The following is a 115343-nucleotide window of genomic DNA, read 5'->3' as shown; positions in this document are numbered from 1 at the left end:
ACCTCGAACTATCGGGTAAAACCAATATATCCATGATTGTAGGAGCCGTTACCCTTGTTATTGGTGCTACAACAGTTTTCAATGAAATACAGGATTCCATTAATATGATATGGAAACTAAAAGCCAAGCCTAAAAAAGGATGGTTAAAACTTATTAAAAACCGATTGCTTTCGGGCTCAGTAATTATTGGGCTTGGCTTTCTTCTAATAGTATCATTACTGGTAAATGGTGTATTGCTCGCTTTAAGTGATACCATGAGATCTTACTTCCCGCAAATAGCCATTATATTAGTTAACATTGCCGATATACTCATTAACTTCGGGGTAATAACCGTATTATTCGGGGTCATTTTCAAAGTACTGCCCGATGCTCAAATTTCATGGAAAGATGTAAGGGTTGGAGCCTTTTTTACCGCCTGCCTTTTTATGCTGGGGCGTTACCTAATAGGTTTGTATATTGAAACCACAGCAGCCGGATCGCCTTATGGGGCAGCAGGGTCAATTATAGTAATATTATTATGGGTATATTTCTCGGCAGCTATACTATACATTGGTGCCGAATTTACAAAGGCATATTCAGAGCATATTGGTTCTGCCATTAAGCCAGCCGATTATGCAGTATATATAGAAGAAAAAGAAACCGAAAAAAAAGTAAAAGTGCTCCCCATAACAGCTCTCCGTAGCAGGGAGAGCAAATCCAGATAAAAAACAAAAAGCAGTGTAATTACACTGCTTTTTGCATTATATAGTCTTCCATTAGGTAGCCATTACCAATATCAATATCTTCCTGCCCTGCTTTAACAAAGCCTATTTTTTCATAGAACCTAATAGCAGTATTATATCTGTTTACGTTTAATGATACAACAGTATTATTATTATCTGCAGCAATTTGTGATATCTTATCAATAAGGGCACGTCCGGCACCTTTACCCTGTGTTTGCGGCAGTACATATATTTTATGCGCTTTGGTTATAGGCTTATTATCATAGTTAAGCTCATAAGAGGCAAAGCCCAAATAACCGCTCTCATCTCTTATAAGTAAAAACTCATGACCTTTTTTCTCAATCTGTTCATTATAAGACTTTTGACTATACATCATTTCAAACATATAGGTTATTTGATCCTGAGTAAGAATATTTTTATATGTTTGTGGCCAAACTTTTTCGGCTAGGGTGTGAACCAGATTATAGTCCCCAAAGCCGGCTTTTATAATTTCCATATTAAGTGCAATTTATTTAAAACCCCTATAAATAAAGGGTTTAACACGATAGCATAAAGGTATAAAAAATTATTGGCACAGTAATTGGTTATTTATAATCAAACAACAAAAAATTAATTTTTTGGGCAAATAAATACTTTGAGACTATGAAAACGAGAATATTACATATAGCCCTTTTTGTTTTACTTTCTGTAAATCAAATTTTCGCTCAGGACGTTACCACCGTCAGGGCTAACAGTACCGATATAAGCGATAACTTAGACCTTAGGGCAGTTGCCTCTATTTTTGGAGAATCGGCCGATCTTGAAGACTTTGAAAGAAGAATTAACGATCCTGATGCCAGAATATCGAACCTTGACCTTAATGGTGATAACTATGTAGACTACCTTAGAGTCGTAGAAGCAACACAAAGCAATACACATTTAATTATACTACAGGCTGTACTGGGTATAGATACTTATCAGGATATTGCCACTATTGAAGTGGAAAGGAGCGGTAATAATGTACAGGTACAGGTAGTAGGCGACGTTTACATGTATGGTGCTAACTATATATACGAACCCGTATATGTTTCAAGACCGGTAATATTTGATGTATTTTGGGCTGTGTCATACCGTCCGTACTATTCACCTTGGTATTGGGGGTACTACCCTACTTACTATAGCTACTGGGCTCCGTGTCCTGTGTACAGATACAGAAATAATATCCACGTACACATTAACGTAAACAATACTTACAACTATGTAAGTACAAGAAGAAGCTCACGAGCAGTAGCTATGCATAACACCAGGAGGAGTAACGCTTATGAAAGGCAGCATCCTAACCGTTCATTTACAAGCAGAACAAACTCTACTAACAGATATGCACTTGAACAAACAAGGGAAAGCTCACGAGTTCAACGTTCAGCTTCAACATCAGCAAGAACATCATACTCTACTCCATCCCGTGTATCTCAGGACAGTAACTATAACAGAGGCAGAAGCTTAAACTCTGCAAGAACAGATAATAACGGAAATGTAAGGGTAACAACACCTTCAAGAGGTAACTCAATTACCACTCCTTCTACAAGAGGTAATGGTAACAGCCAGAGTACAAGAACTAGTACTGTACCGTCAAGAACAAACGGTAACAGTAATACTGTAAGGTCTACTCCATCATCATCTTCAACCAGAAGTTATGATGCTACACCATCGAGAAGTAGTTCTCCAACAATAAGGAATAATCCTTCAGGCAATAACAGATCTTCTACAATCAGAAGTTCATCGCCTTCAAGAAGTAGTTCTCCGGCTGTAAGATCGAGCTCTCCGTCAAGGTCAAGTAGCCCGTCAATAAGAAGCTCTTCGCCTTCAAGAAGCAGTAGTCCTGCAGTAAGGTCGAGCTCACCTTCAAGGAGCAGTTCTCCGGCGAGAACATCATCTCCTTCCAGGTCATCAAGCAACTCAAGAAATTCAAGAGGTTAATTATTTACTATAATTATATCATGTAAAACACTGTTGTATCCATCACAACAGTGTTTTTTTATTGTACACGTTTGGTTCGTATTGCCTCTACCCATTCATTTTTCCCGCAAACCGAACAAACGGCACTTGTAGGTTGTAACTCTTGTGTATTAGCACAAAACGTACAGGCATATATCCCAGATTTTGGTACAACTGTACTTTTTAAATCAAATAGCTGAGGGCGTATAGGCAACCCGTACTTAATATCATTCTCTTCATAAAAGTATACACTAATAGCACCGTTTGTTTCTATATAAGCGTTTTTAACCTGCCCAAGGTGTTCTATTGATTTCAACCTGAGTTCAGCAAAAAACTCATCTTTAGCAAGATCTTCCCTTTCAAAGTTATTGATGGAAAACTGTCCGTCTTCTACAAAACATTGTACCTTACCTTCCATAAAAATTTCAAACTTTTTACTCTTACCCAGTAATACAGTTATAACTCTATACATAATAAGTATACATACAAAAACGGTTATAGCAGGTATAATGCCTACGTCTTTATAAAACATAGGGTCTCCGGCTGCACTACCAAGCGAAATAATTATTACTACCTCAAAGACCGAAAGTTGCTTTACTCCTCTCTTTCCGGTAAGCTTAAGGGTTAGTAAAACCATAATAAACATTACCACCGTTCTAAACACAACTTCAAGTAAAAAAGAGACAGGAAGGTCATTAAAAAACATCCTGTCCCATTCAAAAAAAGTATTCATTTTCAGTATTTTAAATTGAATCATCCTAAAATTACTACTAATATTTTCTTACTTAACAAACATTAGCACAACTTTAGTACAGCCTTAAAACATGAGCCGTTTTTGATGCCGTAATTTTATAGTACTAAAATATTTTACTAACCATCAAAAAAATAAAAATCATGGAAAAGAGAGTAGCCATACTGGCAACTAATGGATTTGAAGAAAGCGAATTACAATCACCAAAAGAACATCTTGAACAACAGGGATGGACAGCTGAGATTGTTAGCCCTGAGAGTGGCACCATTAAATCTTGGACAAACGGTAATTGGGGGAAAGACTTCAAGGTAGACCGCACTGTAAGCGAAGCTTCGGCGTCAGATTATCATGCACTGGTATTACCGGGAGGTGTTATTAATCCTGATTTACTAAGAAGAGATAAAAAAGCGGTGCAGCTTATAAAAGATTTCTTTGAGCAGAAAAAACCTGTAGCTGCAATTTGCCACGGTCCGCAAATGCTTATCGAAGCCGATGTAGTAGACGGAAGGAAAATAACATCATTCTCATCGGTAAAAACCGACCTTATTAATGCAGGAGCAGAATGGGTGGATGAAGAAGTGGTTGTGGATAACGGACTGGTAACAAGCCGTACTCCTAACGACCTGCCTGCTTTTAATAAAAAAATGATAGAGGAAATTAAAGAAGGTAAGCACGAGCTGCAAAGAGTATAAATTAGGGTTAATACTTTAATTCACCGAAAGCTTTTAGAGATTGTTTCTAAAAGCTTTCTTTTTTTATATTTACCTATAAACTAATTATACCATGAAAATCATTTATCTTTTTATAGCACTTTGTATGACAACCTTTTCACAAGCACAGCTTAAACCTGTATCGTATAACGACGGAAAACAAAAACTTAACGGCTTTGCTGCTGTACCTACTACCCCAAACAAAAGCAATCCCGGCATACTAATATTACCAGCCTGGAAAGGCATAAGCAACCACTCTAAAGAAGTAGCCCAAAAACTATCGGGCATGGGGTATCACGCTTTTATTGCCGATATTTATGGTGAAGGCCACTACCCTACCAATACTAAAGAAGCCGCACAACAGTCGGGACACTATAAAACCAATTATAAAGAATACCTAAAAAGAATAACACTGGCACTGGAGCAGCTTATTAAATCAGGTGCTGATGCTAATAATATTGTTGTTATAGGCTATTGTTTTGGAGGGACAGGTGCACTTGAGGCTGCCAGAGGAAATCTTAATGTAAGAGGTGTTGTTTCCTTCCACGGTGGGCTTGGTAAAGATGCTTCGAGAGAAAACAGCAACATCACAGCAAAAGTACTGGTATTACATGGGGCAGATGATCCATACGTTTCTCAAAGCGACATACAGTCATTCCAACAGGAAATGAACAGTAGTAATGCCGACTGGCAAATGGTTTACTATAGTGGTGCCGTCCATGCTTTTACCGAAAAAGAAGCCGGTAACGACAACTCAAAGGGTGCTGCCTATAATGAAAACGCCGATAAAAGAAGTTGGGAACATTTTTTATTATTCTTAAAAGAAGTACTTAAGTAATTTTTTAATTTTGTGAAAATTATAAACCTTACCTTATGATAAAATTATTATACATCTTTTCATTTTTAATCTTCTCTCTTAATTCAACTGCCCAAACAAAAGAGGACAATTCTTCTAAGGAAGCCGTTGAAGAAAGTACGTATCAAAAAGACTATGAAAAACTAAAGGAACTCCATATTGCTTATGAAAATTCTGAAGATAAAGCAAAGCAGGTCAAACTCATGGATGATTTTTATGATAAAATCAAAGATCGTAGAAAAATGAGAGATGCTATAGGTAATGATATAGGAGCAACACTTGAATGGATAAAAAATAACCTTGATAAAACCAAATTCACCAGCTATGAAGAGGCTAAAAAAGAATGGGATAATATACAGGCTGCAGGGATGAGTTCTGTTATGAAAAATCAGGAATATTTTAATTTCATGCAAAAATGCTTACGAAAACATGGCTCTGACATATTAATAAAAGTTATGGAAGAAGCTACACCAAACCCTTATACTGATTTTTAAAACCATAAAAATATTTTACAAAAAAGCCAAACTTAAAGTTTGGCTTTTTTGTTTTTTATTATCTTTTTTTCATAGTTTTAACACTAGAACAAACAATTAACAAACCGCTTCTAATTATTAAAACTATGTCTGGTGATTTACGTACCGAAAAAGAATGCGAAAACTGCGGCTATACCGTAGATGTAGCCTACTGTTCAAAATGCGGACAAAAAAATGTGGAAACACGTCAGAGTTTTTGGCATTTAATAACCCATTTTGCTGAAGATTTCACCCATTATGACAGTGCCTTTTGGAAAACCATTAAATATTTACTGTTAAAACCCGCAAAACTAACCAAAGAATACCTTGAAGGTTACAGGCAACGCTATGTAGCACCTGTTAAACTTTATATTTTTATAAGTTTTATTACATTTTTTATTCCAAGCCTTTATCCTGAATTTGAGATTCATCCTAATGAGTTTCAAAACAGTGAACATCATACTGAAGAAGTAGTGATACATAAAAAAGTAACCCTAGAGGAGAAAATCAACACTAAACAAAATGTAGGTTTTGAAACGGCTACAATTAACAGTACTGAATTTATTGTAGAAACACCTATGACATACAGTTCTATTAAAGAAATGGACTCCATTGAAAAAATCAAACCAGACCATTTAAGACTTAGTAAATCTGACTATATATTAGGTAAAAAAATACTAAAACTATATGAGCATAATACTCCCGAACAAGTAGGGGAAAAGCTTAAAGAGTCTATTAAACATAATTTTCCTAAAGCTCTTTTTATATATATGCCGTTTTTTGCTTTTATATTATGGCTTTTCCATGGCAAAAAAAGATGGTACTTTTTTGACCACGGTATTTTCACATTACATTATTTTTCCTTTCTGTTGTTAACATCATTTATAATGATAACCCTATCTAGATTCATAAGTCCGTTAGGAGCAGTGTTTGAAGAAATAGTAGTTCCTATTATAATTGGACTAGTAACCCTATGGACTGTATATTACTTTTTTAGATCACATAGAAAAATGTATCATGAAAAATGGATAATTAATTTTACAAAATGTTTAATTATGCTAATCATAAACTTTATTTCAGTACTGTACTTAACTTTAATTTTTATAAAAATTGCATTTTACAGCCTGCATTAAATTCCTATCTTTAAGCTCTTAATAAACAAAATATATTTATGAATAAGTTATTGCTGCTTTCGTTGTCCTGCCTTGCAATATCGTGTGGGTCGACAAACACAAAAAATAAAGATTATGTATCCAAGTACATGAATACCATTACGGCAGATGATTTAAAAACACATCTTTACATTGTAGCATCAGATGAGATGCAGGGTCGTAATACTGGAGAGGAAGGACAAAAAAAAGCAGGTAAGTACCTTATTAGTCAGTACAAGGCTAATGATATATCGTACCCTAAAGCAGCAGAAGGCTGGTACCAAACTGTACCGTCTGAGTTTATGAGAAGACCGTTTAGTCCTAAACTTAACGATTCTGAAAACATTTGGGCGTTTATTGAAGGAACCGAAAAGCCGGAAGAAATACTTATCATCTCTGCTCACTATGACCACGTAGGTATGAAAAACGGTGAGATTTATAATGGTGCCGATGATGACGGATCGGGCACTGTGGCGCTTCTTGAAATAGCTCAGGCATTTATGAAGGCTAAAAAAGACGGTCACGGACCAAAACGTTCTATCCTATTCCTTCACGTTACCGGTGAAGAGCACGGGCTTCACGGTTCACGTTACTATTCTGAACATCCGTTATTCCCTGTCGCTAATACTATAACCGATCTTAATATTGATATGATAGGACGCAGGGATGACGACCACAAAGATGATGGTAACTATGTATATGTTATCGGGTCAGATAGGTTAAGCACCGATTTGCATAACATAAACGAAGAGGCAAATAAAAAATACGTTAACCTACAACTGGATTACAGATACAATGAGCGTAACGACCCTAACCAGTTTTACTACAGGTCAGATCACTATAACTTCGCTAAAAAAGGAATTCCTATTATATTTTACTTTAACGGTGTACATGCTGATTACCATCAGCCAACTGATACGCCCGATAAAATTGAATACGACCTGTTAGCAAAAAGAGCCCAACTTGCTTTTGTTACTGCCTGGGAGCTTGCAAACAGAGACGAAAGACCTGTTGTAGATAAAGACGGGAAATAAACCCTATAGATATAAATAAAAAACTCCGGTACAATACCGGAGTTTTTTATTTTTTGTTCTTCTTTTGTTTTCTTGAAAAACTGTTACTCACAAAGAGTATAACATTCTCTTTGTTCTTTTTCTTCTTCTTTAAAATATCCCAGTTAATAATTACCCCCACTACACAAATAGCCATAAGGGTAACTAAAAGAGAGATATAAATTACATCGTTTAAACTATCTATACTACCTAATTGTATACTAAAAAAGTATAGTGATACAAAAAACATAATAACAGACAGCAGCAGTGAAAACAGCTTCATTTTCTTTTTCTTTTTTTGCCAGCAATAAAATGTAAGGAATAACCAGTACGGTTTTGAGGGGAAAAGTATATTATCATTTTCATTCCCTCATAATACCTGAGTTTACCCGCCTACATGTTAACATACTTATATCGGGCAAAATTAGAAATTATTATGTGTTATTAACTTTTTTTTAGGTTAATTTTCTCACTTTAACAGTTATTAAAACTTTTAAAGCTCGGTAACCTTTGTCTTATAAAAGTTAACGTAAAAAAAGTTTTCGGGGTTAATCCCCTCTTCGATTAGTATATTTTTGATGTGATCTGATTTTTCATCGTTATGAGATGCTCCTAACTGTAAAAAATCTAAAAACTCATTTATATGTTCAAATTTAAAACTAAGTCGGGTTTTAAGCGAATACTCCGTAATGCTAAACTGAGCCTGTCCCATTTCCATTCCTGCTTCCTGTAAAGCAGCTAATATTATTTTAAAATTCTCTTTCATAACACAGCAATTTATCGTTTAAGCAAAGTATCAATAGTTACACGCATAGCCTCAATAGTATCTCTTTGAGCTTCTATGGTTTTAAGTAGTGCAGCATTTTCTGCCTTGTATACAGCAGCCTCTTCCATAACCTTTTGCATTCCTGATGCCGGAGTATGTCCCGTGTATTTCTCACTAAGATTATGATTTACAAAATCGTCCATGGAAAACTGGTATTCACCGCAAATTTTCTGGATAGTATCAATTTTAGGGTAAGAAATACCCCTCACATATGTACCTACAACACTCTTTTTGAGACCAAATTGAGCCCCAAATTCATCTTGTGACAACGAGTACCTGTCACATAAAAACTTTATGTTCCGCCCAATGTAATCGTTCATAATTAAAATAACATTATAATTTAAGCTTATTGAGGGACAGCTTTAACTATGAGATACTATCATAAAGGTACACAAAATAAAAAAAGCTTCGGGCACTACTACGAAGCTTTTTTCTGTTTAAATGGAGATTGTTAGCCTCACTACATTTTGTCATCTTCAACAATCTGTACTTTTCCTGTGGGCACTCTCCCACTTTTATCTTTAACAATAAGCACGCCAAAAATGTTTAAAGGTATTTCTATTGGCTCACTTTTCTTTTTAATTTCTTCAACAAGGTGTTCATAATCGGCACTGTTAAGTACTAACGAATCACCTTTTTCAATCTTTTTTGCAAACAGGTAATCCCTTATTGCAGAAACGCTTATGCGACTCCCTATACTAGTATACTCAGACATGACATTTTCTCTTTCCTCATCATGTCACAAAAATACATACACTAATTCAAAAAAGTACTAAAATTTTACTAATTATTTAAAATTTTAAGAAACTTCAATTTTTTTTTAGCAAAAAACAATAAAACTTAGTTAAATATAGATTACATTTTTATTAAAACAAAGATTTTAATGGCTTTTTTATTTAATTTTAGAAAAAAAGTTTAATGACTATGAAAAGACCCCTTTTATTAACCCTATTTACCGTAATTGCCTTACTTGCAGTATTTTCCTGCAAAAAGAAAACTGAAGAAGAAAAAGAAATTGAGGAAATTGCCCGTGCTGATGTACACGAACATAATAATATTATACCTATAGATACCACAAAATTTGATGCTTTTTTTCAAAAATATCCAGATTTTAAAAAGTTTGAAGGCGAGATAAAAAAACTATACCGCAAGCACAATCATTATATATGGCATGATGATAAGGGACTAATTGAATTTGCCGATGTACTGCATCATTTATCCTCCAATCTTGAAGAGGAAGGCGTTAAAAAAAATATGCCTTATAAGGATAGTTTAGATCAGTTATTTTATGCCGGAAACAGTGAACCTGATACCGAGTCTGAACTACTGGTAAGCTCAATGTATTTCTATTATGCTAAAAACGTATTACAGGGGCTTGATCCTTCAGAAAGTGAAGCTACAGGGTGGTACCTTCCACGTGACAGAGTAGACTATGTAAGTTACCTTGACACATTAATGAGAAAGCCGGAACTGATTAAAAAAGACAAAGACGAAGTTTTTACCGGATATTACAATCTTAGAAAAGGGCTTGAAAAATACCGTACCATTGAAAAGAATGGTGGGTGGAATACCAAAATCGCTTTTGAGAATGGTGTAAAATCACTTAAACCAGGTGATTCGTCGGTTACTGTAGCCGAGGTTAGAAAAAGGCTTTTTACAGAAGGTTACCTAAAAAATGATTCGGGCAAAAAAGTATTTGATAACGAATTACTTACTGCTATTAACAGCTACGAAAAAGTACATTACAGGAACCAGAGTAAAGCCATCACTAAAGATATTCTTGCAGAACTTAATGTTTCGGTAGAAGAGCGTATAAAAACCATTACCGTTAACATGGAACGTTGCCGTTGGGTACCATCATCCATAAACAGCAAGAAAGAATACATAGCTGTAAACATTCCTTCATACAGGTTATATTATTTTAGAGATAAAGATACCGTATTGATATCTAACGTAGTTGTTGGTAAGGCTCTGCATAAAACCGTAATTTTTAGCGGTGAAATGAGCTACCTGGCATTTAGTCCTTACTGGAATGTCCCTACAAGTATTCTTAGAAACGAAATAGAGCCCGCTATTGCTAAAAACCCTGATTATCTTGCCCAGCACAATATGGAATGGAACGGCAAAAGCGTAAGGCAAAAACCGGGTAAAAATAACTCGTTGGGGTTGGTTAAGTTTATGTTCCCAAATTCAAATAATATTTACCTGCACGATACTCCGGCAAAAAGCCTGTTTAATAGAGAAGACAGAGCCTTTAGCCACGGATGTGTAAGAGTACAGAAAGCACGTGAACTTGCTATAGCCATTACCTCTAAAGACGGAGGTTGGACTGAAAAACAGGTAGATGCCGCCATGCATAAAAGCAGTGAAAATATATACAGGCTCAAGGAAAAAATTCCTGTATTCCTTACCTATTTTACGGCTTGGGCCGATAAGAACGGTAACGTAGTGTTTTTTGATGATGTTTATAAACGTGATGACCGACTAGCAGATATGCTTTATATGTAACAAAATCCCCTCACTTGAGGGGATTTTTTATATAATATCGGTAATGTAAACCGAAACAGGCTCCTGTAGAAATTCAGATGACTTTTCAATAAACCCTGTTATATAGGGTTGTTTATTGTGTAAGTCAATGCCTTCCCTATTCTTTCAAATTTCATGGAAAATAAAAAGATGCGGTTCGGTTTGTGACTGGTGTAGTTCATACTTAAGGCAGGCTTTTCCTTAATGGAATAAAATACCATTTCCTGCAATATAGCCTTTGTTTCCTGAATCTTTTCAGGTAGACTCTTTATACTATGGCGGTTAAATTAATTTACGACATGCGTAAAAATTTCGGTACGAGAAAGAAGACAATATATGCCGATGAGATAGAAAGCATCAAAAAAATATTCAGGAAAGAAATGGAGAGGCCATTACCATAATATTTTAACATTTTGCAATTACCTATATTATAGCTATATGCGCGCTATTGCCCGATATAGTTGCAAAATTGGAAAATTTTTCGTAATTTAACAGAGTAAATTTTTGTTAAAAACACCTTATATAATCACTTCAATGAAAACACAAAAAATCGTTATCCTTTCGGTCATACCGCTCTTAATTCTGGCTGTATTATGGATAACCACACAGGCATTCCATATGCTTAGTGCAAAATCAGACACTCAGGTGCTTGGTGGTGTAGTTTTGCTGTGTGTTACTTTTTTCTTCCTTCTTAAATCAATATTATACATACGCAAAAAACTATTTTAAAAACAATGAAAAAGAGAATTACTTTTATTTTTACCGCCTTAATTTTAGGCGTATTCATGCTTATTGCATTTATTTCATGTAACGAACGTATAGACGCAGGTTACGAAGGTATATTGGTTAAACTATACGGTAGTGACAAAGGGGTTCAGGATGTGAGCCTTGTTACCGGTAGGGTTTGGTACAATCCGCTTACAGAGGATGTATACGAATTCCCTACCTATGTACAAACCATAAACTATGAATCGTTTACGGTTAATGCTAAAGACGGTTCCGTTTTCTCGGTAGATCCTACCCTATCTTTTAAAGTAAAAGACGGGCACAGTCCGGTAATATTTAAAAAGTACCGTAAAGACATCAAGGAAATTACCGAAACAACACTGTTTAACTACATTAAAGATGCTTTCCGTATTGAGTTCAACAAGTATACTACCGACAGTATTATAAGTAACCGTGAAAGGTTTGAGCATTCTATTCAAACCAATATGGGCGACTTACTAAACAGAGAGGGGTTTTCACTGGAACAAATGACAAGCGGTATAGAGTACCCTGAATCAATCACTCAGGCCATTAATGCCAAAAATGCTGCTGTACAACAGGCTATGAAAGTTGAAAACGAGCTTAAAATTGCTCAGGCTGAAGCCAAAAAACTAATTGTACAGGCCGAAGCCGAAGCACGTGCTAACGAGCTACGTAAACAGTCGTTAAACAGCTTGCTTATACAACAGCAGTTTATAGAGAAATGGGATGGTAAAACCGCCATATACGGCAACTCCCCTGCTTTCTTTAAGAGTGTAAACTAAAGTATTAAAAATAAAACGGTTACCACATAATCCCGAAGCCTGTGCTTCGGGATTTTTTGTTTCTTAAAATTAGCTTAAGAAACACCTATGCATACACTTACAGCAGCAAAATCAGCGTTAATTTGTATAAATTTATAATCATGAAAAAAATAATAATCTTACTATTGCTAATAACTGCTCCTGCTTTTGCCCAAAGCTGGAATTATAATATAGATGATGCAAAGGCACTTGCAGCTAAAGAAAATAAAAATATCATTCTTGTTTTTTCGGGGTCAGACTGGTGTGCTCCCTGCATAAAACTGGACAGGAACATATGGCAATCGGAGGAATTTAAAAAAGAGTCTGGTCAAAAATGGGTACTGCTTAAAGCTGACTTCCCTAAAAAGAAACAAAATGCCCTACCGGAAGCACAACAAAAGCATAACGACCAACTGGCAGAAAAATACAACCGTGAAGGTTATTTCCCGCTGGTGGTAGTAATAGATAAAACAGGAAAAGTACTGGGTAAAACCGGTTTTAAAAATATATCCCCTAAAGAATACATCGAACTGTTGCATTCAATGGAAAAATAGGCCATGAAAAAAATAATGTTCTTTTTGCTGCTGCTATGCTTTACAGGCAGCTACGGGCAAATAGCCCACAAAAGGAAACTTTCCATGCTGGGAAGCCCTTTTGAGATTACGGTAATAGCAAAAGATACGGTACAGGCAAACAAATACATAGACCTTGCCGTTGCAGAAGTAAAACGTATAGAAAATATTATATCCGACTGGATCCCCACTACGCAGGTTTCGGCAATTAATGATAACGCCGGAATAAAGCCCGTAAAGGTTAGTGAAGAACTGATGGCGCTTATTGAAAGGGCAATCAGTATATCCAAGCTAACCGATGGGGCTTTTGATATTTCGTATGCCTCAATGGACAGGATTTGGAAATTTGACGGCAGTATGAAAGAAATGCCATCGGAAGAAGCTATTAAAAAATCAGTTGAGAAAATAGGATATGAAAAAATAATCCTTGATAAAAAAAACAGTACTGTATTCCTTAGAGACAAAGGAATGAAGCTTGGAATGGGCGGTATTGGTCAGGGTTATATAGCCGATAAGATAAAAGAACTGCTTTATACCAACGGATGTACATCGGGACTTGTAAACGTATCGGGCGATATTAATGCCTGGGGCAAACAGCCGGACGGAAGCCAATGGACAGTAGGTATTGTAAACCCTATGAACAAAAGCAAGGTGTTTGCCATGTTCCCGCTGGAAGACAGTGCTATTGAAACATCGGGCAGTTACGAAAAATATGTGGTGTTTAACGGTAAGCGTTACTCCCACATTATTGACCCGAGAACGGGATATCCGGCAACGGGAATTGTAAGTGTTTCGGTATTTGCTAAGACCACTGAGATTTCAGATGCCCTTGCCACTTCGGTTTTTGTAATGGGCATAGAGGTTGGCCTCAACCTTATAAACCAGCTTAAAGGCATAGAATGTATAATAGTAGACGATAAAGGAAACATTCACGTTTCACAGAATATAGATATAGAGAAATACAAACCATGAAAAAGATACTAATACTGGGCGTAGTGCTAATGGCATTACAGTCGTGCAACTCGGTTAAAGAATACGAAAAACAGTATATAAACGATCCCGATATGAAACTATCGGCACGCCCCACCGAACGTTTTGAAACCAATTTTCAGGTATACAGGGAAGCCGCAGCAGGTGCTAACGGAGGAAAAACAGGAGGAGGCTGTGGCTGTAATTAAGCATGAAACGATTTACATTATTTAGCATATTATTATTAACCTCAGTTGCCGCAATGGCACAACAGGAACAGGATAGCACTCAAGTAGCCTATAAAAAGAGAGTACTGGAAAGTACCGAAGTCGACTTTTTAATGAGTTATTACCAGCAGGATGGTGTACACTCTGCTGTTGCAGGAGGTAAAGGTATGGAGAAACTGTCTGACGTTACTCCTACTATAGTGGTAGCAATGCCATTGAATGATGACGATGTTCTGACCGTAGATGCCGGATTGTCGGCCTATTCATCCGCATCTTCGGGGAACATCAATCCGTTTGACAGCAGTACGCCAAGTCCGTGGCAGGCAAGTTCGGGAGCATCCGCTTCAGATATGCTTACTTCACTTGTGGTAAATTACAGCCATAGTTCAGACGACAGAAACGATATTTGGAATGCCCATCTTTCGGGATCTACCGAATATGATTATTCATCATTAGGCTTTGGCGGTGGTTATACCAAACTGTTTAACGATAAGAATAGTGAAGTTAACGTTTCGGGTAATGTATACCTGGACAGCTGGAGACCTATTTACCCTAAAGAGTTACAGGATTTTTACAATAACGGTTACGACCTTAACGGAGGGATATTCAATTACTTTACCATTACCGGTAATACTGACTATAACCCAAGTAGGTTTTCGCCACATCCTAAAAAGAACAGAAACTCCTACTCTATATCATTCAGCTTCTCGCAGGTAGCTACAGATAAGATGCAGTTCTCCCTATTTGCCGATTTACTATATCAGCAGGGATTACTCTCTACCCCTTACCAAAGGGTATATTTTGCCGATGTGGCCGATTCTTTCATCAACGAGTTCCATCTTGCCGATGATATAGAACGCCTGCCGGATAACCGCTTTAAACTCCCTGTAGGGGCACGATTAAACTATTATGTTAACCAATGGCTTGTGGTACGCACCTACTACCGTTTTTATACTGACGACTGGGGGTTAAGCTCACACACTGCCAATATAGAATTACCAATAAAACTGAACGACAGGTTCACGGTGTTCCCTATGTACAGGTATTACACACAACAAGGGTCCAAATACTTTGCTCCATATAACATGCATTTGTCTACAGAGCAGTATTACACCAGTGATTATGACCTTTCTACTTTCGATGCCCATCAGTATGGTTTCGGTATAAACTATACCGATATTTTTGCCGCAGCAAGAGTTTGGGGCTACGGAATAAAAAACATTGACCTGCGTTTTAACCACTACTCCCGCAGTGACGGATTGGACGCAAATATTGTATCTTTCGGTATCAAATTTGTACAACAGTAAATTATGAGAATCCTTATAGCAGAAGATGAAAAAGGCATTACCAACTTCCTTAAGCAGGGGCTTGAGGAAGAAGGTTTTGAGGTATTCATTTCTGAAAACGGAAAAGATGCTTATAACGATATAATAGATAAAAACCCCGACCTAATACTGCTGGACTGGATGATGCCCGGCTTTACGGGTATAGAAGTATGCCGTGCCGTAAGGGCAACCGACACCAAAACCCCTATTATTTTCCTTACGGCAAAAGATACCGTGCAGGAAACCATTGAAGGACTTAAAGCGGGAGCTAACGATTATATCAAGAAACCGTTTAGTTTTCAGGAACTGGTAGAGCGCATTAACATTCACTTCCGTTATATGCAGGATAGCAACGAACTTACCATAGGTAATACCCGTATTATACAAAACAAGCATCAGGTGTGGCATAACGGTAAAGAGGTTGCCCTTACCCAAAGGGAATACGACCTGTTAGTTTACCTTATTCAAAACAAGGGTAACGTTTGTACGCGCCAGCAAATAATAGAGGACGTATGGGATATTCATTTTGAATATGATACCGGGGTTATTGATGTTTTTATAAATGCCCTCCGCAAAAAACTCAACCTTAAAAAAGAGGACGACTTTATTAAAACAGTGCGCGGAATAGGCTATATTGCAGAAGAATAACCCATAAAGACTCCCCCAGTGAAAGCCATATCGTTTTCTTTTCGCAACCGTATTGCATTTTACTATATTGTGAGCACTGCCCTGCTTGTGTTTGCTGTGTTTGTGGTTATTTATTTTACCGTACGCCAAAGCGTATACAGCGATGTGGAACGCGACCTGAGTATTGAGGTAGCCGATTTGATGACCGAAATCAGTATAAACGATACAGGCTTTGCCATACAGGACTCACTGGAATGGCAGGAAAAAGAACATAACACGCTGGACATAAACCCTATTTTTATTGAGTTTGTAGATGCCGACGGTAATTATACTGATAAGTCGCCCAACCTTAAGGAGTCGTTCCTGCACATAAAACACAAAAAGAAGAAAACCCTCTCTTACGATACCTGGCTGCAAAACAAGTCGATTAGGCAGATAGAAGTACCCGTAACCAGTAACGATAATGTGGTAGGTTATATATTGGTTGCCGCCCCGCTTGAAGATGCTGCAATGGTGATTGACAACCTGAGCAAAATACTTTGGATAGCCTATCCCCTTGTTTTGGTAGTACTGTTTATTATTGCCCGTATTATTGCGGGGCGTAGTATTAAGCCTGTAGCATCTATAATGAGTACGTCAAACGATATTACACGTGATAACCTTACCTCACGTATTCCGTTACCGCCCAATAAAGACGAACTATACACACTATCGCAAACCATAAACAACCTGTTGGACCGTATACAAAATGCCATTGAGCGCGAAAAGCAGTTTACAAGCGATGCCTCACATGAACTACGCACTCCCCTTGCCGTAATAAAGGGAACTCTGGAAGTATTGATACGCAAGCCCCGTGACCGTGAGGAATATGAAGAGAAAATAAACTTTTGCATCAGCGAAGTTAACCGCCTTAACCACATGGTAGATCAGCTATTGCTATTGGCGCGTTTTGAAAACCAAAAACAGTCCATTAAGCCCGAAAGCGTTTACCTTAATTCAGTATTACTGGATACCCTTACCCGCTATTCACAAACGGTAAAGGATAAAAATATACAACTGGTAACCGAAATTGATAAGGACTACTATCATGAAACCGACGAATACCTGTTTTCCATTATTGTAAACAACCTTATCTCGAATGCCATTAAGTATTCGCCCGATAATGGTAAAATAACCGTATCCATAAACCGGAACGACGGTACCTGTATTACCATAACCGATAACGGTATGGGTATACCGGCGCACGACCTGCAAAAAATATTCAATCAGTTTTACCGCTCCAAAGCAACCGAACACAGCAACATTAAAGGTACGGGGCTTGGGCTTTCTATCGTAAAACGCCTATGCTCTCTACTGGGTATCGCTATTGATATTTACAGTAAAGAGGAAAAGGGTACTACGGTTAGGTTGTTTTTAAAATAAGAACTTCTACTCTATTATACAAAAAATCCCAAAGTGTATGCTTTGGGATTTTTTGTTACGTGTTTATACGTAATAAGCTATGTGTAAAATACTGCATTTTAACCTGTTGAATATTTAACACTTAAATTTTTACTAAATTGTGTTAATAACCAGTAAATGAATATATTATGTCTATTCCTAAATTAAGTGACAAAGATTTAAAAAATCTGATTTTAAATGAGAATGCATATTTCTATAAAAAATCAAAAAAATTAACAAAGACTGCTATAGAAACAGCTTTTAGAAGTTCAAAAGATGATAAAGGTGCTAAAAAAAAATATGTTCCAATCATTAAAAAACCTTTTAATAATAGTGAAGGAGTTGAAATTGCAACATATTCGTTAGATATTTTTGAATTCGAATCAAAACCAACTTTTCTCAAAAATTCTAACTCATATTTAATTGAGAAAAAATTTGGGCTATTTCTTATAATTGAAATTGAAAATTATATAGGTATCATTCGCCGAAATGTATCTGGAATCAAAAAACTTATAAATGAATATACTGAAGGAATTGACTATGATGTTATATCAAGATTCTTAGTTACCGAAAACAGTAAATTTGAAAAAATAGAAGCCAGTAATATGAATACTTCAGAAATAGCAACTCATAGAAAGATTTCTGAAGGAAAAGATTTAAAAGCTTTTTATTCTAGGTTTGGAGCTAGTAAAGAAATATTAAATAGTATTAGAATAGAAGAATCTGATCATAAACATACGATATCAATAAAAACATCAAGAGTCAATTCCTTTAATCTTAAAACTGAGTTCAATGAAATCATATATTGGATCGTAGATACTCTAAAATTAATTGATAAAGCCTACATTACTCTTCCAAAAAGTAGTTTTCTTGATGGGTTTGCTAAACGTATTGATTTTAAAAGTATAATTAATAGTATTGAGCCAAACTATCTTTTTATAAAATTCTATGATTTATTAGATGAAGTCGAAAGAGGAAATTTATCTGATTGTTACATGTTCGAAGATGGAGAAAAAATAGATTTATCTTTAGAAATGGTAATTAATGAGTACCAAGGCTTAATCCCTCTAACAAAAATTGAAGAAAAGAAATATACTGCAGATGAAACAATATTAAATATTAGAGAAAACGGCTTTTCTCTATATAATAAGTTTTTCAAAAAAATTAAGCTAGAGTTTGATAATGGTTATAAAACATCACTAAATACGTATATCAATAGTAATAATAACTTTATAGTAAATTTTAAGGAGTTTGAATACATTTATACACAGAAAAAAATTTTTAAGGATAGTAAACTTTTAGAAAATCTAGATTTCTTTTTTGAAACATTTATAGCAAGAGAAGAATTAGAAAATATTACATCAGAAAAAGGGGCAGAAAGTGATTTCACCGTAGATACTATAAAATTTAATCAGCACTCCTTATTTGGACATATAGAAAATTATGAAGCTAAAAATTCAAAAGTATTAATTTGTGAAGATAAAGGTACTGAATGGGGAGATTTTATCTCTGCTGATGACACTAATATTAGTTTTTATCATGCAAAGTATTCTAGTAAAGGCTTATCTGCTACACGCTTGGGAGAAGTTTTTGATCAAGCACAAAAAAACTTAGGTTTTTTAGATTTAAATAATGAGTTAATTGAACGTAGAAAACAAAAATGGAATGAATATTTTAAACATTCAAATACTATAACTAAAATAAGTAGAATAAGAAAATGCCCTAAAGGAGAAAATAAAATAGAAATTATAAAGAATTTAATTTCACATACTTCATCAAGCCCTTATGTAAAAAGAAGAATATTTATTGTTGTAAACTTCATTAGTAAAAGTAAGTTGGAAGAAAAGATAATAAGATTAAAGAAAAATGAAAACTTTAAAAATAAAGAAGTTATTATTCAAATTCTATGGAATATAAATTCTATTCTCTCTATTGCACAAGAAAGAAATGTAGATTTTAGAATTATATGTAAACCTTAATAATTGAAATGATTAAACATCTTCACTCATAATCAAAACATTCTTTATATTTACGCCAAACCACGCTATATATAAATGAAATTTGAAATACCCTTTAATCCTGCCCTTTACAGGGAAAAAACTATTGATGCCCTTAACCACCTTTGGTACACCAGGGTAAGAAACACCCATTTGTTACTGGCACAGGCCATATTAATTACCGGTATTGGCGGTTGGTTTTTAGTTTCGGGGCTTGGCGTGGCAAATGCAGGGTATGTGTTTATAGCTGTAGGGTTGCATTTGGCTATCAACTGTATTAACCACTACATAAACATCAGTAAGAACAGGAGAAAACAACACCGCCTTATTGAAGCTGCAATCCAAAAATGGAAAAACACAACCGGAGTACTGGAGTTCACTAAAGAGGCTTTACATTATACGACAAACGGAGTGGCAATAACCCTAAGTTGGGATAACTGCACCAGTTTTAAGGTAATTAATAAAAACAGCGTACTGTTGTATTTTGATACATCGGCTACACCGGCTTTCATCATCTCTAAAAAAGAAGTAACCCAAGAGGGCTTTAACGATATCATTTCCTTCCTTGAAGACAAAAACTGGTACCCTACTGCCATGCCTTCGGTTTAAACACCTGTTTCCCATAAGGGTAACAAAAAGGGCTTCTTTATAAAAATTCGCTATTTTTACAGCACAAAACTGCTTTGTAAAAGCTGTACTTAGTAACCATGAGCAAAACACCACAATTACGTACCGTAAACGTAACGCGTTATGTTACCCCGCTGCGCGAGGGCGGTTCGCTGCCTGCTATTGCCGAGGCTGACGACGACTTTAAATACGTACTTAAATTTCGCGGTGCCGGACACGGAACCAAAGCCCTTATCGCCGAACTTATAGGTGGTGAAATGGCACGATTACTGGGTTTACCCGTACCCGAACTGGTGTTTGCCAATCTTGATGAAGCTTTCGGACGTACCGAAGCCGACGAGGAAATTCAGGATTTACTACAGTTTAGCCAGGGGCTTAACCTTGCCCTGCACTACCTTTCGGGGGCTATAAACTTCGATCCAGTTGTTACAACTGTCGATGCTAAAATGGCGTCACAAATTGTATGGCTAGACGCTTTTATTACCAATGTAGACCGTACCTTCCGTAATACCAATATGCTTATATGGCACAAGGAACTGTGGCTTATAGACCACGGTGCTTCGCTGTATTTCCACCATTCGTTTAACGATCCTCAGGCTGCTGCGGTAACTCCGTTTGCTTTGATTAAAGATCATGTACTGCTGCCACAGGCAACCCTGCTGAACGAGGTGAATACCGAGTATAAAGCATTGCTTAACGAAGAGAAAATACGCTCCATTACAGCACTTATCCCTGCCGAATGGATGGACTGGCAGGATAACGACCTTGAGCCGGAACAGGTGCGCGAAGTGTACACTCAGTTCCTGCTAACGAGATTAGAAAACAGTGATATTTTTGTAAATCAGGCTAAAAATGCAAGATAAACACCTATATGAATATGCCGTGATTCGCGTTGTTCCCCGTGTGGAGCGCGAAGAATTCCTAAATGTAGGGGTTATAGTGTTTTGCAAAAGGCAAAAGTTCGTTAAGGCGCTTTATACTATCAACGAACCTAAAATACTGCTGTTCTCTCCGGAAACCGATATCGACCAGATAAAACAAAACCTGGAATCGTTTGAAAAAATAGCACGGGGCGCCAAAGACGGCGGACCAATCGCGCAAATGGAAGCCCCCGAACGTTTCAGGTGGCTAACGGCTGTGCGTAGTTCGGTTATACAAACCTCAAGGCCGCACCCCGGATTTTGTAGTGATATGGAAAAACTGACACAACGTCTGTTTGAAGATTTGGTGTTATAGATAGGAGATATTAGTAGTGAGATTATTAGATGAAAAGATATTTATGAGATTTCTCAATTCTCAATTCTAATTACTAAAATCGTCCTGATTTCCCCCTCTGCGTGTCAAATATACACACCCTTGTATGAGGGTTTCGTTTATAACTTTGTAGTATACAAATCAACAAACGAACAGTTATGACAAAAATCAATCAAATTTTTATTAACCTTCCGGTAAAAGACCTTAACAGGTCTATCGAATTTTTCACTAAAGTAGGCTTTACTTTTAACCCTCAGTTTACAGATGAAAATGCAACGTGCATGATTATAGGAGAAAACATGTTTGCAATGCTGCTTACCGAAAAGTATTTTAGTACCTTTATTACCAAACCGATAGCAGATGCTAAAAAAGCAACAGAGGTAATCACGGCACTATCTGTAAGCAGTCATGAAGAAGTGGAAAGCATAATAGAAAAAGCTTTTGCTGCCGGAGGTAAACAATACAAAGACCCTATAGATTACGGATGGATGTACAACCGCAATTTTGAAGATTTAGACGGACATCAATGGGAAATATTCTATATGGATATGAGCGCCATGCCAACCGAATAGCACATCTTATCTTTTATCCATTCCCGCTTTGCATTCAAAGCGGGTTTTGTGTTTTTAGGCGGTAACTAAATCACTTTTATTTATAAGGTATATGTATTGAAACATACAGTGAGCTGCTACTGCTCCAAACAAATGCCATAAAAAATGTGTCCCGAAACTCACCCAGCCCCAACCATCGCCAACACGGAAAGCAAGTGCAAAAATAAAGGCGATTAATGCCATCCCTACCCATAACCCATTTTCAAACTTCGTTTTTACTAAATAAGCCAGTACGGGGAATAGTACCATAGCAGCCATAGCCGCATAGTTAATGTTTATAAGTAAATGCCTGTCTCCCGTAATTACATTTTGCAACAAAAACTGAAAACCTATATACAACAGTATTAACCCTAAGGCATAATACCATTTTGTAAGTCGGGTTAAAAAGTAAATACCCGCAGCTATACACAACAGCATTATAGGCAGCCAGTCCATTATAATAAAAATACTCCACTGTCGAAGTCCGTGGTATACCGTTCCCCCTATCCCACCAATATACAGCAGTATAACAGCGCTAAACAAAAAGGTATGCTGCCTTGCTTTTCCCCACAATTTAAAGGTCCAGTAAAATGCCAAAAACAAAAACAGTATAGAGGTAATGGCGTTTAACGGTTCGGGAAACAAATTTTCCATGTTGGTTTCGGTATAAATTATTCCGCCATCGGGAGGAGGTATTTGAAAAAACAGCATAATTTATTATATTGCATTTAGGGTTATTTAACCTGTTAGAGCCTGCATAGTGCAGTATGTTAAGTTTTAAAGGTTTTCTAAATTTATAAAAAAGACCTAAAATACTGAAACTAAATTTTTTAAAAAAACACACCTTCAAATATTACTCTATAGGACAGCTATGAAAAGTAGCGTGCTTAAACACATGTTAATAAAAATTACTAATTTTACCCGCTAATTAAAGGACAACTAATGGAGCTTTACATAAAATATAACATAGACCAGATGTGTAAAGTTCTGCTACAGCAGCAATTAGACAAATTTGAGATTGACTGCAAAGTAACCGAACCCGGATATGTCAAATTCAGGGAAAACATCCCGATGGAAAAATATAATCAGCTGATTGACTCCCTAAAGGAATATGGCATTGAGATCGTTGACAATCAAAAAAGTATATTGGTACAAAAAATCAAGAATGCCATTATAGAAATGCTTTATGCAGATAAGGGCGTACAGTCGTTAAAAATATCGTCATACCTTTCTGAAAGGCTTAATGAAAGTTACCGCACCCTCTCACAGGTGTTCTCGGAAGTTACCTTTATATCCATAGAAAATTTTATAATCCTACATAAAATTGAAAGAGTAAAACAGCTGTTAATGACAGAAAGTCTTTCCCTTACCGAAATTTCATTCATGATGAACTACAGCAGCGTCGCCTATCTGTCGCAGCAGTTCAAAAACATAACCGGGGTTACTCCTACCACCTTTCAAAAAATAATGAGGCAAAAAAGAATAGCTGAAAATAATATATAAGCCTGTATATGCTGCATACTCACTTACACATTATGCTTGCAGACGACGATGAAGACGATCGCCTGTTTTTTACCGAAGCCTTTGAAGAGGTTAAAATTAAGTATACCCTTACCACATTTAACGACGGGGTATCACTTATGAAACATCTTGTGGTTAAAGAGAATCCTCTCCCGGACATTATTTTTCTTGACCTTAACATGCCCCGAAAATCAGGTATGGAATGCTTAAGGGAAATCAGAAACAGTGAACGACTTAAAAACATTTCGGTAGCTATATATTCCACCTCTTCTTCAGATCATGATGTGGAACAGACATTTATATCAGGAGCCAATGTATACATCAAAAAACCTTCGGATTTTACCGAACTCAAAAAAATACTTTCAGATGTAATTCACATCAACTGGCAGTATATTACAGACGGACTTAATAAAGATAGTTTTATACTTAATTTTTAGTAAGTAAAGTATTTATAATTTAAAGCAGGGATGTTATAATATTCTGCATAACTCACTGCAACTCTAATATTAACAGCTTGTAAACAGATATTCGGTATTAATTAAACTATATTTGTTTCAAACCCGCTTAAAATTAATAGGCCATGAATAATGAATTAACAATATTTTATACCGATGACGACCAGGAAGATATTGATTTCTTCAGGGAAATTATCGACATTATAGATACTAATGTAAAAGTGGTTACGCAACGCAACGGTGAAGAGTTACTGCACGCGTTAGATAACCCGCCTCCCACTCCGTACCTTGTATTCCTTGATATTAATATGCCGGGAATGAACGGACTTGAAACATTGAGACGTATGCGCGAGTCTGAGAAGCATAAAGATTTACCTGTAGTAATGTTCTCTACTTCAAGCGATGATATTACCATACAGCAAAGTAAAGACCTTGGAGCATCTTTTTATGTACCTAAATCGGGGGCTTTCGATAAGCTTAAAAAATCTATCGAACATACCCTTAAAATCAACTGGGATAAGTTTAGTGTAGAGGCTAATAACTTCGTGTATTTCAGCTAAGAAGATTTTTTTATTATGAATAACGATATTACGACTGCCGAAACGTTTTTGGAAAGATTACGTACCAAAACATCGGTAGCCCATACAAATCTGGAAAAGCTTCCTGTTTCAGAATCAATAACAGATCCTGAAGTAACAGCTTCCCAGTACTTATATTACCTAAACCTTATGCATGATGTGGTTAAGCAGGCAGAAGAAGAGATTTTTCCAGCCCTTACCCCTATTATGCCTGATATAGCCGAGCGCAAAAAGGCATCACTTATAGAAAGTGATTTTAGTGCGCTGGGCTATGCCAAAATGCAAAACCAAAAACCTTTTAAAAACATAGAAGCCATGTCACCCGCCTTCAGGATGGGTATACTATATGTTATTGAAGGTTCTTCGCTTGGCGGAAGGGTTATATTAAAAAATATCAACACTGCTTTAGGCCTTACCGAAGATAATGGAACTGCTTACTTTGCCGGTTACGGTAATAAAACAGGTAGCAGGTGGAAATCTTTCCTTAATGCATTAACAGCTTATGAGAAAAAGCACAACAATGAAGACGAAATAATTGCCGGGGCAGAATATGCCTTTAATACCATTAGCAGGCATTTTACCCAAAACTAACCCTCATTAGTTTATGAATATAAAGGATATCGTAAATCGTGATATTGTAAACCTTACCAATTGTGAACAGGAACCCATACATATTCCGGGAAGCATTCAGCCACACGGATTTCTAATTGCCGTTCACTCCAACACTTACAAAATAGAATTTTGCAGCGGTAACAGTAAAAACTTTATCGATATTAGTCATGAACAGGTTTTAGGCAAAACCTTTAATGCCGTTTTTGGTGAACAGGCACTTACCCAACTGAAAGACTATATTGAAAAAAAGCTTATGCTTTCATCAAGTCTGCTTAAAATAAGTCTGTTTGACAAGCATTTTGTATGTACGGTTCACAAAAGCAATTCCCTTTATATTATTGAGGCCGAACCGGCAAGCGTAAACGAGATAGACGCTTCCCGCGAATACAACAATACATCACAGTTCCTGTCTTACATGCACGATACCAATACGTTTAAGGAATTGTGCCAGCTTGTAGCCAAAGGAACACGCGATATTACAGGCTATGACCGTGTAATGATTTATCGTTTTGATAAAGATTATAACGGAGAGGTTTTTGCCGAAAGTGTACGGGAAGACCTTGAGCCGTTTTTAGGCTTACATTACCCGCATACCGACATACCTAAGCAGGCACGTGAACTCTATATGCAAAACCTGCTGCGTATTATTACCGATATTGATTATACTCCGGTTCCTATATATACCATAGACAACAGCGAGAATAAAAATCTGGACCTAAGCCTTTCTGTTTTAAGAAGTACCTCTCCTATACACGTGCAATATTTGCATAACATGGGAGTTGGCGCCACACTTACCATATCGCTTATTTACCAGAAAAAATTGTGGGGGCTAATCGCCTGCCACCATTACTCTCCTAAAAACCTGTCGCCCGAACTAAGACTGGCAGCTAAGTTACAGGGACATTTTATTACCTCACAAATTGATCTTAGGCAAAAGAATGAGGAATACGAACTGTCACAAAAAACAAATGCAGCACTGGAGAAAGTTAATGCTATTGCTTTAACAGAGAATCATACTTTTGATGAGCTTATAGCTTCGCCTCATTTACTGGAGCTATGTAACGCATCGGGAGTTTCCATACTAATAAACAATACGGTATACAAAAACGGACTTACCCCTCCTGATGAGGAAATACAAAAACTATCCAGCTGGCTGGCTACATATACACAAAACGGACATACACATACCGACAAGCTTATCAGCTTATTACCGGAATATAAAGATATGTGCGAAGATACTTCTGGGCTCATATACCATTCACTTGATATAGAAAGTAACAACTGTATTATATGGTACAGACCCGAAACGAAGAAGGAAGTAAATTGGGCTGGCGACCCAAATAAATCAATCATTAAGGATAAAAAAGGGCTTTCGCCGAGAAACTCTTTTAAACTTTGGAAAGAAATAGTAGACTGCCAAAGCAAGCCTTGGGAAAAACCCGAACTGGACACGGCAGCAACTTATGCTTATAGCCTGCAAAGACAAATAAACCTGTTAATCATTACGCAGGAGGAGGAAAAATACCGTAAACTGAGCGAGTTATTAAAAGAAACCAATTCTGAGCTTGAAAATATCAACTGGATAAGCACACACGACCTGCAGGAGCCGTTACGCAAAATACAGCTTATCTCATCAAGAATATTAAGTACAGAACAGGATATCCCTGAAAAAGTTGAAGATTCTATAAGACGAATGAACAGTTCGGCAAATAGGATGCAAACCCTACTTATTGATATACTTAAATACACGCGCCTAAAACATGAGGACAGTAATTTTGAACCGGTTAACCTTACCGATATTGTTAACGATGTTATTATCGAATTACATGAAACTATCGAGGAAAAACAGGCCGAGGTACAGGTGGATCAGCTTCCTGTAATACAGGGAATACCATTCCTTTTAAAACAACTGTTCTCTAACCTGATAAGCAACTCCATCAAATATTCAGCTCACGACAGAAAGCCTGTAGTAAAAATATCTGCAGAAGCAGTACCTGTAATACATAATGATGCTGATAAAATGCTATACCGACTGGTTTATGTAGCCGATAACGGTATAGGTTTCGAACAGGAATATGCCGAATCTATATTCAATATATTTACAAGGCTGAATTCCTCTTCCGAATATAAAGGATCGGGGGTTGGGCTGGCGCTTTGTAAAAAGATAGTACAAAACCACAACGGGTACATTTCGGCAACAGGAAATTTAGACGAAGGAGCGGTAATCAGTATTTATTTCCCGGCAAAAAGGGTAGTCAGGTAATTGGCTCTCCTTTCCTTACGCGAACTGCCTACAGTAGCCAGTGTTTTATCCTGCTCCCTGCCAAACAGCAAGTGCTTGGAACTGCCCACTATCTGCGCCGAATAAATTCCTGTATGCCCTGAAAAAAGGTAAGCAACTACACAGGCAATCGCTATAAACACGGCACTATCGGCTCCAAAAAGCTCTATACCCATAAGCGTACAGGCAATTGGTGTATTAGTAGCCCCCGAGAAAACAGCCACAAAACCCATTCCTGCGAGTAATGCCAAAGGTAACGGCACAAAAAATGCCAGTGCATTACCCAGTGTAGCCCCTATAAAGAACAAAGGTGTTACCTCTCCCCCTTTAAAACCTGCACCAAGAGTAAAGGAAGTAAACAGTATTTTAAGTAGAAAATCGTATGAAGTAAGATCCTGACTAAAGGCATCTACAATTACCGGAACACCTAAACCTATGTATTTTGTAGTACCAATTGCAAATACAGCAACAGCGATTACTATACCACCCACAAAAGGTCGTAACGGAGAATAACTGATTTTAGATTTGAAAAGTTCGCCCCAAAAGTGTGTCATTCGGGAAAAAAGCATAGCTGTGAGCCCAAATCCAATACCTACTCCTGCTGCTAACAGCAGGTTAAGCGGTGTCATTTCGGGAACAAAAGGAATATGGTAATGCGTGTGCCCCACTCCCCATAAATGGCAGCTATAATTAGCTACTACAGCAGTAAGGAAACTAGGTAGTATCGCCTCATAACGCATCATTCCCAAAACCAAAACCTCTAACGCGAAAACAGCTCCCGCCAACGGTGTACCGAATACAGAGGCAAAACCTCCACTAATACCTATAATAATAAGTATTTTACGGTCACGCGGACGCATTTTAAAAATCTTGGTGAGCTGATCGGCAATGGCGCCACCCATTTGCACGGCTGTACCCTCACGCCCCGCAGAACCACCAAAAAAATGTGTGGCAATAGTACCAAACAATACCAGTGGCGCCATACGGAAAGGAATAACCTGTTTAGGGGTATGGAGTTCTTCCAGCAGCATATTGTTGCCTTTAACAACACTACTGCCAAAATAATGATATAGGAGTCCGATTATGAGTCCGCCCAAAGGTAATAAGGCAATAATCCAAATATGGTTTTCACGCCAATTTGTAGCCCATTCAAGCGAAACTAAAAAGAATGCCGAAGCAGAACCGCACAGTATCCCGACAATTGCCGAAATAAGCAGCCACTTTAAAAGATAAAAAAATTGTGGAATCTGTTCGACAGATGCAATGAGTCCTCTTAATGATTGTTTATTCATGTTACCTTGTTTATATAATAGATCTACACGGCAATTGCCGTAACTGTAGACGCCATCAGCCCTTTGAAGGGCAGTTCAAGGCAGACATCATTGCCTGTATTAAAAAAGCTACCTGTGGCAGCTTTTATTAGTTTTCGCTATTTCTGTTAGCTCTTCTCTCTTTGATTAACTCAACGGTTGCACCGCCTAACCAGTAAAACACGAAGCTTACAAGGAACATCATTAACCAAAATCCTATTGTTAAAATAGTTAGAAAGCCTAAGAAACCTAAGTATTGATGAAATTCGAACATGATCGTATATATGTTTATTCTAAATTCACGCCAAAGATAATCCTAAAATTTATTTTTACCAACACAAAAAACCAAAAAACCCACAAAATAATTTTATGAAATCGTTTTCAATACCTGGCTATATTGCTTATTTTTGGCTGAGTTTTTAAAACGCGTTCACAACATCAGTCAGTTACGTTTTAAAAAACCAAATCAAACTGAATTACAATAAATACACAAAAAATGGAATACAGAATAGAAAAAGACACCATGGGTGAAGTGAAAGTCCCTGCAGACAATTATTGGGGCGCACAAACCGAACGTTCAAGAAACAACTTTAAGATAGGTAATGCCGCTTCTATGCCAAAAGAAATCGTAGAAGGTTTTGCTTACCTTAAAAAAGCTGCTGCCTATGCTAACCACGATTTAGGCGTACTATCTGTAGAGAAGCGTGATGCTATCGCTCAGGTTTGCGACGAAATCCTTGCCGGTAAACTGGAAGATCAGTTTCCGCTTGTAATATGGCAAACTGGTTCGGGTACGCAAAGTAATATGAACGTAAACGAGGTTGTTGCAAACAGAGCTCAGGTTATTGCCGGAGGTAAAATTGGCGAAGGTGAGCCGGTACTTAAAGCTAACGATGACGTAAACAAATCCCAGTCTTCTAACGATACTTTCCCAACAGGTATGCACATTGCTGCTTACAAAGCTGTTGTGGAAATCACTATTCCGGGTGTAGAACAACTTCGTGATACTTTACACAAAAAGTCTCAGGAGTTTATGAACGTAGTAAAAATAGGCCGTACTCACCTTATGGATGCTACTCCCCTAACTTTAGGTCAGGAGCTTTCAGGTTATGTGGCACAGCTTAACTACGGTTTAAAAGCACTTAAAAATACTTTAGCTCACCTATCTGAAGTGGCCCTTGGTGGTACTGCTGTAGGTACAGGACTTAACACTCCTGAAGGATATGATGTAAAAGTAGCCGAGTACATCGCTAAATTTACAGGACATCCTTTTGTAACTGCAGAGAACAAATTTGAGGCTCTTGCTGCACACGATGCTATTGTGGAAACTCACGGTGCATTAAAACAGCTTGCTGTATCATTAAACAAAATAGCAAACGATATCCGTATGCTTGCATCTGGTCCGCGTTCGGGAATTGGTGAAATCCTTATCCCTGAAAACGAACCGGGATCATCTATCATGCCGGGTAAAGTTAACCCTACCCAATGTGAGGCTCTAACTATGGTTTGTGCTCAGGTAATGGGTAACGATGTGGCTATCACTGTAGGTGGCACTCAGGGTCACTACGAACTTAACGTATTCAAACCGGTTATGGCTGCTAACTTCCTACAGTCGGCCAGACTTATAGGTGATGCATGTGTATCTTTTGATGAGCACTGTGCGCAGGGAATTGAACCAAACCACACCCGTATCAACGAACTTGTAAGCAACTCATTAATGCTTGTAACTGCGCTTAATACCAAAATCGGTTACTACAAAGCTGCCGAAATCGCTCAAACAGCACACAAAAACGGTACTACTCTTAAAGAAGAGGCTGTACGTTTAGGTTATGTGTCTCCTGAAGATTTTGACGCTTGGGTTAAACCTGAAGATATGGTAGGTTCTTTAAAATAAGACATACTTAACTTTTATAAAAGACCCCGCAATAGCGGGGCTTTTATTTTACCCGAAAGTTCTACCGGGATTAAACTCTGTGATGTAAGAAAATTATAAATGAAGCGTTAATAAGCATCCGCTGTTTGAGGCAAAGCCGAGTTCGGATGGTTTAGCTGAATGAAATAATTTATAGTCTAAAGAGTTCAAGCCTTGAATTTTTGGTTCTTTTGTTTCAAGACAAAACAATCCTTATAAAACAAAAGCAGGAATAAATTATATTTGTTATATGGAAACAACCCTTCGTCCTGCCACTATAAACGACCTTGAAGGTATACTGGCTATAGTAAATCACAACATACTATACTCTACCGCTTTGTATGACTATAATGTGAAATCAATGGAGTATATACAACAGTGGTTTAAAGAAAAGCAGGAAGCAGAATGGCCCGTTATTGTTGCTGATATTAAAGGTAAGGTGGCAGGTTATGGTACTTATGGAACCTTCCGTACTAAAGACGGTTACAAATACACTGTAGAACATTCAGTTTATGTAAATGAGGAATATCATGGTAAAGGCATAGGGAAAATGCTCTTAGCCGACCTTATTGTACTTGCCAAAAAACAGGGTATGCACAGCATGATAGCTGGTATAGATGCCGAAAACAAAAGCAGTATAGAGTTCCATAAAAAATTCGGTTTCAGGGAAGCGGGATTATTAAAGGAAGTAGGCTTTAAGTTTAACCACTGGCTGGATGTAGTGTTTATGGAACTCCATTTATAGCTCTAATGCCTTTTCTCCATACGTTTTAAAATATCATTCATCATATCAATCTGCACCCTTTGTATCTCAATAAGCGATTGCTCCTGGTGTAGTATAAGGTGATCCAGCTTTTCATGAAGTAGCCTTATTTCAAGTTCACTTTTCAGGTTAATGAGATAATCGTTTTTAGCCCTCTCCCTATCTTTCTCCTCCTGCCTGTTTTGGCTCATCATAATTACCGGAGCCTGTAACGCTGCAAGGCAGGACAAAATCAGGTTAAGCAGGATAAACGGATAAGGATCAAAGGCCTTATTGGTAAGCCAAAAAACATTTAGCGCTATCCATGCTAACAGGAAAACCATAAACGATATAATAAATGTCCAGCTACCACCAAAAGTTGCTACCTTATCGGCTACGCGCTGCCCTACCGTATAAGTGGTAGTTTCTTCCTCATCGGCAAGGGTATTGCTAATAAGTGTCTTTTCGTTAAGCGATTCCACCACCTTTTGCTCCATATCGGTAAGCTCACCCATTTGGGTATTCATAAAGTCGGATATGTACTTTTTCCTGTAATGAGCTAATTCAGAAAGCGAGAGGTTACAACTCACATCAAAATCAGGGTGATCTTTTTTGATGATGTCCAGTATAGGCTCACGTACTAATTTAGCCGATACTTTTTCAGAATCAGGAAACTGTTTTTTGGAAATGTCACTGGTAAACTTCTGCATATTAAAACCATTTTTTACGTTTAAAATAAATTATCATAATGAGGGCAAGCATTACCATAAGCCCAAGAGCATAAAAATATCCGTTCTTAAAATGCAGTTCGGGGATATGGTCAAAATTCATCCCGTAAACCCCCACCACAAAAGTCATTGGCATAAATACTACCGAGAAAATGGTTAGGGTTTTCATAATCTCATTCATACGCTGCCCTTGTGCCGAATAATAAAAGTTAGAGGCACTGTCCAGTGAGTTCATGTCATACTCAATCTGATCTAATAGTTCTAGGCTCTTTTGGTGCAGGCGTGTAAAAAAGGTATAACTGGTACTTTCTATAACCTCATAATCCTGCTCATCCTCATCATTTTTAATATTGAATAAGGCCTCACGTATTGGTGTTATAGAACGTTTCAGAAAGTTCAGGTTTTCTTTTGCTTTTTCAACATCGGCTATAAAATCGGCTCTCTGGTCGGTTTTCGCCTGCATATTCAGCGCCTCAATACGGTCTTCATACTTTTCAATGGTAACAAAAAAGTTTTCCATTATAGCGTCAAGCATCAAATAAAGCAGGTAGTCGTTTTTCTTTTTACGAATCACCCCAACACCCGTCCTTATTCGTTCACGAATGTGTGAAAAATAGTCACTCTTTTTCTCCTGAAACGAAATTATCATATTATCCTTCAGTAAAAAACTTATCTGTTCGGTAGCCATGCTTCCCTCCTCTTCTTCCGGCAGTACTGATTTTACACTAAAAAACAGTATATCATTACCCAGCTCCTCAATACGGGTACGGCGGGATGTATTTAGTATATCACCAATTATAAAACTTTCCACATGCAACAGTTCGCCTATCTGCTTTATAAGCTCCACATCATGCAATCCGTGTATATTAAGCCATATAATTGAATTTTGATTTTGAGAAGATGTACATTCTTTTTGTATAACATCAAGGTGTACTTTTTGGTATTCCTTACAGCCCTGCTCATTATAAGTAAAAAGCTGCATTTCAACAGGATCATTTTTATAGGCGCCTGTATACTCATAATAATTAGGCTGAACTTTACGTACTTTTCGGTATTTAATCCTCTTCATGTCGATTTGTTTCCATAAATATAGGAGTTTTTTAAAATCCATTCTATTTTTACAAAAAGTTTAATTCATGAAGATACTTATTACGAATATTAAAGAATTGCTGCAGGTAAGGGAAAACGGAATTGAGAAAGTCTCAGGAAAAGACATGGCCGTGCTGCCTTCTTTACAAAACGCATACTTACTGATTGAAAACAACATTATTGCCGATTATGGTACTATTGAAAACTGCCCTGATGTTGCAGGTGTACAAACTATAGATGCAACCGGAAAAACCGTACTGCCATCATGGTGTGACAGCCATACCCATATTGTTTATGCAGGCAACCGCGAACAGGAGTTTGTAGACCGTATAAACGGACTTAGTTATGAGGAAATTGCATCCCGAGGTGGTGGTATACTTAACTCAGCTAAAAAGCTTAACGAAACATCTGAAGAGGATTTATACCTGCAATCGCGCAGCCGCCTTGAAGAGGTTATGCAACAGGGAACCGGAGCTGTAGAGATTAAATCGGGTTACGGACTAACCGTTGAAGGCGAACTTAAAATGTTAAGGGTAATTAAGCGTTTAAGGGAAGAATACCCAGTAGCCATCAAAGCTACTTTTTTAGGAGCACACGCTTTCCCTGCTGAATATAAAGAAAATCACAGCGCCTATATTGACCTTATTATTAATGAAATGCTTCCTAAAATAGCCGAGGAAAAACTGGCAGACTATATTGATGCCTTCCTTGAAACGGGATACTTCTCTGTTGAGGAAACCGAACGTATTATGGAAGCCGGTAAAAAATACGAACTACAGGCTAAAATTCACGTAAACCAGTTTACCGCTATTAAAGGTATTGAAGCCTGTGTGAAGTATGATGCCCTTAGTGTAGACCATCTTGAAATTGTAACAGATGAGGATATAGAAGTATTAAAAGGTACTAAAACAATGCCTGTGGCACTGCCTACCTGTTCTTTCTTTATCAGTATACCATATACTCCGGCACGTAAAATGATGGAAGCAGGACTACCACTGGCACTTGCTACCGATTTTAACCCCGGTACTACTCCGTCAGGAAACATGAACCTTGTAGTGGCTACTGCCTGTATCAAAATGAAAATGACACCGGAAGAGGCCATAAATGCAGCAACCATAAATGGTGCTTATGCCATGGATTTATCAAAAACACATGGTAGCATCACTAAGGGTAAAAGAGCTAATCTTATCATAACCCAACCGCTTACCTCCTATTATCAGTTACCTTATGCTTTTGGCAGTAACCTTATAGACACAGTAATCGTTGAAGGAAAAGTTATAAGCTAAACCAAAATAAAAAAGGAGCCTATATAGGCTCCTTTTTTATTTTATAACTGTTACTACTTATTACCTTAAAGTAAAAGTATCGTTTGCAACAAGTTTATCTTTATCAAAAAGATTTACGTGGTAAAGACCTTTTTCAAAGTCAGACCCTGAAAGGATTTCTGTTACTGTAACAGTCTTGTTCTCATAAATAGCGTTGGTAACGAAGCTGTAAGTTAAAGTATAGTCACCAAAAGTTTCGGTTTGTTTCTCACCAAGAACATTGTTTTTGCTGTCTATAACCTGTACATAAAACATTCTGTTACCGGTTTGAGCCACTTCGTTAGCTGCAATAGTGAATGATATTTTAAGTTTGTCTACACGTCTTGCTTTATCTGTAGCAACAAGTTTACCTGAACTTTTTTCTTTAAACGCTTCAGCAGTTAAATTAACAATTGAAAGTTTAGAAGCTTTCTCAGTAATTTTCATGTTTTGTGCAACAAGTGTATCATTGTACTGTCTTGTTTCGTTAAGTGCTACAGCAGTACTGTCACGCTCTACAGTAAGCATTTCATTTTGCTCTTTAAGTGCTTTGTTTTCAGCAAGCAGGTTATCCATCTCGCTTTTTAGCTTAAAGTAGCTGTTTTTGTATTTTTGTAAAGAAGCAACATCACCTTCAGCCTTTTTAACCTGCGCAATAAGTTCTTCAATTTTTGCGCGCTCAGCTTCAAGTTCGCTTTTTAAACCGGAGTTATCAGCAATAGCAGCATCATAACTTGCTTTAGCACTCTCAAGATCGCTAAGAAGCTGGTCTTTTTCTGAGATATACTGCTTTTCTGTTGCTTCATTGTCGGTGCTCATTTTGTACATGTACGCAAGGCTACCAACTAGTAATATGGATAGTATTACTATAATCGCTTTTAAACTAGAGTTACTTTTTTGTTGTTCCATTATTTATTAAATTGTTTTTGCCAAATTTATACATATTTTAATTCTATGGGTTCATTTTAACGAAATTTTATAGGAAAATTGTATTTTTGAATCGTATTATTATTGTATGGAAAACATCATCAGGTTTACAGCCACAGACTTATCTAAATATACCTCCCACCGTAGCGGAGAGATTAAATTTGGTGAGCGTATACTTACCATTCCAAAGGACAAAAAACCCTTTGAATTTCTTAAATCATGCGAAGCCAACTATGTTATTTTGGGCGTGCCCGAAGACTTAGGCGTACGTGCTAACTTTGGGCGTGCAGGTGCTTCATCGGCATGGGAAAGTTCCATAAAAGCCATTGTTAACCTTCAGCATAACAAATTCAGTAAAGGGAATAAAGTGCTTATTCTTGGTCATATTGATGTTACTGATGCCATGAAGGAGGCAGAAGGCTTAAACATCAATGAAAAGGAAGACCGTAAAAAGCTCTCCCATCTGGTAGAGAAAATTGACAAGGAAGTTTCTCACGTTGTGAACCGAATTATTACAGCAGGTAAAACACCTATTATTATTGGCGGAGGTCACAACAATGCATACGGTAATATAAAAGGTGCGGCGCTTGCAAACGGTAAACCTGTAAATGCCATTAACTTTGATGCCCATACTGATTTCCGTCAGTTGGAAGGACGTCACAGCGGTAACGGGTTCTCTTATGCCATGGAAGAAGGCTTCCTTAAAAAGTACTACATTTTCGGGCTGCATGAAAATTATGCCTCAAAAGGTGTAATGGAAAGTATTAAAAAGCTAAGCGAACGTGTGCGTTATAATACGTATGAGCAAATTGCCGTAAGGAAAGAAAAAAGCTTTAGTGACGAAATGGCTCATGCCCTTGGTTACATAGAAGATGAAAAATTTGGTATAGAAATAGACCTTGATTCGCTGCCTAATGTTGCCAGTAGTGCCATGACACCCAGCGGATTTAGCGTAGAAAAGGTAAGGCAGTTTATACATTACTTCGGGAAAAACAAAAATGCAGCCTACCTGCATCTTTGTGAAGGAGCACCGACATTAGACAACGAAAAGAACAGCCATTTAACCGGAAAGCTTATCGCTTATCTGGTAACCGATTTTATTAAAGCCAAAAACGGAGAGTAACACTAATTTTATTTAACGTACCTTTGCAGCGCACCCGGTAAACTTTAATCGGGTCAGCTTTTTTATATGATGAAATTCAGCGACTTAAATTTACACCGAACTATACTACAAGCTATTAGTGATGAGGGTTATGAAAGCCCTACTCCTATACAGCAACAGGCAATACCTGCCATTTTAGATGAAAAGGACCTTGTGGGTACGGCACAAACAGGTACAGGTAAAACTGCAGCCTTTGCTATACCTATGATTAATATGCTGCACCCTATAGTAGGATCAGCCAAGAAAAGAAAAAGCATCAGGGCTTTAGTAATCACACCTACACGCGAATTGGCGTTACAGGTAGGTGAAAGCTTTGATAACTATGGTAAATATACCAATATACGTCAGTTAACCGTTTTTGGAGGTGTTAATCAGGCACCACAGGTAGACCAGCTTAAAAAAGGAGTTGATGTCCTTATTGCAACTCCGGGAAGGCTTTTGGACCTTCATAAACAGGGGTTTATAAATTTAGATCATCTACACTTTTTAGTACTTGATGAAGCCGACCTAATGTTAGATATGGGCTTTATTAACGATGTAAAAAAGATTATCAAGCTTACACCCGATAACAGGCAGACACTATTATTCTCGGCTACAATGCCATTACCAATACGTGAACTGGCTGATAGTTTCCTAAACGATCCTAAGTATGTTTCGGTTGCACCAATATCAAGTACAGCCGAGTTGGTTAAGCAACAGCTTTACTTAGTAGATAAAGCCGATAAACGTAAACTGCTTTACCACCTTATACGTAACGAAAACCTTAAAAACGTATTGGTATTTACACGTACCAAACACGGGGCAGACAACGTAGTTAAGGCACTTAAAAAGAATGGTATTGAAGCCGGAGCCATACATGGAGATAAGTCACAAAGTGCACGCCAGCGTATGCTTGAAGGCTTTAAGAACAAGGAAATATCGGTTCTTGTAGCTACAGATATAGCTGCTAGGGGTATTGATATAGAAAGCCTTCCGTTTGTAATAAACTTTGACCTGCCTAACATCCCCGAAACGTATGTACACCGTATAGGACGTACAGGACGTGCAGGTAACTCAGGACTGGCAATATCATTTTGCGGCCGTGATGAACTTCCTTACCTAAAGGATATTGAAAAACTTATAAGGCTAAAAATCAAGGTTATTGACGATCATCCTTATCCTTATGGTAATCAGGAAGGAGAAAACAAAAAAGAAGAAGGACAGAAACCTGACCTTAGAAATAAAAAGAATAATGCCCGTAGCGGCAAATCAAAACCGGGGAGCAACAATACGAAATCAAGAAAATCGGAAGCTTCAAAGAAAAAGAAAAAACGCTGGTATTAAACCAGCGTTTTTTTGTTTATATTTAAATCACTTATTATTAGTGATATGACTGCACGGTTTGCCACAAAACAGGATATAAAGGCTATATATGGCTTTATAAACGAACTCGAGAACACCGTTTTTGATTATGGTATTTTTGAACAGTATTATTTTGAAAATCTTGAAAACAAAAACTACATCTATATAGTGGTTACAGATGCCGTACAAAACGTTATTGGTTTTTGCAGTTGCCACGGTCAGTTACTGCTACATCATCTTAGCATGGTTTTTGAAATACAGGAATTATATGTAACCCCGGAATACCGCAACAATAAAGTGGGACGGTTTTTGCTGGAAACAATGGAAAGCCTGCTTAAAGAAAAGGGATACAACCTACTGGAGGTAACCTCTAACAAACGCAGAACAGAAGCACACCGTTTTTACATTAATAACGGTTTTGCCGATACCCATTTTAAGTTCACAAAAAGGCTGTAATAACAATTGTTTTTTACCTTTTTGTAACCTGTAATCGGGGGATTAAGCTTAATTTTGATAACCAACTATAATTTTTACTTGTATGAAACCTGTATATCATTACGCCACGGTACTAAAAGCCATTGAGGAACTAAGAGAAAAAGGATTTACCGAAGACTTTAACCTGCATGAAAACTGCCTGGTTTGCAACACCGATAAATTTGAGGCCGAAGAATTTGAAATCTCACATATTTACTACTACGAGGGCGATACCAACCCTGATGAAGAGGCTACCGTATATGGTATTGAATCCAAAAGCGGCATAAAAGGTATATTGGTAACCGGAGATGAACAGGACACCGACCCTATGTCAAAAAGCATTATAGACAAACTTCTTGTAAGTCGTAACAAACGTGACTAATCCATGAGGGCATACTGGATTTTTTTCCTTAGGGTAAATCTGATTAACTTTATTGTGAGTCTGGGTATTACTTTTTATAATATCATCATGCTACCTTTAATGTTGTGTACTTTCGGGATGGCTTTTGGCTTTTTTGGGTACTACTATTTTTATAAAAACGAACTTTACTTATACTATAATCTGGGATTTACCAAGCTTAAGCTTGGGGTAATGACATTAGTTATTAATGCCATTATAGCCCTTCCTCTTTTTATTTTACTAATATTACTATCGTGAAACAAAGTCTTTCTGTATCAGGAATAATTAAACGTTTTGGAAACAAAACGGTACTGGACAACACTTATATGCGTTGTGATACCGGAGAGATTGTTGGTATTTTCGGAAGGAATGGTAGCGGAAAATCTACATTGCTTAAAGTTATTTTCGGTAGTGAAAAAGCCGATAGTATTTCTATTAGCATTAACGGGAGTTACTGTAAAACGAAAGACATTATTTCCCAACAAAAAATTGCCTATTTACCACAGGATCCATTCCTGCCTAAAAATAAAACGGTAAAAAATATTATCCCGATAGTATTACCTCAAGGCAGCCTTCAGGACAAACTGTTTTACAGACCTGAAATTCATCATTTAAGAGATAAAAAAGTAGGAAGCCTTTCTATGGGGCAGTTACGTTACATTGAACTGTTAATAGTAAGTCACCTTCCCCACCCTTTCCTAATGCTGGATGAGCCTTTCTCTATGGTAGAGCCCTTGTATAAAGAAAAAATACAGGAACTGCTTACCGAACTGAAAAAGGAAAAAGGCATAATAGTTACAGATCATTATTACCATGATATACTGGATATAAGCGACAAGAACCTCTTAGTAAAAGAGGGTAAAATAATACCTATAGATAAACCTGAAGAATTAATAACACACGGCTACATAGGAGCCGTAAATCAATAACAATGAGAAATATTTTTGCTTTGGCATTAGCCATGTTTGCCCTAGTGGCAAAAGCTCAGGATGTAAAAGTAATGAGCTATAACATCCGTCTTGATGTAGCAAGCGATGGAGAAAACATATGGGATAATCGTAAAGTCATGCTTGCGGGTCAGGTACTTTTTTTTGAACCCGATTTTATGGGTGTTCAGGAAGCACTACCTCACCAAATGCAGTATCTGGACAGTGCACTGGTTAAATACGACCACATAGGCGTAGGTCGTGACGACGGTAAAAATAAAGGTGAATTCTCGGCTATATTCTATAATAAATCAAAATACACAATGCTGGAAAATCATACTTTCTGGTTATCTGAAACTCCCGATGTTCCTTCAAAAGGATGGGATGCCGCCTACAACCGCGTTTGTACTTACGGATTGTTTGAAAACAATAAAACCAAACAGAAAATATGGATATTCAATACTCATTTTGACCATGTAGGCAATGTTGCTCGTACAAACAGCGTTAAAATGATAACAGATAAGATTAAGGAAGTAAATAAAGATAATCTTCCGTTTGCGGTTACGGGCGACTTTAATCTGGAAGAAGATACCGAAAGTATTAAACTGATGTCATCACTGCTTAACGATTCTAAAAAAGTAGCCAAAATGGTTTTTGGACCTGATGGTACATTTAATGCCTTTGAATTTCATAAACCGGTAACCAAAAGAATAGATTACATATTTGTACCTCAAAAAAGAGTAAAAGTTCTAAAATATGCCGTTTTAAGCGACTCTAAGGATTGTAGGTATCCATCAGACCATTTACCGGTATATGTGGAACTAAAAGTAAAATAAACATGAAAAAACTATTGTTCATAGGAGCTTTACTCATTATATCCTGCAAGGAAAGTAATGCTCCTGTGAATAATGATACCTATAATAACTGACAAACAATGGATAGCCGATTCCATTGGAAAATATGATACCACCATACCCCGCTTTAATGATTTATATGGCAGGTGTAACTTTATTATAGACAGCACTAATACTGTTTATTTTTATGCCAAAGCTCCAACGTTTAGCAGTGATTGTTTAGGTGTGGGATATCCGGGTAAAACACCATTTATAAATCTTTTCCCTGATGATTTAGTAAGGATTGACAGTAAAATAATAGACCATTTTATAGACCTGAATATAGTTAATGGTGACATGAACCCCGTTACAAAACAGCTAAATACATTAGCTATTGCAACTCCCAGTGGCACCTTTAACTCTCCCATACTTACAAGTATACTTACCAAAATTGCTAAAAGTAAAAACAAGCCCTTGTGGATTGTTCGCCCCCTAACTCAGGAAGAAAGCATTGTACTTAAGTATAAAACACAAGAGCGAACCGGAATTATATACGACCCACATTTAATTGAATGGGATACTACTAAAATTTACTTTGAAAAATACTGGCCAATACAACCCTAAGCTATGAAGAAAGTAATATTTATATTGTTTGTTATCCTAGGTAGTTGTAAGGAAGCAAAGCATACTGATGAAAAAGATATTACTTATTACAATACCGAAGCTATACAGGAAAAAAATGAAAGAGAGTACTTGGTAAAACTTAAAGAATTTCGTGATAAAGATTCAGGCGGTATTGAGCCTGTATTAATACCTTATTTTTATGATGATCAATATTACTCCAACCATAATTTTATAATCGACTCCCTAAACTATATATATTACTTTTATCAACCACGTGCCTATATACCTCTTTATTGTGGTACTGGTTTAGATCAGGGTCCGTTTCCTGCTCCGTTTATAAAACTTTATCCTAAAGATATTATCGATATACCTGCTGATGATTTTGAAACTTTTTTCAAATCAAAGGTTATGGATTCCCAAAAGACGGAGGAACGCATGTATATTTATATTAGTTCACAAAAGGACTCATTTCAATCTGCCGAAGTAAATCAAATATTTAAAAAATTAGAAGGGGATAAAAAAAACAGACGTATTATTTGCCGCCGTACAACCCAACAGGAAAATATAGTATTACAATACAAAAAAAGCGGAGAGCCTTATAATCCTGATACCATAAAATGGAATCCTGATTTAACCGCTATCCTAAAATAAAAAATCCCGGTAGTACCGGGATTTTTTATTTATTCTTCTATTATTACTCTTTCGGTTTTCGGTATTACCGTTATGCTGTATGGAGTAGTTATTGCCATTGTTGCATTTTCTCCCGGTTCCGGTTTCCTTATGCTTACTTTTACTGTGGCAACATTACCTTCAACCATTACACTACGCACACCTATGCTGTAACCTCCCGATGATTTTTGGCCTAAAAACAGAGCCACCACATTATTAGTGTCAAAATCAACATAAGGAGCATCTCCCAGGTTCAGTTCGCTGTATAACGACTGTAAATCATCCTGGTTGGTTATAACCATATCAGAACGCTGTTCTCTACCACCGTAAGCCGACTGCTGTAAAATTTCAAAGCTCACTATACCTGTAGCATTAATATTATTAACAATGTTAATTCGGCATCCGGTTACTACCAAAAGCACGATAAAAAGGCTGGCTAATTTTTTCATTATTTGTGTTTTAAGGCTTTTTTATATAATCTTTCGTATAAAGGTACGATATTCTGAATATCAAACTCCTGAGCCACTTTTAGGGCGTTGTTTTTAAATTTAAGCAATATCTCGTCATCTTCCAAAATAGAGATTGCCCTTTTTGCCATAGTCTCTACATCACCAACATCGGCAAGATAGCCGGAATAGCCTTCCTTATTAACCTCTGGTAAACCTCCCGTGTTACTTGATATTACCGGAACCCCGTTTGCCATAGCTTCAAGTGCTGCAAGACCGAAGCTCTCGGTTTCAGACGGTAGCAGGAACAAATCGCTAAAACATAAAATTTCATTGATCTCACTACTATTACCAAAAAAGATTACTTTATCGGCAAGCCCTAGTTCATCACAAAGCTTTTCTGCAGGTTCTTTTTCAGGTCCGTCACCCACAAGCATCAGTTTGGCAGGCATTACCTTTTGTATCTCGTTAAATATCCTTATCACATCAGGTATACGCTTCACCTTCCTGAAGTTACTGATGTGCGTAATGATTTTTTGTTTTTCGGTAGCCATCATAGAGCGGTGACACGGAGAGTTTTCCTCCAGTTTCTTCTTGTCTACCTCAATAAAGTTAGGAATAACCTCAATGTCCCTTTTAATATCAAAAAGCTTATAAGTATCATCTTTTAAAGCCTGAGATACTGATGTTACCACATCACTATGGTTAATACTGAAACTCACTGCCGGCTTATAGAACGGGTGGTTACCCACAAGGGTAATATCGGTACCGTGAAGTGTGGTTACCATTGGGATTTTAATTCCCTGTTCCTTCAGCATCTTTTTAGCCATATACCCTGCATAAGCATGTGGTATGGCATAATGTACATGCAGTAACTCTATACCATGTAGCTTTACCATATCTACCAGTTTACTGGAAAGTGCCAGTTCATAAGGCTGATAATGGAACAAAGGATATTCGGGAACGTGTACTTCGTGATAATGTAAATTAGGATTCAATAGGGCAAGGCGCACGGGCTGACTGTAGGTAATAAAGTGTATTTCGTGACCGCGGCGCGCCAGTTCCAAACCAAGTTCTGTAGCGACAACTCCACTACCACCAAAGGTTGGATAACAAACTATAGCGATTTTCATATAAGATTTAAACTAAATAAAGAGTAACGAAATTAAATAAAAAAAACGGTCGGAACCGTCTTTATTCAGAAATTAACGTAATAAATACCCTAATAAAAATTATTTTGATTTTAAATTGGCTTCATACAAATCAATCCACTGTTGTGGTGTCATTTTAGAAACCAACTCACCTATAAGTTCAAACGGAATGTTTTCGGGCTTTTTGAAGCGTATGCAACTTTTCCCCATATCAAGTTTGGTTTTAACATGTTTTGGATATTCGGCCACAAACCAGTCATAAAGTTCCTTATCAGCATATACCCCCATGTGGTATAAAGCCACAAAGTTTTTTTGGGAAGCAATACTCATAAAAGGCAACGGCAGCTTAGGATCACAATGATACCCCGGTGCATAAGCAGAATGAGGTACTACCCACCCTATCATACCATACGAAATACCTTCCTGAAAACCCTTTGGCAAATTGCTTACAATAGTTTCACGAAGTTTCTCCATTATATCCCTTCTCTCTTCGGGGATGGCGTTTAGGTACTCTTCAACACTGTCGGCTTTATACTGCATATCCTTTGGTTTTATCGTTTATGACTATTTGATAACGGCGTCCTGTATTATCTTTTGAATATCTTCCCTTATATTTTCTTTAGAAAGTTTGTTTTCTTTTGCTTCAGGATACGTTCTGTTAGACAGGAAAACATATACTACACCATTTACAGGATCGGCCCATGCCATAGTTCCGGTAAAGCCTGTATGACCAAAACTCGATTTTGAAACACAGTCGCACGTAGGCCCCGGATTCTCAATTTGAGGTTTATCCAAGCCAAGTCCTCTCCTATTGCCTTCCTCACAACCATAGCAGGTATTGAAGATATCAAAAGTTTCCTGAGAAAAGAAACGGTGTCCGCCATACTCTCCTCCGTTAAGATACATCTGCATAATCTTGGCAACGTCAAGGCTGTTAGAAAACAGTCCGGCATGTCCGCCTACACCGTCTTCCATAGCTGCACCCATATCGTGTACATAACCCTGTATGGTTTGGTAACGGAAGTAATTATCAACCTCAGTTGGCGGAATTAAACTCATATCCCATTTACGTAACGGGTTATAAGTAGTATGTGCTGCCCCCAGTGGTTTATAAAAAGCCTCATCACTTAACACTGCAAGACTTTTTTTGTTAAGCCTTTCAAGGTATGTTTTAAGCAGAATGAAGGTAAAATCACTATAGCGGTATTTCTTTTCTGCAAGCAGTTTACTATCGGCTATACGCTGAACAATAGTGTCAGGGTAATCTTTTCTAAGATAAAGCATCTCTGCCACCTGATTTGGGAATTCTTCCGAATAAGTATCTCTGTAATATTTTTGTGACGGATGATTTGTACTGTCAAGCGTTGCTACATAAAAAGGCATCCAGGGCTGTAAACGTGCCTGGTGCAGTAGCATGTCTTTTAATATAATATCCTTTTTATCAGAATTTTTAAACTCGGCAAGCATGTCCCCCAGTTTAGCATCCATTTTTATTTTACCCTTATCATATAACTGCATTACATGTGGTAATGTAGATAGTATTTTGGTAAGCGAAGCCACATCATACGTATCGGCGTTACTCACCTTAGTATCCTTATCATAAGTATGATAACCATATGATTTTTGATATACCACTTTTCCGTTACGGGCAACAAGCACCTGCAATCCCGGTGTCATATTACCATCAATCGCCTTTTGAGCAATAAGGTCAATTTGTGTTAGCTTTGCTGCATCCATACCGGCATTCCCCGGAGTGGTGAAGCCCAGCCTGTTTACAGTTTGGGTATCAATACCCGTATTAACCTTATACATACTGTTTATAGAAACAGGTAGTTTCCCTTTAGCACCTACAGCTCCAAAAATAACCTCGGTAGCTACAGTTTCGGCAATAGTATTATTTTGATAAGCCAGTACTACACTTTTTATATTACTGAAGTCCTTAATTTGCATCAATGCATAAGGCTTCACAAAAGCAGCAAGTATAACCGGTTTTTCTTTAGCTATTGCCTGAATCCAGTTTAATTCTTCCTGTTTGAAATTATGGTTTTTCCATGCACCATCTGCCTTATGGAAACCAATAATTACTTTGGTAACATCTTTTAGTTTTTGCTTATAAAGCGGTAATGATTCCTCTTCAAGAATAGTAATATCGGCATACGCCTGAAGCTTTTCTATAAAGTCATCATTATCAGCATCACCCATTTTTATATAGGCAATTTTTTCGTTAACAAGACTGCGAACAGGCAATATATTATCATCGTTTTTAAATACTGTTACCGCATTTTCGTATAACTGATAATTTAAATCGTCGTAAACATAATCGTTAAGATCTGAATAAAGATGTTTCATCTCTATAGGCTCATATTTATTAAGCCCGGCCCTGTATTTATAAGCCAATATCTTTTTAACCGAATAAGCCAGTCTTTGCTCGCTAAGTACACGGTTAGCGTAGGCTTCCTTAAACTTATCTATAGCAAGTGGTACGTTCTCGGCAAACAGCAATACATCGTTACCGGCTAAAAAAGCCTCAAGATCTATCTCTCCCGGCTGCATATAATTACTGGCGCCTTTCATATTAAGGGCATCGGTAAAAATAAGTCCGTCATAACCCATTTCGTTTTTCACGATATTGGTAATCACATTGTATGATAACGATGTAGGGTAATTCTCGGTAGCTTCAATGCTAGGCACGTTAAGGTGTGCTACCATTATACTGGCTAATCCTTCCTTAAACAGTTTTTTATACGGATAAAACTCTAAGTTTCTTAAACGTTCTTCGGTAAATGGTAAGTATGGTAATGAATAGTGCGAATCAGAAGCTGTATCACCATGCCCAGGGAAGTGTTTCCCCGTTGCATATACACCCTGACTTTGCAGACCTTTCATAAGGGCAAGAGCCCTTTCGGTTACATTCTCTTTATCTTCTCCAAAAGAACGGTTACCAATAATAGGGTTTTCAGGATTTACGTTGATATCTAATACCGGAGCAAAATTGAAATGGATTCCCATTCTGTGGGACTGCATCCCCATTTGCTCACCCATTTTTTCTATAAGGCGCATATCCTGAACGGCTCCAAGAGTCATATTCCACGGATAACGGTAGGTAGAATCAAGCCTCATACTTAATCCCCACTCGCCGTCTATACCTATAAAAAGAGGTGTTTTTGCTGCTGCCTGATAGCGGTTGGTAAGCTTTGCCTGCCTAACAGGACCGCCCTGAAAAAATATCAGTCCGCCTACCTTATAATCCTTAACAAGTTTTTCCACTTCCTGCTCATGAGCTGCATCCTTATTAGAATATGCAGCAACCATAAACAGTTGTCCTACCCTCTCTTCAAAACTCATCGAATTATAAACACTATCAGCCCATTTTCGTTCGGCTTCCGTTTTATAATCGGTAAAGTCGGGATTGTACTGCGCAAAGGCAGCTTTTATAGTAAGAAGAAAAAGTATCGTGTAAAACCTCATTAAATATCTGCTTTTTAAAAATAACAAAATCATCACTATACTGGCGTAGAATGATGATTTACATACTAATTACAGTCCTTTTTAAAAGAAACGACTGTGCCAGCTCTCTCCTGCAGGTACCTCCCAATAATCCTGCCATTCTCCTACAGTATTCACAAGATTATTAAAAACGATGGTATTAGCGGAAACCGACTTGGCTTTTGCCATTTTCCTGAACTCAATAAGCGGTTTGTGAGCAATGTGCTCTCCCTGCTTAAAGGTCACATTCATTTTATCCAGCAGGTCTACATCATACTTCTTTTCAAGTTCCTGTATAAAATGCACTGATGCATCTATAGAGCAGCCTGTTGCTGCCTGGCTATCCTGGTTAACAGCAAGAATAATAAACCTGTTATATTTTATTTGATAAGAAGCCTCAAGGCCCGAACCGTGTGCAGCCCAGTTGCCTATAAAGACTTTTAATGCCTCATCTATTTCTGAAATCTCTTCGTCAGAGAATTTCCTGTTTGACTGATAAATCCAAACTCTGGATTCCTCAGGTAGTGTATCAAAGGGAACGTACATAATTATTTTTTATAAATCCTTCGCGTTGGCAATTAGTTCTGCCACATCCATTACTTGAACATTAGCTTCCCTGTTCTTAGCTTTAACACCATCGGTTAACATAGTATTACAAAACGGACAACCCGCTGCAATAATCTCCGGATTGGTTTCAAGGGCATCTTCTGTCCTTTCCACATTCACATCCTTATCCCCTTTTTCAGGCTCTTTAAACATCTGCGCGCCTCCGGCACCACAGCAAAGCCCGTTACGACGGGAACGTTTCATTTCAACCAGTTCGGCATCCAGCTTTTCTATAAGGTCGCGTGGAGCTTCATATACATTGTTTGCCCTGCCCAGGTAGCACGGGTCGTGAAAAGTAATTTTCTTACCCTTAAACTGGCCACCCTCAATTGTAAGTCTGCCATCATCTAAAAGCGACTTTAAAAACTCAGTGTGGTGAACAACTTCATATTTGCCCCCTAAACCGGGATATTCATTTTTAATCGTATTAAAACAGTGCGGACAAGCAGTTACAATTTTCTTAACCTCATAACCATTTAGTACCTCAATATTCATCATGGCCTGCATTTGGAAAAGAAACTCGTTACCAGCTCTCTTTGCAGGATCTCCGGTACAACTCTCTTCTGTACCTAATACTGCAAACGAAACATTAGCCTGATTAAGTATCTTAACAAATGCTTTTGTTATTTTTTTTGCTCTGTCGTCAAAACTTCCTGAACAACCTACCCAAAATAAAACTTCGGGTTGTTTACCCTGGGCCATCATTTCGGCCATTGTTGGCACTGTTAAATTTTCCTGACTCATATCTTATTCGTGTTTGCCATCGTCAAAAACCTGGATGGTCACTTCTTTTTCTACTAAATCTGTAAATTTTCCTCTGTAACGTGTAGCCTTAACAAGGTGGTTGTCTATCCAGTGATAGTTACCTCCCCTTGGTTTGCCCATAAGCATACCGTGGTATTTAAAGCCGTGTTTTTTTAACCACTCTTCGGTTACACCTCTATGCTCTTCGGTACGTGATGTGAAAAAGAAAATTACGTGTCCTTCATCATACCATTTATTAAGCGTAACTAAAGCATCAGGATACACCTCGGCAGTTGCCATTCTTTCCGGCTCTTCATTAGGGATATCATCACAAATAGTACCGTCTATATCGATAAGATAATTTTTTATCCCCGGAGGAAGGACCGGACTCAAATGCTCACCGTTAATAGTTAACGGAAGTAAATTTTTATCTATTTCTTCTTTTTTCATTATGCTTCGTCTTTCCAGTTTAACCTATCCATCTGGCTGTATTGCCATGGAGCACCGTTGTTCTCCACATTTGTCATCATATTGTTAAGCTCTGTTGGGGCAGCGCTTTGTTCCATTACAAGATACCTTCTCATATCCATGATAATAGAAAGAGGGTCAATGTTTACAGGGCAAGCCTCTACACAGCCGTTACAGCTTGTACATGCCCAAAGCTCTTCCTGAGTAATATAATCGTTAAGTAGTGATTTACCATCATCTATAAACGTACCGTTATTAGCATCGATATTTTTACCTACTTCTTCTACCCTGTCTCTGGTATCCATCATGATCTTTCTTGGCGAAAGCTTTTTGCCTGTAAGGTTTGCAGGACACGAAGATGTACATCTACCACACTCAGTACAGGTATAGGCATTCATTAACTGAACCCAATTTAAATCCTGCACATCACTGGCACCAAACTTAGCCGGAGCCTCGGCAGTATCACCAGCCGGAGCTGCAAACGGATCGGCGTTAGGGTCCATCATCAGCTTAACCTCATTTGTAACCGATTCCAGATTATCAAACTGACCTTTAGGCTTAAGGTTAGCATAAAACGTATTAGGGAAAGCTAATAGTATGTGTAAATGTTTAGAGAAATACAGGTAGTTCATAAAGATAAGAATACCTATAATGTGCATCCACCATGCGGCACGCTCTATAATGATTACAGTACCTTCACTCATTCCGCTAAATACAGGCTCTATAAACTGAGATATAGGAAACGAACCGGCAGCTATATAATGCTCAGCTCCTGCCATTTGTAAATGAAAATCGGCAGCATTCATGGTAAGGAACAATAACATTAGTACTGTTTCAAAGTAAAGAATAATGTTACCGTCGCTTTTTGGCCAGCCTTTAAGATCACCATGAGCAAAACGCCACAGTTTAATTATATTTCTCCTGATATAGAATATCACAACAGAAACGATAACACCCAGTGCAAGTATTTCAAAAAAGCCTATAAGTACATTGTAAAAGCCTCCCATAAATGAGAACAGCCTGTGGGTACCAAAAATACCGTCTATAATAATTTCTAAAAGTTCAATATTTATAACAACAAACCCCACATAAACAATAATGTGCAGTATACCGGCAACCGGTCTTCTAACCATTTTAGACTGCCCAAGGGCTATTCTTGTCATGTTAGCCCAGCGCTCTTTAGGGTTATCGGTACGATCTATATCCCTGCCCAGCTTAATGTTCCTGATTAGTTTTTTTATATTACGCGCAAAATAACCAAAGCCTGCGGCAAGTATAAGTACAAAAAGTATATTGTCTATATAGCTCATGTTATTGTAGGGTGATTATGTTATATATACCTCGTTTCCTTTATTCTTTTGTCTCGTTATAAGGTGCTGCTTTCCTTCCGAAAACTGAAAAATGCACATAGCGTTTCGGGTTGTTTTTAAAGTCGGCAAGCAGTTCTTTAAGTTCATTTGAAGCATCTGTAAGGTTATTATACATGGCCTCATCTTTCATTAGTTTACCTAATGTACCTTTACCTGCCTGTACATCGGCAAGCATTTTATCTACATTATCAAGTGAGTTTTCCAGTTTTCTTACTGCCTCACCTATGTTTGCATTATTAATAGTATCACTAATCTTAGCAAAGTTAGCTGAAGCTGTTTCCATATTAGTAAGTGTACCGTTAATTTTAGACTTGTTATCAGACAGCATACCATTAAGAGAATGTGAAGCCTGATTAAACTGTTCCATAGTTTGTCTCATCTCTGCAATGGCTACCCTAAGGTTTTGTTGGGTTTTCAGGTCCATTACCTGATTTATGCTTGTCAAAAGGCTATCAGCACTCACTACAGTAGCCTCTACCTTGCTTTGAAGCGGACCAAGTTTTTCGGTTACCATATCAATAGTACCCGGCTCTACCCCTGCTACAAGAAAATCTCCGTTTTCTGCAGCTACGGGATTGTTCATATCCGGAGCAATAGCAATTTTTCTACCCGCTATTAATCCTGGTGAATATAACACAGCACGGCTGGTTTTAGAAATAGGAAAATCAGTATCTACCTGCATTTCTACCTTAAGTTTACCGGTTTCTTCATCTATAGTTATACCATGAACCTTACCTATGGCAAGGCCGTTTATAGTTACCTGTGCAGAAGGAGATAAATCTTCCACGTTATCATATACAACATAATATGTTTTATAAGAATTAAATAAATCCTTACCGTTTAAGAAGCTAAAGCCCCAAATAAATAATAAAACAGCACCTATAACTAATATTGCCGTTTTAACTTCTCTCGTTACTTTCAAAATTGATTATTTTAATAAAAAACAAATGTAGGGTAAATAAATAATTTTAATGCTAATTTTATTTTAAAGCTTCGCTAACAGATATCTTTTTTCCATCTTTAAAGGCTACTAAAAACGCATCTTTATATCCTTTATCTTTAGCTTCACTCAATAGGTTTTTAGCTTCATTATAGTCAGACACCTCTCCATAATAATAGCGTACCATTTTCCCGTCCTTAAGTTTACTGATATTGTTAAGCCCCTTAAAGTTAGATGGTGTAGTAGCAAGATCTGTAGTACTTGCAGAAATCTGAACCTTAAATACGGCTCCGTTTTTAGCAGGCTGTACAGCAGGTTTCACATCATCTTTATCATTACTTTTAGGAGTAGCTTTTACAGTTGAAACACTTCCTGATGAAAAATGTTCTTTTTTATATTTAATTATACTCTTAGCAATAGATTCTGACATGTCTTTTTTCCCTTTATCAGAGTTTAGGTAAGCTCCTTCTGACTTATAAGAGATAAAACCCATTTCAATTAATATACCCGGCATAGCTATACCGTGAAGTACCCAAAACGGAGCGTCTTTCACTCCCCTGTCGTTACGTTTTAAATCGCCGGTAAATCCCTGTTGTACTGCAACGGCAGCTTCAAAACTTCCCTGCCTGTATGCTTCCTGCATCAGTTTTATTGCAAGAAGGGTTTCGGGATTATTAGGATCAAAGTTTTTATACACCTCCTTATTATCCTCCATATCTACCACGGCATTCTCCTTTTTTGCTACCTCAAGGTTAGAAGCATTTTTGGTTAAACCCATAATAAAGGTCTCTGCTCCGTGTGCTGTTCTTTTGGACTCTGCGTTACAGTGTATAGAAACAAAAAGGTTTGCATCTGCCTTATTTGCGATTTTAGGCCTGTCTATAAGCTCTATAAACACATCAGTTTTACGGGTATATATCACTTCTATATCACTTTCTTTTTCCAGTATTTTCCCTACTTTCAAAACAACATCAAGTACAATGTTTTTTTCTACATAGCTCCCATAGCTGGCACCATAGTCTTTACCGCCGTGACCTGCATCAAGTACAACTTTAAATTTTTGGCTCCCCTGTCCGTAACCGGTTGTAAACACCATTACAAACAGAAATAGCCCAAGCATTTTTTTTATGTTCCCTTTCATTATCTTCTTGTTATTGTTCAGCTTAGGTTTATAATCAGATTTAGCAATTTTTTTTGGCAAAATTATTGTATGTTTGACACTTCAAAAAGTAAGCCATATTTTTACAAAAATAGCATTAAAACCGTTGCGCACAAACTTATTTCATATCGTTTTATCAGCAATTTTCCTAACAATTATGAGTTGGAATTCCCATGCACAGGAAATTCGCACTGAAGGAAAAGAGATACCTGCTGAGAATAAGGAAACTACCGAAATAGCCGAACCTAAACCTGATGACACCCTTAAAGTATCGTTACAGGAACCCGTTAAAGCTGTTGAAAACGATACTAATAAGAAAAATGGCGGTATTAATGATATAATTAAACGTAAAGCTTCTAAATATGAAGGGTACGATATGCGTACCAACATAGGTACTTTATATGATAATGCTGAAATTGAGTATCAGGACATGCAGCTTAAAGCCGGTGTTATTAAATACAATAAGGTTACCAATGAGGTTTTTGCCGGAAGAATGAAAGACTCCACAGGAGCCTACTCACAGTACCCTTATTTCAAACAGGGAAGCCAGGTTATTGAAGCCGACTCTATACACTTTAACACTATTTCTAAAAAAGCACGTGTTTGGAATACCCGAACAGACCAGGGTGAATTTAGGGTTAAGGGAGAAATTACAAAAAAAGAAAACGACTCCACTTACTATATAAAAAGTGCTCATTTCACTACTTCTAAAGACATAGAGAATCCGGATTATGAATTTAGAACTGATAAAATTAAGCTTGTACCTAACAAAAAGGTTGTCGTTGGTACAACTGTAATGTGGATTCAGGATGTACCCACACCAATTGTACTCCCTTTTGGTTATTTCCCTATGACAAAAGAAGCCGCATCGGGTTTCATAGTCCCAACTTTTGGAGATAATAACAATCAGGGATACTTTTTACAAAACGGTGGTTACTATTTTGCTATAAGTGATTATATGGACTTAGCCGTTACAGGCGACTATTATACAAACGGAAGTTATGGTTTAAGAGGCCAGTCAAACTACGCAAAACGATATAAGTATAGAGGTAATGTAAATGTACGTTTTGAAAATATTGTACAAAGTGAGCGCGGTTTCCCCGATTATACTCGTGGAAGGCAATACAATATACAATGGTCACACAGTCAGGACTCTAAAGCAAATCCAAACTCAAGGTTTTCTGCCAGTGTTAACTTAGGTAGTAGCCAGTACTTCAGGCAGTCGTTAAACACAGTAAATGTGGGTTCGAGTCTTAATAATACCTTAAGCTCATCTGTTAGTTATTCCAAAACGTTCCAAACTGTACCCCAGGTAAACCTGTCGTTAACAGCAAGACATTCGCAAAATACCAATACCGAAACCATTACCATGAGCCTACCTACACTACAAGCCAGTGTAGACAGGATATTCCCTTTTGCATCTGCAGATGAGCCTAAAAAAGGTTTTATCAAAAACATAAACCTTCAGTACAACCTTAGAGGTGAAAACAGTGTAAATACTACCGACTCCCTTTTCTTTAAACCCCAAATGTTTAAAGACATGAGAACAGGTTTACAACACAGCATACCTATAAGCACCAACTTTAAGATATTTAAATATTTTAGTGTTTCTACTGGTACAAACTTTCAGGAAACATGGGTGCTAAACACTATTAACAGGCAATACAACCCAACAAGTGGTAAAGTAGAAACTACAGACCTTAAAGGTTTTGATGCATACAGAACTTATAACTTTACTTCAAGTATAGGTACTACTATTTACGGTACGTTTAACTTTAATCCCGATGGTAAAATACAGGCAATACGTCACGTTATGAGACCATCGGTATCTTATAGCTATACCCCTTCTTTCGATCAGTACTATGATGTTTACTATACTGATGCAACACAAAATGAAAATTATGAAAAATACTATACCCGATTTGAAGGTGGTCTTTTTGGTGCTCCCGGAAGAAATATATCAAACAGTATAGGGCTTGGTCTTAACAACACCTTTGAAGCCAAAATGCGAAATGATGATGAATCATCAGATGAGCCAAAAAAAGTAATGCTACTTAACAACCTTAATTTCACAACAAACTATAATATTGCTGCCGATTCGCTTGCATGGTCACCTTTAAGGATAACAGGTGGTACAGCATTGTTTAACCAAAAGCTTAACGTAAACTTTGGTGCCTCTCTTGACCCTTATGCTCTAGACAACAGCGGAACCAGAATAGATACCTACAACATTAACAATGGCGGAAGTCTTTTCAGGCTAACAAACGCTAACCTTACATTAGGATATTCATTTACAAGCCGTGGTGATTCAGGCTCTAAAAAGAACTCTGATAACCAAACAGCACGTAATGGTGGTCGTGAGGATGACCTTTTTGGTACAGGTACCGATATGGGCGACCAGAGACAAAGTATGTTTAGTGAAGATGATGAAGATAAACCGGATAAAGCTGGAGGGACATTTTTTAATGCCGTTATCCCTTTTGATTTAAGGCTTGCCTACTCACTTAATTACAATAACGCCAGAAGACAAAAGGAAATTACGGGTAACTCCCTAATGGTATCGGGTAATATAGATATTACACCTAAATGGAAAATGGGCTTTTCTACCGGTTACGACTTTGTAAATAATGGTATAACATTTACCCAGCTTCGTTTTGAACGCGATCTTTCCAGCTGGCGTATGGACTTTAACTGGGTTCCTAACGGATATAATAAATACTGGAGCTTCTTTATCGGTATTAAGTCATCAGTACTTAGCGACATTAAGTGGGATAAACGCCAGGTTCCAGACAGAACCGTAGGTAACTAATATAATCTTTATATAAATTTTTACTGTTAAAACCTTAAATCTGATATTATCTCAAAAGCAGATTTAGCATTATCATATAGTATGAAAAAAATAATTTTTACAGAAAAGGCTCCCGCTCCTATAGGACCTTACAATCAGGCTGTACTTAGCGGCGATACACTTTATACATCAGGACAAATTGCTATTAACCCTGCAAACGGAGAACTGGTACTTGATGATATTGAAACCGAAACAAAACAGGTAATGGAGAACATGAAAGCGGTGCTTGAAGCGGCTGACATGACTTTTAGCGACGTGGTTAAATCAACTATCTTTATTAGTGATATGAATAACTTCGGGAAAATAAACGGTGTATACAGCGCTTATTTTGACGAAAAAACTGCACCTGCAAGAGAAACCGTTCAGGTAGCATGCCTACCAAAAAATGTTAATGTAGAAATTTCTATGGTTGCTGTGAAATAGCCTGTAAAAGCAACTCTGCCGTGGCAGAGTTTGTAGCAAGCGGCACATTGTGCACATCACATACACGTATAAGCATATTAATATCCGCTTCGTGAGCATGACTCGCAAGCGGATCTTTAAAAAAGAAAACCATTTGTGTTTTCCCTTCGGCTACCCTGGCGGCAATTTGAGCGTCACCGCCCAGTGGTCCCGAAAGCATCTTATTTACTTTAAACCCGGCTTTTTCTGCCTTACTGCCCGTTGTACCTGTTGAAACAAGTTGTATATGCTCTTTATCCAAAAGAGGTTTATTCTTGTTTAAAAACTGTACCATTTCGGCTTTCATACCGTCATGAGCAATAATAGCAATTTCCATAGTATAGAGTATATATTGTTAGTTTAACTTGTGGAATTCAATAAGACCGTCAATAGGTCTTCTCAATACATTACCAAGTTTAAGTCCGTTTTTAGATAATACCTCTTCCAATTCGGTTTTCAGGTAAAATGCAATCGAACCAACAAAGTGTACAGGCACCTCATTTGCATTGTCATATTGAGTGATATAGCAATCTACAAAAGTTTGCATTGCTTCAAAAATAATTCCTTTTATGAAACTATCATCTTTATGTTGAATTAAAAACTTAGCAAAAGTAGCAAGGTAAGCATTTGGGTTTGGCTCCTTGTACAGGTTATGCTTAATTACATCAGGGTCAAGATTATATTCTGCTGCAAATAGTTTCGCAAGGTTTTCCGGCATTTTGTTAAAGTAATAAGCACGGATAAGATCCCTACCAAAACGGTTACCACTACAGTCGTCCATAGCGATATAACCTAAAGACTGTACTTTTTGATGAAGTACTTCACCATCAAAGTAACTACAGTTTGAGCCTGTACCTAATATACAAACAATAGATTTTTCTTTTGAAGGATTTGTTGCATAGGCAGCAGCATAAGTATCTTCCTGGACAGACACTTCGGCATTTGGAAAAAATTCAACAAAAATATCTGTCATAAATTTTTTCATCCTGTCTGTACCACAACCGGCACCATAAAAATATAAATGAGTTACATCTTTACGGTTGTTAGAAATATCAAAGCGGGCCTCAAGCCTTTGTATGGCTTCTTCCTTACCAATAACCTCAGGACTCAGTCCTAAAGTTTGCGTTGTAAAAAGCCGATTGCCATTATCATCAAGAGCAATCCAGTCGGCTTTTGTAGCACCGCTGTCTACTAGTAATTTCATCTTTAAAAATTAAGTGTGTTTTGAGTTAAGTTTGAGTTTTGTTATTATGTACTCACCTACCTTATATTAAAATAGCGTTAAGTTTGAGTCTGTAAAAATAAAAAAATCCCGTCTTTATCTTAAAAAGACGGGATAATATAAAATTTATTACAACGAAGCAACGTGTACAGAAAGATCTATAAGCTTGCTTGAGTAACCATATTCGTTATCATACCATGATACAAGTTTAAAGAAAGTAGAGTTAAGACCAATACCAGCTTTAGCATCTACAATACTTGTTCTTGAATCACCAATGAAATCCTGAGATACTACATCGTCTTCTGTGAAACCTAAAATACCTTTAAGGTCAGTTTCAGAAGCGTTTTTAAGTACGCTCATAATTTCTTCGTAAGTAGTTTCTTTTTTAAGTTTAACTGTAAGGTCAACTACCGATACGTCTGCAGTAGGAACACGCATAGACATACCTGTAAGTTTTCCGTTAAGTTCCGGTATTACTTTACCTACTGCCTTAGCAGCACCTGTACTTGCAGGGATAATATTAAGTAAAGCAGCTCTACCACCACGGAAGTCTTTTCTTGAAGGACCATCTACAGTAAGCTGAGTAGCTGTAGTAGCGTGGATAGTTGTCATTAAACCTTCATCGATACCAAAGTTATCGTTGATTACTTTAGCAAGAGGAGCTAAACAGTTAGTAGTACAAGATGCATTTGAAACAATCTTATCGTTAGCTGTTACTTTATCGTGGTTAACACCCATTACAAACATAGGAGCATCTGCAGATGGAGCTGAGATAACTACCTTTTTAGCACCACCGTCAAGGTGAGCCTGAGCTTTCTCTAAAGTGGTAAATATACCAGTACATTCTGCAACTACATCAACACCTACCTCATCCCATTTAAGGGTAGCAGGATCTTTCTCTGCAGTTACACGTATGTGTTTTCCGTTCACATAAAGGCTACCGTCTTTTACTTCAACTGTTCCTTTAAAGTTACCGTGAACTGAATCATATTTTAAAAGATATGCTAAGTGATCAACATCAAGAAGATCGTTTATAGCTACTACTTCAACATTATCGCGGTTAATAGTTTCACGAAAGACGATGCGACCGATCCTTCCGAAACCATTAATTCCTAATTTTACTGTTGCCATTTTTAATTAAATTGTTTTTTGTTGTTTATAGATACACTTATTATTAATTATATCGAAACAATATCCGATACTTTAATTAATTCTTTATCAATATGAGATTTACCTTTAACAGCCATATCCAGCGGTGTAAGTTCAACCTCATCTTTAATAAGACCTACCATGAAATTTGATTTGCCTTCAAGCAGCGTTTCTACAGCTTTTACACCCAGCCTGCTGGCCAGTACCCTGTCAAAGCATGATGGCGAACCACCGCGCTGCATGTGCCCCAGTATAGATACACGAACATCATACTCCGGCATGTTTTCCTCAACGTAATCTTTAAGTTCAAATACGTTTTTACCAATCTTGTCTCCTTCTGCCACTATTACAAGGCTTGAAGATTTGCCCGATGCCTTACTTTTCCTTAAAGAATCCAATAGCCTGTCAAGACCCATATCTTCTTCCGGAATAAGTATTTCCTCGGCACCTGCACCAATACCTGCATTAAGGGCAATGTGACCTGCATCACGCCCCATAACCTCAACAAAGAAAAGCCTGTTATGAGAACTCGCTGTATCCCTGATTTTATCAATCGCTTCTACAACGGTGTTTAGTGCGGTATCATAACCAAGAGTGTGGCTTGTACCATAAATATCGTTATCAATGGTACCCGGTATACCTATTACAGGGAAGTTATACTCTTCGTTAAAAATAAGTCCTCCGGTAAAACTACCGTTACCACCTATAACTACAAGAGCATCTATATTATTACTTACAAGATTTTCATGTGCTTTTTTACGACCTTCAGGAGTCATAAACTCTTTAGATCTTGCTGATTTAAGTATAGTTCCTCCTTTATTAATAATGTTATTTACACTACGGGCACCCATTTCCTTAAAATCTCCTTCAATCATTCCCTGGTAACCTCGGTAAATACCTGTACATTCTATATTATGATATGCGCACGCCCTAACAACGGCTCTGATGGCGGCATTCATTCCCGGTGAATCACCACCCGATGTAAGCACACCTATTTTTTTAATATTAGTAGACATTTTTTAGTATTTAATTGTAAAACTAACAATTTTATACCATTATTTCACTATAATATATATTATATTATTAAATATGCAAGATTTCAATCGTTTTCGTTAATAAGTTTTTTTAGATTTCAACATTACGAAAATGAAAAAAGCGGATAATTCTGAAAAATCATCCGCTTTTTACGAAATATAAAATTTTATCGAACAAAAATTACATACCATAAGGATCAGGAACCCTTTCCGGCTCTTTTTCTTCTACATTAGTTTTTTTCTTATTCTTATCCCTGTCGTTAATGAACTGAATATATTCAGGGCTCATTTCTGAGTCAGGTATGTCGTTAGAATTGTTATCATCGCCCGATTTTTTTACCTCAGGACTAAATATCTTTTTCCATAATTCACTAAACGTATTGAATCCTACCGAATAACTTATACCTACCCCTTGGGTATAACCTATACCTTCTCCAAGGAAATTAATATCGTTTTCCCTGTTAAACACACGGGCTTTAAGGCTACCGTCATCATTAAGGCGTAACTGCACCTCAACGTTACCTGCAATTACCGATTCGTTTACCCCTCCTACCGGTACACCCAGCTGCCCGTTAATGGTAATCCTGTCATTAATCTGACTGTTAAGAGTTAATCCCAATGTAGAATACGTATCGGCATACGGATTACGTTCGGCACCATTATACCTAAAGTCTACATTAATCTTACTGTCATCTTCCTTAAACAGGTTACTAAACATACCACTGGCTGTTTCGGTCAATGCTCCATAAGCATTTACACTACTAGGGCTAATAAAGCTTCCTGTGGTTAATAATCCCAGTGCCTGAGTTTTCCTGTTATTAGGATCACTCAACCTGTAATCAAGATCGGCTTTCATTACAGAGTTTACATTAGGGAATTCTATATTAAACTCAGGATCAAAATTCATTATATTACCCGTAAGCAGGGTAACTACATTAATTTGTATTTTACGGTTATATGCCGGATTCTCTAATAGTACCGATGGATTTGCCCATGTGGTATAAACTGCCTCTATATTAATACGTGCTCTGGTAGGGTCGCCATCCCAAACAATTGTACCTCCCGGCCTTGCGGTAAAGGTTTTATCAAATATCCCTCCGTACTTAAAGAAATATTTACCTTTAGTTACCGAGAAATCTCCGTTCATATCAAACTTACCAAGCGTATTAATTTTAAGCAGTAATGTACCATATCCCTGTGCCGAAAGGCTATGTCCGCTATCTTTATCAATAATAATATCAATAGTAGCATCGGGCGTAACATCAAAGTCAAAGTCCATCTCAATACCATTAAAGGTTTTAGTCTTTACATAGGTACCGTTGTTAAGATTGTTTTTCTCTTCCGGACTATAGTAATGTATGTAAGCAACATCCCCGTCAGACGATTCGGTTGCATTAGTGATAGGTATCTTGATATTTGTACCTTTTTCCGATTTTGCATTTGCCTTAATTACCAGCGCCCCTGTAGGCCCGCTAATACTTGCCTTACCACTAATAAATGCACGTCCGTAAAACAGCGTTCCTTCACTGTCTTCGGTATCAAGTACCAATACATTATCTGGTGCCTGTAAATCAAGAGCCAGTTTCCAGTCTTTAAAATAAGTATGATTTATATGTCCCCTAAGTATTGCTTTAGTATTGAACTTGGTATCTGTTAGCTCCATATCCCTAAAGTACAGGGTGTGTTCGGTAACATCTACAACGGCATTCTGTTCAAAATTATAATCGGTATTTAGATAACCAACTTTAAGCCCACCGTTTTTTATGTATAGCCTACCGTCTATCTTCGGTTCTTTAGCCGGACCTGCAATGGTAGCCCTACCCGATGCCTGCCCTCTAATATCAGGGAATATAGATTTAAGGAATATCTCCAGCGGCTCTAAATCAAAATCACTAAACGTGGCATCAAGATCCATTTGTGTTTGCCCTTCAACAACATCCAGCGTACCTACCGTAAAGAAAGTTTCCTTGTAATCTTTAACTATAGAGGTATTAACCTTAAACTGCCTTAACGATTCGTTACCTACAACATCAAGACTAAGGTCTCCCAACTTATGTTTATTTAAAGACAGTGTATCTATATTTATTTTTGCCGATGGCTCATATATCTTTTTATTCTGCTTAAAGCTTACCTGACCATTAAGTTTACCCCCAAAATCAAGGCTATCAATACTTGGTGTTACCTTATGCAGGTCTACATCCTTAAAACTTAACCTCAAATCCTTGTAAGTAGAATCCTTTAATACCCCTGCAAGCTCTACTTTTTGGTTTTTGTGTGATAACGCAATTTTATCAATTGTAAAATCAGTCAGCTTTTTATTAAATACAAGTTTGTTATCTCGGGTATCATCCTCATTAAGATACCACATGTATTCCTTAAAATTAACCTCTGATTTTTTTAAACCTACAACTGATTTGTTTTCCTCATCAATAGTGTGATAAAGGTTAAGGTTAAAGAAATCCTGATTTTTATTACCGCCTTTAAATTCGGTTCTTACCTGTAGCGTATCGTTTTGAGTAATATTAATAAGTTCAAAATCAGAAATTTTATATCTCTTCACTCTCATGCTATCCACGTTTACATAAGCATTGTAAAGCGGATTCCTGTTATCTACATCTAGGTTTATATTATAAAATACGTTTTTAAATGCCTCGATATTAGGCGAATCAAAATCAAGCTTAAATATCCCTTCATCTCCATTTATCCTCCCCTTTAAATGCGTATTCTTACTAATAGAAACCCCAGGCAACAGTATACCTACAATCTTATCGTAAATATTAAAGTGGAAATTTAAAAACTGACCGGGTTTAATTTTATTTGGCGAATAGTTAGCATAAAGGCTACCCAGTGCATTTTCTACCAAATCAGTAATTTCGTTTGTATAAAACTTACCTCTTATTCTACCTTCTATAATATCGGGTGAATTTATGGTAATAGTTCTTATAGCATCCTTATCAAAAACCGACTCAACCTCAAAGTCTTCAAAAAAGTAGTTTCCATAGCTGTTTTGGTAAGAAAGCTGGGTAACTTCGAGCTTACCGGCAAGATCATCCAGGTTATTACCCTTTGCCTTAAAATTAAAGTCCCCTTTAAATATGGAAATAGTATCATTTTTTATCAGTTTAAGCAAGGCTAAATCAGCATAATCAACAGCAGCGTGAAAATCATATTCCTTTCTCTTTTTACTCATGTCTACAAGTCCGTTAAACGACATGCGTAAGTTTTCATCATTACTGTTTACTATCCCTTTAAAGTACGGCCATTTCATACGTCCGTCTATATCTATTTTTTTGTAGTTATAGCCGTTAAACACCATTTGCTTAATATCTCCCTTAACAATGGTATTAAGCGATTGCTTGTTAAAACCTCTACCCTCTACTTCTAAATGAGCAGTAGTACTTTTTAATCCTTTTTGGTCAAATAGTTTTCCTAAATCCAGTCTGTCAGTATCAATAGTACCGGTATAAGTAGCAATATCGGGCTTATTAAAATCCTTGATAGAAAGGTTTGTGGTAGCCTCCCCCAGCTCACTACCCATATATAGGTTTGTAGTTAGGTCGGTTTTAGTAAGTACTACATTACCTGTTAGGTTTACTATACCTAAGTTCTCCAGTACCGGAGGCAAACTCTTACCCAGTATTCTTGGCATTATGTCCCTAAGGTGCAGATAGTTTGATGTGATTCGGTCAAAATCACCATTCATGTAAAAGCCCGGTCCCGTTTTATCAAACAGGTTCCTGAAGTTTACCGTACCTATAATTTCCGACTGCTGTGCATCAAGCAGTTTTAGGTTATATAGTATAAAGTTATTAAGCGGACCTTTTAATGTGGTTGACAGATAGAACTTTTGGTTATCCCCAAACTCATCATAAAAATAATTAAGCTCGTTAGATGATACATTAGCCCTGTCTACCTTAAAGTCAAACTCTACCTGATTAAGGAAGTCGCGCATTTTCTCGCGGGTGTAGGTCAGGGTCACATCACCTTTTAAGGCCGACTCTGCCGTTACAAGCTCCAGTTCTTTTAATTTTATATTGGTTAAGGTGTATGAAAACTGTGCCTTTAGGTTCTTTACAAAAAGTCCCCTATGATCCAGTAGCGATAGCTTTTGAATGTCGGCAGATATATCACTACCCTTAATATAAAAGTCTTTTAATTCTCCGCTAAGTTTTTGAAAATCGAGTGCTTTTGGAGTATTGGTATTTTCGTTGGTAAGACGGAATCTCCCATTCTCCACATATACCTTACCTGATTTAAGCCTGAATTTACCCGAACCCGGTTTTCCGTTATCAAACGATTTTACAAAAATATCAAGGCTTGAGCTGTCTTCCCCTTTGTAGGTTTTCATGTGTACATTAAGGGCATCGGCTTTTATCTCTCCAAATTCCAGCCTGCTGTTTGCTACATTTTTAAAGCTAAGCAGGTTTGTTTGTAATCTGTTGGCCGATATAAGCGTATCATTATGGTGGTCCATAATAAGTACGCCTTTAAGCTTAACACTACCAAAAATGGTAATAGCAACTTTATCTACAGTGATATGTGTACCAAACTGTTTGTTAAGGCTGTTAGTAGCTATACGCCCTATTTGTGTTTGTACAAAAGGAAGCGATAACGCAATAGCGAGCAGTAACAAAAACAGGATTATTCCTATTATGGTGCGAATAAGTATTTTTTTAAATTTTTTGATACTGCTATTTGTTTTAATTTTGCGTCTGAAAAGGGATTTGTGCAATTTACTGCAAAAGTAGGAATTTTTAACCTTTGTTTAAATCGCTTTAACCCAATTTTGTAATTCAAAATCCGTGCCTAAATTATGCAGGAAAAACCCACATATATATTAGCCATAGAAAGTTCGTGCGACGATACGGCTGCCGCTATATTAAAAAACGACAAAGTACTCTCTAATGTTGTGGCCAGACAGGCCGTACACGAAGAATATGGTGGTGTAGTACCCGAACTGGCCTCTAGGGCACACCAGCAAAATATTGTACCCGTTATAGATGTAGCCCTAAAAAAAGCCGGAGTTAAGCGCGAAGAGCTATGTGCTGTGGCTTTCACTCAGGGTCCCGGGTTAATGGGATCACTGCTTGTAGGTAGTTCCTTTGCCAAGTCGATGGCTATGGCGTTAAACGTGCCTCTTATAGCGGTAAACCACATGCAGGCACATATATTAGCCCATTTTATTACCGAAGAAGGTTTCGATAAGCCTGAGTTTCCTTTTCTGGCTATGACCATTAGCGGAGGGCATACGCAAATCGTTAAGGTAACCGATTATTTCACCATGGAAGTAATTGGTGAAACTACCGATGATGCTGTGGGCGAGGCTTTTGATAAAAGTGCCAAAATATTAGGACTTCCTTATCCGGGCGGACCGTTGATTGACAAGTATGCGCAAGAAGGTAATCCAAAAGCGTTTCAGTTTACCAAACCGAAAGTACCGGGACTTAATTTCAGTTTTAGCGGACTAAAAACCCAAATCCTGTATTTTGTACAGAAACAAACTGCGGAAAATCCCAACTTTATTGAGGAAAACCTACAGGATATTTGCGCATCCATACAGTACACCATTATTAATATCCTGATGGATAAGATAAAACTTGCCGTTAAGGAAACCGGAATTAAAAGTGTTGCTATTGGCGGAGGAGTTTCTGCAAACAGTGGTATACGAAAAACACTAAAAGATGCCGAAAAGAAATACGGATGGAAAACCTTTATTCCTAAATTTGAATATACTACCGATAATGCTGCCATGATAGGCATTGTAGGTTACCATAAATATCTTAAAAACCAGTTTAACGATGCCACTGTGGTATCTAAAGCAAGGATAGAACTTTAATATGCAGTTATTTTATACCCCACAGCTTACAGCAGAAGATACTTCTTTCTCTTTTGATAAGGACGAAAGCCGTCATATTGTTAAAGTATTACGCAAAAAAGAAGGTGATACCATTAATATTACTAATGGAGAAGGTATTTTATTTATTGCCGAAGTTGCTTTTGCCAACGAGAAGAAATGTGAGGTTAAAATAACCAAAAGGGAATTTTTTGAACCTATACCTTACTACCTGCATCTTGCCGTAGCCCCTACCAAGATGAACGACCGCTATGAGTGGTTTTTGGAAAAGGCTACCGAAATTGGTATCAACGAAATTACTCCTATTATTTGTGAACATAGTGAGCGTACCAATGTAAAAACCGACAGGTTTGAAAAAATACTGCACAGTGCCATGAAACAGTCGGTGCAGTTTTATATGCCGAAACTAAACGAACCCATATCGTTTAACGATTTTGTAGAAGCTACCGAAAAAGACTGTAAACTATACATAGCACACTGTGAGGAAACCGAAAAGAAACTCCTTAAGAGCGAACTTAACCCAAAGGAAAAGATTACCATACTTATAGGCCCCGAAGGCGATTTCTCCCCAAAAGAAATTCAGCTTGCCTTAAGCCGTGGTTTTGTACCCGTATCACTGGGTAATACCCGCCTGCGTACCGAAACTGCTGCTGTAGTAGCCGCACACAGTGTAGCATTTACAAACGAATAAATAAACATATACATCAGCAGGTGAGGTGCTTGGCATTAAACTCTGTGGCGTAAACAAATTAGAGAATAAAGCGTTAATAAGCATCCGCTGTTTGAGCATAGCGAGTTCGGATGGTTTAGCTTTATAAAGTAATTTGTAGCCTAAAGAGTTCCAGCCTTGACTTTTTGGTTCTTTTGTGTCAAGACAAAAGAACTATAAAAATATATGTACCTTAGCTTAAACAAGAAAACACCTTCCAAATGAATGATAAGAATTACCAAAAGATACTTAAAATGTCGTTTGCCAGTGTGTACCCTCACTATATAACCAAAGCCGAGAAAAAAGGACGTACTACGCAAGAGGTTAACCAGATTATACATTGGCTAACAGGTTACGATGAAAAAACACTGCAACAGCACCTTGACAATAAAACCAATTTTGAAGATTTTTTCACGCAGGCAACCATTAACGCAAATACATCAAAAATTACAGGTGTAATTTGCGGTTACCGCGTTGAGGATATTGAAGTACCCCTAATGCAACAAATACGCTATCTGGACAAACTGATAGACGAACTGGCAAAAGGTAAAGCCATGGAGAAGATTCTGAGGGAGTAAACTATCTAATCAGTATCTGTTATATCAATAAACAGTAATTCACAGTTTATTCTGTCAAACAATACCATTGAGTAATCCCATATAATATTATAGAACCACTCAGCCCTCGGGATTACGTTTATAGTATCAAGCGTTACATCCTGAAACCTGTTTTGAAACTCACCCTCAATAAAGTTTAGTGTAGTTTGCCAGGCGGTGTGTTGGTCAATATTGTTATATGCTCCTCCCTGCCCCATAATTCTGGAAAGCATTCCCGGTAAATCATAAATATCACCCCAACTATTATAACAACTTATTCTTGGTTTATCTTCGGTTATCTCTAAATCTTCCCTGTAATTTTTCAAATCAGGATGCTTGATAACATTCTTCAAAAATTTAATTTGATGCAACTTGTTATTTTGCACAAACCATTTAAAATCATCATTACCTATTACTTTATACTTGTGCATCTGTACTCCCCCATTACAGTGAGTATAGCTTATGGTTTCATCAAGTTTCCTCGCTTCTTCACTCCATTGGTTACAAGGCTCTAAACGAATGGTTTTCCATATTTTTGAAATCCTGTCGGCGTCAGGCATTTCATCATTATTATTTATATGTAGATTACTCATTTATTTACCATTTTGCAGTATGCAATATACTATAAACATTAATAAGAAGCTATGGCATTAGGCTCTGTGGTGTATAGAAAATTATGAATGAAGCGTTAATAAGCATCCATTGTTTGAGCGCAGCGAGTTCGGATGGTTTAGCTGAATGAAATAATTTTTAGCCTAAGGAGTTCATAGCCTTGACTTTTTGTTTCTTTTGTGTCAAGACAAAAGAACACTTAAACCAACTTTCCTTATATTTACATCATGAAAAAACTCCTTACACTACTATTGCTGTCCCCTGCACTGTTACTGGCGCAGGATATTGCGGTATTAAAATATTCGGGTGGTGGCGACTGGTATGGTAACCCAACATCGGTTCCTAACCTTGCCAAGTTTTGTAACCAGAACATCAATACCAAAATAAACACCAAAATAGCAACAGTAGAACCGGGAAGCCCTGATTTGTTTTCCTACCCATTTATACACATGACGGGGCACGGTAACGTAGTATTTAGTGATAACGATATTACCAACCTTCGCAATTACCTCACCTCGGGCGGTTTTTTACACATTGACGACAACTATGGTATGGATCAGTACATACGCCGCGAGATAAAACGTATTTTTCCCGACAAGGAACTCATTGCCGTACCCATAACACACGAAATATTTAAAGGTCCGTTTAACTTCCCTAACGGAATGCCTAAAATACACGAACACGACAACAAGCAACCAGAGGCCTTTGGTGTTTTTATAGAAGGCAGGCTGGTATTGCTGTATACTCATGAAACCGACCTTGGTGACGGATGGGAAGACCCCGAAGTACACAACGACCCTAAGGAAGTAAGGGAAAAGGCGCTTAAAATGGGTGCAAACATTGTTAACTACGCTTTTAATAATTAATGTCGCAGCAGCTTACCCACAACGAATCTGTTTTCAGTAAAAAAATATTTCCCGTAACACTGGTTTGCGATAATATCGTATTCCAGCCCAATATCGGTTCGCTGTTCCGTATAGCAGAGGCTTTCGGTGTAAGCGAAATTATTTTTGTAGGTGAAGATATTGCTCTTACTCCGCGCAAAATAAACCGTACTTCCCGCAGTACGCATAATATGGTAAAGCATCAGGTTATTGAAAAGACCGAAGATGCCATTAACCTCATCACCCAAACCGACAGTCATATTGTGGCACTGGAAATTACCGATAAAAGCATACCACTTACCAAAGCACAGTTTAGCACTGATAAACCAATTGTACTTATTGCCGGAAGCGAAATATCGGGTATTAGTGAAAGCTTCTTAAAGGTGGCACATCAGGCGGTACATATAGAAATGTTTGGTGACAACAGCAGCATGAATGTAGTACAGGCAGTAGGCATAGCCCTGTATGACATAACCTCAAAAATTGGTTAAAGACTATCGGCATTAGGCTTTTTTTTCTTACATTCACGCTAACAAATCAATCATCAAACAATGATCACATCAAGAACTATAGCTAACGGTATTGTAAGGGCGGTACTTATACTGTCTGTCATCTTTTTAGCCCTGCTGTTTGTATACAAGATAAAACTGTTGTTTGTTTATCTTTTTATAGCCCTTATTGTAAGCTTAATAGCATCGCCGGTTATACATTTTTTTGAAAGGAGGCTAAAGTTTAAACACACCATTGCCGTGATAACCACCCTTGCTCTTTTCCTGCTGTTGCTAATAGGTTTTATAATGCTTTTTGTTCCGCTTATCATTACGCAGAGCCATAACCTTTCGCTGCTTGACACAGCACAGTTGCAACAGGATCTTAACAGTGTTGTAATGCAGGTTAAAAGCTATTTTTCAGATTATAATATAGACACCAGTAAACTGATGAAAGAGGCCGATATCACCTCGAGCATCAACTTTACATTTATACCTGACTTTATTAACTCGCTGGTAGGTATACTTAGCGGATTTGGTGTCGGGCTGGCATCGGTACTGTTCATTACATTTTTCTTTTTAAAGGATACCGAGCTGTTTACCAAAAGCTTCAGGAAAATACTTCCGGACGAGCATGAAGAAAAAATATTACATTCAATAGGTAAGGTAAATCATCTATTAAGCCGTTATTTTATTGGGCTTATATTACAAATGAGTATATTGTTTGTAATGTACCTTATTGTACTGCTTATTTTTGGTGTTGAAAATGCCTTTATTATCGCCTTTATCACTGCGTTACTAAATATTATACCATACATTGGTCCGTTAATCGCTACCGTACTGGTTATAGTACTTACCATGCTGGGGCACATAGGGCCAGAGGCTCAGGGCGAAATGCTCTCTACAACCATTTATGTACTTATTGGTTACAGCATTGCTCAGGTAATAGACAACAATGTAAGCACGCCAATTATATTTTCTAACAGTGTAAACTCACATCCATTGGAAATATTTATAGTAATTTTGGGCAGTGGTTTTGTTTTCGGGATACTGGGTATGATTATCGCCGTACCTATGTACACCATCATTAAAGTGGTTGCAAAAGAGTTTTTCCCACAAAACCCGATAGTAAAAATACTAACGAAAGATTTATAGTTTGCCTCTTACCATTTTAAGTCCGCAGGTTCAGGAGTTTATTTTACAGAATACCAACACCAATGTGACCAAACTCGCATTGCAGAAAAACCCGTTCCCCGATGTGGAATGGACCGAGGTACTAAACCAAATCGCTGCGAGACAAAAAGCAAAGGACAAACTCCCTACCTGGTTTGAGAGCAGTAATATTATTTATCCTTCAAAAGTATCGGTAGAGCAAACCTCATCAGAAATCACAGCTCAGTACAAAGCATCCCTTGTATCAGGTGAAAGTCTTATTGACCTTACCGGAGGTTTTGGTGTGGACGATTATTATTTTGCTAAAACCATTAGCAAAGTAGCCCATTGCGAAATGAATGAACAACTCTCTCAAATTGTTGCTCATAATATTAGCAATATGGGAGTTAGCAATATACAATGCTATACAGGCGACAGCCTTGATACCTTAACCGAACTGAAACAACAGTGGGACTGGATTTACATAGACCCATCTCGCCGTAGTGATGTTAAGGGAAAGGTTTTTATGCTAAAAGATTGTCTGCCTAACGTACCCGAACTTTTAGACACTTACTTTAACTACAGTAGTAACATACTCATTAAAATAGCTCCGTTGTTGGATATAGCTGCCGGATTAGGTGAACTGCATTCGGTTAAGGAAATATACATTACAGCCCTTAATAACGAAGTTAAGGAGCTGCTTTGGCGCCTTGAAAAAGGATTTACAGGAATACCTGCCATACATGCGGTAAATCTTAGTAAAGACGGTGAACCAGAAGTATTCACTACCACGGTAGAAGATGAACCTAATGCCTCCTATTCCCTACCGTTACGTTACCTGTATGAGCCCAATAGTGCCATAATGAAGTCGGGCGCATTTAACGATGTGGCAAAACAGTTTAACCTGTACAAACTACACAGGCATACGCAACTTTACACAAGTGATACATTGATTGATTTTCCGGGGCGCAGATTCGTTATTAATGAGATTGTGCCTTATGGTAAGACCGAAATGAAAAAGCACGCTACAGGACAAAAAATGAACATTACCGTGCGTAACTTCCCTATACCAGTAGAAGGGCTTCGTAAGAAATGGAAAATAAAGGACGGAGGCGATACCTACGCATTTTTCACTACCGATAAGGATAATAACAAACTAATGCTTGTTTGCAGTAAAGCCTGATTACTGAACAGGTACTAGCCTTAGTATACTGGCATCGGTATCTTCAACACCTACATAAATATAACCGTCCGGTCCCTGCCTTACATCTCTAAGTCGGCCTATGTTTTTAAGCAATTTCTCCTCGTGGGTAACCTTATTGCCGTCAAGGTAGCAAAGGTTAAGGTATTTAAAGCGTAAGGATCCTATAAGTAAAGCCCCCTTCCACGGCTTATAAACATCGGAAGTTACAAAAGCCATTCCGCTTGGCGCAATAGACGGTATCCAGTAGTGCAACGGATCCTGTATACCCGGAGCTTCGGTTTTATCAGTAATTACCTCTCCGTTATAATTAATACCGTAGCTTACCAATGGCCAACCGTAATTGGTACCCGGAGTGATTATATTAATCTCATCCCCACCACGCGGACCGTGTTCGGTTTCCCATAGTTCGCCCGTGAACGGATTAATAGCCAAACTCTGCGGGTTACGGTTACCATAGCAATATAAGCTGGTAGGCTTACCGTTTTTATCCTTAAACGGATTATCTGCAGGTATACTTCCGTCATCCTTTATGCGGTGTATTTTGCCCAACTGATTATCGCCCAGTGTTTGCGGGTTTCCGTTTTCGTTGCCCCTTTCCCCTACCGATATGAACAGGTAACCCTTATCGTCAAACACCAGTCTGCTACCGTAATGATGACGTGTAGGTGCATACGGATTGGCCTCAAAAATTATCTTTTGTTGTTTTAAACTATTCCCCTCAAGTATAGCAGTCATAACTGCTGTGGTGGCCAGTTTGCGTCCGTTTTCCTTTTTCCCTTTAGAATACGAAAAATAAATACGGTGGTTGTTTGCATAATCAGGATGTAAAATCACATCCAGTAGTCCGCCCTGTCCTTCGGCAACCACTTCCGGTACACCGTTAACTTTGGTATTCTTTCTGTTCTTTACCCTATACAGTTCTCCTCCCCTGTTAGTTACCAGTAGTTCATTATCTGGTAAAAAAGCAATACCCCAGGGAACAGCAATTCCGGTTGCTATAGTATCTACCTTTACAGTAAGCTTTTCGCTTTTAAACAGGTTGGACTTAGGAGAGTCGTCAAAATAATACTGTTCCACATTTTTTATTCCGGCAAGTATGTATTGAGCCAGTTCTTCGGTTTCCTTATCACTAAAGGTTTCAGCAAATGCAGGCATACCATCATTACTATAGCCGTTTTTAATACCAAAAACCAAATCCTTTAGCTCACTGCCGTGTTTCCATTGCCTGTCTACAAACATATCCATTTTCTCGCCGTGGCAGCCGCTACAGTAGTTTTGGTAGTTTTGTGCAGCCCTGTCCTGATTCGTTGTTACAGCGACCTCCTGAGCCACGGTATAGCCTTCCTTTTTATCCTTACAGGAAAACAACACAACACAAGCTACTGCCATTACCGGAAATACAAATGTTTTAAAAGTCATGATGCAGATTTTTAAGCTGTCAAAGTACAAAAACATAGTGGCTGGTGCAATGCAAAACCAAAAGGCTATTATTAAATTAAACCTAAAATTTAAAAGCATGGCTGTATCATTTTAATTATATTTGGCTCTTATCTCATTAATTTAAAGCACACCGCATACATGAAAAAATACGTACTGATGCTATTGCTGGCTTCAGGCCTTACAGCACAGGCTCAGCAGGACGACTGCAATTTTACTGTTGTAACTACCGATACCGGAGAAACAAAATCGACTCCCGAATATTTAATGCACGAAAAGGTATTTGCCGGAACATCGAGCTTTGTTTTCTTCTCCATGACACTACATGACGACATACCGGTACTAAACTTCCAGTTACTGGCAAAAAGTGATGATTTCCCTAAAGCGTATTGTTTTACAAAAAAATCTCGCATACACCTGCAACTCACCAGCGGAAAAGTTATAACCCTGTATTGTATAGATGAAGATGCCTGCTCACAATTGTTGTATGACGAAGCCGAAAAGAAAAATTTAAGAATGCTTAACGGACATTTTTTGTTCACTAAAGGATCTATTGAAGATTTAGAGGCGTCTCCAGTACTTTTTATGAGAGTACTTTACTCGGCTGAAACCGTAGATTATCCTTTAAGAAGTAACCTTGAATCAGAAACTATGGGCAAAAATTACAAGCCGGATAGCTATTTTATTCAATACCTCAAATGTGTTAAGTAAAAAACTACAATTTTTTAATGTTGCTATAATGCTGAGTGTGAAATACTTTAAATTAAAGTTTCAAAAAAATTAAAAAAACCTTTAAAAATAGTTGCAGAAACCAGAATCATCATCTACATTTGCAACCGCAAAAAAGGCTTAACGTCTTGAGCAAAGAGGAGAGGTGCCGGAGTGGTAACGGAGCAGATTGCTAATCTGTCGGCGGGTAACCGTCGCCAGGGTTCGAATCCCTGTCTCTCCGCTTCTTTTCGGGGTGTAGCGTAGCCCGGTCATCGCGCCTGGTTTGGGACCAGGAGGTCGCAGGTTCGAATCCTGCCACCCCGACAAAAAGACTAACACAAACTTCGGTCGCGTAGCTCAGCTGGATAGAGCACCTGCCTTCTAAGCAGGCGGTCACAGGTTCGAATCCTGTCGCGATCACAAAAAGCCTTTGAGAAATCAAAGGCTTTTTTGGTTTATATAAGTATCTAAAAAATTTAGCTCGTTATTTCCAGCGAATGTATCTCCTCCTCCTTAATATTAAGATGATATTGTAATACAAGAGGACTCCCCGGAAAAGAACCTGAAATTTCTGCACTTAAAACACTGCTAGTATCACTCATTTTGGTATACGCTACCGGCTTCATCATAACCTGATACCTTTTATTCGCATCCTCTATCCAGGCTTTAATCTCATCTTTTCCTTTATACGTTTTTCCTTCATCAAAAACCTCAGCATTTTCAGTAAAACAATCTGCATAAGCTACAGCATCAAAATCATTTTGTGCTTTTACTAAACCTAATACTACTTTTGGTAAATCTGTTGTATCCATAATATAAAAATTTTAAACGGTAGGTATAGTACCACCGTCAATTATAAACTCTGTTCCTGTTAAATAATCTGCTTTGTGTGAAACTAAAAAACCTATTAGTTCTGCCACCTCTTCAGGCTTAGCCGGTCTTCCGTAAGGTATCCCTCCCAGGCTATCCATTACTGTTTGCACTGCCTCGTTAAAAGTAACACCTGTTCTCTCTGCAATTTCATTCATCATAGATGTAGCACCATCTGTTTGAATCCAGCCGGGAGAAACCGTTAATACACGAACACCCTTTGGCGAGACCTCATTAGACAGGTTTTTACTATAATTAATCAATCCTGCTTTTGCAGCCGCATAAGGCAAGGTAGAATCGTATAAGGGTAATTTACCCTGAATAGAAGCTATATGGATAATAACACCTTTCTTTCGGGTTATCATTTGAGGAAGGAAAGCCCTATCTAAACGGACAGGCGCAAACAGATTGGTCTGAATAGTTGTTTCCCAGTCTTCATCATTAAGCGAAACAAATCCGCCACCCTTAGTATCAGACCCTCCCAAATTATTAATCAAAATATCAAGCCTGCCAAACTTTGCCATAACCTCATCAACAACTTTTTGAGTTCCTTCTGCCTTACTTAAGTCAGCTGCAATAAAATACAAGCCTTCTTTAGTCTCAGCAGGGCTATTCCTCGCGGTAATAATTACCGTTGCTCCGGCAACATATAACCTTTCTGCTATTGCTTTCCCGGTTCCTTTAGTACCTCCTGTCACTAAGGCTACTTTACCTGTAAGTTCTTTGTTAAAATTAAATTCCTGTGTCATCATTTATTATTTTTATACAAAGTTCAGGAGTATGTATTGTTTGTACAAGTACGGAAAACCGAATTGCATAGGGATAAATTATTCCCCTATTGTACATTTTGGAACATTAGGGTAACTTTGTAATATGTATGAGAGAAAAATACCTTTAAACCTAAATTGCGGACTCGATTTAATTGGAGAAGTTCTATATGGTAAATGGAAAATACGTTTACTGTGGTTTATTAATGAAGGTAATAAACGTCCGAGTGAGTTGCAACGTAAAATCCCCGATGCTTCACGCAGGGTTTTAAATATGCAGTTAAAGGAATTGGAAAAACATGAATTGGTTAGCAGGAAAGTATATGCTGTTGTTCCGCCAAAAGTTGAATACTCCCTAACTGATTTTGGTAAAACATTAATTCCTGTTATTAGCCTTATGGGAGAATGGGGTGATAAAAATGAAGAACGGTTACGAAATGTGATTACTAAATAATCTAAAACTTCACTACTACACTACCACCAAACTGCTCTCCGTTATAAAATGGCATTGCCATAGCTGTTACCTTACTTTCTGTATTGCCTCCTTTAAATACCTTATTCTTTAAAAAAGGATACACCCAGTAGGCTATTTTGGTACTCAGTATACCAATACCCGCTCCGGCAGCCACATCGGTAAGCCAGTGCCTGTTGTTGTATATACGCATCAGTCCGGTTCCGGTAGCCACTATATAGCCCGATATACCATACCAAATAGATTTGTGCTTATACTCCTGAAACAGGAACTCAGCCCCAGCAAAAACAGTAGCCGTATGCCCTGACGGAAACGAATTGTAAGATGTAATATCAGGTCGCTGTATATTGGTCATTGCTTTTATACTTCTTATACTGGTAAAAGTTATAAGTAACGATGTGGTTAGGATAATGGTACGGTCGCCTAGGTTATGCTTCCCTTCTACTCCAACTAAATTTAAGGCATACACCGAAAGCATGGGTACAAAACGGGTAACATCATCCACCCTTCGCTCCTTATGCTCATTTTTCAAAACCTTAGTCCTTATATCGGTATTCAGCTTTTTGATATCGTCGTTATGCAACCCTATTACCCCATAAGCTATAAGTGTACTTGGTATTATAATCTGTTTTACATTAAAGCGATACCTTGAGTCAGAAAAATCACTTATCTTAACTGTATCATTAGCAATCTTATTTTCCTGTGCTGTAAGCCATAACGGAAAAAAAACTAAAAGTAAAAACAGCCTTTTTATCATAGTATAGGGATCGTATTAACATCTGTAAGGCGCCAAAATAAGGAAATAAATTCCTATTAAACAAAACTAAAATCTTATGGTTACGGCAGCCCCCAGTTGTTCTCCGTTATAATAAGGCATCGCCATAGCAGAAACTTTTTTTTCACTGTTTTTACCTTTAAAAACTTTATCTCTTAAAAACGGATAAACCCAGTAGGCAAACTTAGTACTCAGTATCCCTATACCGGCACCGGCAGCTACATCAGTAAGCCAGTGCCTGTTATTATACATCCTGAACATACCGGTACCGGTAGCCACAAGGTAACCCGATATACCATACCATATAGATACATCTTTATACTCCTGCCATAAAAACTCGGCTCCGGCAAAAGCAGTAGCAGTATGCCCCGATGGAAACGAATTGTATGAACTGCCATCTGGTCGTAACTGGTGTGTAACCGATTTAAGAGAAAGTACCGTACTACTCATTACAATATAAGATGTAGCCATGATAATAGTCCTGTCCTTAAAATTATGTTTCCCTTCTACCCCTGCCAGGTTAAGGGTATAAACCGATAGTGCAGGAGCATATTGCATAAAGTCGTCAATAGTAATTTTTTGGTCAATATCCTCAACCACTTCATTGCGGATACTGTAATTAATTTTTTTACACTGTCCGTTATCCAACCCTATTACACCATAGCCAACCAGCGCCACAGGTATTACCAGTTGACGGAAATTATAACGGCTATGTTTTGTTGCTGTCGAATCGGTTATGGTGTCGGTTTGGGCCAGCTGTGCTTTTACTACGTAAGGGCAAAATAGTAAAAGTAAAATCAGTTTTATTATCCTCTTCATTTTTATAGTACGGTATTTATCTCTTTAACGGATAGCCCCTTAAAAAAATTGAACACCAAACCTAATCTTAAGCCAATCTTAAATTTGAATTTAAACCTCCAAAAACTGTAGAACCTCTACACACCACAGTAGGCAGTTCCCCACAAAAACAGTGTAAAAACACCCGTATTCCCTTAAAACCTTAACGGCACAGTTATTTCATTATAGTAAGCGTAACCGAGAAATATAAATAAAAAGACTATGAAAAATCTATTTTTATCAGGCGCTTTAATGCTGGCTTTAGCACTAAACGCCAACACTGTTAACCCAACAACAAACATTAACGAAGGTACAGCGGTAGCAAAACATCAGGAAAAAGAGTATAAAGTAATTGAACAGGGCGACATTGCACCCGAAGTGCTTAAAAGTGCGGTAGACAAATACGGAGGATATGCATTAGTAAACGCGTATGTGGCTGCCGATGGTACCGACTATAAGTTTATATTAACTAAAGACGGTAAAGATCTTACTGCATACTTTAAAAACGACGGCGAATTTATTAAAGAGGAAACAGCATAATCCATAATCCTTAAATAGTAATAAACAACCAGAGAGGGGGCATTTGCCTCCTCTTGCCTTTTTGTATAAAATATAGCTTTTTAAACGGGTCATTGATTATCTTTGCATCGCAATTACTTGATTACCAAAATGACTACTGATATTGTAATAATCACCGATTTCTCTCCCGAATACAAACAGGCTTTTAAACAACTTAACGAAGAATGGATATCTAAATACTTTGTAATGGAGGAAGCCGACTATAAAGCGCTTGATAACCCTGAAAGCTATATACTTGATAAAGGCGGATACATTATTATAGTACTCCATAATAATGAACCCGTAGGAACCTGTGCCCTAATTAAAATGGACGATGAGAAATATGATTTCGAACTGGCTAAAATGGCAGTATCACCAAATATACAGGGAAAAGGCATTGGCAAAAAACTGATGAAGGCCGTAGTTCACAAAGCTAAAAGCAAAGGAGCCAAATGGCTATACCTGGAAAGTAATACCATACTAACCCCTGCTATTACACTATACGAAAAAACAGGCTTTGTAAAAGTAGAAAGAACTGCAACACCTTATGAGCGTTGCAATATCCAAATGGAACTGGAATTAAAATAATCCTTTAACCGACTCTACAAAATAAGGCGAGTCGTTCCATTGTATTTTTTTGTATTTAAAGTCCTGCTTCATACTATCAGGAAGACAACTGTACAGGGCTTCACTTATCTTTTGAAGTAGCAGCTTGCGCGAAAAAGTTTCGGCTACCACCAGGCTAATTTCCCTTACCGGCTTTGGATCATTAAACTCCTTATAAAGCGGGTTTTCCTTTTCATCAATCACACTCAACAAAGGTAGTATAGCAAAACCCAAGTCAGCCCTTACAAGATTCTTTAATGTTTCTATAGAACTTATATCATAGGTAAATCCATCGTGCTTGTCAACACTTCCCGTTAATCCGCAAATATCAAGTAGCTGTGCATTATAACAATATTCATGTTCCAGTAGCAACAACTGAGGTTTATCCTGTGGTTGCAATTCATAATGAGTCGCCCCTGCCATAGGGTGATTACTGTTAAGGTAAGCCACAAACGGTTCGTAAAACACAGGGTGTTCCTTTAAACCATTAGCCCCCGTAGGCGTTGCCATAAGAGCAATATCTATATCACCTGTAAGGGCATCGTTTATTAATATACCTGTAGGGAGTTCCTTTATAGTAAAATGCATTTTTGGAGCTACTTCTTTCATCTTCTTAATAAACTGCGGAACCAAATAAGGCGACAGTGTTGAGATTACCCCAATGGTACACTCGCCTTCCAGCTGATTCTTTTCATGAATTACAAAACCCCTTATATCATTTACCTCCCTTAAAATCTTTTTGGCTCGGTTTATAATTTCCTTTCCCGGTGTAGTAGGCTTTAAGGGTACTTTGGTTCGGTCAAATATCTTAATGCCTATTTCTTCCTCTAAATTTTTAAGCTGAATGGTAAGCCCAGGTTGGGTCACCATACATTCCTCGGCAGCCTTAACAAAGTTACGGTGCTCGTCCAGTGCTACTATATATTTTAATTGCTGAATCGTCATGATTATAAAATATTTTTATAAAGGTAAAAAATTATTAATTTGATTTATAAATTATACTGCAATAATTTTGACTCATCAAATCGAAAGAATTATAATTTAAAACTTAATGCGATGAGAACAATACTTTTATCAGCAATCATGTTACTGGGAGTAACAGTTGCACAAGGTCAAACAGACATTACCCTTGCAGGGAACTACAGCGTGGAAAAAAACACCCGCGAATTTTTAAAAGCAGTACACAGCGGTAACGGTCCGCAAATTTATGAGCTATCTATAGCAGATGCCCGTAACGTACTTATCAATGCACAAACAGGCGACTATAAAAGGCCTGATGCCGATGTGGAAGAACGCACCATTACCCAAGACGGAAAAACAGTTTCCATAAGAATAGTAAAACCTAAAAGAAGTAAAGAAAAACTACCCGTACTAATGTATTTTCACGGTGGCGGATGGATATTAGGTAACGCCTTTACTCACGACAGGTTAATTAAAGAACTGGCAGTAGGCGCTAATGTCGCTGTAGTATTTGTAAACTACACCCCAGCACCCGAAGCACAATTCCCTGTGGCAAACGAAGAAGCTTATGCTGCTACCAAATGGATTAAACAAAACGGAGCTTCTATAGGGCTTAACACTACAAAACTTGCCGTAGGCGGCGACAGTGTGGGTGGAAATATGGCAATAGCCGTAACCCTTATGGCTAAAGAGCGTAAAGGACCTCAAATTGATTTTCAGTTATTATTCTACCCTGTTACTAATGCCGAGTTTGACACCGCATCGTACCAGCAATTCTCTACAGGGCATTTTTTAACCCTTAATGCTATGGTTTGGTTTTGGGATGCTTATGCTCCAAACAAAGCCGATAGGGATAATATTACCGCATCTCCTTTAAGAGCTGATATTGAACAGTTAAAAGGATTACCTGAAGCGCTTGTAATAGTAGCAGAAAACGACGTACTGAGAGATGAGGGCGAAGCGTATGCTAAAAAACTGAATGCAGCCGGGGTTAAAGTAACTGCTACAAGATACATAGGTACAATACACGATTTTGTAATGCTAAACCCTATTACAAATACACCGGCACCAAGAGCAGCCATTAAACAGGCTATTGATGCCTTAAAAGAAAAACTGAATTAATTATCACAAACAAATAACAACAACTTTTAAAATTTAATATCATGAAATTTACAAGAAAAGCAACAGCAAACTGGAAAGGTACAGGAATGGAGGGTACAGGTAAAATATCTACACAAAGTACCGTATTAAACGACACTCAGTTATCATTCAAAACCCGATTTGCAGACGGTGTGGGTACTAACCCCGAAGAGTTACTGGCAGCAGCACATTCCGGATGTTTTACCATGCAGCTAAGCTTTCTGCTTAATGAAGCCGGATTTACAGCCGATAATCTTGATACTGAAGCTAAAGTAACTTTTGAAGACGGAACCATTACTACTATAGTATTGGATCTTACAGGAAGTGTACCGGGTATAACAGCACAGGAGTTTAGCGAAATAGCCGACAAAGCAAAACAAATATGTCCTATATCAAAAGCTATAAATGCTGCTATTAGCCTAAATGTAACAATGGTATAAAATAAAAACAGGGCTAAAAACGAAAATTCCCCTGGTAAGGAGGGGAATTTAGCAATTTTTAATCCTGCATCTATTAATAAAAAACTACTTTCAAAAATTTGGAATTGAGTTTAAAAATAAAATCCCTCCTTTCGGAGGGATTTTCCCACCATAAACTCAAATATTGAGCAGGTACTACCTGTTCGTTAGAATACACATGCAAATATCCCTTCTTTCTTCAATTTGTGAAATACCATAAAACACTGATTTTGCCATGTGGAAAACACGTAGTCGACGTAAGAAATTACGTAAATTCAGCATGTAAATGCAATATTAAAAAGTATTTTCTTACAAATATTGTTTTTACAAAGATTTAGTTTTCAAAAAAATTAAAAAACCTCATCGGTAAAGTGTAAAAATAAATCGCCAATGTGTGTAAATACCAGTGTTTTTATACAAAAACCACATATTCTCAAATCATTCCCAATAAAACACGTTATTTGCTGTTTATTTTTAAATATTTTGTTTTTTTTAGTCTAAAAAATCATTAAATTCGCAACTTAAACAAATATATTAAAGACAATAGCAATGAGTAAAAAAGTAGTAATCGTATCGGCTGTAAGAACTCCTATAGGAAGCTTTATGGGATCTCTTTCTACCGTGTCTGCTGCATACCTTGGTGGTGCTGCCATTAAAGGCGCTTTAGAAAAAATAAACTTAGACCCTAAGCATATTGACGAGGTGTTAATGGGTAATGTGGTACAGGCAGGTGTTGGTCAGGCTCCGGCAAGACAGGCTTCAAGATTTGCAGGCTTACCTGATAACGTAATCGCTACTACTGTAAATAAAGTATGTGCCTCTGGTATGAAAGCTGTTATGCAGGGTGCACAAAGCATTATGTGTGGTGATGCCGATGTAATTGTTGCGGGCGGTATGGAGAACATGAGCCTTATACCTCACTATGTACACATGAGAAATGGTCAGAAATTCGGACCGGCTACTATGATTGACGGATTACAGAAAGACGGACTTACAGATGCTTATGATAATAATGCAATGGGTGTATGTGCTGATCTTTGTGCTACAGAATATAAAATTACAAGAGAAGAGCAGGATGCCTTTGCTATCGAATCATACAACCGTTCGGCTGCTGCATGGGATGCAGGTAAGTTTGATAACGAGATTGTACCGGTAGCAGTTCCACAAAGAAGAGGCGAACCTGTTATGGTGACTAAAGATGAGGAGTACACTAACGTAAGGTTAGATAAAATCCCGTCTCTAAACGCTGTATTCACTAAAGATGGTACTGTAACCGCTGCAAATGCTTCTACCATTAACGACGGTGCTGCTGCACTTATATTAATGAGCGAAGAGAAAGCAAACGAACTTGGACTTAAGCCACTTGCTTATATCAAATCGTATGCAGATGCAGAACAGGAGCCAAAATGGTTTACTACCTCACCTGCTAAAGCGTTACCAAAAGCGCTTGATAAAGCAGGTATAACTAAAGACGATGTAGATTTCTTTGAGTTTAACGAAGCCTTCTCGGTAGTTGGTATCGCTAACTCAAAAATATTAGGCCTTGATGCTGCTAAGGTAAACGTAAACGGTGGTGCTGTATCACTGGGTCACCCACTGGGATGCTCTGGTGCACGTATCATAGTAACGCTTATCAATGTATTAGAGCAAAACAATGCTAAAACCGGTGCTGCTGCTATTTGTAACGGTGGTGGTGGTGCATCTGCAATCGTTATTGAACGTTCATAATAATTGGTTATTATACTGTAGGCTGTTATTAACTTTTGTGAAAACAGCCAAACCTTGTAACGCTGCTTCAGAATTAACCTTTATATTTGTGGTTATGCTTGGAGCAGCGTTACTTTTTTAAACGCTGTTAACAACCAACTCAAAATAAACAACAAATAATTAATTACTATAAATGTTTGGTATTTGTAATCTTGCTATTGTCCCTCTTCGTTTAGAACCGAATGACAGAAGCGAAATGACATCACAGGTTTTATTTGGTGAACATTTTAAAATTTTACAGCAAAAGGCAAAATGGACACACATACAACTTGCTTATGATGGTTATAAAGGATGGATAGACAATAAACAGTACAAAACAATTACCGAGGAAGATTATAAAAATCTGTCCTCCTGCCCTGCCGTATTAAATTCTGATTTGGTAGAGTATGTAACCACACCAAACAATTTACTTATTCCCATACCTATGGGAGCTTCGTTATCCTTTATGGATTTCCCTGAAATTAATACTGAAGCTTTTTCATTTGAAGGATTAAAAACATCAGGAATAACTGCAAAAGAAAACCTGCTTAAAACAGCCTTTATGTACCTTAACGCTCCTTACCTATGGGGCGGAAAAACACCTTTTGGGTTAGACTGTTCGGGCTTTACACAAATGGTATACAAACTAAACGGATACCACCTAAAACGCGATGCCTCACAACAGGCAACACAGGGTGAAGCACTAAGCTTTATTGAGGAAAGCGAACCGGGTGATCTTGCCTTTTTTGATAACGACGAAGGTAATATTATCCACGTTGGTATTATAATGGAAGACAACTACATTATACACGGTCACGGTAAAGTACGTATTGACCGACTGGACCATTTAGGCATCTATAACAACGAAACCCGTAGGCATACGCATAAACTAAGGGTAATCAAGAAAATAATATAACACTGGTTATAAACAATATAAAATAAAATCCTGTTTTAATTAACAGGATTTTTCATTTTAGGCACGATGCTTGTTTAGTTTGTGGCAACTAAATAAAACCACATGAAAAAACTATTATTCTTACCTTTTATGCTGCTGTTTCTTGTAAGCTGTAGTAAAGACGATGACTTACAAGTAACACAAACCGAACAACCCTTAACGGAAGCAACTTATCTTAATGTTGCATATGGCAGTGACCCCGAGCAGACCATGGATGTGTACCTGCCTGCTAACCGAACCGAAGATACCAAGGTATTCGTTTTAATACACGGAGGCTTTTGGTATGCCGGAAGTAAAGAAGATTTTAATCAGGCTGTACCTATTATTAAACAATACTTCCCTGATTATGCCATTGTAAATATCAATTACAGGCTTGCAGATATAGGCAGCCCTGCTTATCCTAAACAGATTGAGGACATACAGCAAATGTTTCAGTATCTTGAAAGTAGTGATTATACTATTTCAAACGATTATGCATTAGTAGGCGTTAGTGCCGGAGCTCACCTGTCAATGTTGTATGCCTATAAATATGATACCGAACATAATGTAAAAGCCGTTTGTGATATTGTTGGCCCTGCCGACTTTACTGATGAAGCTTATACTGATCATCCGCAATATGAAAATGCAGCACTGGCTTTACTAGGTACAGCATCTCCTACTCAGCAACAGTTACAGGAAGTAAATCCTGTTAATTTTATTACCGGTATGGCTCCGCCAACAATCAGTTTTTATGGAGGTCAGGACGAACTAATACCAAGCTCTCAGGGACCACTGCTTAAAGCAGCACTTGATAATGCTGGAGTGTATAACGAATATACCCTTTACCCAAGCGGAGGACACTTTGACTGGGACCTGGCTACCCTTACAGACATGTATAGTAAGCTTATCCCTTTTTGCCAGAACCATTTTTAACCAATTATAATAACCTACCTTAAATGTAAAGCAGGCCTAAAAGCCTGCTTTTTTCTTACATTTTTTATTTATATTTACCTCATGTACAAACCTGTACAAATAACCATACCTACACCATGCCATGAAAAATGGGATGAAATGACACCTACCGATAAAGGAAAGTTTTGTGCCGCCTGCCAAAAAAACGTGATTGACTTTACAAAAGCAACCGACAGGGAAATTGTACAGTCAATTAACGGCAACAAAAACCTTTGTGGGCGCTTCTCTCCTTCTCAATTAGATAGGGATTTAATTGTACCGAAAGAAAAAAGTACAGCATGGACTGCCGTTGCTGCCGGGATAATTAGTTTTATTACACTCGGGGTACATAAAGCCACAGCACAGGAGACTGTAAAAACAGAACAAACCGATGTAAAAACTGATTCCATTGCGCAAGAAAATCTTCCTGAAAAATGGATTGTAACAGGTACTGTAAGTGATGAATTAGGTGCCTTACCCTCTACTAATATTATTGTGAAAGGAACTACAAGATCAACTCAAACAGATATAGAAGGAAATTATTCTATTGAAGTGGAAAAAGGAGATGTTCTACAATTTTCATATATAGCACACAATCCTGTAGAAGTAACAATAAATAGTTCGTCAGAAATTAATATAACCTTGACAGAGCAATGCATAGAGCATGGAATAGCTGGAGGTATTATGATTAGAAGGTCATTCTTCGGACGGATATTTCATTCAATTGGTAATATATTCAGGTAATGAGAAAACCAGTTCAAATAGCAATCCCGCAGCCATGCCACGAAAAATGGGATGAGATGACTCCTACCGATAAGGGAAGGTTTTGTGCTGCCTGCCAAAAAAATGTAACTGATTTTACAAAAGCATCCGACAGGGAAATCACCAATGTCTTTAACACTGAAAAAAATCTTTGCGGACGCTTCTCTCCCTCTCAGCTTAACAGAAATTTAATTGTACCGAAAGAAAAAAGTACAGCATGGACTGCTATAGCTGCCGGAGTAATTAGTTTTATTACACTCGGGGTACATAAAGCCACAGCACAGGAGACTGTAAAAACAGAACAGACTGAAAACACCAAAAGCTACGAAACTCTTGGAATACTGACTGGTGTTGTTCGTGATAAAAATGATGTACTACCCGATGTTACTATTATAAACAAAACGAATAACGAAACCACCGTTTCCCTATTAAGCGGAGATTATGAAATACTGGCTGATAAAGGCGATATTGTAGAGTTTTATCTTGACGGATATATTACCCAAACCGTAACTGTTAAATCAAGTCCTCATAAAAACATAAAACTTAAAAAGGATAAAAACTATAATGAACAGGAACAAAAAACAGGATCTTTTGTTATAACCGGAACTGTAAATGATGAAACCGGGCCTTTACCTAGTGCGAATATCGTTATAAAAGGTACATCAATAAGTACACAGGCAGATATAAACGGAAACTACTCTATCGAAGTAAAAAAAGGGGATATACTAGAGTTTTTATATGTAGGATATACTACTAAAGAAATAACGGTAAATAATTTATCGGAAATTAATATAACTATGACTAGTGCAATTATAGGTCTGGGTGCAATTGAAGTTAGAAGATCATTCTTCGGGCGTGTGTTTCACTCTATAGGTAATTTTTTTAGATAGTAATTTTTACATTCTTTATCTTTAGGGCACATTTAAAAATTCGCATCTAAATGATTTTAAAGAACTCCTCAAACCTGCTGATTGCGGCAATTACCTTATGTATGGCATTTACCTCTCCGGTCATAGCACAAAAGAGTAAAGTAGCAAAAACAAACGGCTCACAAATTATTGAGCCAAACGGAAACCCTATAACCCTTAAAGGTACAAACCTGGGTAACTGGCTTGTTCCCGAAGGCTATATGTTTAAAACGGGCAAGGTAGCCTCGCCAAGGCAAATAGACCAGTTACTTTATGAAATGATAGGTCCGGATAGCCTAACCACCTTTTGGCACAAATACCTGGACAATTACATTACCCAAAACGATATTAAATACCTTAAACGAATAGGCTGCAATCACATTCGACTGCCGTTTCACTACAAGATGTTTACTAATGAAACTTATATGGGAACACAAAATGCAGGGTTTAAATATTTTGACCGTGTTATTGAATGGTGCAGGCAGGAAAACCTGTATGTACTACTGGATATGCACTGTGCACCGGGCGGACAAACAGGTGATAATATTGACGACAGTTATGGCTACCCGTGGCTGTTTTTCAGTAAATCTTCTCAAGACCTTATGAGTGAGGTTTGGATGAAAATCGCTAAAAAATACAAGGGTGACCCTATTATTATAGGCTATGATGTGGTTAACGAACCTATTGCCCATTATTTTACAGAACAGATACCCGATTACAATCATAGGCTGTTTATGCTGTACCAACGTATGGTAAAAGACATTCGTTCGGTTGATAAAGAGCATACCATATTCCTTAACGGATCGGTTTGGGCGGGAGACTTTGGTGTGTTTGAATCTATTTTAGATGATAACATAGTGTATGAATTCCACAAATACTGGTTTGATGTGGAACAGGACGCTATTCAAAAATATGTTGATTTTCGTGACGAACATAACGTACCTATTTATATTGGTGAAACCGGAGAAAATACAGACGAATGGGTAATGGATTTCAGGCTGCTGCTGGACCAAAACAATATTAATTGGTGCTTTTGGCCATACAAAAAGATGGACAACACCAAAGGTATTATGAACTTCACTATGCCCGAAGATTATGCCGCTATTTCACGCTACTCACAAAGCGACCGCAGCTCATTTGAAAAAATACGCGAAAATATGCCCGACAGAACCATTGTTCAAAATGCACTTAACCAGTTTCTTGAAAACTGCCTGTATGAAAACTGTTTTCAAAACAAAGGATATATTGAAGGCTTAGGACTTACTGTTGAGTAAATAATGATAAGTTTTAGATTCTTCACTTTGCTATCGCTACGTTCAGAATGACAATAAGTTTAAGGCGATAGAAGCTGTGGCGTTATAAAATTATAAACGATAACGTTTTGTCATTTCGACCGCAATGAAATGAAGTGGAGAAATCTCTTTTAATCTAATTTAGATTCTTCGCTTTGCTATCGCTACGTTCAGAATAAAAATTACAAACTATAAGAAACATATACAAAACAAAAACGCCCCGCAATTGCGGGGCGTTTTCATTATCTAGATACTTTGTACTACTGTTGTAGTACTCGGATTATTTTACTTCTTCAAAGTCTACATCCTGTACGTTGTCACCTTCCGGCTGAGCTTCACCCTGTGGCTGACCTTGGTCTGCACCACCCTGAGCACCTGCTCCAGCTTCTGCCTGTGCTTTGTACATTTCTTCAGATGCGTTTTTCCAAGCCTCATTGATTTTATCAAGAGCAGGTTGGATAGTAGCAACATCTTTAGTTTCGTAAGCTTTTTTCAGTTCTTCAAGAGCCGATTCGATTGGCTGCTTGTTACCGTCAGATAGTTTGTCACCAAACTCTTTAAGCTGTTTCTCTGTTTGGAAAATCATAGCATCAGCTTCGTTTAGCTTATCTACTTTTTCTTTAGCAGCTTTATCGGCATCAGCATTAGCTTCTGCTTCCTGACGCATTCTTTCGATTTCTTCCTGAGTTAATCCGGAAGAAGCCTCAATACGGATGTCGTGTGACTTACCTGTACCTTTATCTGTAGCCGATACTTTGATGATACCGTTAGCATCAATATCAAATGTTACTTCGATTTGAGGCACACCTCTTTGTGCTGGCGGAATACCGTCTAAGTGGAAACGACCGATAGTTTTGTTATCCTGTGCCATTGGTCTTTCACCCTGTAATACGTGAATTTCTACCGATGGCTGGTTATCTGCCGCTGTAGAGAACACCTGAGATTTTTTAGTTGGGATAGTTGTGTTAGCCTCAATTAACTTAGTCATAACACCACCCATAGTTTCAATACCTAATGAAAGCGGAGTAACGTCTAACAGAAGTACATCTTTCACATCACCTGTTAATACACCACCCTGTATAGCAGCACCAATTGCCACAACCTCATCAGGGTTAACACCTTTAGAAGGTTTTTTACCAAAGAATTTCTCTACTTCTTCCTGTATTCTAGGGATACGTGTAGAACCACCTACAAGGATAACCTCATCAATATCTGATTTAGATATACCTGCATCTTTAAGTGCTTTTTCACATGGTAACATAGAACGTTTTACCAAATCATCAGCAAGCTGCTCAAACTTAGCTCTTGTAAGTGTTTTTACAAGGTGCTTAGGCCCGCTTGCAGTTGCAGTTACATATGGTAAGTTTATTTCAGTTTGCGTAGAAGACGAAAGCTCAATTTTAGCTTTCTCTGCAGCCTCTTTTAAACGTTGTAATGCCATAGCATCCTTACGTAGGTCTACACCTTCTTCGCTGTTAAATTCGTTAGCTAACCAGTCAATAATTACCTGATCGAAGTCATCACCACCAAGGTGAGTATCACCATTAGTAGAAAGTACCTCAAACACACCGTCACCTAACTCAAGGATAGAGATATCAAAAGTACCACCACCAAGGTCATATACGGCAATTTTCTGGTCTTTACCAGCTTTATCAAGACCGTAAGCAAGAGCAGCTGCAGTAGGCTCGTTAATAATCCTTCTTACTTTAAGTCCGGCAATTTCACCTGCTTCTTTAGTAGCCTGACGCTGAGCATCGTTAAAGTAAGCCGGTACGGTAATAACCGCTTCGGTTACAGACTGGCCTAAATAATCTTCGGCAGTTTTTTTCATTTTCTGAAGCGTCATAGCCGAAAGCTCCTGCGGAGTGTATAGACGACCGTCAATATCCACACGTGGAGTATCGTTATCACCTTTTACTACACTATAAGGAACGTTACTTGCTTCTTTTGAACTTTCAGAGAATTTGTTACCCATAAAACGTTTTATGGATGATATTGTCTTAGTAGGGTTAGTAACCGCCTGACGTTTTGCAGGGTCACCTACCTTAATTTCACCACCTTCTACAAAAGCAATAACCGATGGTGTTGTTCTTTTTCCTTCAGCATTAGGAATAACTACAGGCTCGTTACCTTCCATTACGGCTACACACGAGTTGGTTGTTCCTAAGTCAATTCCAATTATTTTACTCATATCGTTTAATAGTTATTATGAATTTCAAATATTATGTTTATTGTTTGGTTGTAAATAGTCAATCATTATGCCAAGAGAAAAAAAACATAAAAATGACAGAACAATATGACAAGATGACATTTTCTTTTTTATTACTTTTAAAAACTTTAAAATAATTATGGAAAACCATGAACTTCTGTCGCACTGCTGCGATCATAAAACCGAAACCTATGAAGAAGCTTTAGCCCGTTACGATGGTTTTGGAAAAGGATTTTATGAAGCTCTTGTAAAAAGATACCCTAAAATACTTAAGCATTTAACCTTTTATCAGCAAATAAGAGACAGGCGTATATGTGTTATGCCTTACGGACCTCAAACAGAAGATAGCTATGCTATATATAATGACGGAACCACGGCTTTTGGAATACAACTGAATTTTTATACTGAAATTGTACTATATGACAACGACAAAGATTATGACATAGGTTATTGGTATAAAAACCCTATAGAAATAGCATTGGCTTATCTTAAAAGAGATTTTCTACCTAACAGCATCTTACGATGAAAAGTATCTACATCGCGATAATAGTAACAACTATAATATATGGACCACGATTTTATAAATTTCTAAAGGAAAAAGTACATAAAATACCTAAAGCCCGTTTTGAGGAGCAGTTAACTGCATTTAAAGAACTTGGGTATACCTTTAATAAAAATATGGATAAGGATGACCTTCTTTCTTTATATAATAAAGAAGATTATGAAGCTGAACCTTATAGTTTGCTATATCTCGGTTGGGCAGAAATTGCAGATACTAAAGATAAACCTATATCAAACAACTGCTGGCATTTTGATTATGAGTCTATAGAAAATGAAGGTGACTATGTGGCTATTATTAAAAATATTGAAAGGATTAGTGATGGTCAGCTCAATTTCACCAATGTGCAGGATAATATAGACTTTGATAATGAGACAGCATGGGTTTCATTTGACATTAACGGAACTCACTATAAATATGACCTAACATTTGATAATGACTGGGCAGACCATACTCTATTTGAAAACATTCAGGAACTTGCTGAAAAGCATAATACAACAGGAAAATTCACAGTGTACCCATTAGGACAAAGCGTCATTTTTGATTTTATGACAGAAGCCGAATTAGAACAGTTTAAGAAAACAACTAAATTAGCTCCTGAGTGGCTTTAAACAAGTTTTAACAGAATATAAAAAATATATATTTTTAGTTAAATAAAACCATTTATCTAAACAAAACTGCATTTCAAAGTAATAATCCTACTATTTAAAACAAAATAATTAATTTTTAAATAAATAATTATAATTTAGCATCCAGACCCTATCTTATATACGTATGTATTAACTTTATTCTGGTTTAATTATGCTAAGCAAAAAGATTAATCAAATTCGTTTTGTTACTATTGGAGGCTTGATTGTTTTTATCCTTGCAATAGCGGTTTTAATAGGATGGTTTTTTAATATTGAGGTATTAAAAAGTATTTTGGACGGATATATATCCATGAAGTTTAATACAGCTCTTTTATTTTTAGCACTGTCGTTTTGTCTTATAGCCTCTACCTCTATCAAAAGAATTTCGGTTACACTACTATTAATACAAATTTTTGTGGTAGTATTTGCCACAGCATCTTTATTACAGGAAATTCTATCTGCAAATTTTGGAATAGATCAATTCTTTTTCCCTGATTTAAAAGGTATAGAAAAACAGGAAGCCTATCCGGGGCGTATGTCTCCCATAACATCTTTTTTATTCATAATAATGGGAGGTGGGCTATTTTTTGGTGCCTTATCTCAAAAACTTAGAATTTACTGCCAATATGCTTTTCATTTTGTAACGATAATATCTTCTATATGTATTATAGGATATTTTTTTAGTGTACCCAGTCTTTATAAATTTAGCTTTTTAACACCAATAGCAATACATACAGCTATAAGCTTTTGCATTTTATCTATGAGTGCCAGTATGCTTTATCCCGAGCTAGGATTTACAAGAATATTCACAGTTAAAGAAACTGGTAACATAATTGCGAAGCGTCTTTTTTTAAAGTTATTTGCACTAATAACTTTAGTAACATACTTACGATTACAGTTTTTTGAACACTCCAGCTTCAGGGTTAATTCCGGAACTCTTATGGGGTTAAAGCCAAGTCTGGCCATTACATCAATAGGGTTTATACTTATCTGTTTTGGCTTTATCTATAAAGCTGCCAATGCCATAAACCAGTCGGAAAGAAAACAGAAACTGGCAGAGGTGCATTTTAAAAGCGTAATTGAGTCGGCTCCCAATGCCTTTATAATATCCGATGAAACAGGTACCATTACCCTTGTGAACAAACAAACCGAAAAAATATTCGGCTATACTAAAGAGGAACTTGTTGGACAAAAAATAGATTTACTTGTACCTACAAAATTTAGGCATGGACATCCTAAAAACAGAAACTCCTACCATGCAGCTCCAACAGCACGTTATTTTGGTGCCGGCAGGGATTTACATGGTATGAGGAAAGACGGTACCGAATTCCCTGTAGAAATTGGGCTTAATCCCTTAACAACTGGTACTAGTACCCTTATACTGGCATCGGTAATAGATATTACCAAACGTAAGGAACAGGAAATCATTATTAATAAACAGGTTTTAGAGCTTCAAAACAAAAACCAAGAGCTGGAACAGTTTAATTATATTGCTTCTCACGACCTGCAAGAACCTCTTAGAACAGTAAGTAATTTTATACAGATTATAGAAGAAGACTATGGTAAAGAACTTAACCACGAAATAAAACTTTACCTTGAACACATAAACCTGGCTACAGGACGCATGAGCATGTTGGTTAAATCTCTCTTAGATTTTGCACGTTTGGGTAAAAACAGGCAATTGGTTAGTATTGACTGTAATGATGTACTTAAAGATGTGGTATCTGACCTAAACGGACTCATATCATCATCGGGGGCAGAAGTGCGCTATGGCGTAATGCCCCACATTTATGCCTACAGGTTGGAGTTACGACTGGTTTTTCAAAACCTTATAAATAACGCTATTAAATTCCGTAAAAAAGACATCCCCCCTATTATTAAAATTCATTGCCATGAAGAGAAAAATTACTATGAGTTTTGGGTTAGTGATAACGGAATAGGTATTAACCCAAGATATTTTGAACGTATATTCCAGATTTTTAAAAGCCTGCATAAAGAGGGTGAGTTTGAAGGGCACGGCATTGGGCTGGCACACTGCTATAAAATAGTAGGCCTGCACATGGGAAAAATATGGGTAGAATCAGAACACGGGGAAGGAAGTACATTTAAATTTACAATTTCAAAATTTATAGATAACAATGAGCAACGAAGTGATGAACAGGCAGGTAAATTGCATAATGCTGGTTGACGACAATAAGGTTGACAACTTTTTTCATGAAAGGGTGATTAGAAAGAATGATGCCGCTAAGCATGTTGTAATAAAAGAATCGGCAGAGGAGGCTTTGGCTTACATTAAACAAAAGGATCAAAACGGTGAAATGCATCCTGATCTTATTTTTCTCGATATTAATATGCCCGGAATGAACGGATGGGAATTCCTTGAAGAGTATGCAGCTTTGGATCAAAACCTTCACTGCAAGATGATTGTGGTGATGCTTACCACATCCGAAAATCCGGATGATATGGAAAAAGCAGAGTTACTTGGTGCACTTTCGGCATTCAAAACAAAGCCTTTAACGGGAGTTATGCTAGAAGAAGTACTGGAACGTTTTTTTGATTTTCATTAAAACACCCATAAATCCTGTTTTGGTTAATTACAATGCAAAAATAAAACACAAATCTGGAGAACGGCTACAATAAAAAGGCTGTTCCAAAAAAGTCATTAGTAATGCTTTGTCATTTTGACGAAGGAAAAATATTTTATAAATAATTTAGAGATTCTTCACTTCACTTCGTTACATTCAGAATGAGGTTTCTGGAACAGCTTTTTTATTACTGCTCAAAATATTCAAAGGCTTCTATTATATCGAGATAAACCCCGTTAAAGCCAACATTTAGTATTTTATCAAGGTATGAGTCTGGAGTGTTGTAAATTATATTTTTCCATTCGTCATTCCAGTATTGCACGGTGTAATTACCTTCCCAACTTGGATTTTCGGCTTCAAGCCATTCGGGTGTTCCGGTAGTCCAGCCGCTTTGCCAGTAGTAACGGTAGTCCTCGGCCTCCCCTATAGACATGTAGCAAATTACCATACGGTTACCACCGTTTGCCTTGGTTTTAAGCTGAGTGATTTCCTGTTGGGTAAAACTCTCCCCACCAAGAAACATATCCATTAACACCACATCATAATTTGTCGCTGCCACAGCTGTGATAAAATCCTGCTTTGTAGTAAAATTTTCAGGATTAATTAGGTAAAGGAAATTTTTAGCATCACTAAGATGATTAATATCATTAGCGTTTTCGTTATACGGAGCTTCCTGCGGTATAACATTAAGCTCCCTTTGCGGAGCCGCCATAGATATATAACCATTATCTTCATTACGGGTGTATGAATCTGTCACTTTAGATGCTGTGGTACAGTAATCAGTAACCAGTATTGTTTTACCAAACTCTTTTGATCTGTCTAAAAATTCCATAAGATAATTGCTCTCATCTGTAGGAGTAGCAATATCATCAGAGTCATATCCGTAAAGCAGATCTTCCTGACCGTGTCCGTCTATAGCATTTAGGTATGGAATATTAAGTGGCCCAAACGGGTCTCCGTCGTTGGTAAGCAACTCAATACCGTTTTGAGGTATTATTGCAAAATTACCGTTTGAAGCTTTACCTTTCATGCTGATACTCATTACAAGCTGGCGCATTTCCTGCCTGTAATCAATAATAGTCTCCCCCGGGGTTTCGCCTGTATTATTACTATTTCCGGGTCCGGTATCGTCCATATCATTATGGCACGAAAGCAGTAAAAATGCCGTGATAGGCAATAAAAGTTTCTTCATTGTTTGGTTTATAGTGGTTGTGGTATGTATTCTTAAACTCTTTTATAATTAGTAACCCATTCTAAAAAAGCATCTATCTTTTCGGGGTTATCCTGTAACCATAATTCTACCTGTGTATTTTGTATATCCTGATGTATGTAGTACATAAAAGTTTCATACATCTCTTCATTTTTAGCCAGATTATAGAAAAAATCAACATAATAATCCCACCAAAAACCTTTCTTTTTCTTGTTTTCCTTTAGTTCACCTAACACCATAAAAAAGGACTTCGTATTATCGGCAAAAAATTCAAAATCTGATTTGTCGGCATATTCTTCATCCCTCCTCAATGCCTGAGACATGGAAAGCAAAGCCTCTGCACCTCCAAACTCACTATCAATTGCCAAAGAGTTTAATGTGATATTCACATTATTATCATCCTTAAATTCTACGCCTAGGCTATGGTGTTTTTTAACAAGAGTAAGTGCCTCATTTGCCCTTTTCCCTGTCGGCTCAATAATAAGGAAATTATACAGCGCTAACAGTGATTTTGTCCTTTCCTCATAATTCAGTTTACCTAACAGTAAATGACTACTGCCGTGTAAAGGGTTTTGATATAGCCCCTCCTGAAGGTAATTTTCAGCTTCATCATATTCTTCCAGCCTACACTCTACTATTGCAAGGGAGTAGTATAACGAATGAAACTGAGGAGCAACCTTAATCCCCTTTTTAAAAACTTTTATTGCCTCCTTGTGCTTCCCAGAATAATCGAGAGCCACTCCTTTAATGTAATACCCCTTAGGCATCATATCACTATCAGAATCAATAACGATATCAGCATACTTAATAGTATTATCAAACTCTTGTAATGATACGTATGACAGACACATTTCATAATAAGCCTCCCAGTTCTTATCATCCTCAGCTACTACCTCTTCATAAATGGCAATAGCTTCACGGTAATAACCCTTGTCATGGAGCTGTAACCCTTTACTTATTTTTTCTTTAGCTGTTTCCTGAGAAAAAACAGAAAAAGGAATCGCCACAAAGGCAAGGAAAAACAAAAGTTTCTTCATGGTTGTTGGTGTGATAGTTGGTTTATCTGTTTTAAGTGTTTAACGCATTCTGTTTTTTGCCTACATATATACCAAGAGCCACCACTGCGATCTCAAATGCCATAAACAGGTAATAACCCGTTTTTATTGTTACCCCAAAACTACCGGTTGTTACATAAATAAGTCCGCCTAAAAGGAAAACAAAAACGGTAAGGGCCGCAAAAAGCACCTGTTTACGTTGTCTGAACAAAGCTCCAACAAACTGAAATACCGTTGCTGCAAGTACTAAGGCCGAAAATACTATAAGTACCTTAAAAAACGGAGCTATAGGCACTTTAGCAAATCTTGGTAAACCTCCCGTAACTACATCCAGTAAATTAAAATCGCCCCATATAAACCAGTTATCTCCGGTTTCTCCTGCCCCTTCTGTTGTTGGTTTATAATTAAAAAACGGACTCGTTAATGTAATTGCTGTAACCATTGCAAAGATGTAAAACACCTTATCTAATAACTTATTTTTCATTTTATTATAATTAGTCTACTAAAAATACGGCATTGCTAAACAGTAGGTTTCCGTTTTCCCAAAAACCTCTGAACAACGGATTATCTACCATATAAATTACCTGTCCCTTACCCTTTTGCTCTACAGCAAACGTTACGGTATTCTCTAGGTTTTGCCTTAAATTCTTACCTATAAAACCGAAGCTGATATAGTTTTGAGGCACATAAGCCACATTCCAAACGTCTTTTAAAAGCTGATAATGCTTATCACTGGTTTTAAGGCTAAAATACTTATTACCTAAACCATAAGAAAGCGGATGACTTTTATCAATAACATTTTCAATAACAGCACCGGGTACCGATTCAGAAATTGACCTTCTTTCTGCATTTTTATAATCCATAAAACGGGCTTCAAGAGTTTCCTCTTCCCTGCGTTCCATTTCGGCTAGCTTATCAGCTTCAGATGCGAAGCGGGTTAAGCTGTATCCTTCTCTGTCTTCAAAAACAGTAAGCGCGTTACCAATAGCAATAACCTTACCACCTTCCTCAATAAAACTATCTAATTTATCTTTCTGGTTTTCATCTAAACTATAGTAACCGTCTGCCAGTAGTATGGTAGTAAACTGGCTAAAGTCTACTCTGTTTACATTTCTTATATCTATAATACTTAAAGGATATTCTATCATTTGGTCGAAATAGAACCATGCCTGCCCAAAATCGGTAGCACTAACCCCTTCTCCGGCAAGCAGTAATACTTTTGGCGCACTCAATAAAGGGTAAGATTCCCCGCCAAGATCTCCGCCTTCCAGTGAGAAACCGCTTTCCATAACCTCATAATCAGGTTTGTTTTCCAGCAGCATATCCATACTGTTTTTAAAATCATACAGATTTTGATTATCTCCCTTTAAAACAATAAGATCTCCCGGATTTATTTTAATCCCCCTAAAAGAAGATGCCTTTCTGGCAGAGCGAACCTTGATACCGCTTTTTAGTAAGCATGAAAGTGTTTTTGCCGATGCCCTGCCATTCCACGGAATGTAATAGGCATATACCCTTTCAAAATCCAACTTACCTTTATAGCTAACTTCGGTTTTCGTTTTAATTTTAAAACTATTCTTTAAAGCATAGCTCTCTACACCGTAAGCATAAGGTAGTGCCCATGCTGTAATATCGTAAGAAAGACTATCAGTCAGTTTTGGTGCCGACTCAAACAACACCTGTGTCAATATCGCTTTCGGCTGTTTTACATTAATGATAAGATCGTTTGGTTCAACCGTAAAATCTCTATCCGCATTATCCATATAACAGTATCCGTTAAGCTTTTTGGTATCGTTGGCATATGCAAACTGAATGTTATTGCGTTCCAGTAATTCGGCAAGCTGCTGAGTTTTTCCGCCGTTTTTAATAATATAGGTACTGTACTTCCCTTTAGGCTTTTCCTGAGCTTCTTTAAAATACTCTCTAAAGTTTTTAACCAGTTTGTCTTTTTGCCAAGAAGCAGTTTCAACAGCAGTTAACACGGCTTCTGTATGGTGGTCTATTCTATCCTGTAGGGTTAACACATTTCCGTTACTCATTACTACTGCCCTTCCGGCACCAATACCACCCTGCTCGTAAGTCATACCTACCGCTCCGTTAAAACTAGGGTAGGTATCTCCATAACTAGGATAAAACAAATCAAAACGTTCACGGGTATAATAATTCCATCCTTTAAGATCAAATCGTTTTGAGGTCATTTCACCTATAGCCATATGGAAATCCTTTTGTGCCTGCGTAATGTACTCATGCATAGGTTCTGCCGCAGGCGGGAAGAAATAAGGCTCGTTATAACCCATTTCGTGTACATCTACATGTACCATTGGTATCCATTTATTGTAAAGTTTAATACGTTGTTGTGATTCGGCCTGAGTTTGCCAAGCCCAGTCACGGTTAAGGTCGTACGCATAATGGTTTTGCCTTCCGCCCGGCCATGGCTCCATGTGCTCCCTGTCGGTATGTCCCGGGTGTAGCATTTGCCCGGTTACATCCCTTAGCCAGTTTCCGTAACGGGAATATCCGTCAGGATTTAGGCAGGGATCTAATATTACTATGGTGTTTTCAAGCCACTCCTTAGTCCTTTTATTATTAGGATTAATAAGCTCAAAGGCTACGCTCATGGCACTTTCGGCAGCTCCGGGTTCGTTACCGTGAACATTAAAACTAAGCCATATTATCGCCTTATCGTTAACCTTAGCAGGCTTTTCGGCAAGCATACCTATTTGGTATAAATGATTTTTCCTTATACCCTCTAATTCCTTTAGGTTTTGAGGGGTAGATATATAATAAGCATTAAGGCTCCTGTCCTGATAGGTGTAGCCATATTGCTTTTTAAGTATATAATCTGAATTTTCTGTTAGATGGTTAAAGTAGTTTTCCAGTTCATGGTAATAGCTTACCTGACTTCCGTAACCGGGAATAAATTCGGCCGGACTTTGCAGTTGGGCCTGAACTGCTACCGTAAAAAGCAGTAACAGATTATAAAACAACTTCTTCATTGAGGGTCTATATTTAAATACCAAATGTAAGCAATTTGCGCAATTTGCGTTAGTAATGCTAAAACGAACTTATTATTAAGATGGCTTTATCTCAATTATTAAAACATAAATAGCTCCCTAAAAAAGTGAAATTTTTAAGTCTAATACATTTATTGACTTAAACCTACGATTTTTTGCATCAGAAGAAAAGCAATAAAACCCGATGAACTACATCTTTCACAATTAAATTCTGATTGATTCAATTATTTTTTAATTATATCACTAATTTTAGTTAAAAATTTAAATTAAAAATAACAATTAAAACTTTTTATATATAAATTTGCTTTACCCCAACCACATTCATACTGTGAAGATTAGCTAATTAAAAGTAAACTAAGTACAGTAAATTTAAAACATTATGAAACGCACCTTCCGACTAATTACTGCCCCCACGGTAATGGTTCTGATGATGGTAGTAGCTGCGTGCAGCAGGTTACCCCATGAACAGGATAACGACGGGAAACAGGAAATGAAACAACAGGAAAAGGCATTGACCAATTCTCCTGAACATATTAACGACCTTAAGCCAATTAAACCAAAGGCCTAGGCTACTTGTTACAAAAAAAATCAAAACCATAAGAATACTACACTAAAACCTGTTGGACAACCAACGGGTTTTATCATTTTAAATAAAAAATTAAGAAAATTTTAGTCTGAATATTTTTCATTTTTTATTGCTAAACATAGGCTTAAGGTTCTGTGGTTTCAATCACAATTATTATCTTTGCATGCTTTAAAACAAAAATACAATGCGTATATCCTACAATTGGTTAAAACAATTTATAAAATTAGACTGGAACTCAGATGAAACTGCTAACCTACTTACAGATCTTGGCCTTGAAGTAGAAGGTGTAGATAAGTTTGAGTCGCTTAAAGGCGGACTGGAAGGTGTAGTTGTAGGCCATGTACTTACATGTGTACAGCACCCTAATGCCGACAGGTTAAGGGTTACAACTGTAGACCTAGGCGATGGTAATGCTCCCGTACAAATTGTTTGTGGTGCACCAAATGTAGCAGCAGGACAAAAAGTACCTGTGGCAACAATTGGCACCAACCTTTATGACAAGGAAGGTAACCCGTTCCAAATTAAAAAAGGAAAAATACGCGGTGAAGAAAGCTTCGGGATGATTTGTGCCGAAGACGAACTTGGTATAGGTGAAAGTCATGACGGTATTATGATTCTTGACGAAGACCTAAAACCGGGCACTCCCCTTTCTAAAGTATTTAATATTGAAACCGATGAGGTTTTTGAAATAGGACTTACGCCAAACCGTGCCGATGCTATGAGCCACTGGGGTGTTGCCCGTGACCTGCGTGCCGGTATGATTCAGCGTAATGTAAATACCGAACTTATTACTCCATCAGTAAGTAATTTCAGGATAGACAAACGTACCCTTAAAATTGATGTTAAGGTAGACGATAATAAACTTACACCTCGTTACTGTGGTGTAACCATTTCGGGCGTTACGGTACAACCTTCACCAGCATGGCTACAAAACAGGCTTATGGCTATTGGTATTACACCAAAAAACAATATTGTAGACGTTACTAACTATGTAATGCACGAATTGGGCCAGCCACTACATACTTTTGATGCAGGAAAAATAAGAGGTAATAAAATTATTGTTCAAACCGCCGAAGCAGGAACTAAATACATTACACTTGATGATGTTGAGCGCACACTACATGAGGATGACCTTATGATTTGTGATGAAAACGGACCAATATGTATTGCAGGGGTTCTTGGCGGAAAAAGATCGGGCGTTAACGAAAACACAGCTTCTATATTCCTGGAGAGCGCATACTTTAACCCGGTATCCATTAGAAAAACAGCAAAAAGACACGGTATAAATACTGATGCTTCTTTCCGTTTTGAAAGAGGTATTGACCCAACCATTACCGAATATGCACTTAAAAGAGCAGCCCTGCTTATACAGGAAACTGCAGGTGGCGAAATCACATCAGATGTTATAGACATTTACCCTAAAAAGATGGAAGACCATCAGGTATTTGTTAACTTCAAAAATGTAGAGAGAGTAATTGGTCAGGAAATAAACAAAGAGACTATTAAAAAGATATTAGTATCGCTGGATATTAAAATCAACAGTATGTCTGACGCCGGTATTGGTCTTGTTATTCCTTCTTACCGTGTGGATGTAGAAAGAGAAATAGATGTAATTGAAGAGATATTAAGGGTATATGGCTACAATAATGTGAGTTTTTCACAAAAGCTTAATGCCTCAATGTCAAACGCAGCACGTACCGAAGATTACAAACTGCAAAATATAATTGCAAATCAGTTGGTTTCTGTTGGCTTTAACGAAATGATGGCCAACTCGCTTACCTCTCCTGATTATGTTAAGCTAAGCGAAAACCTGAAAGAAGAGTTTAACGTTTTAATGCTTAATCCTCTAAGTAGTGACCTTTCGGCAATGCGTCAATCATTATTGTTTAGCGCACTGGAGGCTGTTTCTTTCAACATAAACAGAAGAAGAAGCGACCTTAAGTTCTTTGAGTTTGGTAAATCATACCACAAGTTACCTTCAGGTTACGATGAAAACAAGCACCTAACACTTACCCTAACAGGTAACCGTATTCAGGAAAGCTGGACTCAGGCTCAAAAACCTTCAGACTTCTTTATGTTTAAAGGGTATGTAGACATGATACTACAACGCCTTGGCATTAATAAAGTACAAACGCAACCTGCCACTAACGATGTGTTTAGTGAAGGACTTGCTTACACCCTGGGAAACGAAACTTTAGTTGAGATGGGTGTGGTTAAAAAACAGGTATTGAAGCACTTTGATATTAAACAGGAAGTATTCTTTGCCGATTTTAACTGGGGCGCAGTAATAAAAGTAGTTTCTGCAAAAATCAAATTTACAGAGATTGCTAAGTTCCCTGAGGTAAGACGTGACCTTGCACTTCTTATAGATAATGAAGTATCGTTCCAAAACATTTATGCCATTGCAAGACAAACTGAAAAATCGTTACTAAAAAACATTAACCTGTTTGACGTATATGAAGGTAAAAACCTTCCGGAAGGCAAAAAATCATATGCAGTAAGCTTTATCCTTCAGGATAACACAAAAACGCTTACAGACGTTCAGATTGATAAAATAATGGATAAAATAAGACAAAATCTGGAAACTCAAACCGGTGCCCAGTTAAGATAATACCAAACAATAAATAAAAGAGCCTCCCTAAACAGGAGGCTCTTTTATTACTTTTAACATCAATCAAAAAAAAATCCCTTCGGTTACCGAAGGGATTTTTTACAAGTATAATAAAACTATTTATTATTTTTTAAGCGCTTTAGCTTCGTCCATCATTTCAAGTCCCATGTAAAGGTTACTTAAAAGTGTTCTGAACTCATCTCTTTCCGGCTCTAAATCAAAAGCTTTCTTAACATTTACAAGAGCAGCCTTATAAATATCATCTCTTTTCTTTTTAAGCTCGTCATAACGCGCCATATCCTTTTTAGAAGTACCAAGGTTATTCATTTCCTTAACAATAACATCTTCTCCTGCAAGCTGAACGATACCCATGTTGTAGTAAGCATTAGCATATTTAGGATCTAACTCTACCGTTTTTTTGTAGTACTGCATAGCTTCGTCATTTTGACCAGACTGAGCCGAAGTAACACCAAGGTTAAAGTATAGATTAGGATCTTTAGAACCTTTATCTAATATACTCTGGATTGTTCTTTTATAACCATCCATATCGCCAGACTCATAGTATATTTGAGCTTCTGCCTGTAATAAACCTATATCATCAGGATTTTCCTTCTTAGCTTTTTCAATAGCTTTCATTGCTTTAGCGTTATCACCGTTATGGATATAAATAAGCGCAATGTTTTTGATGATATCACCTTTTATTGATGGATCTTTATGAACACCCGGATCTGTATATCCCTGCGCTTTCACATAAAGATCACGCGTAGCTTTATCAGAAAAATACTGAACCTCACCTTCAGGGCTTTTTGCAGTATAGCTAAGTCTTTTATTCGTAAAACCTAACTGATCTAACTGTTCAAAATACCTAAGCGCAGTATCAAAATCTTTAGCATTAACTGCAAAAGCAGCCGCGTTGTAAAGATTAATAGTATCTTTTTTATTCAGGTTATAAGCTGTTTCATATAATGGCACAGCCGCTTTGTAATTTTGTTGCTGACCAAAATTCTTAGCTATTTTTAAAACAGTAGCACTTACCTCAGGGTAAATCTCTGTTGTAATTTCCGGAGTATATTCTCTCTTACCGTTTTTCTCAAGCTCAATTACCTTCTCAAAATCAGCAATAGCACCATTTAAAGCGTTTTGATCCATTTTGGTCATAGCCATATATAGATCATAGTTACCTTTATAATAGTAAAAATCTGCTTTTTGCTTATCGTCTGCACTTCCCAGTAATGGTTCAGTCTTATCAATAAGCGATTTCATCTCCTGCATAATTTCCGGAGAAGAATCTTTTTTCATTAGCTTCTTCATAGCTTTAAGCTCATCTTTTTGAGCAAAAGCACCTATAGAAATTAATAAAGATGCAGCAATTGCATATTTAGCTTTCATTGTATTCTGGTTTTTTAAGTTTATTCCTTTTCCTGATTGTTTTCATTATCATCCTGAGCAGCAGCTTCACCTGTTACGCCATCAATATTTGTGATATCTTCTGCTTCGGCATCAATGATATCTTCGTCTTCTTCACGTAAAACTTTTGCTACAGCAGCGATAGAGTCGTTACCTTTAATATTAATCAGTCGTACACCCTGAGTGGCACGTCCCATAACCCTTAGGTCAGAAACACGCATTCTTATGGTAAGTCCTGATTTATTGATAATCATTAAATCATCATTATCGGTAACATTATTAATAGCAACTAATCCACCGGTCTTATCGGTAATATTAAGGGTTTTAACCCCTTTACCACCCCTGTTGGTTATCCTGTAATCATCCAGACTTGAACGCTTACCATAACCTTTTTCAGACACCACAAGGATTTCGCTTTCCATATCATTTACAGAAACCATACCAACTACCTCGTCGTTATCATCTTTAAGGGTAATACCACGCACACCCGATGCATTACGTCCCATTGGGCGCGTTTTGCTTTCTTCAAAACGAACAAGTTTGCCCGACTTAACCGCAAGCAGCACGTGGCTGTCTCCGGTAGTTAATTTAGCCTCTAACAACTCGTCGTCTTCACGAACGGTAATTGCATTAATACCATTTAACCTTGGGCGTGAATACTGCTCTAAAAGGGTCTTTTTAACAATACCTTTTTTAGTAGCCATAATCACATAGTGGTTATTAATGTACTCTTCGTTTTTAAGATCCTGTGTACAGATGAACGCCTTAACCTTATCATCATTCTCAATATTAATAAGGTTTTGTATAGCGCGTCCTTTACTTGTTTTGCTACCTTCAGGAATTTCGTAAACCCTCATCCAGAAACATTTACCTTTTTGGGTAAAGAATAACATGTACTGGTGGTTTGTAGCAGTAAACAGGTGCTCCAGGAAGTCCTGATCGCGGGTAGATGAACCTTTTTGTCCTACTCCACCCCTGTTTTGGGTTTTGTATTCAGAAAGCGGAGTACGCTTAATATAGCCTGCATGCGAAATGGTAATAACCACATTCTCATCAGCAATAAGGTCTTCAATACTTACATCGGCACCAGAATACTCAATTTGAGAACGGCGTTCGTCACCATATTTCTCTCTAACCTCTACAAGCTCCTCTTTAATAAGCTGCATTCTCAGCTCTTTGCTTTCTAATAATGCTTTCAATTCGGCTATCAGTTTCATGATCTCCTCATATTCAGCTCTCAGTTTATCCTGCTCCAGTCCTGTAAGCTGCCTTAAACGCATCTCTACAATAGCTCTGGCCTGAATTTCACTAAGCTTAAATCGCTCTATTAATTTTTCACGAGCCTCTTCTCCGTCTTTAGAACCACGAATAAGCGCGATAACTTCATCAATGTTATCTGAAGCAATAATAAGACCTTCTAATATATGTGCACGCTCTTCAGCCTTGCGAAGTTCATATTTAGTTCTTCTTACTACCACATCGTGCCTGTGCTCCACAAAGTAATGGATAAGCTCTTTAAGGTTTAATGTATGTGGTCTTCCGTTTACAAGTGCAATATTGTTTACACTGAAAGAAGACTGTAGTTGTGTATACTTATAAAGCATGTTAAGCACCACGTTTGGCACTGCATCCTTTTTAAGGATATACACAATACGCATACCTTTCCTGTCAGACTCGTCACGTATGTTTGATATACCTTCAATTCTCTTTTCGTTTACAAGGTCGGCAGTCTTTTTAATCATCTCTGCCTTATTTACCTGATAAGGAATTTCGGTAACAATAATACATTCTTTACCATCTACCTCTTCAAACCTTGCCTTACCGCGCAATACTACACGACCACGACCTGTTTTAAAGGCTTCACGAACTCCTTCATAACCGTAAATAACACCTCCCGTAGGGAAATCAGGTGCCTTTACATATTCCATCAGTTCATCTATCTCAATCTCGTTATTGTCAATATATGCCAGGGTACCGTCTACCACTTCACAAAGGTTGTGAGGCGGCATGTTAGTAGCCATACCTACTGCAATACCCGATGCACCGTTAATTAAAAGGTTAGGCACACGTGTAGGCATTACGGTTGGTTCCTGTAAGGTATCGTCAAAGTTTAACTGGAAGTCAACAGTTTCTTTTTCAAGGTCGGCCATAATATCCTCAGATATTTTTCGCATCCTTGCTTCAGTATAACGCATTGCTGCAGGACTGTCTCCGTCAATCGATCCGAAGTTACCCTGACCGTCTACCAAAAGATACCTCAAACTCCAGTCTTGTGCCATACGTACCATGGCATCATAAACAGAGGAGTCTCCGTGAGGGTGATACTTACCTAATACCTCTCCTACAATCCTTGCCGATTTTTTATAGGCTCTGTTAGAAAGAACCCCAAGTTCGTGCATTCCATAAAGTACTCTTCGATGTACGGGTTTCAAGCCATCTCTAACATCCGGAAGGGCCCTCGATACAATTACTGACATTGAATAGTCAATATAGGCCGATTTCATCTGGTCCTCGATGTTAATAGGAATTAACTTTTCTCCTTCAGACATAAATAGTTATATTAAAAATTATTTTTATTACAAAACGTGCCAATATACGCATTTTTATTGGCATCGTCCAGCTAAAAAACAATTAATTTACAACATTTATTAACACCTTAAATACGTTAAACAGTTAATAAAGTAATGCTATATAATTTCATTTTCTGCCTTTTTTTTCGTCTCTTAGCATGACAGGACCTTCTATAGGTATGGTTTTTGTAAAATCTTATTTAAATAGTTAAATTTACAGTATCAATTCTTTTATTATGGATGATAATTTTTCACCAAGGGTCAAAGACGTAATTACCTACAGTAAAGAGGAAGCTTTACGACTGGGCCACGACTTTATTGGTACAGAACATTTGATGCTGGGGATATTGAGGGACGGAAACGGCAAAGCAATTTCTATACTTAACAATATATCTGTTGATTTAGATCTTTTAAGAAGAAAAGTAGAAATATTAAGCCCTGCTAATCCTAACGCGGAGCGCGGGAACGATAAAAAGAACCTGCACTTAACGCGCCAGGCAGAACGTGCCCTAAGAACCACATTTCTGGAAGCCAAGGTTTTCCAGAGTACCTCTATCAGTACGGCACATTTACTGTTGTGTATTTTGCGCAACGAAAACGACCCTACAACAAAATTGCTTAATAAGCTAAAAATCGATTACGAAACCGTTAAAGAACAATTTATCAACATGACATCAAGCGAAGAAGACTATATGGAAAACCAGCCAAGGGCTGAGTCTTACAATGATGATGCAGGACAGGATGACAGTATGCGTGAAAGCACCTTTAATAACCCTACCCCGCAGGGTGGCAAAGCCAACAAAAAATCTAAAACTCCTGTTTTAGACAATTTTGGCCGAGACCTTACCGAACTTGCCGAAGAAGGCAAACTGGACCCTGTTGTTGGTCGTGAAAAGGAAATTGAGCGTGTTTCACAAATACTTAGCCGCAGAAAGAAAAACAATCCGCTGCTTATTGGTGAGCCCGGTGTGGGTAAATCGGCCATAGCAGAAGGACTGGCCCTGCGCATCGTACAGAAAAAAGTATCACGTATTCTATTCAACAAACGTGTGGTAACGTTAGATCTTGCCAGCTTAGTGGCAGGTACTAAATATCGCGGTCAGTTTGAAGAACGTATGAAAGCGGTGATGAACGAACTGGAAAAAAATGACGACATCATTTTATTTATAGACGAGATTCACACCATAGTAGGTGCAGGCGGTGCTACAGGTTCGCTGGATGCCAGCAACATGTTTAAGCCGGCATTAGCACGTGGCGAAATACAATGTATTGGTGCCACTACCCTGGATGAATACCGCCAGTATATAGAGAAAGACGGTGCACTGGAAAGGCGTTTCCAAAAAGTAATGGTTGAACCTACATCTGTAGAGGAAACCATCATTATACTTAACAACATTAAAGGTAAGTATGAGGAACACCATAATGTTAACTACACGCCGGAAGCAATTGAAGCTTGTGTGAAGTTAACTAACCGTTATATGACCGAGCGTTTCCTTCCAGACAAGGCTATTGATGCGCTGGACGAGGCTGGATCAAGAGTACATATTACCAATATTAATGTACCTAAACAGATTCTTGACCTTGAAAGGCAACTGGAAGAAGTACGTGAGCTTAAAAACTCTGTAGTTAAAAAACAGAAATATGAAGAGGCTGCAAAGCTTCGTGACGACGAAAAACGCATTGAAAAAGATCTTGCCATTGCCCAGGAGAAATGGGAAGAAGATGCTAAAAACAATCGTGTTACCGTTACCGAAGACAATGTGGCAGATGTTATCTCTATGATGACAGGTATTCCTGTAAACCGTATTGCACAAACCGAAAGCAACAAACTTGCCGGCCTGCCGGAACTTATTAAGAGTAAGGTTATAGGTCAGGATGATGCTGTTGTTAAGATTTCAAAATCAATTCAACGTAACCGTGCCGGACTTAAGGATCCTAACAAACCGATTGGATCGTTTGTTTTCCTTGGTCAAACCGGTGTAGGTAAAACTCAGCTGGCCAAGGTATTGGCTAAAGAACTGTTTGACTCTGAAGATGCGCTTGTACGTATTGACATGAGTGAATACATGGAGAAATTTGCCATATCAAGACTGGTAGGTGCGCCTCCGGGATATGTAGGTTATGAGGAAGGCGGACAGCTTACCGAAAAAGTGCGCAGAAAACCATACTGTGTTGTGCTTCTTGATGAGATTGAGAAAGCGCACCCAGATGTGTTTAATATGCTTTTACAGGTACTGGACGACGGTTACCTTACAGACAGCCTTGGCAGAAAAATTGACTTTAGAAACACTATTATAATAATGACATCAAACGTGGGTGCAAGACAGCTTAAAGACTTTGGTCAGGGAGTTGGTTTTGGTACTGCTGCCAAAAAAGCACAGGCCGACGAGCACAGCAAAGGTGTTATTGAGAGTGCTCTTAAAAAGACATTTGCGCCGGAGTTTATCAACAGGATAGACGATATCATTGTGTTTAATCCTCTTGAGAAAGAAGACATCGACAAAATTATCGATATCGAACTGGCTAAGCTATATGCCCGTATTAAAGACTTAGGGTACAACATTACCCTGTCTGAAAAGGCTAAAAACTTTATTGCCGACAAAGGTTTTGACAAGCAATATGGAGCAAGGCCACTAAAAAGAGCCATACAAAAGTATGTTGAAGATACACTTGCAGAAGAGATTATCACTTCTAAAATAGGTGCCGGAGACGAAATTTTTATGGATCTTGACGATAATGAACAAGAACTTGCTGTGACTATTAAAAAAGCGGAGAATCCGGCTAGTTAATAGTTTAGGATATATATTTAAAAAATCCCCGGCAGTAACAACTGTCGGGGATTTTTGTTTAACTACGCTCTGTTTGTTAATTAAATATATTAATACCCTCACAAAAACAAACAACTAAAAACCTCATAGTCAATTTGTGAGGATAGTAATATTAAATTTTAAATAAAAATACCGCTACCTCTTTACTTATATAAAAAAAGTAGTACTTTAGAAGTATATAATTATACTAAAATGTTTGACAAAGTTATTGTAGGCAGTGAAGAATGGTGCTCATTTCCGGGACTTGGCTTACCGGCTATTAAAGCCCGTGTAGACTCGGGTGCAAAAACCTCTGCCCTTCATGCCATTAACATCAATCCGTTTTTAAAAGATGGCGAAAGCTGGGTTAAGTTTGACATTAACCCCATACAAAACAACACCAAAACCATTATTCACTGTGAAGCGCCGCTTATTGACAAGCGAATTGTAAAAAGCTCCAGCGGATACAGGGAAAAACGCTATGTTATTAAAGCCAACCTTCAGGTGGGCGATACCATGTGGGAAGTTGAGGTTACCCTTACCAACCGCGACTCAATGGGTTTCCGTATGCTTTTAGGTCGTGAGGCCATGAGCGGACGCCTTTTGGTAGACCCAGAGCAAAAATACCTGCTGGGACAGCCTACTACCGAAAAACTTAAAGAATATTACAGCACTAACGACGAGCCTAAAAAAGGACTTCGTATAGGGCTTTTAGCCAGTAACCCTGAACTGTACAGTAACAGGCGTATTATGGAAGCAGGTGAACTTCGCGGACACGAAATGCACTTTCTTAACCTTAAGTACTGTTACATGAAACTGGATGCCGAAACTCCCGAAATACATTACAGGGGCGGCAGGGTACTTAATGACTTTGATGCTATTATACCGCGTATTCGTCCAAGCATGACGTTTTACGGTTGTGCACTTACCCGTCATTTTGAAGCACTAAAAGTATACAGCCTTAACTCGGCTGCAGCCATAAGTCAGTCACGAGATAAACTGTTCTCATTACAGTTACTGCTTAACAGTGGTATTGACATCCCTACTACAGGATTTGCCAACTCCCCTCTTGATACTAACGACCTTATTAAAATGGTAGGTGGTTCTCCGCTTATCGTTAAGCTGCTGGAAGGTACTCAGGGTAAAGGTGTTGTACTGGCAGAGACTAAAAAGGCGGCAGAGAGTGTTATAAATGCCTTTAAAAGCCTTAATGCTAATATTTTGGTACAGGAGTTTATTAAAGAGGCAAACGGTAAAGATATACGCTGTTTTGTAATAGACGGTAAAGTGGTAGCTTCCATACAGCGTGAAGCATTACCGGGAGAGTTTAGAGCTAACATCCACTTAGGTGGTACGGCCTCTGTTATAAAAGCCACTCCTGAAGAAAAAAGAATCGCCATTAAAGCAACCAAAGCTATGGGGCTTAAAGTGGCAGGTGTAGATATTATCCGTTCCTCTAAAGGTCCGTTATTGCTTGAGGTAAACTCCTCACCGGGGCTTGAAGGTATTGAAGGCGCTACTAATAAAGATATCGCCGGAGAAATGATACTCGCCATCGAAAAGAATTTTAAAATCTAAAAAACATATAATTATGGCAATAATTTCTTCTTCAATAATAGTTATAGTGGCAATGCTCCACCTTTACATTTTTTGGTTAGAAAGCTTTGCCTGGACAACAAGAGGCAGGAAAGTTTTTAAAAAGTTTCCTGCCGAACTTTTTGAAAAAACAAAACCTATGGCTGCCAACCAGGGTTTATATAATGGTTTCCTGGCTGCCGGGCTGTTATGGTCACTGCTTATTGAAACTCCCGATTGGAGGTTTAACGTAGCCATGTTCTTTTTAGGATGTGTTGCGGTTGCAGGATTATTTGGTGCGGCTACGGTGCAAAAAAGTATTTTTTATATTCAGTCGGTTCCCGCCATTGTAGGCATGGTTTGTCTTTATTTTAATATTTAATTATGAAGTATATCACTATTATAGTAGTATTTTTATTGGGTTCGATAATCATGATTGTAGGTGCTCTTTTTAAACTAATGCACTGGCCAAACTCACAGCTAATGCTAATATCAGCTTCAATCTTACAGATTATCGCCGTTATAATGCTAATAATAAAACTATTAACCAATAAGGATAAAAACAGTTTTCTAAACAAATAAGCTATGAAACTTAAAACAGCTATACTAACACTTGGGCTGCTCCTGCCCCTATGGGGCTTTAGTCAGGATGACGGCTGTTTAAAATTTAAGAACGGTACTTTTAAAGTAACCGATCCCGAAACCAAAAAGGTTTGTATTATTACCCGTAAGGGAGATACACAAACAGAAAGAATGGAAGACTCTGACCAAACCTATGATTTTAAAATCACATGGGTAGATAAATGTAAGTATACCGTTAAGCCTACAGCCACAACTATTGAAAGGAACAGGGAAGTGCTTAAAGCAGGAACACTTACGGTTGAAATCGTAAAAACAACCGACTCTTCATACACACAAAAGGTAATGGTAGAAACCAATCCTAATTTTACCCGTTATGATGAGGTTTATATTGTAAAGAAAAAGGAAAAGAAAACCCTTGATTAATGGTAAAAAAATTACACCTTACACTTCTTTTTTTCACGTTAACCATTTGTTGTTTTGCCCAGGATACCAAACCTTCTATAACTCCTGATGATTTTCCGATAACAAACAATCTATTAACTCAACATAAAGACCCCTACCCTGAAGGCGATCATGTTTGGTTTACAAACACAGAGTTAAAACAAACCCTTGTTTTTGAATTAGGAACAGATTATCATAGGTATAAAACTTATCTGTTTTACAACAACATTATTCCGGAAGATTTATTAAACGACGATTGGTTTTCATCGGCACAAAATACTTCAAATAAAGTTGAGGTATTTAAAACCTATATCAAAAATGCTACCCCTATAAATAAAAACTACTTTACTTCCTTACAGGGAATTGAGTTGGGACAAACTAAAAAACAAATACTTACACTGTATCCCTATAGTGCTGATGAGGTTACAGTTACCGAAGACCTAGAGAAATACACATGGAATTTTATTGGCAACATCATCGTTGATCTGCAGCCAGAAATACAAAATGATAAGCCTTTAGCTAAAAGTAGTTTCGGTTATCACTTTACCACTTATTTTAAAAATGATATTTTAGTAGGGTTAATTTTAGTAAACGACATTCCCTAACACATGGCAAAACAAAACGTATTAAGAGTAAACTACAAATTAATAGACTGACTAATTAACCAGAACCTTTATGGATATTGTTTTTATAATCGTTTTTATACTTACCCTTCTCATTATAATAAGCAACTTCAGTTCGGGTGCTAAAGCTGTGCGTGAGCGTACTCCTAAAGGCATTAAAGAAAAAAAACAGAAAGAGCTTATAAAAGAAAAACAAAAAGCCTGGGTAAATGACGACCTTATATACGACCCCGAAACAGGTGCAAAAATTACTTTAGAACAGGCACAGTCGGGAGTTTGGGATTTACCATCAGAAGAAGAAAAAGCTAAACATGAAGAAGAGCAGAAAATTTTCCTTAACGAACAGGGTATTGAAGCGGGACATCTTTTTGAACATTTAAAGGAAAAAGGATTTAAAGCAAAAAAACTCAACGACGAACAAATCGAATTTTTAGAGCAATCGGCACTACTCACCCAATATGACGACTGGGGCTATACCGAATGCTTTATTAATAATGATGAAACAGTAGTTTTTTCTCCTTATGTAAAGTTAAAAAGACTTCATTATGAAGAATCACAACTTATGGTTTGGATAAAAGTAAATCATGCATCGGGACACTACTATATGGAACCCAAAAACACTACAAATAAGCTTTTAGGGAGCTTTGTACATAAAGAAGATGTCAAAGTAGAAAATTATAGCACATATACTTTAAAAAAAGGTTTTGATGTTACCAATGCTAAAAAAATACTTGAAAAATTTAGCAATGAAAAAGGATTACAGGTTGAACTAAACAATAATAACCTGCTTATTAAAACTTTGGTTACACCAAACAGAGATGACTTTGAAAGGATAGAAAAATTAATGTAATAAAAAATTCCATAACTTGGTAGTATATAAAACAACCAATCACCAACTGAAATGGAAATTTTGGAAACCAACAGATTACGCCTCAGGAAACTTACCCCTATGGTAATGGATCAGGTTTTTACCACAATGAACGACCATTCCATAATCGACTTTCTGGGTCTTGCCGATTTTGAATCTCTCGAAAAAGAAAAAGAACGTTACAAAAAAGGACTGCAAACCTACAATAGGAGCTTTGTAAATTTTCAGCTTTTGGAAAAAGAAACCAATCGTGTAATAGGCGGTTGCGGCTTTCATACCTGGTATCCGTTGCATGACCGCGCCGAAATAGGCTACGGCCTGTTTTACGACAGTGATAAGCAAAAAGGACTCATGACCGAAGCTGTTAACACAGTACTTGATTATGGCTTTACAAAAATGAACCTGCACCGTGTGGAAGCACTTACCGCAACCTATAACACTGGTTCGCTTAAAATACTGGAACATTTCAATTTTACTTTTGAAGGCACTTTGCGTCAGCATTATAATGTAAACGGTAAAATGGAAGATTCTGTAATGTACTCGCTTTTAAAACATGAGTATCAAAACCGTATATCATGAAGAAAGTCATATCATTAATAGCAGTATTTATATTGGTTTCATGTGCTTCCGACAGAAATGTACCAAGAAACGCTATGATCCACTCGGAGGAACTGGAAACCATTGCCAATAAAATATTTCCGCTTTTTGACTACGAGATAGAAATAGGAGAGAATTATCTGGATAGTTTACCTTTAACTAAAAAAGAAATAAGGCTTTTAAAATATAAACTCAAATGCCCTGAGATTTATATTAATTATGACGAAAAACCAGATGAGAATATAGACAGCCTTGTAGTTTTTAAAAGTGGTGGTTACTGGGTAAAGCAAAGACAGGTAATAATTGATATGCGAAAAAAACCAAGAACCACCCTACCCTGCGACTGTTCTGCCATTAAAAACAGAACGTATTATAAAACCGACAAAGCTATAATACCAATATCGTAATATACATTATGAGTAAACCAACACCAGCGGAACAGGTAACACAACACATAGCCAAAATGACACCACAGGTCGCCCAAACCATGCAGGCGATACGCGAGGTGATACTGGAAACCTCTCCCCAAATTGGCGAACATATAAAATGGAACTCTCCCGCTTTTTATTATACAGGAGAAATAAAGGCTTTTGATGCTAAAGAATACAAAAGGGATCTTGTGGTATACAATTTGAGGAAGAACGGCATTATTATGCTTGTTTTCCCCACAGGAGCTACTATTAATGATACTACAGGGATACTGGAAGGTAATTATACTGATGGACGCCGTATAGTAACCGTTACTGATATAACCGACCTCCAAAATAAAAAACAGGCTTTACAAACCGTAATTAAACAATGGTTAGACCTTATTGAAAAATGAAATTTGAAAAACCCCTAATCATATTGCTAACCTTTTTCCTGTTTTCTTTTCAGTCGGATAAAAACAGTAGCAATGTTATGGGTAAATGGTTATGGGTAAAGTTTACCGCAGATATGAACATGGAGTTTATAAAATCTGATAAACTGGACGAGCACAGATGGGGCTTTGAATTAAAAGAAAACGGCAATGCTGTATACATGTATAAAGATCCCTCCTCTTCCGCCTGTGGGCATCCTTCATTTCTCCCCCATTTTATAGCTACAGAAGCACAATGGTACTGGAAAAAAGATTCGGTTATCTGTTTTAAGTACACTTACAATAAGGCGCTGGAAAATACTTGCTATAAAATAATTAAAAAGCAGGATAACCAAATGACTCTACTTAAAATTGAATAACCTTAAAAATACAACAGCTATGAAAATATACAAACACACCTTCCTCTACATTGCTTTTTTATTGCTTTCCGTATCCGGATTTGCACAAAACTCTAACTTATACAAAGCGTGGCTACCTACCGGTAAACACGGCGATGTTTACACTTATGAAGCCATTAATGACATTGGTGCTTATCCTAATGCTTTTATATTTGATAAAAGCGGAACTTTACTGGAAAAGTATAAAGGTGTAAATTGTGGGACCAGTAAAGTGCGTGGCACAGATAAAGACGTTAACACTACACCTAAAACTCAGGTATTGGGGAAATGGCGCTGGTTAAAACCATCGGTAATAGAGGTCGAAACAAAAGAGAGAGACACACTTATCAGTAAAAAATATAAAGTATCTAAAGTAGATGACACCTCATTAATACTTATCGATTTACATTAATTCTACAATATTTATAAATGCGATTTAAATTCTATTACTGCCTTGGGCTAACAGTGCTTTTATATAACTGTAATAATAAAGGAGGCACAACAAATTACGAACAAGAGGTTAACAGCAACCCTACAACTGCTATTACAGAAACTCATGAGGAAAATACTGTAATTGTAAACTGCGATACTTTGCAATTAAAAAACTCAAAAGCTACCCTTTATTTATTTGGGAGCTTTGAAGATGAAGATAGTAATAATACCATTTTCATGCTTACACAAAACGGTAAAACAATAATACATGACAGTATTATAAGTAATCGTTTTAAACTACTGTATAAAGATTTTACAGGCGATTCTATAAACGATTTACTGATTCATCATTATACAGGTACGCGTAGTAATGAATTTTACAATTTATATATTACTGATACCTTAAACAACAGGCTGAAAAGAATAAAAGGATTCGAGAAAATCCCTAATCCCAGGTATGACAATGACTACAACCTTATAACCTGTTACGGATTAACCGGTACAAACTATGTGAAGTTCTACCACATTGAAAACGACACCATACTAGATTATGGTATTACTGTTGAGGATGATTTAATGCCCGAAAATAATTTTGAAGAAAGATATCGGCAGGCCGTAAACAAAATAAAAACGAAACAACATCAATAAAAAATCCCCAACCGAATGGTTGGGGATTTTAATTTTATATGGTGTTCAGGTTTATGGCCTGTACTTGATTACTTTTTTGGAAACACTTCCGTTATCAGTAGTAATATCAAAGATATACTGAGCGGCTTCCAGCGCATCGATATCCACTTTGTTTGTACCTGTGGTTACCGTTTGCTGTTTTACAAGTCGTCCGTTAATATCATAAACAT

General features: G+C 37.6%; 119 protein-coding genes, 3 tRNA genes and 1 riboswitch (1 of these 123 running past the window's edge). Of the genes, 81 read left to right on the top strand and 41 right to left on the bottom strand.

All coding sequences use genetic code 11. From position 1 onward, the window contains the following. Positions 1-704, top strand: partial view of a YihY/virulence factor BrkB family protein gene (locus tag V3Z67_RS12695; protein WP_330443659.1) — the 3' portion only. It extends 241 nt beyond the left edge of the window; only the last 704 of its 945 coding nucleotides appear in the window; the start codon falls outside the window, past its left edge; it ends in the stop codon at positions 702-704. A gap of 19 nt (positions 705-723) precedes the next feature. Here the strand turns inward: V3Z67_RS12695 and V3Z67_RS12690 are convergent, their stop codons facing one another. Next, positions 724-1218 (bottom strand): GNAT family N-acetyltransferase, encoded by a 495-nt coding sequence (locus V3Z67_RS12690; protein ID WP_330443658.1) that lies wholly within the window; start codon positions 1216-1218, stop codon positions 724-726. Between the two features lie 146 nt (positions 1219-1364). Between V3Z67_RS12690 and V3Z67_RS12685 the strand changes: the two genes are divergently transcribed. Next, the gene (locus V3Z67_RS12685) at positions 1365-2678 is read left to right on the top strand and encodes a hypothetical protein (RefSeq protein ID WP_330443657.1); all 1314 of its coding nucleotides are present in this window, start codon (positions 1365-1367) and stop codon (positions 2676-2678) included. A gap of 58 nt (positions 2679-2736) precedes the next feature. Here the strand turns inward: V3Z67_RS12685 and V3Z67_RS12680 are convergent, their stop codons facing one another. Then, complete coding sequence (locus V3Z67_RS12680; RefSeq protein WP_330443656.1) at positions 2737-3429, bottom strand: DUF421 domain-containing protein; 693 nt, start codon at positions 3427-3429, stop codon at positions 2737-2739. A 161-nt stretch (positions 3430-3590) separates the two neighbouring features. On the opposite strand from V3Z67_RS12680, the gene V3Z67_RS12675 reads away from it, so the two are divergent. From V3Z67_RS12675 to V3Z67_RS12655, 5 genes are all read left to right on the top strand, one after another. Continuing rightward, positions 3591-4139, top strand: coding sequence for a type 1 glutamine amidotransferase domain-containing protein (locus V3Z67_RS12675; protein ID WP_330443655.1), 549 nt, complete (start codon positions 3591-3593; stop codon positions 4137-4139). Positions 4140-4230: 91 nt separating this feature from the next. Continuing rightward, the gene (locus V3Z67_RS12670) at positions 4231-4995 is read left to right on the top strand and encodes a dienelactone hydrolase family protein (RefSeq protein ID WP_330443654.1); all 765 of its coding nucleotides are present in this window, start codon (positions 4231-4233) and stop codon (positions 4993-4995) included. Positions 4996-5030: 35 nt separating this feature from the next. After that, entirely contained in the window at positions 5031-5507 is a 477-nt protein-coding gene (locus V3Z67_RS12665) for a hypothetical protein (RefSeq protein ID WP_330443653.1), read from the top strand. Positions 5508-5632: 125 nt separating this feature from the next. Continuing rightward, positions 5633-6658 (top strand): DUF3667 domain-containing protein, encoded by a 1026-nt coding sequence (locus V3Z67_RS12660; protein ID WP_330443652.1) that lies wholly within the window; start codon positions 5633-5635, stop codon positions 6656-6658. A 38-nt stretch (positions 6659-6696) separates the two neighbouring features. After that, on the top strand, positions 6697-7710 hold the full coding sequence (locus V3Z67_RS12655) for a M28 family metallopeptidase (RefSeq protein WP_330443651.1): 1014 nt from the start codon (positions 6697-6699) through the stop codon (positions 7708-7710). Between the two features lie 46 nt (positions 7711-7756). On the opposite strand, the gene V3Z67_RS12650 is transcribed toward V3Z67_RS12655, so the two are convergent. From V3Z67_RS12650 to V3Z67_RS12635, 4 genes are all read right to left on the bottom strand, one after another. Next, positions 7757-8011: a hypothetical protein gene (locus tag V3Z67_RS12650; protein WP_330443650.1), complete on the bottom strand. Its 255-nt coding sequence runs from the start codon at positions 8009-8011 to the stop codon at positions 7757-7759. A gap of 210 nt (positions 8012-8221) precedes the next feature. Continuing rightward, positions 8222-8494 (bottom strand): hypothetical protein, encoded by a 273-nt coding sequence (locus V3Z67_RS12645; protein WP_330443649.1) that lies wholly within the window; start codon positions 8492-8494, stop codon positions 8222-8224. An 11-nt stretch (positions 8495-8505) separates the two neighbouring features. Then, entirely contained in the window at positions 8506-8874 is a 369-nt protein-coding gene (locus V3Z67_RS12640; protein WP_330443648.1) for a helix-turn-helix domain-containing protein, read from the bottom strand. 140 nt (positions 8875-9014) lie between these two features. Further along, positions 9015-9269, bottom strand: coding sequence for a hypothetical protein (locus V3Z67_RS12635; protein ID WP_035133725.1), 255 nt, complete (start codon positions 9267-9269; stop codon positions 9015-9017). Positions 9270-9478: 209 nt separating this feature from the next. Here V3Z67_RS12635 and V3Z67_RS12630 point away from each other — a divergent pair, with 209 nt between their 5' ends. The 14 genes from V3Z67_RS12630 to V3Z67_RS12565 all read left to right on the top strand — a co-directional run bounded on the left by V3Z67_RS12630 (position 9479) and on the right by V3Z67_RS12565 (position 22237). Further along, complete coding sequence (locus V3Z67_RS12630; protein WP_330443647.1) at positions 9479-11062, top strand: L,D-transpeptidase family protein; 1584 nt, start codon at positions 9479-9481, stop codon at positions 11060-11062. A gap of 552 nt (positions 11063-11614) precedes the next feature. Beyond that, positions 11615-11809, top strand: a complete 195-nt coding sequence (locus V3Z67_RS12625; RefSeq protein WP_330123094.1) for a hypothetical protein — start codon at positions 11615-11617, stop codon at positions 11807-11809. Between the two features lie 5 nt (positions 11810-11814). Beyond that, positions 11815-12609, top strand: coding sequence for a prohibitin family protein (locus tag V3Z67_RS12620; RefSeq protein ID WP_330443646.1), 795 nt, complete (start codon positions 11815-11817; stop codon positions 12607-12609). Positions 12610-12749: 140 nt separating this feature from the next. Next, entirely contained in the window at positions 12750-13181 is a 432-nt protein-coding gene (locus tag V3Z67_RS12615) for a thioredoxin family protein (RefSeq protein WP_330443645.1), read from the top strand. 3 nt (positions 13182-13184) lie between these two features. After that, entirely contained in the window at positions 13185-14171 is a 987-nt protein-coding gene (locus V3Z67_RS12610; RefSeq protein ID WP_330443644.1) for an FAD:protein FMN transferase, read from the top strand. Beyond that, complete coding sequence (locus V3Z67_RS12605) at positions 14168-14377, top strand: DUF4266 domain-containing protein (protein WP_197429473.1); 210 nt, start codon at positions 14168-14170, stop codon at positions 14375-14377. The genes V3Z67_RS12610 and V3Z67_RS12605 overlap by 4 nt, the downstream gene beginning before the upstream one ends. 2 nt (positions 14378-14379) lie before the next feature. Next, positions 14380-15702: a DUF3570 domain-containing protein gene (locus V3Z67_RS12600; RefSeq protein ID WP_330443643.1), complete on the top strand. Its 1323-nt coding sequence runs from the start codon at positions 14380-14382 to the stop codon at positions 15700-15702. Positions 15703-15705: 3 nt separating this feature from the next. Beyond that, positions 15706-16368, top strand: coding sequence for a response regulator transcription factor (locus V3Z67_RS12595; protein WP_330443642.1), 663 nt, complete (start codon positions 15706-15708; stop codon positions 16366-16368). Positions 16369-16386: 18 nt separating this feature from the next. Then, entirely contained in the window at positions 16387-17769 is a 1383-nt protein-coding gene (locus V3Z67_RS12590) for a sensor histidine kinase (RefSeq protein WP_330443641.1), read from the top strand. A 167-nt stretch (positions 17770-17936) separates the two neighbouring features. Next, positions 17937-19766, top strand: a complete 1830-nt coding sequence (locus tag V3Z67_RS12585) for a hypothetical protein (RefSeq protein ID WP_330443640.1) — start codon at positions 17937-17939, stop codon at positions 19764-19766. 75 nt (positions 19767-19841) lie between these two features. Next, positions 19842-20393, top strand: coding sequence for a hypothetical protein (locus V3Z67_RS12580; RefSeq protein WP_330443639.1), 552 nt, complete (start codon positions 19842-19844; stop codon positions 20391-20393). A gap of 98 nt (positions 20394-20491) precedes the next feature. Further along, a complete protein-coding gene (locus V3Z67_RS12575; RefSeq protein ID WP_330443638.1) occupies positions 20492-21274 on the top strand; it encodes a HipA family kinase in 783 nt (260 codons plus the stop codon). Continuing rightward, positions 21264-21647: a DUF3037 domain-containing protein gene (locus V3Z67_RS12570; RefSeq protein ID WP_157484334.1), complete on the top strand. Its 384-nt coding sequence runs from the start codon at positions 21264-21266 to the stop codon at positions 21645-21647. The genes V3Z67_RS12575 and V3Z67_RS12570 overlap by 11 nt, the downstream gene beginning before the upstream one ends. Before the next feature lie 176 nt (positions 21648-21823). Beyond that, on the top strand, positions 21824-22237 hold the full coding sequence (locus V3Z67_RS12565) for a VOC family protein (protein WP_330443637.1): 414 nt from the start codon (positions 21824-21826) through the stop codon (positions 22235-22237). 54 nt (positions 22238-22291) lie between these two features. On the opposite strand, the gene V3Z67_RS12560 is transcribed toward V3Z67_RS12565, so the two are convergent. Further along, a complete protein-coding gene (locus tag V3Z67_RS12560; protein ID WP_330443636.1) occupies positions 22292-22966 on the bottom strand; it encodes a hypothetical protein in 675 nt (224 codons plus the stop codon). A gap of 231 nt (positions 22967-23197) precedes the next feature. On the opposite strand from V3Z67_RS12560, the gene V3Z67_RS12555 reads away from it, so the two are divergent. The 5 genes from V3Z67_RS12555 to V3Z67_RS12535 all read left to right on the top strand — a co-directional run bounded on the left by V3Z67_RS12555 (position 23198) and on the right by V3Z67_RS12535 (position 27684). Further along, positions 23198-23758 (top strand): helix-turn-helix domain-containing protein, encoded by a 561-nt coding sequence (locus V3Z67_RS12555; protein ID WP_330443635.1) that lies wholly within the window; start codon positions 23198-23200, stop codon positions 23756-23758. 8 nt (positions 23759-23766) lie between these two features. Then, positions 23767-24213 carry a response regulator gene (locus V3Z67_RS12550; protein WP_330443634.1) on the top strand — a complete coding sequence of 149 codons (447 nt, stop codon included), beginning with the start codon at positions 23767-23769 and terminating at the stop codon, positions 24211-24213. Positions 24214-24356: 143 nt separating this feature from the next. Next, positions 24357-24791 carry a response regulator gene (locus V3Z67_RS12545; RefSeq protein ID WP_330443633.1) on the top strand — a complete coding sequence of 145 codons (435 nt, stop codon included), beginning with the start codon at positions 24357-24359 and terminating at the stop codon, positions 24789-24791. A gap of 15 nt (positions 24792-24806) precedes the next feature. Beyond that, entirely contained in the window at positions 24807-25400 is a 594-nt protein-coding gene (locus V3Z67_RS12540) for a biliverdin-producing heme oxygenase (protein WP_330443632.1), read from the top strand. Positions 25401-25413: 13 nt separating this feature from the next. Beyond that, entirely contained in the window at positions 25414-27684 is a 2271-nt protein-coding gene (locus V3Z67_RS12535; protein WP_330443631.1) for an ATP-binding protein, read from the top strand. Here V3Z67_RS12535 and V3Z67_RS12530 read toward each other — a convergent pair. After that, positions 27654-28994 (bottom strand): voltage-gated chloride channel family protein, encoded by a 1341-nt coding sequence (locus tag V3Z67_RS12530; protein ID WP_330443630.1) that lies wholly within the window; start codon positions 28992-28994, stop codon positions 27654-27656. The genes V3Z67_RS12535 and V3Z67_RS12530 overlap by 31 nt on opposite strands. A 39-nt stretch (positions 28995-29033) precedes the next feature. Then, positions 29034-29098, bottom strand: a riboswitch (Fluoride riboswitch). A gap of 410 nt (positions 29099-29508) precedes the next feature. On the opposite strand from V3Z67_RS12530, the gene fumC reads away from it, so the two are divergent. Together fumC and V3Z67_RS12520 are read left to right on the top strand one after the other, a co-directional pair. Further along, a complete protein-coding gene (gene fumC, locus V3Z67_RS12525; RefSeq protein ID WP_330443629.1) occupies positions 29509-30906 on the top strand; it encodes a class II fumarate hydratase in 1398 nt (465 codons plus the stop codon). Between the two features lie 268 nt (positions 30907-31174). Further along, positions 31175-31669 carry a GNAT family N-acetyltransferase gene (locus tag V3Z67_RS12520; RefSeq protein WP_330443628.1) on the top strand — a complete coding sequence of 165 codons (495 nt, stop codon included), beginning with the start codon at positions 31175-31177 and terminating at the stop codon, positions 31667-31669. 2 nt (positions 31670-31671) lie between these two features. Here the strand turns inward: V3Z67_RS12520 and V3Z67_RS12515 are convergent, their stop codons facing one another. Both V3Z67_RS12515 and corA read right to left on the bottom strand, forming a co-directional pair. After that, positions 31672-32376, bottom strand: a complete 705-nt coding sequence (locus V3Z67_RS12515) for a DUF1003 domain-containing protein (RefSeq protein ID WP_330443627.1) — start codon at positions 32374-32376, stop codon at positions 31672-31674. Between the two features lies 1 nt (position 32377). Then, positions 32378-33463, bottom strand: a complete 1086-nt coding sequence (gene corA / locus V3Z67_RS12510) for a magnesium/cobalt transporter CorA (RefSeq protein WP_330443626.1) — start codon at positions 33461-33463, stop codon at positions 32378-32380. 67 nt (positions 33464-33530) lie between these two features. On the opposite strand from corA, the gene hutI reads away from it, so the two are divergent. Continuing rightward, a complete protein-coding gene (gene hutI, locus V3Z67_RS12505; RefSeq protein WP_330443625.1) occupies positions 33531-34769 on the top strand; it encodes an imidazolonepropionase in 1239 nt (412 codons plus the stop codon). A 60-nt stretch (positions 34770-34829) separates the two neighbouring features. On the opposite strand, the gene V3Z67_RS12500 is transcribed toward hutI, so the two are convergent. Further along, entirely contained in the window at positions 34830-35696 is an 867-nt protein-coding gene (locus V3Z67_RS12500; protein WP_330443624.1) for a hypothetical protein, read from the bottom strand. A 106-nt stretch (positions 35697-35802) separates the two neighbouring features. On the opposite strand from V3Z67_RS12500, the gene V3Z67_RS12495 reads away from it, so the two are divergent. From V3Z67_RS12495 to V3Z67_RS12455, 9 genes are all read left to right on the top strand, one after another. Further along, positions 35803-36837: a formimidoylglutamase gene (locus V3Z67_RS12495; protein WP_330443623.1), complete on the top strand. Its 1035-nt coding sequence runs from the start codon at positions 35803-35805 to the stop codon at positions 36835-36837. 69 nt (positions 36838-36906) lie between these two features. Next, positions 36907-38199 carry a DEAD/DEAH box helicase gene (locus V3Z67_RS12490; RefSeq protein WP_330443674.1) on the top strand — a complete coding sequence of 431 codons (1293 nt, stop codon included), beginning with the start codon at positions 36907-36909 and terminating at the stop codon, positions 38197-38199. Between the two features lie 12 nt (positions 38200-38211). Continuing rightward, the gene (locus V3Z67_RS12485) at positions 38212-38673 is read left to right on the top strand and encodes a GNAT family N-acetyltransferase (protein ID WP_330443622.1); all 462 of its coding nucleotides are present in this window, start codon (positions 38212-38214) and stop codon (positions 38671-38673) included. 82 nt (positions 38674-38755) lie between these two features. Then, positions 38756-39073 carry a hypothetical protein gene (locus tag V3Z67_RS12480; protein WP_330443621.1) on the top strand — a complete coding sequence of 106 codons (318 nt, stop codon included), beginning with the start codon at positions 38756-38758 and terminating at the stop codon, positions 39071-39073. Between the two features lie 3 nt (positions 39074-39076). After that, positions 39077-39349, top strand: a complete 273-nt coding sequence (locus V3Z67_RS12475) for a hypothetical protein (RefSeq protein ID WP_330443620.1) — start codon at positions 39077-39079, stop codon at positions 39347-39349. Beyond that, positions 39346-40020 carry an ATP-binding cassette domain-containing protein gene (locus tag V3Z67_RS12470; protein ID WP_330443619.1) on the top strand — a complete coding sequence of 225 codons (675 nt, stop codon included), beginning with the start codon at positions 39346-39348 and terminating at the stop codon, positions 40018-40020. The genes V3Z67_RS12475 and V3Z67_RS12470 overlap by 4 nt, the downstream gene beginning before the upstream one ends. A gap of 2 nt (positions 40021-40022) precedes the next feature. Further along, the gene (locus V3Z67_RS12465; protein WP_330443618.1) at positions 40023-40853 is read left to right on the top strand and encodes an endonuclease/exonuclease/phosphatase family protein; all 831 of its coding nucleotides are present in this window, start codon (positions 40023-40025) and stop codon (positions 40851-40853) included. Positions 40854-40925: 72 nt separating this feature from the next. Beyond that, positions 40926-41474, top strand: a complete 549-nt coding sequence (locus tag V3Z67_RS12460; protein WP_330443617.1) for a hypothetical protein — start codon at positions 40926-40928, stop codon at positions 41472-41474. Positions 41475-41477: 3 nt separating this feature from the next. Then, the gene (locus tag V3Z67_RS12455) at positions 41478-42125 is read left to right on the top strand and encodes a hypothetical protein (RefSeq protein WP_330443616.1); all 648 of its coding nucleotides are present in this window, start codon (positions 41478-41480) and stop codon (positions 42123-42125) included. A gap of 29 nt (positions 42126-42154) precedes the next feature. On the opposite strand, the gene V3Z67_RS12450 is transcribed toward V3Z67_RS12455, so the two are convergent. The 10 genes from V3Z67_RS12450 to V3Z67_RS12405 all read right to left on the bottom strand — a co-directional run bounded on the left by V3Z67_RS12450 (position 42155) and on the right by V3Z67_RS12405 (position 52495). Continuing rightward, positions 42155-42592 carry a protease complex subunit PrcB family protein gene (locus V3Z67_RS12450; protein ID WP_330443615.1) on the bottom strand — a complete coding sequence of 146 codons (438 nt, stop codon included), beginning with the start codon at positions 42590-42592 and terminating at the stop codon, positions 42155-42157. Further along, positions 42592-43722, bottom strand: a complete 1131-nt coding sequence (gene bshA, locus V3Z67_RS12445; protein WP_330123119.1) for an N-acetyl-alpha-D-glucosaminyl L-malate synthase BshA — start codon at positions 43720-43722, stop codon at positions 42592-42594. The genes V3Z67_RS12450 and bshA overlap by 1 nt, the downstream gene beginning before the upstream one ends. 99 nt (positions 43723-43821) lie before the next feature. Continuing rightward, positions 43822-44280 (bottom strand): DUF1801 domain-containing protein, encoded by a 459-nt coding sequence (locus tag V3Z67_RS12440; RefSeq protein WP_330443614.1) that lies wholly within the window; start codon positions 44278-44280, stop codon positions 43822-43824. A gap of 24 nt (positions 44281-44304) precedes the next feature. Further along, entirely contained in the window at positions 44305-47208 is a 2904-nt protein-coding gene (locus V3Z67_RS12435; protein ID WP_330443613.1) for a glycoside hydrolase family 3 N-terminal domain-containing protein, read from the bottom strand. Positions 47209-47289: 81 nt separating this feature from the next. Beyond that, positions 47290-47772: an ABC transporter ATPase gene (locus V3Z67_RS12430; protein WP_157483139.1), complete on the bottom strand. Its 483-nt coding sequence runs from the start codon at positions 47770-47772 to the stop codon at positions 47290-47292. 9 nt (positions 47773-47781) lie between these two features. Then, complete coding sequence (locus V3Z67_RS12425; protein WP_330443612.1) at positions 47782-48576, bottom strand: (Fe-S)-binding protein; 795 nt, start codon at positions 48574-48576, stop codon at positions 47782-47784. A gap of 3 nt (positions 48577-48579) precedes the next feature. Continuing rightward, positions 48580-49026: an LNS2 domain-containing protein gene (locus V3Z67_RS12420; RefSeq protein WP_035133649.1), complete on the bottom strand. Its 447-nt coding sequence runs from the start codon at positions 49024-49026 to the stop codon at positions 48580-48582. After that, positions 49026-50354, bottom strand: a complete 1329-nt coding sequence (locus V3Z67_RS12415; protein WP_330443611.1) for a (Fe-S)-binding protein — start codon at positions 50352-50354, stop codon at positions 49026-49028. Before V3Z67_RS12415 ends, V3Z67_RS12420 begins: the two co-directional genes overlap by 1 nt. Positions 50355-50394: 40 nt before the next feature. Then, complete coding sequence (locus V3Z67_RS12410; protein WP_330443610.1) at positions 50395-51336, bottom strand: MlaD family protein; 942 nt, start codon at positions 51334-51336, stop codon at positions 50395-50397. A 58-nt stretch (positions 51337-51394) separates the two neighbouring features. Continuing rightward, entirely contained in the window at positions 51395-52495 is a 1101-nt protein-coding gene (locus tag V3Z67_RS12405) for an N-acetylmuramoyl-L-alanine amidase family protein (protein WP_330443609.1), read from the bottom strand. A gap of 175 nt (positions 52496-52670) precedes the next feature. Between V3Z67_RS12405 and V3Z67_RS12400 the strand changes: the two genes are divergently transcribed. Continuing rightward, positions 52671-55322, top strand: a complete 2652-nt coding sequence (locus V3Z67_RS12400) for a putative LPS assembly protein LptD (protein WP_330443608.1) — start codon at positions 52671-52673, stop codon at positions 55320-55322. Between the two features lie 81 nt (positions 55323-55403). Further along, positions 55404-55784 carry a RidA family protein gene (locus V3Z67_RS12395; RefSeq protein ID WP_330443607.1) on the top strand — a complete coding sequence of 127 codons (381 nt, stop codon included), beginning with the start codon at positions 55404-55406 and terminating at the stop codon, positions 55782-55784. Here V3Z67_RS12395 and V3Z67_RS12390 read toward each other — a convergent pair. The 5 genes from V3Z67_RS12390 to V3Z67_RS12370 all read right to left on the bottom strand — a co-directional run bounded on the left by V3Z67_RS12390 (position 55765) and on the right by V3Z67_RS12370 (position 63840). Next, complete coding sequence (locus V3Z67_RS12390; protein ID WP_330443606.1) at positions 55765-56139, bottom strand: methylglyoxal synthase; 375 nt, start codon at positions 56137-56139, stop codon at positions 55765-55767. The genes V3Z67_RS12395 and V3Z67_RS12390 overlap by 20 nt on opposite strands. Before the next feature lie 18 nt (positions 56140-56157). Beyond that, positions 56158-57006: an N-acetylglucosamine kinase gene (locus tag V3Z67_RS12385; RefSeq protein ID WP_330443605.1), complete on the bottom strand. Its 849-nt coding sequence runs from the start codon at positions 57004-57006 to the stop codon at positions 56158-56160. Between the two features lie 147 nt (positions 57007-57153). Continuing rightward, positions 57154-58155: a type I glyceraldehyde-3-phosphate dehydrogenase gene (gap, locus tag V3Z67_RS12380; protein ID WP_330443604.1), complete on the bottom strand. Its 1002-nt coding sequence runs from the start codon at positions 58153-58155 to the stop codon at positions 57154-57156. Between the two features lie 47 nt (positions 58156-58202). Next, a complete protein-coding gene (gene pfkA / locus V3Z67_RS12375; protein ID WP_330443603.1) occupies positions 58203-59189 on the bottom strand; it encodes a 6-phosphofructokinase in 987 nt (328 codons plus the stop codon). A 199-nt stretch (positions 59190-59388) separates the two neighbouring features. Continuing rightward, positions 59389-63840, bottom strand: coding sequence for a translocation/assembly module TamB domain-containing protein (locus tag V3Z67_RS12370; RefSeq protein WP_330443602.1), 4452 nt, complete (start codon positions 63838-63840; stop codon positions 59389-59391). Between the two features lie 180 nt (positions 63841-64020). Here V3Z67_RS12370 and tsaD point away from each other — a divergent pair, with 180 nt between their 5' ends. The 3 genes from tsaD (at position 64021) to V3Z67_RS12355 (ending at position 66348) form a co-directional block, all read left to right on the top strand. Then, positions 64021-65043 (top strand): tRNA (adenosine(37)-N6)-threonylcarbamoyltransferase complex transferase subunit TsaD, encoded by a 1023-nt coding sequence (tsaD, locus tag V3Z67_RS12365; RefSeq protein ID WP_035133636.1) that lies wholly within the window; start codon positions 64021-64023, stop codon positions 65041-65043. Between the two features lies 1 nt (position 65044). Next, positions 65045-65752: a 16S rRNA (uracil(1498)-N(3))-methyltransferase gene (locus V3Z67_RS12360; RefSeq protein WP_330443601.1), complete on the top strand. Its 708-nt coding sequence runs from the start codon at positions 65045-65047 to the stop codon at positions 65750-65752. Positions 65753-65991: 239 nt separating this feature from the next. Beyond that, positions 65992-66348 carry a DUF2200 domain-containing protein gene (locus tag V3Z67_RS12355; RefSeq protein WP_330443600.1) on the top strand — a complete coding sequence of 119 codons (357 nt, stop codon included), beginning with the start codon at positions 65992-65994 and terminating at the stop codon, positions 66346-66348. 5 nt (positions 66349-66353) lie between these two features. Here V3Z67_RS12355 and V3Z67_RS12350 read toward each other — a convergent pair whose 3' ends face one another. Then, entirely contained in the window at positions 66354-66959 is a 606-nt protein-coding gene (locus tag V3Z67_RS12350; RefSeq protein WP_330443599.1) for a hypothetical protein, read from the bottom strand. Positions 66960-67205: 246 nt separating this feature from the next. Between V3Z67_RS12350 and V3Z67_RS12345 the strand changes: the two genes are divergently transcribed. Genes V3Z67_RS12345 through V3Z67_RS12330 form a run of 4 tightly spaced genes read left to right on the top strand, consistent with a single transcriptional unit; the run spans position 67206 to position 70685 of the window. Further along, positions 67206-67844, top strand: a complete 639-nt coding sequence (locus V3Z67_RS12345) for a DUF4159 domain-containing protein (RefSeq protein WP_330443598.1) — start codon at positions 67206-67208, stop codon at positions 67842-67844. Further along, positions 67844-68353 (top strand): TrmH family RNA methyltransferase, encoded by a 510-nt coding sequence (locus tag V3Z67_RS12340; protein ID WP_330443597.1) that lies wholly within the window; start codon positions 67844-67846, stop codon positions 68351-68353. Before V3Z67_RS12345 ends, V3Z67_RS12340 begins: the two co-directional genes overlap by 1 nt. Positions 68354-68413: 60 nt before the next feature. Continuing rightward, the gene (locus V3Z67_RS12335; RefSeq protein WP_330443596.1) at positions 68414-69505 is read left to right on the top strand and encodes an AI-2E family transporter; all 1092 of its coding nucleotides are present in this window, start codon (positions 68414-68416) and stop codon (positions 69503-69505) included. A 1-nt stretch (position 69506) separates the two neighbouring features. Then, positions 69507-70685 carry a THUMP-like domain-containing protein gene (locus V3Z67_RS12330; protein WP_330443595.1) on the top strand — a complete coding sequence of 393 codons (1179 nt, stop codon included), beginning with the start codon at positions 69507-69509 and terminating at the stop codon, positions 70683-70685. Here V3Z67_RS12330 and V3Z67_RS12325 read toward each other — a convergent pair whose 3' ends face one another. Further along, on the bottom strand, positions 70686-72125 hold the full coding sequence (locus tag V3Z67_RS12325) for a PQQ-dependent sugar dehydrogenase (RefSeq protein ID WP_330443594.1): 1440 nt from the start codon (positions 72123-72125) through the stop codon (positions 70686-70688). A 159-nt stretch (positions 72126-72284) separates the two neighbouring features. Here V3Z67_RS12325 and V3Z67_RS12320 point away from each other — a divergent pair, with 159 nt between their 5' ends. The 4 genes from V3Z67_RS12320 to V3Z67_RS12305 all read left to right on the top strand — a co-directional run bounded on the left by V3Z67_RS12320 (position 72285) and on the right by V3Z67_RS12305 (position 73274). Next, on the top strand, positions 72285-72854 hold the full coding sequence (locus tag V3Z67_RS12320) for a hypothetical protein (RefSeq protein ID WP_330443593.1): 570 nt from the start codon (positions 72285-72287) through the stop codon (positions 72852-72854). A 157-nt stretch (positions 72855-73011) separates the two neighbouring features. Then, positions 73012-73095 (top strand) — tRNA-Ser (locus tag V3Z67_RS12315). 8 nt (positions 73096-73103) lie between these two features. After that, a tRNA-Pro gene (locus tag V3Z67_RS12310) sits at positions 73104-73178 on the top strand. A gap of 22 nt (positions 73179-73200) precedes the next feature. Next, positions 73201-73274 (top strand) — tRNA-Arg (locus V3Z67_RS12305). Positions 73275-73330: 56 nt separating this feature from the next. Here the strand turns inward: V3Z67_RS12305 and V3Z67_RS12300 are convergent. Next, the gene (locus V3Z67_RS12300) at positions 73331-73666 is read right to left on the bottom strand and encodes a nuclear transport factor 2 family protein (protein ID WP_330443592.1); all 336 of its coding nucleotides are present in this window, start codon (positions 73664-73666) and stop codon (positions 73331-73333) included. Positions 73667-73678: 12 nt separating this feature from the next. Continuing rightward, positions 73679-74476: an SDR family oxidoreductase gene (locus tag V3Z67_RS12295; RefSeq protein WP_330443591.1), complete on the bottom strand. Its 798-nt coding sequence runs from the start codon at positions 74474-74476 to the stop codon at positions 73679-73681. Between the two features lie 121 nt (positions 74477-74597). Here V3Z67_RS12295 and V3Z67_RS12290 point away from each other — a divergent pair, with 121 nt between their 5' ends. Beyond that, positions 74598-74945, top strand: a complete 348-nt coding sequence (locus V3Z67_RS12290) for a winged helix-turn-helix transcriptional regulator (protein WP_330443590.1) — start codon at positions 74598-74600, stop codon at positions 74943-74945. A gap of 1 nt (position 74946) precedes the next feature. Here V3Z67_RS12290 and V3Z67_RS12285 read toward each other — a convergent pair whose 3' ends face one another. Together V3Z67_RS12285 and V3Z67_RS12280 are read right to left on the bottom strand one after the other, a co-directional pair. Beyond that, a complete protein-coding gene (locus V3Z67_RS12285; RefSeq protein WP_330443589.1) occupies positions 74947-75720 on the bottom strand; it encodes a phosphatase PAP2 family protein in 774 nt (257 codons plus the stop codon). Between the two features lie 66 nt (positions 75721-75786). Further along, on the bottom strand, positions 75787-76557 hold the full coding sequence (locus V3Z67_RS12280) for a phosphatase PAP2 family protein (protein WP_330443588.1): 771 nt from the start codon (positions 76555-76557) through the stop codon (positions 75787-75789). Positions 76558-76797: 240 nt separating this feature from the next. Between V3Z67_RS12280 and V3Z67_RS12275 the strand changes: the two genes are divergently transcribed. Together V3Z67_RS12275 and V3Z67_RS12270 are read left to right on the top strand one after the other, a co-directional pair. After that, positions 76798-77115, top strand: a complete 318-nt coding sequence (locus V3Z67_RS12275; RefSeq protein WP_330443587.1) for a hypothetical protein — start codon at positions 76798-76800, stop codon at positions 77113-77115. A 129-nt stretch (positions 77116-77244) separates the two neighbouring features. Continuing rightward, a complete protein-coding gene (locus V3Z67_RS12270) occupies positions 77245-77721 on the top strand; it encodes a GNAT family N-acetyltransferase (RefSeq protein WP_330443586.1) in 477 nt (158 codons plus the stop codon). Here V3Z67_RS12270 and V3Z67_RS12265 read toward each other — a convergent pair. Beyond that, positions 77713-78684, bottom strand: a complete 972-nt coding sequence (locus tag V3Z67_RS12265; RefSeq protein ID WP_330443585.1) for a hydrogen peroxide-inducible genes activator — start codon at positions 78682-78684, stop codon at positions 77713-77715. The genes V3Z67_RS12270 and V3Z67_RS12265 overlap by 9 nt on opposite strands. A 111-nt stretch (positions 78685-78795) precedes the next feature. Here V3Z67_RS12265 and V3Z67_RS12260 point away from each other — a divergent pair, with 111 nt between their 5' ends. From V3Z67_RS12260 to V3Z67_RS12225, 8 genes are all read left to right on the top strand, one after another. Then, positions 78796-79821, top strand: a complete 1026-nt coding sequence (locus V3Z67_RS12260; RefSeq protein ID WP_330443584.1) for an alpha/beta hydrolase — start codon at positions 78796-78798, stop codon at positions 79819-79821. Positions 79822-79862: 41 nt separating this feature from the next. After that, a complete protein-coding gene (locus tag V3Z67_RS12255) occupies positions 79863-80279 on the top strand; it encodes an OsmC family protein (RefSeq protein WP_330443583.1) in 417 nt (138 codons plus the stop codon). A 567-nt stretch (positions 80280-80846) separates the two neighbouring features. Beyond that, the gene (locus V3Z67_RS12250; RefSeq protein WP_330443582.1) at positions 80847-82025 is read left to right on the top strand and encodes an acetyl-CoA C-acyltransferase; all 1179 of its coding nucleotides are present in this window, start codon (positions 80847-80849) and stop codon (positions 82023-82025) included. Positions 82026-82197: 172 nt separating this feature from the next. Further along, positions 82198-82959 (top strand): C40 family peptidase, encoded by a 762-nt coding sequence (locus V3Z67_RS12245; RefSeq protein WP_330443581.1) that lies wholly within the window; start codon positions 82198-82200, stop codon positions 82957-82959. 102 nt (positions 82960-83061) lie between these two features. Beyond that, on the top strand, positions 83062-83910 hold the full coding sequence (locus V3Z67_RS12240; protein ID WP_330443580.1) for an alpha/beta hydrolase: 849 nt from the start codon (positions 83062-83064) through the stop codon (positions 83908-83910). A gap of 81 nt (positions 83911-83991) precedes the next feature. After that, positions 83992-84672, top strand: coding sequence for a carboxypeptidase-like regulatory domain-containing protein (locus V3Z67_RS12235; RefSeq protein WP_330443579.1), 681 nt, complete (start codon positions 83992-83994; stop codon positions 84670-84672). Beyond that, on the top strand, positions 84672-85580 hold the full coding sequence (locus V3Z67_RS12230) for a carboxypeptidase-like regulatory domain-containing protein (RefSeq protein WP_330443578.1): 909 nt from the start codon (positions 84672-84674) through the stop codon (positions 85578-85580). Before V3Z67_RS12235 ends, V3Z67_RS12230 begins: the two co-directional genes overlap by 1 nt. Before the next feature lie 50 nt (positions 85581-85630). After that, the gene (locus V3Z67_RS12225) at positions 85631-86872 is read left to right on the top strand and encodes a glycoside hydrolase family 5 protein (RefSeq protein ID WP_330443577.1); all 1242 of its coding nucleotides are present in this window, start codon (positions 85631-85633) and stop codon (positions 86870-86872) included. A 298-nt stretch (positions 86873-87170) separates the two neighbouring features. Here the strand turns inward: V3Z67_RS12225 and dnaK are convergent, their stop codons facing one another. Continuing rightward, positions 87171-89081: a molecular chaperone DnaK gene (gene dnaK / locus V3Z67_RS12220; protein WP_330443576.1), complete on the bottom strand. Its 1911-nt coding sequence runs from the start codon at positions 89079-89081 to the stop codon at positions 87171-87173. 157 nt (positions 89082-89238) lie between these two features. Between dnaK and V3Z67_RS12215 the strand changes: the two genes are divergently transcribed. From V3Z67_RS12215 to V3Z67_RS12200, 4 genes are all read left to right on the top strand, one after another. Next, positions 89239-89625 (top strand): hypothetical protein, encoded by a 387-nt coding sequence (locus V3Z67_RS12215; protein WP_330443575.1) that lies wholly within the window; start codon positions 89239-89241, stop codon positions 89623-89625. Beyond that, entirely contained in the window at positions 89622-90269 is a 648-nt protein-coding gene (locus tag V3Z67_RS12210; RefSeq protein ID WP_330443574.1) for a hypothetical protein, read from the top strand. The genes V3Z67_RS12215 and V3Z67_RS12210 overlap by 4 nt, the downstream gene beginning before the upstream one ends. A 190-nt stretch (positions 90270-90459) precedes the next feature. Then, positions 90460-92475, top strand: coding sequence for a PAS domain S-box protein (locus V3Z67_RS12205; protein ID WP_330443573.1), 2016 nt, complete (start codon positions 90460-90462; stop codon positions 92473-92475). Continuing rightward, complete coding sequence (locus V3Z67_RS12200) at positions 92426-92854, top strand: response regulator (protein ID WP_330443572.1); 429 nt, start codon at positions 92426-92428, stop codon at positions 92852-92854. The genes V3Z67_RS12205 and V3Z67_RS12200 overlap by 50 nt, the downstream gene beginning before the upstream one ends. Before the next feature lie 205 nt (positions 92855-93059). On the opposite strand, the gene V3Z67_RS12195 is transcribed toward V3Z67_RS12200, so the two are convergent. From V3Z67_RS12195 to V3Z67_RS12180, 4 genes are read right to left on the bottom strand one after another with little or no spacing between them, the layout of a single operon-like run. Continuing rightward, positions 93060-94064 carry an endo alpha-1,4 polygalactosaminidase gene (locus V3Z67_RS12195; RefSeq protein ID WP_330443571.1) on the bottom strand — a complete coding sequence of 335 codons (1005 nt, stop codon included), beginning with the start codon at positions 94062-94064 and terminating at the stop codon, positions 93060-93062. A 32-nt stretch (positions 94065-94096) separates the two neighbouring features. After that, on the bottom strand, positions 94097-95119 hold the full coding sequence (locus V3Z67_RS12190) for a tetratricopeptide repeat protein (protein WP_330443570.1): 1023 nt from the start codon (positions 95117-95119) through the stop codon (positions 94097-94099). A gap of 31 nt (positions 95120-95150) precedes the next feature. Further along, positions 95151-95621 carry a hypothetical protein gene (locus V3Z67_RS12185; RefSeq protein ID WP_330443569.1) on the bottom strand — a complete coding sequence of 157 codons (471 nt, stop codon included), beginning with the start codon at positions 95619-95621 and terminating at the stop codon, positions 95151-95153. Positions 95622-95631: 10 nt separating this feature from the next. Further along, positions 95632-98133: a M14 family zinc carboxypeptidase gene (locus tag V3Z67_RS12180; protein ID WP_330443568.1), complete on the bottom strand. Its 2502-nt coding sequence runs from the start codon at positions 98131-98133 to the stop codon at positions 95632-95634. A gap of 397 nt (positions 98134-98530) precedes the next feature. Between V3Z67_RS12180 and V3Z67_RS12175 the strand changes: the two genes are divergently transcribed. Beyond that, complete coding sequence (locus V3Z67_RS12175) at positions 98531-98719, top strand: hypothetical protein (protein ID WP_330443567.1); 189 nt, start codon at positions 98531-98533, stop codon at positions 98717-98719. Positions 98720-98921: 202 nt separating this feature from the next. Continuing rightward, positions 98922-101348, top strand: a complete 2427-nt coding sequence (gene pheT, locus V3Z67_RS12170) for a phenylalanine--tRNA ligase subunit beta (RefSeq protein ID WP_330443566.1) — start codon at positions 98922-98924, stop codon at positions 101346-101348. Between the two features lie 123 nt (positions 101349-101471). On the opposite strand, the gene V3Z67_RS12165 is transcribed toward pheT, so the two are convergent. Both V3Z67_RS12165 and gyrA read right to left on the bottom strand, forming a co-directional pair. After that, on the bottom strand, positions 101472-102737 hold the full coding sequence (locus tag V3Z67_RS12165; protein ID WP_330443565.1) for a tetratricopeptide repeat protein: 1266 nt from the start codon (positions 102735-102737) through the stop codon (positions 101472-101474). 20 nt (positions 102738-102757) lie between these two features. Next, positions 102758-105304, bottom strand: a complete 2547-nt coding sequence (gene gyrA, locus V3Z67_RS12160) for a DNA gyrase subunit A (RefSeq protein ID WP_330443564.1) — start codon at positions 105302-105304, stop codon at positions 102758-102760. 257 nt (positions 105305-105561) lie between these two features. Here gyrA and V3Z67_RS12155 point away from each other — a divergent pair, with 257 nt between their 5' ends. From V3Z67_RS12155 to V3Z67_RS12095, 13 genes are all read left to right on the top strand, one after another. Further along, positions 105562-108114, top strand: a complete 2553-nt coding sequence (locus V3Z67_RS12155; protein WP_330443563.1) for an ATP-dependent Clp protease ATP-binding subunit — start codon at positions 105562-105564, stop codon at positions 108112-108114. Between the two features lie 231 nt (positions 108115-108345). Beyond that, positions 108346-109710 carry a 30S ribosomal protein S6--L-glutamate ligase gene (gene rimK, locus V3Z67_RS12150; RefSeq protein ID WP_330443562.1) on the top strand — a complete coding sequence of 455 codons (1365 nt, stop codon included), beginning with the start codon at positions 108346-108348 and terminating at the stop codon, positions 109708-109710. A 13-nt stretch (positions 109711-109723) separates the two neighbouring features. Then, the gene (locus tag V3Z67_RS12145) at positions 109724-110089 is read left to right on the top strand and encodes a DUF1304 domain-containing protein (RefSeq protein ID WP_330443561.1); all 366 of its coding nucleotides are present in this window, start codon (positions 109724-109726) and stop codon (positions 110087-110089) included. 2 nt (positions 110090-110091) lie between these two features. Continuing rightward, complete coding sequence (locus V3Z67_RS12140) at positions 110092-110289, top strand: GldL-related protein (RefSeq protein WP_330443560.1); 198 nt, start codon at positions 110092-110094, stop codon at positions 110287-110289. A gap of 3 nt (positions 110290-110292) precedes the next feature. Then, positions 110293-110712: a hypothetical protein gene (locus V3Z67_RS12135; RefSeq protein ID WP_330443559.1), complete on the top strand. Its 420-nt coding sequence runs from the start codon at positions 110293-110295 to the stop codon at positions 110710-110712. Continuing rightward, a complete protein-coding gene (locus tag V3Z67_RS12130) occupies positions 110712-111335 on the top strand; it encodes a hypothetical protein (protein ID WP_330443558.1) in 624 nt (207 codons plus the stop codon). The genes V3Z67_RS12135 and V3Z67_RS12130 overlap by 1 nt, the downstream gene beginning before the upstream one ends. A gap of 70 nt (positions 111336-111405) precedes the next feature. Next, complete coding sequence (locus tag V3Z67_RS12125) at positions 111406-112203, top strand: hypothetical protein (protein ID WP_330443557.1); 798 nt, start codon at positions 111406-111408, stop codon at positions 112201-112203. 51 nt (positions 112204-112254) lie between these two features. Further along, on the top strand, positions 112255-112800 hold the full coding sequence (locus V3Z67_RS12120; protein WP_330443556.1) for a GNAT family N-acetyltransferase: 546 nt from the start codon (positions 112255-112257) through the stop codon (positions 112798-112800). Further along, on the top strand, positions 112797-113225 hold the full coding sequence (locus tag V3Z67_RS12115; RefSeq protein ID WP_330443555.1) for a hypothetical protein: 429 nt from the start codon (positions 112797-112799) through the stop codon (positions 113223-113225). The genes V3Z67_RS12120 and V3Z67_RS12115 overlap by 4 nt, the downstream gene beginning before the upstream one ends. Before the next feature lie 8 nt (positions 113226-113233). After that, positions 113234-113641 (top strand): DUF1801 domain-containing protein, encoded by a 408-nt coding sequence (locus V3Z67_RS12110; RefSeq protein ID WP_330443554.1) that lies wholly within the window; start codon positions 113234-113236, stop codon positions 113639-113641. Beyond that, a complete protein-coding gene (locus V3Z67_RS12105; RefSeq protein ID WP_330443553.1) occupies positions 113638-114036 on the top strand; it encodes a hypothetical protein in 399 nt (132 codons plus the stop codon). The genes V3Z67_RS12110 and V3Z67_RS12105 overlap by 4 nt, the downstream gene beginning before the upstream one ends. Positions 114037-114055: 19 nt before the next feature. Continuing rightward, the gene (locus tag V3Z67_RS12100; protein ID WP_330443552.1) at positions 114056-114466 is read left to right on the top strand and encodes a hypothetical protein; all 411 of its coding nucleotides are present in this window, start codon (positions 114056-114058) and stop codon (positions 114464-114466) included. Positions 114467-114483: 17 nt separating this feature from the next. Then, on the top strand, positions 114484-115134 hold the full coding sequence (locus tag V3Z67_RS12095; protein ID WP_330443551.1) for an XAC2610-related protein: 651 nt from the start codon (positions 114484-114486) through the stop codon (positions 115132-115134). A 51-nt stretch (positions 115135-115185) separates the two neighbouring features. On the opposite strand, the gene V3Z67_RS17460 is transcribed toward V3Z67_RS12095, so the two are convergent. Next, positions 115186-115332 carry a T9SS type A sorting domain-containing protein gene (locus V3Z67_RS17460; protein WP_442902268.1) on the bottom strand — a complete coding sequence of 49 codons (147 nt, stop codon included), beginning with the start codon at positions 115330-115332 and terminating at the stop codon, positions 115186-115188. Between the last annotated feature and the right edge of the window lie 11 nt (positions 115333-115343).

Origin of the sequence: Flavobacterium sp. C4GT6 (assembly GCF_036347315.1) — a bacterium.
Taxonomy (GTDB): domain Bacteria; phylum Bacteroidota; class Bacteroidia; order Flavobacteriales; family Flavobacteriaceae; genus Flavobacterium.
This window is presented reverse-complemented; position numbering and strand designations above follow the sequence as displayed.

Coding starts and splice junctions, on each gene's coding strand:
- V3Z67_RS12690 (WP_330443658.1), bottom strand. CDS start 1,218: ATGGAAATTATAAAAGCCGGCTTTGGGGACTATAATCTGGTTCACACC.
- V3Z67_RS12685 (WP_330443657.1), top strand. CDS start 1,365: ATGAAAACGAGAATATTACATATAGCCCTTTTTGTTTTACTTTCTGTA.
- V3Z67_RS12680 (WP_330443656.1), bottom strand. CDS start 3,429: ATGAATACTTTTTTTGAATGGGACAGGATGTTTTTTAATGACCTTCCT.
- V3Z67_RS12675 (WP_330443655.1), top strand. CDS start 3,591: ATGGAAAAGAGAGTAGCCATACTGGCAACTAATGGATTTGAAGAAAGC.
- V3Z67_RS12670 (WP_330443654.1), top strand. CDS start 4,231: ATGAAAATCATTTATCTTTTTATAGCACTTTGTATGACAACCTTTTCA.
- V3Z67_RS12665 (WP_330443653.1), top strand. CDS start 5,031: ATGATAAAATTATTATACATCTTTTCATTTTTAATCTTCTCTCTTAAT.
- V3Z67_RS12660 (WP_330443652.1), top strand. CDS start 5,633: ATGTCTGGTGATTTACGTACCGAAAAAGAATGCGAAAACTGCGGCTAT.
- V3Z67_RS12655 (WP_330443651.1), top strand. CDS start 6,697: ATGAATAAGTTATTGCTGCTTTCGTTGTCCTGCCTTGCAATATCGTGT.
- V3Z67_RS12650 (WP_330443650.1), bottom strand. CDS start 8,011: ATGAAGCTGTTTTCACTGCTGCTGTCTGTTATTATGTTTTTTGTATCA.
- V3Z67_RS12645 (WP_330443649.1), bottom strand. CDS start 8,494: ATGAAAGAGAATTTTAAAATAATATTAGCTGCTTTACAGGAAGCAGGA.
- V3Z67_RS12640 (WP_330443648.1), bottom strand. CDS start 8,874: ATGAACGATTACATTGGGCGGAACATAAAGTTTTTATGTGACAGGTAC.
- V3Z67_RS12635 (WP_035133725.1), bottom strand. CDS start 9,269: ATGTCTGAGTATACTAGTATAGGGAGTCGCATAAGCGTTTCTGCAATA.
- V3Z67_RS12630 (WP_330443647.1), top strand. CDS start 9,479: ATGAAAAGACCCCTTTTATTAACCCTATTTACCGTAATTGCCTTACTT.
- V3Z67_RS12625 (WP_330123094.1), top strand. CDS start 11,615: ATGAAAACACAAAAAATCGTTATCCTTTCGGTCATACCGCTCTTAATT.
- V3Z67_RS12620 (WP_330443646.1), top strand. CDS start 11,815: ATGAAAAAGAGAATTACTTTTATTTTTACCGCCTTAATTTTAGGCGTA.
- V3Z67_RS12615 (WP_330443645.1), top strand. CDS start 12,750: ATGAAAAAAATAATAATCTTACTATTGCTAATAACTGCTCCTGCTTTT.
- V3Z67_RS12610 (WP_330443644.1), top strand. CDS start 13,185: ATGAAAAAAATAATGTTCTTTTTGCTGCTGCTATGCTTTACAGGCAGC.
- V3Z67_RS12605 (WP_197429473.1), top strand. CDS start 14,168: ATGAAAAAGATACTAATACTGGGCGTAGTGCTAATGGCATTACAGTCG.
- V3Z67_RS12600 (WP_330443643.1), top strand. CDS start 14,380: ATGAAACGATTTACATTATTTAGCATATTATTATTAACCTCAGTTGCC.
- V3Z67_RS12595 (WP_330443642.1), top strand. CDS start 15,706: ATGAGAATCCTTATAGCAGAAGATGAAAAAGGCATTACCAACTTCCTT.
- V3Z67_RS12585 (WP_330443640.1), top strand. CDS start 17,937: ATGTCTATTCCTAAATTAAGTGACAAAGATTTAAAAAATCTGATTTTA.
- V3Z67_RS12580 (WP_330443639.1), top strand. CDS start 19,842: ATGAAATTTGAAATACCCTTTAATCCTGCCCTTTACAGGGAAAAAACT.
- V3Z67_RS12575 (WP_330443638.1), top strand. CDS start 20,492: ATGAGCAAAACACCACAATTACGTACCGTAAACGTAACGCGTTATGTT.
- V3Z67_RS12570 (WP_157484334.1), top strand. CDS start 21,264: ATGCAAGATAAACACCTATATGAATATGCCGTGATTCGCGTTGTTCCC.
- V3Z67_RS12565 (WP_330443637.1), top strand. CDS start 21,824: ATGACAAAAATCAATCAAATTTTTATTAACCTTCCGGTAAAAGACCTT.
- V3Z67_RS12560 (WP_330443636.1), bottom strand. CDS start 22,966: ATGCTGTTTTTTCAAATACCTCCTCCCGATGGCGGAATAATTTATACC.
- V3Z67_RS12555 (WP_330443635.1), top strand. CDS start 23,198: ATGGAGCTTTACATAAAATATAACATAGACCAGATGTGTAAAGTTCTG.
- V3Z67_RS12550 (WP_330443634.1), top strand. CDS start 23,767: ATGCTGCATACTCACTTACACATTATGCTTGCAGACGACGATGAAGAC.
- V3Z67_RS12545 (WP_330443633.1), top strand. CDS start 24,357: ATGAATAATGAATTAACAATATTTTATACCGATGACGACCAGGAAGAT.
- V3Z67_RS12540 (WP_330443632.1), top strand. CDS start 24,807: ATGAATAACGATATTACGACTGCCGAAACGTTTTTGGAAAGATTACGT.
- V3Z67_RS12535 (WP_330443631.1), top strand. CDS start 25,414: ATGAATATAAAGGATATCGTAAATCGTGATATTGTAAACCTTACCAAT.
- V3Z67_RS12530 (WP_330443630.1), bottom strand. CDS start 28,994: ATGAATAAACAATCATTAAGAGGACTCATTGCATCTGTCGAACAGATT.
- fumC (WP_330443629.1), top strand. CDS start 29,509: ATGGAATACAGAATAGAAAAAGACACCATGGGTGAAGTGAAAGTCCCT.
- V3Z67_RS12520 (WP_330443628.1), top strand. CDS start 31,175: ATGGAAACAACCCTTCGTCCTGCCACTATAAACGACCTTGAAGGTATA.
- V3Z67_RS12515 (WP_330443627.1), bottom strand. CDS start 32,376: ATGCAGAAGTTTACCAGTGACATTTCCAAAAAACAGTTTCCTGATTCT.
- corA (WP_330443626.1), bottom strand. CDS start 33,463: ATGAAGAGGATTAAATACCGAAAAGTACGTAAAGTTCAGCCTAATTAT.
- hutI (WP_330443625.1), top strand. CDS start 33,531: ATGAAGATACTTATTACGAATATTAAAGAATTGCTGCAGGTAAGGGAA.
- V3Z67_RS12500 (WP_330443624.1), bottom strand. CDS start 35,696: ATGGAACAACAAAAAAGTAACTCTAGTTTAAAAGCGATTATAGTAATA.
- V3Z67_RS12495 (WP_330443623.1), top strand. CDS start 35,803: ATGGAAAACATCATCAGGTTTACAGCCACAGACTTATCTAAATATACC.
- V3Z67_RS12490 (WP_330443674.1), top strand. CDS start 36,907: ATGAAATTCAGCGACTTAAATTTACACCGAACTATACTACAAGCTATT.
- V3Z67_RS12480 (WP_330443621.1), top strand. CDS start 38,756: ATGAAACCTGTATATCATTACGCCACGGTACTAAAAGCCATTGAGGAA.
- V3Z67_RS12475 (WP_330443620.1), top strand. CDS start 39,077: ATGAGGGCATACTGGATTTTTTTCCTTAGGGTAAATCTGATTAACTTT.
- V3Z67_RS12465 (WP_330443618.1), top strand. CDS start 40,023: ATGAGAAATATTTTTGCTTTGGCATTAGCCATGTTTGCCCTAGTGGCA.
- V3Z67_RS12460 (WP_330443617.1), top strand. CDS start 40,926: ATGATACCTATAATAACTGACAAACAATGGATAGCCGATTCCATTGGA.
- V3Z67_RS12455 (WP_330443616.1), top strand. CDS start 41,478: ATGAAGAAAGTAATATTTATATTGTTTGTTATCCTAGGTAGTTGTAAG.
- V3Z67_RS12450 (WP_330443615.1), bottom strand. CDS start 42,592: ATGAAAAAATTAGCCAGCCTTTTTATCGTGCTTTTGGTAGTAACCGGA.
- bshA (WP_330123119.1), bottom strand. CDS start 43,722: ATGAAAATCGCTATAGTTTGTTATCCAACCTTTGGTGGTAGTGGAGTT.
- V3Z67_RS12440 (WP_330443614.1), bottom strand. CDS start 44,280: ATGCAGTATAAAGCCGACAGTGTTGAAGAGTACCTAAACGCCATCCCC.
- V3Z67_RS12435 (WP_330443613.1), bottom strand. CDS start 47,208: ATGAGGTTTTACACGATACTTTTTCTTCTTACTATAAAAGCTGCCTTT.
- V3Z67_RS12430 (WP_157483139.1), bottom strand. CDS start 47,772: ATGTACGTTCCCTTTGATACACTACCTGAGGAATCCAGAGTTTGGATT.
- V3Z67_RS12425 (WP_330443612.1), bottom strand. CDS start 48,576: ATGAGTCAGGAAAATTTAACAGTGCCAACAATGGCCGAAATGATGGCC.
- V3Z67_RS12420 (WP_035133649.1), bottom strand. CDS start 49,026: ATGAAAAAAGAAGAAATAGATAAAAATTTACTTCCGTTAACTATTAAC.
- V3Z67_RS12415 (WP_330443611.1), bottom strand. CDS start 50,354: ATGAGCTATATAGACAATATACTTTTTGTACTTATACTTGCCGCAGGC.
- V3Z67_RS12405 (WP_330443609.1), bottom strand. CDS start 52,495: ATGAAAGGGAACATAAAAAAAATGCTTGGGCTATTTCTGTTTGTAATG.
- V3Z67_RS12400 (WP_330443608.1), top strand. CDS start 52,671: ATGAGTTGGAATTCCCATGCACAGGAAATTCGCACTGAAGGAAAAGAG.
- V3Z67_RS12395 (WP_330443607.1), top strand. CDS start 55,404: ATGAAAAAAATAATTTTTACAGAAAAGGCTCCCGCTCCTATAGGACCT.
- V3Z67_RS12390 (WP_330443606.1), bottom strand. CDS start 56,139: ATGGAAATTGCTATTATTGCTCATGACGGTATGAAAGCCGAAATGGTA.
- V3Z67_RS12385 (WP_330443605.1), bottom strand. CDS start 57,006: ATGAAATTACTAGTAGACAGCGGTGCTACAAAAGCCGACTGGATTGCT.
- gap (WP_330443604.1), bottom strand. CDS start 58,155: ATGGCAACAGTAAAATTAGGAATTAATGGTTTCGGAAGGATCGGTCGC.
- pfkA (WP_330443603.1), bottom strand. CDS start 59,189: ATGTCTACTAATATTAAAAAAATAGGTGTGCTTACATCGGGTGGTGAT.
- tsaD (WP_035133636.1), top strand. CDS start 64,021: ATGCAGGAAAAACCCACATATATATTAGCCATAGAAAGTTCGTGCGAC.
- V3Z67_RS12360 (WP_330443601.1), top strand. CDS start 65,045: ATGCAGTTATTTTATACCCCACAGCTTACAGCAGAAGATACTTCTTTC.
- V3Z67_RS12355 (WP_330443600.1), top strand. CDS start 65,992: ATGAATGATAAGAATTACCAAAAGATACTTAAAATGTCGTTTGCCAGT.
- V3Z67_RS12350 (WP_330443599.1), bottom strand. CDS start 66,959: ATGAGTAATCTACATATAAATAATAATGATGAAATGCCTGACGCCGAC.
- V3Z67_RS12345 (WP_330443598.1), top strand. CDS start 67,206: ATGAAAAAACTCCTTACACTACTATTGCTGTCCCCTGCACTGTTACTG.
- V3Z67_RS12340 (WP_330443597.1), top strand. CDS start 67,844: ATGTCGCAGCAGCTTACCCACAACGAATCTGTTTTCAGTAAAAAAATA.
- V3Z67_RS12335 (WP_330443596.1), top strand. CDS start 68,414: ATGATCACATCAAGAACTATAGCTAACGGTATTGTAAGGGCGGTACTT.
- V3Z67_RS12325 (WP_330443594.1), bottom strand. CDS start 72,125: ATGACTTTTAAAACATTTGTATTTCCGGTAATGGCAGTAGCTTGTGTT.
- V3Z67_RS12320 (WP_330443593.1), top strand. CDS start 72,285: ATGAAAAAATACGTACTGATGCTATTGCTGGCTTCAGGCCTTACAGCA.
- V3Z67_RS12300 (WP_330443592.1), bottom strand. CDS start 73,666: ATGGATACAACAGATTTACCAAAAGTAGTATTAGGTTTAGTAAAAGCA.
- V3Z67_RS12295 (WP_330443591.1), bottom strand. CDS start 74,476: ATGATGACACAGGAATTTAATTTTAACAAAGAACTTACAGGTAAAGTA.
- V3Z67_RS12290 (WP_330443590.1), top strand. CDS start 74,598: ATGTATGAGAGAAAAATACCTTTAAACCTAAATTGCGGACTCGATTTA.
- V3Z67_RS12285 (WP_330443589.1), bottom strand. CDS start 75,720: ATGATAAAAAGGCTGTTTTTACTTTTAGTTTTTTTTCCGTTATGGCTT.
- V3Z67_RS12280 (WP_330443588.1), bottom strand. CDS start 76,557: ATGAAGAGGATAATAAAACTGATTTTACTTTTACTATTTTGCCCTTAC.
- V3Z67_RS12275 (WP_330443587.1), top strand. CDS start 76,798: ATGAAAAATCTATTTTTATCAGGCGCTTTAATGCTGGCTTTAGCACTA.
- V3Z67_RS12270 (WP_330443586.1), top strand. CDS start 77,245: ATGACTACTGATATTGTAATAATCACCGATTTCTCTCCCGAATACAAA.
- V3Z67_RS12265 (WP_330443585.1), bottom strand. CDS start 78,684: ATGACGATTCAGCAATTAAAATATATAGTAGCACTGGACGAGCACCGT.
- V3Z67_RS12260 (WP_330443584.1), top strand. CDS start 78,796: ATGAGAACAATACTTTTATCAGCAATCATGTTACTGGGAGTAACAGTT.
- V3Z67_RS12255 (WP_330443583.1), top strand. CDS start 79,863: ATGAAATTTACAAGAAAAGCAACAGCAAACTGGAAAGGTACAGGAATG.
- V3Z67_RS12250 (WP_330443582.1), top strand. CDS start 80,847: ATGAGTAAAAAAGTAGTAATCGTATCGGCTGTAAGAACTCCTATAGGA.
- V3Z67_RS12245 (WP_330443581.1), top strand. CDS start 82,198: ATGTTTGGTATTTGTAATCTTGCTATTGTCCCTCTTCGTTTAGAACCG.
- V3Z67_RS12240 (WP_330443580.1), top strand. CDS start 83,062: ATGAAAAAACTATTATTCTTACCTTTTATGCTGCTGTTTCTTGTAAGC.
- V3Z67_RS12235 (WP_330443579.1), top strand. CDS start 83,992: ATGTACAAACCTGTACAAATAACCATACCTACACCATGCCATGAAAAA.
- V3Z67_RS12230 (WP_330443578.1), top strand. CDS start 84,672: ATGAGAAAACCAGTTCAAATAGCAATCCCGCAGCCATGCCACGAAAAA.
- V3Z67_RS12225 (WP_330443577.1), top strand. CDS start 85,631: ATGATTTTAAAGAACTCCTCAAACCTGCTGATTGCGGCAATTACCTTA.
- dnaK (WP_330443576.1), bottom strand. CDS start 89,081: ATGAGTAAAATAATTGGAATTGACTTAGGAACAACCAACTCGTGTGTA.
- V3Z67_RS12215 (WP_330443575.1), top strand. CDS start 89,239: ATGGAAAACCATGAACTTCTGTCGCACTGCTGCGATCATAAAACCGAA.
- V3Z67_RS12210 (WP_330443574.1), top strand. CDS start 89,622: ATGAAAAGTATCTACATCGCGATAATAGTAACAACTATAATATATGGA.
- V3Z67_RS12205 (WP_330443573.1), top strand. CDS start 90,460: ATGCTAAGCAAAAAGATTAATCAAATTCGTTTTGTTACTATTGGAGGC.
- V3Z67_RS12200 (WP_330443572.1), top strand. CDS start 92,426: ATGAGCAACGAAGTGATGAACAGGCAGGTAAATTGCATAATGCTGGTT.
- V3Z67_RS12195 (WP_330443571.1), bottom strand. CDS start 94,064: ATGAAGAAACTTTTATTGCCTATCACGGCATTTTTACTGCTTTCGTGC.
- V3Z67_RS12190 (WP_330443570.1), bottom strand. CDS start 95,119: ATGAAGAAACTTTTGTTTTTCCTTGCCTTTGTGGCGATTCCTTTTTCT.
- V3Z67_RS12185 (WP_330443569.1), bottom strand. CDS start 95,621: ATGAAAAATAAGTTATTAGATAAGGTGTTTTACATCTTTGCAATGGTT.
- V3Z67_RS12180 (WP_330443568.1), bottom strand. CDS start 98,133: ATGAAGAAGTTGTTTTATAATCTGTTACTGCTTTTTACGGTAGCAGTT.
- V3Z67_RS12175 (WP_330443567.1), top strand. CDS start 98,531: ATGAAACGCACCTTCCGACTAATTACTGCCCCCACGGTAATGGTTCTG.
- pheT (WP_330443566.1), top strand. CDS start 98,922: ATGCGTATATCCTACAATTGGTTAAAACAATTTATAAAATTAGACTGG.
- V3Z67_RS12165 (WP_330443565.1), bottom strand. CDS start 102,737: ATGAAAGCTAAATATGCAATTGCTGCATCTTTATTAATTTCTATAGGT.
- gyrA (WP_330443564.1), bottom strand. CDS start 105,304: ATGTCTGAAGGAGAAAAGTTAATTCCTATTAACATCGAGGACCAGATG.
- V3Z67_RS12155 (WP_330443563.1), top strand. CDS start 105,562: ATGGATGATAATTTTTCACCAAGGGTCAAAGACGTAATTACCTACAGT.
- rimK (WP_330443562.1), top strand. CDS start 108,346: ATGTTTGACAAAGTTATTGTAGGCAGTGAAGAATGGTGCTCATTTCCG.
- V3Z67_RS12145 (WP_330443561.1), top strand. CDS start 109,724: ATGGCAATAATTTCTTCTTCAATAATAGTTATAGTGGCAATGCTCCAC.
- V3Z67_RS12140 (WP_330443560.1), top strand. CDS start 110,092: ATGAAGTATATCACTATTATAGTAGTATTTTTATTGGGTTCGATAATC.
- V3Z67_RS12135 (WP_330443559.1), top strand. CDS start 110,293: ATGAAACTTAAAACAGCTATACTAACACTTGGGCTGCTCCTGCCCCTA.
- V3Z67_RS12130 (WP_330443558.1), top strand. CDS start 110,712: ATGGTAAAAAAATTACACCTTACACTTCTTTTTTTCACGTTAACCATT.
- V3Z67_RS12125 (WP_330443557.1), top strand. CDS start 111,406: ATGGATATTGTTTTTATAATCGTTTTTATACTTACCCTTCTCATTATA.
- V3Z67_RS12120 (WP_330443556.1), top strand. CDS start 112,255: ATGGAAATTTTGGAAACCAACAGATTACGCCTCAGGAAACTTACCCCT.
- V3Z67_RS12115 (WP_330443555.1), top strand. CDS start 112,797: ATGAAGAAAGTCATATCATTAATAGCAGTATTTATATTGGTTTCATGT.
- V3Z67_RS12110 (WP_330443554.1), top strand. CDS start 113,234: ATGAGTAAACCAACACCAGCGGAACAGGTAACACAACACATAGCCAAA.
- V3Z67_RS12105 (WP_330443553.1), top strand. CDS start 113,638: ATGAAATTTGAAAAACCCCTAATCATATTGCTAACCTTTTTCCTGTTT.
- V3Z67_RS12100 (WP_330443552.1), top strand. CDS start 114,056: ATGAAAATATACAAACACACCTTCCTCTACATTGCTTTTTTATTGCTT.
- V3Z67_RS12095 (WP_330443551.1), top strand. CDS start 114,484: ATGCGATTTAAATTCTATTACTGCCTTGGGCTAACAGTGCTTTTATAT.